Genomic DNA, 114611 nt, shown 5'->3' with positions numbered 1-114611 from the left:
CGTGTTCATCACCACGTCGGGGCCCGAGTTCATGGTGTTGAGATCGAGCGAGCACACGTCGGGCCTGATCAGCGCGATGTGCTCCACGCGCTTCTCGGGCGGCAGCAGCGTGGTGCCGGGCGCGGCGATCTTCGGATCGTCCTCGCTCGGAATGAAGCGCCCGCCGGGGCCGGTCGTGAGGTTGATGACCAGTTCGCGATTGCCGCGCCGGATGCGGTCGACCACCTCGCGGTACAGCTCCACCTCCATCGACGGCTTGCCGGTCTCGGGATGGCGCACATGGATGTGCACCTGCGCCGCGCCGGCCTCGGCCGCGGCCAGGCATTCGTCGGCGATCTGCACCGGCGTGATCGGCAGGTGCGGCGTCTGTTCGGGCTTCACGAGGTTGCCCGTGACGGCGCAGGTGATGAGCGTCTTGGCGGTGCTCACAGGTGGCGCCCTCCGTCGACCACGATGCGCGTGCCGGTGACGAAGCGCATCGTCGTTGCGAGCGCCTCCACCGCGGCGGCCACGTCGTCGGGCTTGCCGATGCGCCCGAGCGGCGTGGTGCTCGCCATCTTGCTCGCGAACTCGGCGCCGCGGCCTGGCACGAAGCCCGATTCGACCGCGCCCGGCGAGACGGACACCACGCGCACCGCCGGCGCCAGCGCCTTGGCCAGTGCATCGCCCACCACGTCGAGCCCGGCCTTGGCCGCGACATACGCGAGATTGCTGCCCACGCCCGTGAAGCCGGCGATCGACGAGATGTTGGCGACGAGCCCGTCGCCGCTGTCCTTCAGCATCGGCGCGAAGGCGCGGATGGTTGCGAACACGCCGCGGAAGTTGGCGCGCACGATGTCGTCGATGAGTTCGTCGGTCAGCGCATCGAGGTCGCCCGCGGGAACGGGCTGCGTGTGCCCGGCGCTGTTGACGAGGATGTCGCAGCGCCCATGCGCGGCCTTCACCTCGGCGGCCGCGGCCTCCAGGCTCGGCGTGTCGACGATGTCGGCACGGATCGCCGCGTGGCGCTGTCCGCTGGCGGAGGGCAGGGCGGCCGCGCGGGCCGCCGCATCGTCGCCCTTGCGGTGCAGCAGCACGCAGGTGGCGCCGAGCGTTGCAAGGCGCACCGCCGTCGCATAGCCGATGGCGCCAAGGCCGCCGGTGATGACGGCGACCTTGCCGTCGAGTCGGGAAACAGGATCGAAGCTCATGGGATGCAAGCGTGGTGGGTTCAGGGGATGGGTGGACGCGGAAACTTCATCTCGCCCGGTTCGAGCTGGAAGTCATACTGCAGCGTGGCGCTCTGGCCGTCGGGCGCCAGCGCGAAGCAGCCGATCAGCCGCTGCGTCACGCCGAAGGTCGGGTCGCTCTCGAGGTTCTGGTCGTCATCGGCGAACACCTGCGTGACCAGCACCTTGTGGCCCGGCTTGCTCACCATGAAGTGCAGGTGCGCGGGCCGGTTGGGGTGGCGCTGCTGCGCGCGCAGCAGCACGCCGCAGGGCCCGTCGGTCGGCACCGGATAGCCGGCCGGCCGCACGCTGCGGAAGTGGAAGCGCCCTTGCGCATCGGTCGTGAAGCGGCCGCGCAGGTTCATGTCTTCCTGCGCCGGGTCCTGGTTTTCGTAGAGGCCGATCGGCGAGGCCTGCCACACGTCGACCGTGGCGCCGGCGATCGGCTCGCCCCGCGCATTGCGCACCGTGCCCGCCACCGCGAGCGGCAGGCCCGGCGTGCCCGAGCGCGCGATGCTGTCGCCCAGCGCGCAGGCCGGCGAATTCGCGCGCCAGAACGGGCCGAGCAGCGCGGCCGGCGATTCGCCGTGCGGGTCCTGGTTGTTCTGCAGCGCCACCACGGTGGAGATGCCGAGGATGTCGGCCGCCAGCACCACCTCGTTCTTCTTCTCGCCCGTGGCCTGGCCGATGGCGACGATGAATTCGAGCGCCTGCTCGAACTCCTCCTCGCTCAGCTTCACCTCCCGGACGAAGGCATGCAGGTGGCGCGTGAGTGCGTTCATCACGGTGCGAAGGCGCGCATCGGGTGTGCGCTCCATGGCTTGGAGCGCGAAGCCCAGCACCGAGTCGGGGGAGGTGGCGATGTTCATGGGAGTCTCGTCGGATGTTTGTGCAATCGTTTGCATGATCTTAGTCCAAACCGGCAGAAAGTAAAATGACCCTGTTGGCGAACCTGGGAATGCCGGAAAGCCGTTCCAGCGCTCCGCACAAGCGACAATCGTTTGCACTAATCAGTCATGAGCACCACCCCGCCTTCTTCCCCCGTGACCATCCGCGACGTTGCCCGCGCGGCCGGCGTGCATGTGTCGACGGTGTCGCGCGCGCTCAGCCCCGAGAAGCGCTCGCTGATCAGCGACGAGGTGCTGCGCGTGGTGGAGGAGGCCGCGCAGCGCCTGGGCTACCGGCCCAACCGCGCGGCCTCGGCGCTGCGCACGGGCCGCACCCACACCATCGGCGTGCTGGTGCCCGACATCACCAACGCGGTGTTCCCGCCGATCCTGCAGGGCATCGAGGCCAGCGCGGCGGCGCGCGGCTACTTCGTGTTCGTGACCAACGTGGTCGACCCCGCGCTCGCGCGGCCGGTGCTCGAGCGCATGCTGGCGCAGCGCGTCGACGGCGTGATCCTGGCCACCGCTACGCGCGACGATCCGCTGGTCGACTTCGTCGCCAAGGCCGGCATGACGGCGGTGCTGGTCAACCGCGCCGACGAGACCGGCCGCCTGCCGGCCGTGGTGAGCGACGACCGGCTCGCGATGAAGCTCGCGGTCGACCACCTCGTGGGCCTGGGCCACAAGCGCATCGCGCACCTGGCCGGGCCGCAGAACATTCCCACCGGCGTGGGCCGGCGCCTGGGCCTGGAGCAGGCGCTGCGCGACCACCGAATGAAGCCGCTGCGCGTGGTCGAGTGCGAAAGCTACAGCCGCGAGGCCGGCGCGGCCGCCATGCGGCAGATGCTCGAGGCCGGCCCGGCTCCGCAGGCCGTGGTGTGCTGCAACGACCTCGTGGCGCTGGGCGCCTACGACGCACTGCGCGAGGCCGGCCTGCGCGTGCCGAAGGACATCTCGGTCACCGGCCACAACGACATGCCGCTGGTCGACATGGTCGACCCGCCGCTCACCACCATCCGCCTGCCGCACCGCGAGCTCGGCTGGCGCGCGGCCGAGATGCTGTTCGAGGAGATCGACGGCCGCGCCATGTCGGCATCGACCGTGGTGCTGCGGCCCGAGCTCGTGGTGCGCAAGTCGACCGGCGCGCCTTCCGTGCGCTGATCAGCGGGGCAGGGTTTTCTTGCGCGCCGCCGGCCGCCGCGGCGGCCTGGCTTCGAGCACCAGCTCGGCCGGCAGCGTGTCGTTCCACGATTCGGTGAAGTAGGCGCGGTCGCTCGGCACCAACTGCGGCAAGGCTTCGCGCAACGAGCCCAGCGACTGCTCGGCCGCCTTCAGGTCGCCCGCATGCGCCGCATACCAGGCGTGCTCGAACAGCAGGCTGCAATGCTGCAGGCCGGGGTAGCGGCGCCGGCCGGCCTGGTGGTCGGCCAGCCGCGCCTGTGCCACCCCGACCCAGCGCGCGGGCCAGTGCGCGGTGTCGAAGGCATCCGCGAGCGGTCCGGCGAGCTGCGAGATCGCGGCCGGGTCCAGCGGCTCCTGCGCGCGGAACTGCGCGAGCGTGGGCTGCGGCTCGGGCCGGCAGTGGCCGCGCGCGATGCGCATCAGGTAGATCGCGTTCCAGGCCGAGCGGCCCTGGCCGTCGGTGTGGCCGCAGAGCCATTCGCTGAAGGCGATCCACTGCACTGCGCGGCGCGTGGTGTCGGCATGGCCGTCGTGCGCGAGCGCCGGCAGGTCGGACAGGCCCACGCGGTCGAACAGCCACGCGGCCATGCCCATGTTGGCGGCCACGTGCTGCGCGGCGTCGAAGGAATGCGACTCGAAGGCCGCGGCCAGCGCTTCGCCGAAGCGCTGCAGCGACTCTTCGGCGAGCGCTGCGGCGGCTGGCTTGTCGTCGGCGGAGAGCCCCAGCGCGCGCGAGCGGCACACCAGCGCCCACAGGTTGCACCACTCGAAGCGCACGTCGGGGTGGTGCCGCAGCACCAGGCTGCGCGCCGCATCGTTCGCCATGCCGCCCAGCAGCGACTGCGCGAGCGGCAGGTCGCGCGCGGTGTAGGCGCACCAGGCCGAGACGATGCATTCCATCGCGCCCAAATAGTCGTTGCCTGCCACGTGGTGGGCCAGGCGCTGCTTCTTGAGGGCCTGCAGGCGGCGGCGCGCCTGCTCGTTGTCGCCGAGGCGGCGCCACAGCATGGCCTCGTTGAGCGTGACCAGCGCGCGCTGGAAGTCCGTGGCGGCCAGCGTGCCGGCCAGGCGGATCGACTCCAGCGCACTGGGCGGCGACTTGGCCGGCGACCCGGCCGCGCCGCCGCCCGCCACCGGCGCCATCAGCCGGCCTTGCCGCGCCGCCTGTTGCGCGGCCACCAGCTGCTTCCAGAACGCTGCGTCCTGCAGGTGCACCGCATCGGGTGGCGCCGAGCCGGGCGCACCCGCGCGGGCCTTGCGCGAACGCAGGCCCAGGAAGGAAGCCACTTCGGCGGCCGTGGCCGCGCGGCCGCCCACCAGCATGCGCACGCGCTTCGCCTCGGCGGGGGGCAGCCAGAACGGCCCCTGGCTGCGCCGCTCGGCATTCAGGAAACGCGGCTCGCGCTGCGTGTCCTCGCCCCAGCCGACCTCGATGTGCCAGGCCTTGAAGTCGCGGAACGCGCGGCTCACGACCATGCGCAGCGTGCTCGCATCGGAGACTTCGCCGCGCAGGTCGGCCAGCCGCACGAGGCCGCCTTCGGCATCGTGCGCGTGCTTCATGCGTGCGAGCAGCCAGAGCGACTGGAACGCCGCGCGCTGGCCGTTGACCGATTGCGGCGAAGTGAGTTCGATGGAAAGCGGGGTGGGGGCGGCGGTTTGGGGCACGCCCCGGATTGAACCTCAAATCCGGTGGTCAGCGATGCCGGTCGAGCAATCCGGCCACCTCGCTGCGGCCGATGCCCAGGTCGCGCAACTCGTGCTCGCTCATGCCGGCCAGGTGCCGCGCGTCCGCGTGGGCGCGGCGGCGCTCCGCGGCGCGACGGCGCCAGCTGCGCAGGGCATGCATCAGGCGTTGATGAAAGGGCGAGTGCGTCGGCGCTGTCACGATGGGTCTCCTTGTGGGGAGCGCTCATCTTGCGGCGGTGCGTGCTATTGTGGAAGTTGAGATTTCTGACACCTTCAATCAGTATTCCTGATGCGACAGCTCAACCTCGACCAACTCCGCACGCTCATCGCCATCGCCGATCTCGGCACCTTCTCGGCGGCGGCCAAGGCGCTGCACCTTGCGCAGCCCACGGTGAGCCTGCACATCAGCGAACTCGAATCGCGCCTCGATGCGCAGCTGGTGGTGCGCGGCAATCGCCGCGTCACGCCCACGGCGGCCGGCGCGGCGCTGGTCGAGCGCGGGCGCAAGCTGCTGCGCGACACCGACGATGCCGTCGAGGCCGTCAAGCGCCAGGCCGAAGGCCGCACCGGCCGCGTGCGGCTCGGCACTTCCACCGGCGTGGTGGTCGACCTGCTGCCGCAGGTGCTCGAAGCGCTGGGCGCCCGGCATGCGGGCATCGACGTGGAGGTCAGCATCCTGGGCTCGTACGAGGCAATGGCGCGGCTGGCCGCCGGCACGCTCGACATCGGGCTGGTCGCCATGCCGCAGCCGCCGCTGCGCGAACTGGTCGTCACGCCCTGGTGCGACCAGGCCATGATGGCCTTCGTGCCGCAGCGCTGGAAGGCGCCCAGGCGCGTCACGCCGGCCTGGCTGGCCGCGCAGCCGCTGATCTTCAACGACGCCACCACCCACATGTACCGGCTCTCGATGGAGTGGTTCGCCGCGGCCGGCTTCGCGCCGCGTGCGCGCATCGAGCTCAACTACGACGCCGCGATCCGCAGCCTGGTGGCGGCCGGCTACGGCGCCGCACTGCTGCCGCTGCAGCAGACCACCGATGCGGCGCTGAACGAGCGCATGCAGATCCTGCCGATCACGCCCAGGCTCACGCGCCGCTTGGGCATTGCGCACCGCCAGCGCGCCCTGCTCGATGGCGCCACGCAAAGCGTGCTGCAGGTGCTGACGGCCTTTCGCCAGGTCTGATTTCAGCTGCGGGCAGCTTCGTTCGGCAGGCCCTCGATCGGGCATTCCGCCGTGCCGATGGTGCTGCGCGTGAACGACTCCACCTGCTCGCGCGCGCCCTCGGGGTCGTTGATCCACTGCTTGTAGAAGTCGAACGGGCAGGCCGCCACGCCCTTGTCGCCGTCGCCCGAATGGATGACGCCGGTGTAGCCGCGGTGCATCAGCTTGAACAGGTGGTTCTGCGACTGGCCGTTCCTGCGCGCATCGCGGATCAGGCCCATCGAGAGTTCGGCGTAGTTGATGCCCATTTCCTCCTCGCCGCATTCGCCGAGCGTGCGGCCGTCGAAGCCGATGATGGCCGAGTGCCCGAAGTACGAGTACACGCCGTCGAAGCCCGCCGCATTGGCCACCGCCACGTAAGTGTTGTTCATGAAGGCCATGGCCTTGGACACCAGGATCTGCTGCTCCTTGGCCGGGTACATGTAGCCCTGGCAGCGGATGATCAGTTCGGCGCCGCGCATCGCGCAGTCGCGCCAGATCTCGGGGTAGTTGCCGTCGTCGCAGATGATCAGGCTCATCTTCATGCCCTTGGGGCCGTCGCTCACGTAGGTGCAGTCGCCCGGGTACCAGCCCTCGATGGGCACCCACGGCATGATCTTGCGGTACTTCTGGACGATCTCGCCCTGGTTGTTCATGAGGATCAGCGTGTTGTAGGGCGCCTTGTCCGGATGCGCCTCGTGGCGCTCGCCGGTCAGCGAGAACACGCCCCATACATTGGCGCGGCGGCAGGCGTCGGCAAAGATGGCGGTCTCCTCGCCGGGGATCGCGGAGGCGGTGTCGTACATCTCCTTGGTGTCGTACATGATCCCGTGCGTCGAATACTCGGGAAAGATCACCAGGTCCATGCCCGGCAGGCCCTTCTTCATGCCGACCAGCATCTCGCCGATCTTGCGCGCGTTGTCGAGCACCTCGGCCTTGGTGTGCAGGCGGGGCATCTTGTAGTTGACGACCGCGACTCCCACGCAATCATTGCTGCTCGAAATATCACCATGTCTCATGACGCTGCTCCTGGAGGGTGGTTGAGAAAAAACAAGAAAGCCCGAGCCGGTGGTCGACCGGTTCGGGCTTGTTCCTGGGGGCAGCGGCGGGTGTCGTCGAAGCCGATTGTTCTCAACTCAGCGCGAGCTGCACATACGTCATTTCGCTGATTGCGAACGCGCGCTCAGCGCGGCCGCGCGTAATCGGATTCGATCCAGGCGGCGGCGCTGCTTGCCGTGAGCCTGAAGGCGGGCGAGACATTGACGCTGGCGAGTTCCGAGTCGTCGGCATCGTCGTAGGCCGTGAGCGTGGCCGAGGGGCTGTCCTCGTCGGGCACGATGGCAAGGGCCACGCGCACGCGCTGGTCATTGCGCGCCGTCACCGTCACGCTCTTGTTGAGCGTGGCGTGCAGCTGCTGCTCGTGGCGGCGGATCACCTCGGCGGCGGTCTTCACAAGCGTGGAGAAGGCGGGCCCGTCGAGCGGCTTCGGGTTCTTCTTGTCGCGGCCCATGGTCCAGGGGCCGACCAGCGCCGGCTCGGGGTCGCCGTGGCGCGTCATCTCGACGGCCCAGCCGTCGTCTTCCTCGTTCTTGATGACGCGGGCGGTCCATTGGCCATCGCGCCAGAGGCGGGGTTCCTGCAGGGGGAGGGTGTCGGAGTCGGTGGAGTCTGTGGCTTCGGTCATTCGGATGCTCGGGTTCGTGCGTGGCCCATTTTCGCCCGGGCCTGCGCCCCGGGCCACACGCGCCGCTCAGAAGACCGACAGCCCGGTCCGCGCCACGAACAGCTCGAGCGCCTTCATGCCGAGCAGCGAGTTGCCCGTCGCGTCCAGCGCGGGCGACCACACGCACAGCGTGAGCCGATCAGGCACCACGGCCACGATGCCGCCGCCCACGCCGCTCTTGCACGGCAGGCCGATCGAGAACGCCACGTCGCCCGCGGCGTCGTAGGTGCCACAGGTGAGCATCAGCGCGTTGATGCGCCGCGTCTGGCGCTCGCCGGTCACCTCGGCCTGGCCGTCGATCGGATGCGCGCCGTCGCGGCACAGGAAGGCCGCCGCGCGTGCGAGCTGGCGGCAACTCATGCGCAGCGCGCACTGGTGAAAGTAGGTGTCGAGCACCACGGCCACATCGTTGTCGATCTTGCCGAAGCTCTTCATGAAGTTGGCGAGCGCAATGTTGCGAAAGCCGGTCGCGGCCTCGGAGCGCGCCACCTCGTCGTCGAACGCAATCGGCTCGCCGCACAGGCTCCCCATCAGCGCAAGAATGTCGGCCTTGGCGCTGCCGCCAGCCTGCAATGCCTGGCTCACGAGCCGGTCGGCCACCGCGATGGCGCCCGCATTGATGAACGGATTGCGCGGCTTGCCCTGCTCGTTCTCCAGCTGCACCAGCGAGTTGAACGGGTTGCCCGAAGGCTCGCGGCCGATGCGCTCCCACAGCGCGTCGCCCATGCGCTGCATGGCCAGCGTCAGCGTGAAGAGCTTGGACACGCTCTGGATCGAGAACGGCGTTTCGGCATCGCCCGCGAAGGCCTCGGCGCCGTTGCAGGTGCGCAGCGCAATGCCGAGCTGGCGCGCATCGATGCAGGCCAGCGCCGGGATGTAGCTGGCCACCGTGCCGGCGGTGCCCAGCAGCGGCCGCAGGGTGGTGACGATGTCGTCGAGCACCGGCTGGAAGTCCGCGTCCTTCATGCCCGTGCCTTTCGCCGGTTGACCATCACGATGCCCAGGCCCACGCCCGCCAGCGCCAGCATCAGCTGCAGCGTGAGCGGTTCGCCGAGCAGCACCACGCCGAACACCAGCGCGAACAGCGGCGTCAAAAAGCTGAACGACGACATCTGCGTGGCCGGGTAGTGCCGCAGCAGCCACATCCAGGTGAGATAGCTCGCGAAGGCGCCGATCACGGTCTGCAGGCCGATCGAGGTCCAGGCCCAGGCCGAATACGAGAAGCCCCAGCTTTCGCCGAGCGCCAGCGACAGCAGCGGACACACGGCCGCGGTCACGGCCACCTGGTAGAACAGGGCCTTCTCGGCGCTCGCGGTGGCAAGCCGCGTGGTGCGCAGCGCCAGCGTGGTCAGGCCCCAGAGCATGCCGCCGACGATCGCCATCGCATCGCCGAGCAGCTGGCCCGAGCTCGAGTGTCCGAAGCCTTCGCTGAACGCGAACAGCACCGCCGCAAAGGCGATGCCCAGCCCCAGCCACTGCAGGCCGCGCAGCCGCTCGGCCGGCACCCAGCGCGGCAGCAGCAGCGAGACCCAGAACGGCGCGGTGTAGAGAAACACCGTGAGCCTGGAAGCCGAGGTGTGCTGCAGCCCCAGGTAGATGCAGGCGAACTCGCCCGCGAACAACAGGCCCACGAGCAGCCCGCCCGGCAGCGTGCCGTCGCGCTCGAACAGCGGCACGCGGCGCCACAGGCACCAGAGCCACAGCAGCGCCACGGCGCCCGCCATGCGCACCGAGGCCTGCCAGAGCGGCGGCACTTCGGCGACGGTGGTCTTGATGAGGATCTGCTGCAGGCCCCAGAACGCGCAGCATGCGATCAGGAGGCCGATGGCGAGGGAGTCGAGATGGGTCTTGCGCTGGATCATTCGTCGCGTTGTTGTTGTTCGTTCACCGGCCGGCCACGGGATACGGCGGCTTGCCCCGCGTGCCGACCATCAGGTCGGTCACCACGGTCTCGACATCGGGCACCGCGCGCGCGGCGCGTTCGAGCTTCCTGGCCACCGCGGCCGAGGGCACGCAGCCTTGCAGGTAGACCCAGCGCCGCTGGATCATCACCCACACGCTCGCCTTCTGCACGCCCGGCACGGCCGAGAGCGCGGCGCGCACCTTGGGCGCGAGCGGCTTGTCGTAGCGGTAGGCGTTGCTGTCGGTGCATTGGCCGGCAAGCCAGCAGCTGGTGCCGCGCTCCAGCCGCGAATGAGTCTGGGCGCGGCGCTCCTCGGCGGTGTAGAACGGGCCTTCGGGCATGGCGCAGGCGGGCAGGCCGGCGGAAACCTGGAAGAAGGGATCGTCGAACCAGTTCTGCTTGAGCGGTGCGGCCGGCTCCTGCGCCGCCACGTTCTGCGCAACCAGCAGCAGCGACATGCACATGAACGCGGCGCCGCGGCTCACAAGGGATGTTCCGTGTAGAAGCGCCCGCCGTGGAACAGCAGCGGCGAGGCGCCGGCGTTGTGGGTGCAGCGCTCCACCTCGCCCACGAAGATCACGTGGTCGCCTTCGTCGTAGCGGCTGCGGTTGAAGCACTCGAAGCTCGCGGCCGCACCGGCCAGCACCGGCGCGCCGCCCAGGCCTTCGGTGAAGGCCACGTCGGCCCAGCGGTCGATGTTCTTGGTGGCGAAGCGCTCGGCCAGCCCCTTCTGGTTGGCGGCCAGGATGTTGATGGCGTAGTGCGAGCCGGTGCTGAGCGCCGGCATCGAACCGGCCGCGCGCGCCAGGCTCCACAGCACCAGCGGCGGCGCAAGCGACACCGAATTGAACGAGTTGGCCGTGAGGCCGACCAGCGCGCCCTCGGCCGAGCGCGCGGTGACGATGGTCACGCCGGTGGCGAACATGCCGAGCGCTTCGCGGAATTCTGCGGGCGAAAAAGTAGGGGGCTTGGCCCGGCGGGAGGTGGTCACGGAAGAGGCTGTGCGTTAGGCGGCGGAGGACCATTTTGGCTCAGCGCACGGCGCGCTGCTCGGCCGGGTGGCATCGCCCCGCCCGCGAGGGCCGGTTTCGCGGCGCTCAGCCGAAGAACCAGTAGCACACCGCAATCGCCGCCACCACGCCCGCCAGCTCGGCCGCGAGCGCGCAAGAAACCGCATGCCGCGCGCGCTGGATGCCGACCGCGCCGAAGTACACCGCCAGCACGTAGAAGGTGGTTTCGGTGCTGCCCTGGATGGTGGCTGCCACCAGCGCGGGGAAGCTGTCCACGCCCTGGCTCTTCATGGTCTCGATCAGCATCGCGCGCGCCGCGCTGCCCGAGAAGGGCTTGACCAGCGCGGTGGGCATGGCGTCGACAAAGCGCGCATCCCAGCCGCCCGCGCTCACCAGCCAGCGCAGGCCGCCGAGCACGAAGTCCAGCGCACCCGAGGCGCGCAGCACGCCGACCGCGCACAGCATTGCCACCAGGTAGGGCAGCAGGTTCTTCGCGATGTCGAAGCCTTCCTTCGCGCCCTCGATAAAACATTCGTACACCTTGATGCGGCGGACCGCGCCGGCCAGCAGGAACACGATGATCACGCCGAACAGCACAAGGTTGCCCATGAGCGAGGAGAGCGACGCAATCGCCGCCGCCGAGAGCGTGCCCAAGAGCGCCATGAAGCCGCCCAGCAGCAGCGCGGCCGGCACCAGGTAGGCCAGCACCACCGGGTCCCACAGCCGCAGGCGCTGCGCCACGGCCACGGCGAGCAGGCCCACCAGCGTCGATGCGCTGGTGGCCAGCAGGATCGGCAGGAACACCATCGTCGGATCGCTCGCGCCCTGCTGCGCGCGGTACATGAAGATCGTCACGGGCAGCAGCGTGAGCGAAGACGCGTTGAGCACCAGGAACAGGATCTGCGCGTTGGTGGCCGTGACCGGGTCGGGGTTGAGCCGCTGCAGCTCGCGCATGGCCTTGAGGCCGATGGGCGTGGCCGCGTTGTCCAGGCCGAGCGCATTGGCCGCGAAGTTCATCGTGATGAGCCCCAGCGCCGGATGCCCCGCGGGCACGCCCGGCATGAGCCGCCTGAAGAGCGGGCCGAGCAGGCGCGCGAGCCAGCCCACCAGCCCCGCGGCCTCCGCGATGCGCAGGAAGCCGAGCCACAGCGTGAGCGTGCCGAACAGCAGCACCATCACCTCGACCGCGAGCCGCGCCATCGCGAACAGGCTTTCGACGATGGCCGCGAAGACCGCCGCATCGCCGCCCACGAGCCAGCGCCCGAGCGCCGCCAGCATCGCCACCCCGAAGAAACCCAGCCACAAGCCGTTGAGCACGCGTGTCCTTTTTCCTTTTTTTGTGAGGGCGATCATAGGGCTGTGCCAGAGCCCGCCCCGCGGGCTACAGTGCGGGCCATGGCAGCCTCTTCCCCGATCCGCAGGCTCGCGGCCCTAGTCTGGGCCGCCGTGGCGCTGGCGTGGCTGGCGGGCTGTGCGGGCCTGCCGCCGCCGCAGCCTCGCGCGCCGGCCATGGCCATCACCGACGTCGCGGACACTGCGCTCGGCCAGCTGGCGCGGCAGCGCGCGCCGCAGGAGTCCGAATCGCTGTCGGGCTTCCGGCTGCTGCCGGAGGCGGCCTTTGCCTTCGACGCGCGCATTTCCCTTGCGCGGCATGCCGAGAAGTCGCTCGACGTGCAGTACTACCTGATCCAGAACGACGACGTCGGCCTGCTGCTGCTGCGCGAACTGCGCGAGGCCGCCGCGCGCGGCGTGCGGGTGCGCCTGCTGGTGGACGACCTGTACACCGCCGGCGAGGACGAGGTGTTCAGCGCGCTCTCGGCCTTTCCCAACGTCGAGGTGCGGCTGTTCAACCCGCTGCCTTCGCGTGCCGACTCGTTCGCGCTGCGGCTGCTGTTCTCGCTGGGCGACTTCGGCCGCATCAACCACCGCATGCACAACAAGCTGCTGGTGGCCGACAACAGCTTTGCCGTCTCGGGCGGCCGCAACATCGCCAACGAATACTTCATGCGCGGCACGGCGGCGAACTTCATCGACATGGACGTGCTCTCCTGCGGACCGGTGGTGCGCCGGATGTCCGAGGGCTTCGACCGCTACTGGAACAGCGAGCATGCCTGGCCCATCGAGCGCATCGTGCCGCAGCGCATGGCGGCCGAAGAGGCGCACAAGCGCTTCGACGCCCTTGCGGCCGCCGCGCTGCCCGACGTGCGCATTCGACCGCGCGACGTGCTGGACCATTCGCCCGTGGGCGAGCAGCTCGCCACCGGCAAGCTCGAGCTGCAATGGGCGACGTCCACGCTGTTCGTGGACGACCCCGCGAAGATCACGCGCACCTCGGAGGCCGCCTACGAGGGCAGCGTGACCGCCGGCGCGCTCGGCGTCATCAATTCGGCCAAGCGCGAGGTCAAGATCGGCTCGCCGTACTTCATTCCCGGCGCGCGCGGCATGGCGATGATGAAGCAGGCCATCGAGCGCGGCGGGCGCATCACCGTGGTGACCAACTCGCTCGGCGCCACCGACGAGCCGCTGGCCTACGCGGGCTACGAACGCTACCGCGCCGACATGCTGAAGATCGGCGTCACCATCTACGAAATCGCGCCCCGGCTCACCGGGCGCTCGGGGCGCTTCGGCGATTTCGGCCAGTCGATCAGCCGGCTGCATGCCAAGCTCGCGGTGATCGATGGCGAGCGCTTCTTTGTCGGCTCCATGAACCTCGACCGCCGCTCGGCCGCGGTGAACACCGAAATGGGCCTCGTGATCGACAGCCCGGCGCTCGTGGCCGACTACGAAAGGCTCATGAGTGGCGAGCGCGTGAGCCTGGGCTACCGGCTGCGGCTCGCGCCGGGCGGCCGCCGCGTGCAATGGCTCGAATACGACGACGCCGGCGGCGACATCGTCCACGAGGACGAGCCCGGCGAGTTTCTGTGGCTGCGCTTCAAGAACTGGCTGCTGCTGCCGATCGTGGGCGAGGAGCTGCTGTAGGGCCGCTGTAACGCGCGCTCAGGGCACCTCGATCAGCAGCTCCGGGCGAAAGCCTTCCTGTTCGCCCTTGCCCTTGTAGCCGAGCGGGTTGGCGACCACGCGGCAGCCGTCCTTCACGTAGTCGAAGGGGCAGTGCAGGTGGCCGTGCAGCCAGAGCCGGGCGCGCGGCAGCAGCGCATCGAGCGAATTGCAGAAGCCGGCCGTGCCGGGCGTGAGGCCGTAGCGCGGATCGGCGCTCGCAAGGCTGGGCGCGAAATGCGTGATGGCGACCGTGGTGCCGTCGAAAGGCTCGGCCAGCGCCTGTTCGAGCCAGGCCTGGCAGGCCAGCGCCTGCTCCCGCATGGCGCCGGCCATGAAGGGCTGGCCGTGGCGCACCGTCGCGGCTTTCTCAAGATAGAAGTCGGCCGCGCGCATTGCCTTGCCGCGCTTCTTGAGCGCGTCGGCCAGGCCGTCGGTGGGCGCCACCAGCGCATCGAAGTCGGCCCAGAGCGTGGTGCCGACAAAGCGGATGCCGTCGATCACCAGGGTCTCCCGCTCCAGCCAGAGGATGCCCAACTCCTGGCACAGCGCGCGCAGGCGCTCGTGGGTCTGGTCGAAATCGGTGTTGTCGTACTCGTGGTTGCCCGGCACGTACATCACGGGCACCGGCCAGCCGTTGCGGGGCGAAAAGCGGCCCAGGCCGAAGTCGGGATCCGTCAGGCGCGAGCCTTCCTGGTAGGAGCCGATGTCGCCCGCCAGCACCAGCATGTCGGCGCCGGGCACGGGCTCGGCGTGGAAGCGGGGGTGGGACTCCAGGTGCAGGTCGGACAGCAGTTGCAGCTTCATTGGAACCAGTCTAGGGGAATCAGCCCATGCATAAAGCGCATGAAGTGTGGCTTTCAATATTAGGGATAACCCCTATTCTTGGAACATCAACCACTCCAGCGCAGCCAAGAGCCGCGCACTGTCATGTTCAGCCTCATTGCCCAAGTGGCCCGTTTCTTCCGTTCTTCCGCCGCCAGCGCCCCGGCCAGCCCCGCCGCCGCGCTGATGGAAAGCGCCGATGTCCGCGCCGGCCGCGGCGCGCACCACGCGCAGGAACTGCGCGCAGCCGCCAGCGCCTGGCTCTCGGTCATCCGCTGAAAAACCCCGGTCATCCGGGCACCTTCTGCCCGAGGACCGAATCCGCAAAAGCCGCCGCGGCGGAGCGCAGCAGCGCGGTGCGCAGCCACTCGTGCGCATGCCCGTGCTGCGCGCGCCGGTGCCAGATGGCATCGACGTGCACCATCGGCTGGTCGAAGGGCAGGTCGCGCAGCACCAGCTGCTCGTCGATGCCGGTCACGGTCACGAAATGGCGTGGCAGCACGGTGAGCAGGTCCGAATTGGCCACCACCCGGCCGGCCGTGAAGAACTGGTTCACGGTTACCACGATGCGCCGCTCGCGTCCCAGCGCGCCCAGCGTCTGGTCGATGAAGCCGTAGGGGCGCCCCGAAAAACTCACGAGCAAATGCCGCGCGGCGCAATAGTCGTCCAGTGTGAGCGGCGCATTGGCCAGCGGATGGCCGCGCCGCATCACGCAGACGTACTGCCCCAGGTAGAGCCGCTGGGTCTCGAAGGCCACGCCCACCCCCGACTGCCCGCGCGCCGCCAGGCTCGCGATCACGGCCGGAAAGTAGCCGATCGCCATGTCGACTTCCTCCTGCTCGAGCATCCGCCGCGGATCGCGGGTGGTCAGCGGCAGCACGCGCAGCGAGATAGCGGGCGCTTCCTTCTCCACGATCTGGACCAGCCCCGGAATGAGCTCGGCGGCGGTGGCGTCGGCCATGGCCAGCAGGAAAGTGGTGTCGGCAGTCGATGCGTCGAACTCGCCCGGCGCCAGCGTGTGCTGCAGCTGGCGCAGCGCGTCGCGCACCGTGGGCCAGAGCGCCAGCGCGCGCGGCGTGGGCTCCACGCCCGCGCCGGAGCGGCGCACCAGCTCGTCCCCGAGCACCTCGCGCAGGCGGCGCAGCGCATTGCTCACCGCGGGCTGGGTGATCGACAGGTTGCGCGCGGCGCGCGTGAGGTTGCGCTCCGCCATCACTTCGTCGAAGACGCGAAGCAGGTTGAGATCGAGTGTGCGGAAGTTGACGTCCATCAGTGATGTGAATGATAAACATCAGAAAGATAAAGTGGCAAAACACTAGGGCAAACCCTAATATCTCCCCATCGGCACTCGCCATTCATCCCACGGAGGGATTCATCATGACCAGCTTTGTCCACGTAGACCAACCCACTGTCCATCCCGGCGTGCAGCGCGCCGAGATCCTGTTCGGCCAGCTCAAGGCCGCACGCGCCGGCGCGAACGGTTCGCGTCCGCTGATCGCCCTGCTGATCGTCGCCGTTGCCGCGGCGGTGATGGTGGTGGCCGACAAGCTCGTTTCCAACTGGGACGAAGGCGCGCTGCTCGCGGCCTGGGCCGTGCTCTGCGCTGCCGCCTTCGGCATTGCCGCGCTGTTCGCCGGCTCGCTGCGCGCTCCCCTGGCCCGCGTGGGTGCCGCCTGGAACGCAGCCGCCCAGCGCCGTGCCTCGGCCCGCGCCGACGCCCGTTTCCTGGAAACCGCCAGGAACGACCCGCGCGTGATGCAGGAACTGCAAGCCGCCACCTGGCGCGAGCAGTCCGAAGGCAAGGTTTCCGTCGCCACTGCCGCCAAGGTGGACGCACTGACCCGCGTGGCCGCACGCTCCAGCGAAGCGCGCATGCCGACGCTCTACGAAGCCATGCGCCGCATGAACAGCTCGCGCTACTACTGATCGAACGGCGCCAGCCGCCGGCCGACCCATGAAAAAGCCGCCCATCGGGGCGGCTTTTTTGCGTGTGCGGACAGGCCGCACAAGACCTGGGGACCGGCGTCAGGCCGCCAGGCGCTGCTCGATGGCCGCCTTGGTTTCCGGCAGTTCCTTGGGCAGGTGGTGCGCCAGCTGCTGGAACAGCTCGGCATGCAGCTTGAGCTCGGCCTGCCAGGCGGCCTTGTCCATGCTGGTGACGGTGGCGAACTGCTCGGCGCTGAATTCCAGGCCGTTCCAGTTGAGGTCTTCGTAGCGCGGGCTCACGCCGGTGATGTGCTCGGTGCCCTTGGCGGTGCCTTCGACGCGGTCGATCATCCACTTGAGAACGCGCATGTTCTCGCCGTAGCCGGGCCAGGCGAACTTGCCGTCGGCACCCTTGCGGAACCAGTTGGTGGTGTAGATCTTCGGCAGCTTGGCGCCCGAGGCCTCGAGCTTCTTGCCCAGGTCGAGCCAGTGCTGGAAGTAGTCGCTCATGTTGTAGCCCGTGAACGGCAGCATCGCGAACGGGTCGCGGCGCACCACGCCCTGCTGGCCGGCGGCCGCGGCGGTGGTTTCGGAGCCCATGGTGGCGGCCATGTAGACGCCTTCGACCCAGTTGCGGGCCTCGGTCACGAGCGGCACGGTGGTCGAGCGGCGGCCGCCGAAGATGAAGGCGTCGATGGCCACGCCCTTCGGGTCGTCCCAGGCGTCGTCGAGCGCCGGGTTGTTGGTGGCGGCCACGGTGAAGCGCGAATTCGGATGCGCGGCCTTGGCGCCGGTTTCCTTGGCGATCTGCGGCGTCCAGTCCTTGCCCTGCCAGTCGATCAGGTGCGCGGGCAGCGAGCCGGTGTCCTGCTCCATGCCTTCCCACCAAACGTCGCCGTCGTCGGTGAGCGCGACGTTGGTGAAGATCACGTCATGGTCCAGGCTGTCCATGCAGTTCGGATTGGTCAGCATGTTGGTGCCGGGCGCCACGCCGAAGTAGCCCGCCTCGGGGTTGATCGCGTAGAGGCGGCCGTCCTTGCCGGGCTTGATCCAGGCGATGTCGTCGCCGATGGTCGTGACCTTCCAGCCCTCGAAGCCGGCGGGCGGCACCAGCATCGAGAAGTTGGTCTTGCCGCAGGCGCTCGGGAAGGCCGCGGCCACGTGGTATTTCTTGCCCTGGGGATTGGTCACGCCCAGGATGAGCATGTGCTCGGCCAGCCAGCCTTCGTCGCGGCCCATGTTGGAGGCGATGCGCAGCGCGAAGCACTTCTTGCCCAGCAGCGCATTGCCGCCGTAGCCCGAGCCGTAGCTCCAGATCTCGCGCGTTTCGGGGTAGTGGACGATGTACTTGGTCTTGTTGCAGGGCCAGGCCACGTCCTTCTGGCCCGCTTCCAGCGGCGCACCCACGGTGTGCACGCAGGGCACGAATTCGCCGTCGGCGCCGAGCACCTCGTACACGGCCTTGCCCATGCGGGTCATGATGCGCATGTTGACCGCCACGTAGGGGCTGTCGGAAAGCTCGATGCCGATGTGGGCAATCGGCGAGCCCAGCGGGCCCATGCTGAACGGCACCACGTACATCGTGCGGCCCTTCATGCAGCCGTCGAACAGCGGCTGCAGCGTGGCGCGCATTTCGGCCGGGGCCATCCAGTTGTTGGTGGGGCCGGCGTTTTCCTTCTTTTCGGAGCAGATGAAGGTGCGGTCCTCGACGCGCGCCACGTCGCTCGGGTCGGACACCGCGAGGAAGGAGTTGGGGCGCTTGGCCGGATTGAGCTTCTTGAAGGTGCCCGCGTCGACCAGCTGCTGGCAGAGGCGGTCGTACTCTTCCTTGCTGCCGTCGCACCAGTGAATGGCCTCGGGTTTGCAAAGCGCGGCCATGTCGGCCACCCAGGCAATCAGTTTTGCGTTCTTGACGTATGAGGGTGCCTGGATGGCGAGGCCCTGCATCGTGGGTGCGTTCATCGGAAATCTCCTAAGTTGAAAAATCGTCTTTCCGAACGGGACGCCGCGCCTGCTGGCGCGGAGGTCCGTTTGAGAAAACGTTTTCGCTTCGGGAGACTGCGTCAACGCGGGCCGCACGACCCGCGGACGAAGACGCAAATGGCTGTCAGGCCAAGTAGACGGCGATGGATGCCAGGAGCAGCATCAGCACGCCGCCAGCCAGCGGGAGCACGAGCGGCATCAGGTGCACGATCGATTCGACGGCGTCTTTTTCAACGGCGGCGGCGTGGCCGGGCTCGACGGGAGTAGGGTTGGACATTGATTACCTCGAATACTCAAATACGGAAAAACTGCGGCCATTTTACCGGCGGCCCCCGGCGCCGCGGTCTAGGGGGTTGCGAGCCCCTTCAGTGCTGCTCCTCGGCCTCGAAGCCGGCGTCGTGCAATGCGCCCAGCACGCTGGCCAGGTGGGCCCGCCCGCGGGTCTGCAGCACCAGCTCGATGTCGACGTTCTGGGCTGCCAGCATGGTAAACGCTCTTTGATGATGAACCTCATCGACGTTAGCGCCCGCTTCTGCCACAGTGGCCGTGATCTGGGCCAAGGAGCCCGGCACGTCGCGCGCACTCACGCGCACGCGCGCCAGCCGGCCGGCCCGCACCATGCCGCGTTCGATGATGGCCGCCAGCAGCAGCGGGTCGATGTTGCCGCCCGACAGCACCAGGCCCACGCGCTTGCCCTTGAAGCGCGCCGGATGCCGGATCAGCGCCGCCAGGCCGGCCGCGCCTGCGCCCTCGACCAGGGTCTTCTCGATCTCGAGCAGCATCAGCACGCCCTGCTCGATGTCGCCTTCGTCGACCAGCAGCAGGTCGTCCACGTGCTGGGCGATGATCTCGCGCGTCAGCACGCCGGGCGTTCCGACCGCGATCCCTTCGGCGATGGTGCTCTTGCCCTGCAGGTGCTGGGTGCCTTTGACGGCATTCACCATGCCCGGAAAGCGCGTGGTCTGCACGCCGACGATCTCGATGCCGGGCTTGCGCTCGCGCGCCGCGATCGCCATGCCCGCGATCAGCCCGCCGCCGCCGACCGACACCACCAGCGTGTCGAGATCGGGCACCGCATCGAGCATTTCGAGCGCCACCGTGCCCTGGCCCGCGATGATGGCCTCGTCGTCGTAGGGGTGGACGAAGGTCAGCCCCTCGCGTTCGGCCAGCTCCAGCGCATGCGCGCGCGCTGCGTCGAGCGTGTCGCCGTGCAGCACCACCTCGGCGCCGAAGCCGCGCGTGCGCTCGATCTTCACGCCAGGCGTGAAGCGCGGCATCACGATGAGCGCGCGCAGGCCGAGCCGCTGCGCGTGGTAGGCCACGCCCTGGGCATGGTTGCCGGCCGACATGGCCACCACGCCCCGCGTCGCTTCCTGGCCGTCGCGCGTGTCGGCCTCCAGGAGATCGACCAGCTTGTTGCACGCCCCCCGCTCCTTGAACGAGGATGTGAACTGCAGATTCTCGAACTTCAGGTAGACCTGCGCGCCCACGATCTCGGAGAGCGTGCGCGATTCGACGCAGGGCGTGTTGAGCACCTGACCCTCGAGACGCGCCGCGGCGCGCCGGATTTCTTCGATTCCGACCATGGCGGGCATTGTGGCTGGAATCGCCTCATCAGGGTTTTTACCGCTCCCGCGTCTTCCCGAAGCCAAAAGTCTGCGTTATGGTCGCCCCAAGAAGTTCCTCGTCTGGAGGTTGTCCGATGGTCAAGCGTGCGGGTGTCGATGTAGTGGCTGCTGCGGTACGCGGGCAGGCATTGCCGTCGCCTGGGCTCAAGGGTGCGCCGGTGCTCGAACTCATGTGCTCGCACTTCGTGCTCACGCTGGCCGCCAAGCAGGGGCCGCGCTTCAACGTGCGCCGCGACATCAACGGCCTTCTCTCGCTCACCGGCCGCCACCTGGTGTGGCCGGCCGCGGTGCTGCAGCGGCTGCGCGAATTCCTGGGCCGGCGCTGCGCCGGCAACGAGGCCTGGAAGGGCGTCGAGAATTTCGACGGCCGCACGCTGCTCGAGCGCCATGGCGTGTGGCGCGGACCCTACGAGGAAGGCACACTGTTCTTCTACCTCGACGAATACGCCAAGGACTACCCCAAGGACCTGCTCTCGGTGCTGGCCGTCACGCGCGACTGGCTCACGCATGCGCTGCGCAAGCAGTCGACGTTGGTCGAGAAGAACATCGACGCGCTCGCGGGCCTCCTGCAGCTCAACAAGGCCGAACGCGCGCTGCTGCTCTACGGCACGCTCGCGCGCTACCAGCGCGACCTGCGCTCGCTGCTGGTCGAGTTCAAGGTCAACAACGCGCCCGAGGCCTATGCCGCCATTGCCGACATTGCGGGCGTCAACGCCACCGAAGTGGGCGAGGCCCTGCGTGCCGGTTCGCGGCTGGAGCGCATCGGCCTGGTCGAGAACCTGATCTCCGAGCACAACATCACCGACCTGGCCGACCTCATGAAGGTCAGCGAGAAGCTGCCGCCGGTGCTGATGCGCGAGTACCGCGACCACAACGAACTGATGGCCGTGTTCACGCGGCCCTCGGCCAAGAGCGCGCTCACCACGCACGACTTCTCCTTCGTCGAGGAAGACGCGCAGATGCTCGTCACGCTGCTGCGCGCCGCGGTGGCGCGCAAGGAGCCCGGCGTCAACGTGCTGCTCTACGGGCCGCCCGGCACCGGCAAGACCGAGCTCGCCAAGGTGGTGGCGCAGGCGGCGGGCCTGGAGCTGTTCGAGGTCGAATATGCCGACCGCGACGGCAACTCGCTGAGCGGCCGCGACCGCTACCGCTCGCTGCAGATCGCGCAGGTGTTCCTCAAGGGCAGCGCGCAGGCCGCGCTGCTGTTCGACGAGGTCGAGGACGTGTTCCCGCCCATCAGCACCGAGGCCGCGCAGTTCATGGCGCGCGCCGAGCAGATTCCGGCGCCCACCAGCGGCAGCGTGAGCGGCAAGGCCTGGGTCAACCAGATCCTCGAGGCCAACCCCGTGCCCACGCTGTGGGTCACCAACCGCATCGAGCAGATCGACCCGGCGTTCCGGCGCCGCTTCGCCTACCACCTGGAGCTCAAGTCGCCGCCGCCCGGTGCGCGCGAGCAGCTCGTGAAGAAGACGCTCGAAGGCATCGTCGTGTCCGAGGCCTTCACCGCCAAGCTGGCCGAGCGCAAGGGCCTCACGCCCGCGCAGATCCGCACCGCGGTGCGCTTTGCGGGGCTCGCGCAGACGGAGGACGGCGCCTCGATGGAAGCGCTGATCGAGCGCCAGCTCAAGAACGCCGACCTCGCGCTCGGCACGCTCGACACCGGCCCGGGCGAGCGGCGCAGCGTCACCACCTACGACCTCGACATGCTCAACGTCGAGACCCGCTTCGAGATCCCGCGCATCGTGGCGGCCATCAAGGCGCGCGGCCACGGCACGCTGTGCTTCTACGGCGCACCCGGCACCGGCAAGACCGCGCTGGCCGAGCACATCGCCAAGGCCATCGGCCGGCCGCTGATCATCAAGCAGGCCAGCGACCTCATGAGCAAGTACGTCGGCGAGACCGAGCAGAACATGGCCGCCATGTTCAAGGAAGCCGAGGCCGAGAAGGCCGTGCTGCTGCTCGACGAGGCCGACAGCTTCCTGCAGGACCGGCGCGGCGCGCAGCGCACCTACGAAGTGACCGAGGTCAACGAGATGCTGCAGGGCATGGAGCGCTTCAACGGCGTCTTCATCTGCACCACCAACCTGCTCGACCGGCTCGACCAGGCGGCGCTTCGGCGCTTCACCTTCAAGATCAAGTTCATGCCGCTCACCGCCCCGCAGCGCGAGCGCATGTTCGTGACCGAGGCGCTGGCGGGCGACGCCGCGCTGCTCACCGCAGGCATCAAGGCGCGGCTGGCGCAATTGCAGCAGCTGTGCCCGGGGGATTTCGCGGCCGTGAAGCGGCAGACGGATATTCTTGCGGTCGAGTTCTCGGCTGCCGAATTCCTGGACCAGCTCGAGGCCGAGCACCGCATCAAGCCCGAGGTGCGCGAATCGCGCGGCATCGGCTTCATGCAATAGCGCACAGCAGGCAAGACCGCGGGAGCGCGGCGGCAGACAAGAAAGAAAACCGTCCGCCGCGGCGGGCACGAGGAGGATCTCGATGAGCTTGGGCAATGGACATGCGCGGGCGAGGCCGCGCTTCACCGCATCGGCTGCGGCCGCATTCGCGTTGGCCGGTATCGTTTGCGCGCTGGCGGGCTGTGGCGGAGGAGGAGGTGGTGGTGGAGGGGGTGGCGGATTTCCGATCGTCGCGCCGCCCGGCACCACGCCGCCTCCTGCCAGCGGCGGCGACGATGACGCCATCGTCGCCTCGTCCACCGTGGCCGGCCTGTGCGCCGCGCCGCGCCCCGGCACCAATCCCGAGACGGGAATCGCCTACCCCGACAAGCCCGGCACGCTGACCGACGAGAAGCGCTGGGTACGCGGATGGATCGACGAAACCTACCTCTGGTACGGCGAGGTGCCCACCACCCTCAAGGCCGCCGACTACGCCACGCCGGTCGCGTACTTCAGCGTGCTCAAGACCCCGTTGCTCACGGCCTCGGGCCGCGCGAAGGACCGCTTCCACTACGTGTACGACACCGAGCGCTACCGGCAGCTCTCGGAGAACGGCGTGGCGCCGGGCTACGGCATGGAGTTCGCGTTCGTGCGCAACTCGCGCCCGCGCGACCTGCGCATCGCGTTCACCGAGCCCGGCTCGCCCGCGGCCACGGCAGGCATCGCGCGCGGCGCCAAGGTGCTCGAGGTCGACGGCGTCGACGTGGTCAACGGCACCAACACCGCCGTGATCAACCGCGGCATCGCGCCCACGGCCATCGGCGAATCGCACAGCTTCAAGCTGCAGGAAGGCAGTGCGACGCGCACCGTCACGCTGGCCGCGGCGAGCATCACGCGCACGCCGGTGCAGAACGTCAAGAGCATCGACACCGGCAGCGGCCGCGTCGGCTACCTGCTCTTCAACGACCACATCACGACCTCCGAGTCGCAGCTCATCAGCGCCTTCAACCAGTTCAGGCAGGACGGCGTGCAGGACCTCGTGCTCGACATGCGCTACAACGGCGGCGGCCAGCTCAACATCGCGAATCGCCTCGCCTCCATGGTGTCTTCGTCGGCCACCACCTCGGGCAAGGTCTTCGAGCGCCTGTCCTTCAACGACAAGAATCCGTTCCACCTGACGCCGGCGCAGACCATCTATCCGTTCTACGGCACCAGCCGCACGGGCGCGACGCTGCCAAGGCTGGGCCTCTCGCAGGTCACGGTGCTGGTCGGCCCCGACACCTGCTCGGCGAGCGAATCGGTGGTCAACGGCCTGCGCGGCATCGACGTCAAGGTCAACCTCGTGGGCGGCGCCACCTGCGGCAAGCCCTACGGCTTCTCTCCGCAGGACAACTGCGGCACCAGCTATTTCGCGATCCAGTTCCAGGGCGTCAACGCCAAGAACTTCGGCGACTACGGTGATGGCTTCGCGCCCGACTGCACCGTGGCCGACGATTTCGACCACCCGCTCGGCGACCCGGCCGAGGCGCGGCTGGCGGCTGCCCTTGCCATGCGCAGCGGCGGCGCCTGCCCCGTTTCGGCCAAGAGCGGAGCGGGGCTCGAGAAATCCGGGACGGCCGGCGAACAGCCCTACCTGCTCGACCGCACGCCGCTGCGCGAAATGCGCCTGCTCGAAACCGCACCGTCGCCGGGCTGAACCGCTTCGGCGCCAGCCTCGGTTACCCCTTGAAACCTTGCGCTTTGCCACGCCCGTGGCATGCGCTTTAGAGTTCGAGCAAACGTTTGCGCAAACGTTTGGCATTTAGTTCTACACACAAGACCACTCGAAAAGGAGCCGGGATGACGATTCGGATTCAGCGACGCAGATGGATGGCGGCAGCCTTGCTCGCCACGGCGCTCTCGGCCTGCGGGGGCGGCGGCAACAGCGGCATCGGGCTCGCACCGGGCTTCGGCGCGGCGCCGCCGCCGGCGCAGAAGATCATCATCGACAGCGACTACAACACCATGAGCGACGACGGCCAGCTCGGCGTCATGGCCGCGCAGCTGCAGGCCCAAGGCAAGGTGCAGGTCATGGGCATCAGCGTGGTGTCGGGCAACCAGTGGCTCCGGCAGGGCGTCGCCGACGCGCTGAAGTCGGTCGAGCGGCTCGGCGTGGGCGAGCGCATCGGCATCTATGCGGGCGCGAACTACGCCTTCAACCACGACTACGCAACCATCGAGGCCGAGATGGCGGCCGGCTCCGGCGGCGACGGCTACCTGGGCGCCTGGAGTTCGCCCGAGCCCAAGACCGACGCCGACCTGAAGCCCTCGCCCGACGGCTTTGCCACCCACACGGTGCTCCAGCCCCGGAGCGCGGTCGACTTCATCGTCGACACCGTGAAGGCCAACCCGAACGAGATCACCATCCTGGCCATCGGCCCGCTCACCAACATCGCGCTGGCGGTCAAGCAGAACCCCGAGATCGTGCCGCTGATCAAGAAGATCATCTACATGGGCGGCGCGGTCGACGTGCCGGGCAACACCACCAAGTTCGCCGAGTTCAACTGGTGGTTCGACCCCGAGGCCGCGCAGTTCGTGGTGCGGCTGCCGATTCCGCAGGTGGTGGTGCCGCTGGACGTGACCGACACCGTGTTCCTCACCAAGCCGATCTACGACCGCATCGCGCACCCGGCCACGCCCACCGCCGTGACCGAGGTGTTCCGCCAGCTCAACGGCTACGGCTTCAGCGGCACCAACGGCTTCGAGAACAACCCGGCCTACACCCAGAACATCTGGGACACGCTCACGCTCGCCTACCTCATCGATCCGGCCTATGCCACCGAAACCGTCGAGCGCTACGTCGACGTGGTCGCCAAGCCCGGCGCCGCCGACAACGGCCGCTCCATCGGCTACGCCTCGCAGCCCGCGGGCCCGGCGCTGCAGAAGATGACGGTGGTGAAGAAGTTCGACAACGCGCGCTTCTTCGAGCTGTACGTCGACCTGCTCACGCGGCCCGTGCCGATCGCGCTGCGGCCCTGAAGCTCAACTAGAACGCGCTGCAGACGCGCAGCACCTCGGCGCCGTAGGCCTCGAGCTTCTTGGTGCCGATGCCGCTGATGCCCTGCAGGTCTTCGAGCGTCGCGGGCGCGCGCTCGGCAATGGCCGCCAGCGTGGCGTCGTGGAAGATCACGTAGGCCGGCAGGTTGTGCTCGCGCGCCACTTCCGCGCGCCAGGCCTTGAGCGCCTCGAAGCGCTTCTGGCCGTCGGCATCGAGTGCCGCGGCCGCCGGAGACGGGGCGCCGCGCGCCGCCTTTTCGCGCCGGGGCTTGCCGCCGCGCGCGGCCGGCGACGAAACCGACTCGCGCAGCGTCACGTTCGCTTCGCCCTTGAGCACCGCGCGCGAGCCTTCCGTAAGCTTCAGCGTGTTGAAGGCTTCCGCATCGACCGCCAGCGCGCCCGTGGCGATGAGCTGGCGCAGCACGCCGCGCAGCTGCACTTCGCTGAACTCCGCGCCAATGCCGAAGGTGCTGATGCGCTCGTGCCCGAACTGCTTGACCTTCTCGGTTTCCTTGCCGCGCAGGATGTCCATGATGTGGCCCGCGCCAAAGCTGATGCCGCTCAGCTGCTGCACGCGGTAGATGGTGGAGAGCAGCTTGCGCGCGGCATCGGTGCCATCCCACACCTGCGGTGGGTTCAAACAGTTGTCGCAATTGCCGCAGGGGGTGCTCTTCTCGCCGAAGTAGCCCAGGAGGCGCACGCGGCGGCAGTCGCTTGCCTCGGCCAATGAGAGCAGCGCGTCGAGCTTGCCGCGCATCACCTGCTTGAACTCTTCGCCCGCGGGGCTCTCGTCGATCATGCGGCGCTGGTTCACCACGTCCTGCAGGCCGTAGGCCATCCAGGCATCGGCCGGTGCGCCGTCGCGGCCCGCGCGGCCGGTTTCCTGGTAGTAGCCCTCGATGTTCTTGGGCATGTCGAGGTGGCCGACAAAGCGCACGTCGGGCTTGTCGATGCCCATGCCGAAGGCAATGGTCGCGACCATCACCACGCCTTCTTCGCGCAGGAACCGGTCCTGGTGCTTCTGGCGCACCGCCGCGTCCAGGCCCGCGTGGTAGGGCAGCGCGTTGATGCCCGCGCCCTTCAGCATCACGGCCACGTCTTCCACGCGCTTGCGCGACTGGCAATAGACCACGCCCGCATCGCCTTCGTGCTCGCGCTCGATGAAGCGCAGCAGCTGCGTGGTCGCGTCCTTCTTCTCGACGATGGTGTAGCGGATGTTCGGCCGGTCGAAGCTGGAGACGAACTGGCGCGCCTCCTCCAGCTGCAGCCGCTCGACGATGTCGGCGCGCGTGAGCGCATCGGCCGTGGCGGTGAGCGCGATGCGCGGCACGCCCGGGTAGCGCTCGTGCAGCACCGTGAGCGCGCGGTATTCGGGGCGGAAGTCGTGGCCCCACTGGCTCACGCAATGCGCCTCGTCGATCGCGAACAGCGAGAGCTTGCCGCGCTCCTTCAGCGAATCGAGCTGCGAGAGAAAGCGCGGCGTGTTCACGCGCTCGGGCGCCGCGTACAGCAGCGTGATCTCGCCGCGCAGCATGCGGCGCTCGACGTCCTGCGTCTGCTCCCAGTCGAGCGTCGAATTCAGGAAGGCCGCGTTCACCCCGGCCTCGTGCAGCGCGCCGACCTGGTCGTGCATCAGCGCGATCAGCGGCGACACCACCACCGAGACGCCGCGCCCCGCGCGCTGCCGCGCAATGGCCGGGATCTGGTAGCACAGCGACTTGCCGCCGCCCGTGGGCATCAGCACCAGCGCGTCGCCGCCGGCCACCACGTGCTCGACGATGTCCTGCTGCGGCCCGCGGAACTGCGAATAGCCGAAGACTTCGTGAAGGATGTCGGCGGGTGCGCTGCTGCTGCCGGGGGCGTCGAGGGGAAGGGGAGCGAGCGAGGACACGGGCAGCGGATGCGAAGGGCGGGGTGGACGAAAGGGGGAAACGCCGATTGTCCCCCAGCGGCACCGGCAGGACTGTGGCACGAGGTTTGCAATGGTGAAGCCCGCCTTGCCGCCTTCCTGTATAGACAGCAATCTGGTGCGTTTTGCTGAAGGAATGCACCGAAACGGTCCTTTCGGGTTATCCTGTATATACAAGTTGGGGCGCTTGGCAACAATGCGAGGTGCGCGCAGCCCGTGGTCGGGAGCGTATCGCCAAGCTTTTTCCTAGAAAACAGACCCAGGAGTACCCATGGTCGTCAAGACGGTAGTTGTGAAAGTCGCGTCGCTGCTGGCAGCAGGCGCGTGTGCAGCAGGCATGGCCCAGACGGCCGCCGCGCAGGAAACCAGGATTGCGCTCGGCATGTCGGGCTGGACCGGCTTTGCGCCGCTCTCGCTGGCCGACAAGGCCGGCATCTTCAAGAAGAACGGCCTGGACGTCGAACTCAAGATGATTCCGCAGAAGGACCGGCACCTCGCGCTGGCCTCCGGCGCCATCCAGTGCGCCGCCACCACGGTGGAAACGCACGTGGCCTGGAACGCCAACGGCGTGCCCATCGTGCAGATTTTCCAGATGGACAAGTCCTACGGCGCCGACGGCCTCGCGGTGCGCAACGACGTGAAGGGCTTTGCCGACCTCAAGGGCAAGACCATCGGCGTGAGCGCGCCGGGCACCGCGCCTTACTTCGGCCTGGCCTGGATGCTCAACAAGAACGGCATGACGCTGAAGGACGTGAAGCTGGTCTCGCTCGAGCCGCAGCCCGCGGCCCAGGCCTTCGTGGCCGGCCAGAACGACGCCGCCATGACCTACGAGCCGTATCTTTCGACCGTGCGCGCCAACCCCACCGCCGGCAAGATCCTGGCCACCACGCTCGACTACCCGATGGTGATGGACACCGTGGGCTGCGCGCCCACCTGGCTCAAGGCCAACGCCAAGGCGGCGCAGGCGCTCGCGCAGTCGTACTTCGAGGCACTCGACATGATCAAGGCCGACCCGGCCAAGGCCAACGAGCTCATGGGTTCGGCCGTCAAGCAGACCGGCGAGCAGTTCGCCAAGTCGTCGGCCTACCTGCGCTGGCAGGACAAGGCCGCCAACCAGAAATTCTTCGCGGGCGAGCTCACCGGCTTCATGAAGGAAGCCGCGCCCATCCTGCTGGAGGCCGGCGTGATCCGCAAGGCGCCGGAAGACTACACGGCCATGTTCGATGCAAGCTTCGTCAAGTAAGGCCCTGCCGCAGGTGGCGCCGCGCGCGGCGGCGCCTGCATCGGCCGCAACCCCCCAGGCCGCCGTGCCCGCGCGGCGCCGTTCGCTCGCGCCGCTCGAGCCCGTCAGCGGGCGCGCCCGCGTGCTGCTCGGCCTCGGCTTCTTCGTGGCCTTCGTGCTCGTGTGGTCCGTTGCCACGCTCGGCGGCTTCGTGCCGCCGACCTTCCTGGCCAGCCCCGTGACCATGCTGAAGGAAGGCTGGATGCTGTTCGCCGAATTCGGCTTCATCGGCGACGTGGGCATGACCGTGTGGCGCGTGTTCGGCGGCTTCCTGCTGGCGGCCGTGCTGGCGGTGCCGCTGGGCATTGCCATGGGCACCTGGAAGGCCGTGGAGGCCTTCTTCGAGCCCTTCGTCTCGTTCTGCCGCTACCTGCCGGCCTCGGCCTTCATTCCGCTGCTCATCCTGTGGGCGGGCCTGGGCGAGATGCAGAAGCTCTTGGTGATCTTCATCGGCTCGTTCTTCCAGATCGTGCTGATGGTGGCGGTGACGGTGGGCGGCGCGCGGCGCGACCTCGTCGAGGCGGCCTACACGCTGGGTGCCAAGAGCCGCGGCATCGTGGCGCGCGTGCTCATTCCGGGCGCTGCGCCCGGCATTGCCGAGACGCTGCGCCTGGTGCTCGGCTGGGCCTGGACCTACGTGATCGTGGCGGAACTCATCGGCTCCTCGTCGGGCATCGGCCACATGATCACCGACAGCCAGGCCTTGCTCAACACCGGGCAGATCATCTTCGGGATCATCGTGATCGGCGTCATCGGGCTGGTGTCCGACTTCGCTTTCAAGGCGCTCAACCGCCGCATGTTCGCCTGGGCTGCACTCTGATGAACGACCAACTTTCCATCCAGGGCGTCTCGCGCGTCTTCACCGGCGCCAACGGCCAGCGCACGCAGGCGCTGCTGCCGATCGACTTCGAGGTGCGCGAGAACGACTTCGTCACCATCCTCGGCCCCTCGGGCTGCGGCAAGTCGACGCTGCTGCGCATCGTCGCGGGGCTCGACTTCCCGACCACCGGCCAGGTGCTGCTCGACGGCGAGCGCATCGAAGGCCCGGGCGCGGACCGCGGCGTGGTGTTCCAGAGCTACACGCTCTTTCCGTGGCTCACGGTGGCGCAGAACATCCGCTTCGGCCTGCGCGAGCGCGGCATGAGCGAGGCCGACCAGAAGGAGCGCAGCGAGTTCTTCATCGCCAAGGTGGGGCTGCGCGGCTTCGAGCACCATTTTCCGAAGCAGCTCTCGGGCGGCATGCAGCAGCGCACCGCAATTGCGCGCGCGCTCGCCAACGACCCCAAGATGCTGCTGCTGGACGAGCCCTTCGGCGCGCTCGACAACCAGACCCGCGTGCTGATGCAGGAGCTTTTGCTCGGCATCTGGGAATCGGCGCGCAAGACGGTGCTGTTCGTCACGCACGACATCGACGAGGCGATCTTCATGGCCAACCGCGTGGCGGTGTTCAGCGCGCGGCCGGGCCGCATCAAGACCGAGATCGCGGTCGACTTTCCGCATCCGCGCAGCTACACCGTCAAGACCTCGCCGGAGTTCATGGAAATCAAGGCGCGGCTGACCGAAGAGATCCGCGCCGAGTCGATGGCTGCGGCCGAGCACTGACACAAGCCCCACGCCTGAAATGAAACGCGACCTGCCGTCCCTCGCGCTCTATGCGCAAGTCAAGGATCACATCTCCCGCAAGATCCAGGACGGCACCTGGCCGGCCGGCCACCGCCTGCCGTCCGAGAGCGAATTGGTCGCGCAGTTCGGCATCTCGCGCATGACGGTGAACCGCGCGCTGCGCGAGCTCATGGAGCAGGGCCGCATCGTGCGCGTGGCCGGCGTCGGCAGCTTCGTGGCCGAGAACAAGCCGCAGTCCACGCTGCTGCAGATCGCCAACATCGCGAGCGAGATCCGCCAGCGCGGGCACGACTACCGCTGCGAGATGCTCGCGGTGGAACGCCTGGCTGCCTCGCCCGACGTGGCCGCCTGGCTCGACATGCGCGCGGGCACCTCGGTGTTCCACAGCGTCTGCCTGCACCTGGAGAACGACACGCCGGTGCAGCTGGAGGAGCGCTACGTCAATCCGCTGGTCGTGCCCGATTTCCTCGAGCAGGACTTCGCCGCCGTGCCGCCCAGCGAGTACCTGGTGCGCCACGTGCCCTTCGACCAGATCGAGCACGTGGTCGACGCCGTGCTGCCCACCGCCGAGCAGGCGGCCCGGCTCGCGATGGAGCCCACCGACCCCTGCCTGCTGCTCACGCGCCGCACCTGGACGCGCAACACGCCGGTCACCTGGGTGCGCTGCCTGCATCCGGCGTCGCGCTACAGCCTGGGCAGCCGCTTCAAGGCCGACGGCAACCCCAGCTTCGGCTGACCTTTTTTTGACACGGAAACCGAAGGTTTTCTCTCGCAACTACTTGTATAGACAGGTTCACATGCCAACAAGCAAACACACCGCCACCCCCTTGATCCTCACGCCCGGCAAGGTGGACCTTGCCATGCTGCGCCGCATCCAGGCCGGCGGCGTGCGGCTGGCGCTCGATCCTTCGGTGCAGGAAGGCATGGCGCGCGCCGAAGCGGCGGTGCGCCACATCGTCGAGAACGACCAGGTGGTCTACGGCATCAACACCGGCTTCGGCAAGCTCGCGAGCACGCGCATCGGCAACGACCACCTGGCCGAGCTGCAGCGCAACCTCGTGCTCTCGCACAGCGTGGGCACGGGCGAGCCGCTGGCCGCGCCGGTCGTGCGCATGGTGCTCGCGACCAAGGCCGTGAGCCTGGCGCGCGGCCACTCGGGCGTGCGGCCCGCGCTGGCCGAGGCGCTGCTGGCCCTGTTCAATGCGGGCGTCATGCCGCGCATTCCGTGCAAGGGCTCGGTCGGCGCCTCGGGCGACCTCGCGCCGCTCGCGCACATGGCCTGCGTGCTGATCGGCGAGGGCGAGGCCACCACGGCCGACGGCGCCGTGGTCAGCGGTGCGGAGGCCATGCGCCTCGTCGGGCTCGAACCTTTCGTGCTCGGCCCCAAGGAAGGCCTGGCGCTGCTCAACGGCACGCAGGTGTCGACCGCGCTTGCGCTCGCCGGCCTGTTCGGTGCGGAGGACGTGTTCGCTTCGGCCCTGATGTCGGGCGCGCTTTCGCTCGAAGCGATCCAGGGTTCGATCAAGCCCTTCGATGCGCGCATCCATGCCGCGCGCGGCCAGCCGGGGCAGATCGCGGTGGCGGGCGCGGTGCGCACGCTGCTCGAAGGCAGCGAGATCGTCCCTTCGCACGCCGACTGCGGCCGCGTGCAGGACCCGTATTCGGTGCGCTGCATTCCGCAGGTGATGGGCGCCTGCCTCGACAACCTCGCGCATGCCGCGCGCGTGCTGGTGATCGAGGCCAATGCCGCCTCGGACAACCCGCTGGTGTTCACCGACACCGGCGAAGTGATCTCGGGCGGCAACTTCCACGCCGAGCCGGTGGCCTTTGCGGCCGACATCATTGCGCTGGCAGTGAGCGAAGTGGGCGCGATTGCCGAGCGCCGCATCGCGCTGCTGCTCGACACCGGCCTGTCGGGCCTGCCGCCGTTCCTGGTGCGCGATGGCGGCCTGAACTCGGGCTTCATGATCGCGCAGGTCACGGCCGCGGCGCTGGCGTCGGAGAACAAGTCGCTCGCGCATCCCGCGAGCGTCGACAGCCTGCCCACTTCGGCCAACCAGGAAGACCACGTGTCGATGGCCACCTTCGCGGCGCGCCGGCTCGGCGACATGGTCAACAACACGGCGGTGGTCGTCGGCATCGAGGCGATGGCCGCGGCACAAGGCATCGAACTCAAGCGGGGGCTCAAGAGCTCCCCGCTGGTCGAAGCCGAATTCGCCGCCATCCGCCAGAAGGTCGCCTTCCTCGAACGCGACCGCTACCTTGCGCCCGACATCGAAGCGATGCGCCAGTGGGCGCTGAAGGCCGAGCTGCCGGCCGCGCTCTTGAACATCCTGCCCAGCCACGCCTGAACACCGAACAAGGAGAACCTCGCCATGAACGCACCCGAAAAGCTCCCGCTGCAAAACACCGACCCGCGCCACGACCCGACGCGCGTGATCCGCGCCCCGCGCGGCAGCACGCTCAACTGCAAGAGCTGGCTCACCGAGGCGCCTTACCGCATGCTGCAGAACAACCTCGACGCCGAGGTGGCAGAGCGTCCGCAGGACCTCGTGGTGTACGGCGGCATCGGCCGCGCCGCGCGCAACTGGGCCTGCTACGACCAGATCCTCGCGTCGCTGAAGGAACTGAACGACGACGAGACGCTGCTCATCCAGTCGGGCAAGCCGGTCGGCGTGTTCAAGACGCATGAGAACGCGCCGCGCGTGCTGCTCGCCAACTCGAACCTCGTGCCCAAGTGGGCCAACTGGGAGCACTTCAACGAGCTCGACCGCCAGGGCCTCTTCATGTACGGCCAGATGACGGCCGGCAGCTGGATCTACATCGGCAGCCAGGGCATCGTGCAGGGCACCTTCGAAACCTTCGTCGAAGCCGGCCGCCAGCACTACAACAACAGCCTCGCGGGCAAGTGGATCCTCACGGCCGGCTTGGGCGGCATGGGCGGCGCGCAGCCGCTCGCGGCCACGCTCGCGGGCGCGGTGTCGCTCAACATCGAGTGCCAGCAGACCAGCATCGACTTCCGCCTGCGCACGCGCTATGTCGACAAGCAGGCGCGCGACATCGACCATGCGCTCGAGCTCATCCAGCAGCACTGCGACGCGAAGGAAGCCGTGTCGATCGCGCTGCTCGGCAACGCGGCCGACATCCTGCCCGAGCTCGTGAAGCGCGCCAAGGCCGGCGGCATCAAGCCCGACCTCGTGACCGACCAGACCTCCGCGCACGACCTGATCAACGGCTACCTGCCTTCGGGCTGGAGCGTTGCGCAATGGCAGGCCGCGATGAAGGACGTCTCGCAGCACGACGCGCTCAAGAAGGCCGCCGCCAAGTCGTGCGCCGTGCACGTGCAGGCCATGCTCGACTTCCAGGCCATGGGCATCCCCACGGTCGACTACGGCAACAACATCCGCCAGGTCGCCTTCGACGAGGGCGTGCAGAACGCCTTCGACTTCCCGGGCTTCGTGCCGGCCTACATCCGCCCGCTGTTCTGCGAAGGCAAGGGCCCGTTCCGCTGGGTGGCGCTCTCGGGCGACCCCGAAGACATCTACAAGACCGACGCCAAGATCAAGGAGCTGTTCCCCGAGAACACCCACACGCACCGCTGGCTCGACATGGCGCGCGAGCGCATCGCCTTCCAGGGCCTGCCGGCGCGCATCTGCTGGCTGGGCCTGGGCGAGCGCCACATCGCCGGCCTGGCCTTCAACGAGATGGTGAAGAACGGCGAACTCAAGGCACCCATCGTCATTGGCCGCGACCACCTCGACACCGGCTCGGTGGCGAGCCCCAACCGCGAGACCGAGGCCATGAAGGACGGCACCGATGCGGTGAGCGACTGGCCGCTGCTCAACGCGCTGCTCAACACCGCGGGCGGCGCCACCTGGGTCAGCCTGCACCATGGCGGCGGCGTGGGCATGGGCTATTCGCAGCACTCGGGCGTGGTGATCGTGTGCGACGGCACCGAGGCCGCCGCCAAGCGCATCGAGCGCGTGCTCTGGAACGACCCGGCCACCGGCGTGATGCGCCATGCGGACGCGGGCTACGACATTGCCGTGGCCACGGCGAAGAAGCAGGGCCTCAATCTGCCGATGGTGCGCTGACCGGCGCATGAAGCAGCGGTAAGCCGAAGGTAGAAAGAAAAAGCGCGCCCATTCCCACTCAGTGGGAATGAAGGCTTGGATGTGGGAACGGTGGGCAAGATACTGCACACCGCATCCACTTTCGACGCCCCGCGATTGGCCCAGATGACGTCCATGCCCGAAGCTTCCGCCCACAACGACCGCGCGCTGCGCGTGCTGTCGGTGCTGGCGCAGAGCAAGTCGGCGATGAGTGCGGCCGAACTCGCCGAAGCCACGGGCCTCGTCAAGAGCACGCTGTACCGGCAGATCGCGGTGCTGCGGCGCTGGGGCTTCGTGATGGAGACCGACGGACGCTATTCGCCCGGCCCCGTGAGCGTGCAGCTCGCGAGCGGCTTCGACGGCAACTCCGACCTCGTCATGGCCGCGCGCGCCGACATGCGCGCGCTCGCGCAGCAAAGCCATGAAAGCGTGGCGCTGGTCACGCTGGTCAACGACCGCGTCGTGTGCCTGGAAATGATCGACAGCGAGCAGTCGCTGCGCTGCTCGTTCGACCGCGGCCGCAGCGTGCCGGCGCGCGACGGCGCCAGCGCCAAATGCCTGCTGGCCCACCTGCCGGCCGACCAGCGCGATGCCTTGCTCGACAGCCTTGGCGACGACCCCGGCCGCCGCGCCGAGCGTGCCGCCGAGCTCGACGCGATCCGCGAGGCCGGCCATGCCGTGACCCACGGCGAGGTCGACGCGGGCGTCTGGGGCGCGAGCGCACCGGTGCTCGGCCCGGGCCGGCGCCTGCGCGGCGCGATCACGCTCATGGCGCCGCTCACGCGCGCCGGGGGCATGGAAGCTGCATGGGCCGCCCTCACCGTCGTCACCGCGGCGCGCATCTCGCGCGCGCTGCAATAGCCGATCGCTGCCTTTCTTTCCCTCTTTTTTTTCAAACCCACGGAAGCCTTCACATGAACACCCGCCGCACCCTCGTTGCCGCCGCACTCTCCAGCCTCGCCTTCTTCGGCTTTGCCGCCACCGCGCAGGCGCAGGGCGAGCCGCTGCGCGTGGCCACCGATGCCACCTTCCCGCCGATGGAGTTCGTGGAGAACGGCAAGCGCACGGGCTTCGACGTGGAGCTGGTCGAGGCCATCGGCAAGGCGCTGGGCCGCAAGATCGAATGGATCGACATCGACTTCAAGGGGCTCGTGCCGGGCCTCATTTCCAAGCGCTTCGACATGGCCGTCTCGGCCATCTACATCACCGACGAGCGCAGGAAGGTCGTCGACTTCACCGTGCCCTACTACGCGGGCGGCCTCGTGGTGATGGTGAAGGACGGCAACACGGCCATCAAGGCGCCGGCCGACATCAACGGCAAGAAGGTCAGCGTGCAGGTGGGCACCAAGTCGGTCGCCTACACCAAGGAGAAATTCCCGCAGGTGCAGCTGATGGAAGTCGAGAAGAACCAGGAGATGTTCAACCTCGTCGACATCGGCCGCGCCGATGCCGCCGTGACCGGCAAGCCCGCCGCCTACCAGTACGTGCGCACGCGCGGCGGCCTCAAGGTGCTGCCCGAGCAGATCACCACCGAGGAATACGGCATGGCCATCCGCAAGGACACGCCCGAACTCACCAAGGCGGTGAACGGTGCCATCGAGAAGCTCAAGGCCGACGGCACCTACGCGCAGATCGTCGCCAAGTGGTTCAAGTAATGTCAGCCCCCCGGCTTTTCACGCGCTGCGCGCGTGTAACTCCACCCCCCATGGGGGAGGCGCGGCCGGCTTGGGGCGGCCCGGCGCTCGGCCGCCGAAAAGGCTGACCCATGGATTTCGATTTCTCGCCGGTCTGGCAGGGCTGGCCCGACCTGCTGCGCGGGGCGCTGGTCACGGTGGAGATCACCGCCTGCGCGCTCGCGCTCGGCTGCGTGCTGGGCCTGCTGGTGGGCATCGGCCGGCTCAACCCGAAGCGGCGCTGGCTCTACGGCGCGTGCACGGCGTACGTGGCAGCGATCCGTGGCACGCCGCTGCTGGTGCAGCTTTTCATTTTGTTCTTCGGACTGCCGCACTTCGGCATCCTGCTGCCGGCCTTCCTGTGCGGCGTGCTGGGGCTCGGCGTGTATTCGGGTGCCTACGTGTCGGAGATCGTGCGTGGCGCGATCCAGTCGATCGACAAGGGCCAGACCATGGCGGCGCAGTCGCTGGGCATGACGCCCGGCACCGCGATGCGCGAGATCGTGCTGCCGCAGGCCGTGGTGCGCATGATTCCGCCGCTGGGCAACGAGTTCATTGCGCTCATCAAGAACTCGGCGCTGGTGTCTCTGTTGACGATCCACGACGTGATGCATGAAGGGCAGAAGATCATCAGCGTGTCGTACCGCTCGCTCGAGGTCTACCTGGCGATTGCGCTCGTGTATTTCGTGCTCACGGGCACGATGACGCTGGTCCTCAGGCACTTCGAGCAGAAGCTGCGCCAAGGCGGGTTGATGCGATGAGCGTGCAGCGCTTCTCTCGCAGCTCTCTCCCCGCCATGCCCTGGAAGAACGGCGGCGGCACCACGCAGGAGATCGCGAGCTGGCCGCAGGGCGCGGGGCTCGATGGCTTCGGCTGGCGCGCGAGCATCGCGACCATCGCGGCGGCCGGGCCGTTTTCGACTTTCGCGGGCGTGGACCGCAGCATCATGCTGCTCGAAGGCGACGGCGTGCGGCTGTTCACGCACGACGGGCGCATCGAGCACCGGCTCGACGTGCCGCACCGGCCGTTCGCATTCAGCGGCGACGACGCGATCGACTGCACGCTGCTCGGCGGCGCATCGAACGACTTCAACATCATGACGCGCCATGGCCAGTGGCGCGCCGACGTGCAGGTGCTAGACCACGCATCGGCCGTCGAGGCCGCACCGCACGGCGTGCTGCTCGCGCTTGGCGGCGCATGGCGCCTGAACGGAGAGCCCTGCCGCGAGGGCGAAGGCCTGTACTGGACCGACAGTGCGCAGGCATGGCAGGCCGAGCCCGCGCAGGAAGGCGCGCGGCTGGCTGCGATCCGCATCGTGCCGGCGTAAGCTGTGCAAACACCAGACAAGACATGACATCCGCAAGCACATTCCCATCGGCCGACGGCCTCTGGACGGGGCTCCGCCTGGCGCCCGGCGCCGCGCCCGGCACCACCCCGGACGCCGACACCGAAGCCGCCATCGCGGTGGCCGAAGGCACGGTCCGCTGGGTCGGCGCGCGCAGCGCCCTGCCGGCCGAGTTCGCAGGCCTGCCGCCGCACGATGGCGGCGGCGCGCTCGTCACGCCCGGCCTGGTCGATTGCCACACCCACCTGGTCTACGGCGGCCAGCGCGCCAACGAGTTCGCGATGCGGCTCGCGGGCGCCAGCTACGAAGAAGTGGCGAAGGCCGGCGGCGGCATCGTCTCGTCGGTGCGCGCGACGCGCGAGGCCGATGAAGACGCGCTCTTCGCGCAGGCCGCGCCGCGGCTCGAACAGCTGCTGGCCGACGGCGTCTGCGCGATCGAGATCAAGTCGGGCTACGGCCTCGCGCTTGAGCATGAGCGCAAGCAGCTGCGCGTGGCGCGGCGCCTGGGCGAGGCTTATGGCGTCACGGTGCGCACCACCTTCCTCGGCGCGCACGCGCTGCCGCCCGAATACGCGGGCCGCAGCGGCGACTACATCGATCTCGTCTGCAATGAGATGCTGCCCGCGCTCGCGGCCGAGGGGCTGGTCGATGCGGTCGACGTGTTCTGCGAACGCATCGCCTTCACGCTCGCGGAAACCGAGCAGGTCTTCCAGGCCGCGAAGGCGCTGGGCCTGCCTGTCAAGCTGCATGCCGAGCAGCTCTCCGACATGGGCGGCGCCGCGCTCGCCGCGCGCTACGGCGCGCTCTCGTGCGACCACATCGAGCACCTGTCGGCCCAAGGCATCGAGGCCATGCGCCAATCAGGCACCGTGGCCGTGCTGCTGCCCGGCGCCTACTACACGCTGCGCGACACGCACCTGCCGCCGATCGAGGCGCTGCGCACCGCCGGCGTGCCGATGGCCGTGTCGACCGACCACAACCCCGGCACCTCGCCCGCGCTGAGCCTGCTGTTGATGATGAACATGGCCTGCACGCTGTTCCGCCTCACGGTGCCCGAGGCGCTGGCCGGCGTCACCCTGCATGCGGCGCGCGCCCTGGGCCTGCAGAAAACGCACGGCGCGATCGCCGAGGGCATGCCCGCCAACTTCGTGCTCTGGAACGTGCGCGACGCAGCCGAGCTCGCCTACTGGTTCGGCCAGCGCCCGGTGCGCACCGTCGTGCGCCAGGGCCGCATCGCCGTGGGAGCTGCCCAATGAACACGCTGTTCGCGGCCGATGCGCTGCTGCCCGGCGGATGGGCAAAGAACGTGCGGCTGTCGTGGAACGAGGCCGGCCAGCTCACGCAGGTGCAGTCCGCGGCCCCGCCGGCAGCGGGCGCGCAGGTGGCGAAGGGCCCCGTGATCCCCGGCATGCCCAACCTGCATTCGCATGCCTTCCAGCGGGCCTTCGCGGGTCTCACCGAATACCGCGCCCAGCAGCAGGACAGCTTCTGGAGCTGGCGCACGCTGATGTACCGCTTTGCCGCACGCCTCGGCCCGCAGCAGATGGAGGCCATCGCGACCTGGCTCTATGCCGAGATGCTCGAGGCGGGCTACACCAGCGTGTGCGAGTTCCAGTACGTGCACCACGATGCCGATGGCCGCCCCTATGCCGACGATGCGACGCTGAGCCTCGCGCTGCTGCGCGCCGCGAAGAAGGCCGGCATCGGTTTCACGCTCTTGCCCGTGCTCTACCAGGCCAGCGGCTTCGGCGGACTGCCGCCCAACGAGGGGCAGCGCCGCTTCATCCGCTCGACGGATTCGATGCTGCGCCTGCTCGACACCCTCAAGCCTGCATGCGAGGCGCAGGGCGCACCCGGACCGCAAGGCGGTCCTTCGGCCCGCCTGGGGCTCGCGCCGCATTCGCTGCGCGCCGTGCCGCCCGACGCGCTGCGCGAAGCCGTGGCGGGGCTCGAGGCCATCGACCCGGGCGCGCCGATCCACATCCACATCGCCGAACAGACCAAGGAGGTCGACGACTGCGTGGCCTGGAGCGGCCAGCGGCCCGTGGCCTGGCTGCTCGACCATGCGCCGGTCGATGCGCGCTGGTGCCTGGTGCATGCCACGCACATGGACGCGGCCGAATACGAGCGCGGCGCCAGGAGCGGCGCGGTCGCCGGCCTGTGCCCGACCACCGAGGCCAACCTGGGCGACGGCATCTTCGATTTTTCCGCCTGGCGCCACCATGGCGGCGCCTGGGGCCTGGGCTCCGACAGCCACGCCACGGTCAATGCCGCGGAAGAACTGCTGATGCTCGAATACAGCCAGCGCCTGGCCTGGCGGCAACGCAACGTCGGCGCCAGCGCGGCGCAGCCGCACGTGGCCACCGCGCTCACGCTCGAAGCGGTGCGCGGCGGCGCGCAGGCCTCGGGCCGGGCCATCGGCGGCCTGGCGGTGGGGCAGCAGGCCGACTTCGTGGTGCTCGATGCCGCACAGCTTGCGCTGCAGGGCCTGCCGGCGCCCGACATGCTGTCGGCCCACGTCTTTGCGAGCCACCGCACCTCGGCCATCGATGCCGTCTGGGTGTCGGGCCAGCCGCGCGTGGCGGCCGGCCGCCACGCCCTGCACACCGAGGCCGCCGCCGCCTTCGTCGCGGCGCGCAGCCAGCTTCTCCTTGAAAATTAGAGTCCCATGAGCTTCACCACCACCGAACCCGCCTTCCGCTTCCGCCAGGGCACGCGTCCCTTGCTGATCTCCATGCCGCACGTCGGCACCTACGTGCCGCCCGCGCTCGCCGCCCGCCTGACCGGCGAGGCGCGCCAGGTGCCCGATACCGACTGGCATCTCGAGCGGCTCTACGACTTTGCCGATGAACTCGGCGCCTCGGTGCTCGTTGCCACGCATTCGCGCTACGTGGTCGACCTGAACCGCCCGCCGGATGGCGCCAGCCTCTACCCGGGCCAGAGCGTCACGGGCCTGTGCCCGGTCGACACCTTCGACGACACGCCGGTCTACGCGTCCGCCGACGACCTTCCGGACGACGCGGAAATCGCCGCGCGCCGCGACGCCATCTGGCAGCCCTACCACCGGCAGCTGCAGGCCGAGCTCGACCGCATGAAGGCCGCGCACGGCACCATCGCACTGTGGGACGCGCACTCGATCCGCTCGGTGCTGCCGCGCTTCTTCGAAGGCAAGCTGCCCGACTTGAACCTGGGCACCGGCAAGGGCAGCAGCTGCGACCCGGCGCTGGCCGCCACGCTGCTCGGCATTGCCGAATCGGCCACTGGCTACACGGGCGTGCTCAACGGCCGCTTCACGGGCGGCTACATCACGCGCCAGTACGGCAACCCCGCGGCCGGCGTGCACGCGGTGCAGCTGGAGATGACGCAGTCGAGCTACATGCAGGAGAAGCTGCCCTTCGACTACCTGCCCGAGGTCGCGGCCGGCGTGCAGCCGCATGTGCGGCGCATGATCGAGGCGGTGCTCGAATTCGTCGAACGTCGCTAAAGCACTGACGGCCGCCAGGGGCAGCCCCGCTTCCTACAATCGGGGGCTATGAAGCCCGTCACTTACACCCGCGGCCAGGCCCTTGCCGGCATCCTCGAAAAGCGCATCGCCATCCTCGATGGCGCGATGGGCACGATGATCCAGCGCTTCAAGCTCACCGAGGAACAGTACCGCGGCGAGCGCTTCAAGGACTTCGAGCGCGACGTCAAGGGCAACAACGAGCTGCTCTCGCTGACGCGGCCCGACGTGATCCGCGACATCCACGAGGGCTACCTCGCGGCCGGCGCCGACCTGATCGAGACCAACACCTTCGGCGCGACCACCATCGCGCAGGAGGACTACAGGATGGCGCACCTCGCACGCGAGATGAACCTCGAATCGGCGAAGCTCGCGCGTGCGGCCTGCGACAAGTTCAGCACGCCGGACAAGCCGCGCTTCGTGGCCGGCGCCCTCGGCCCGACGCCCAAGACCGCGAGCATCAGCCCCGACGTGAACGACCCCGGCGCGCGCAACGTCGACTTCGAGCAATTGCGCGCGGCCTACTACGAACAGACCGAGGCACTGGTCGAGGGCGGCGCCGACGTGATCCTGGTCGAGACCATCTTCGACACGCTCAACGCCAAGGCCGCGCTGTTCGCGGTCGACGAGTATTTCGACAACAGCGGCCAGCGCCTGCCGCTGATCATCAGCGGCACCGTGACCGACGCCTCGGGCCGCATCCTGAGCGGCCAGACCGTCACCGCGTTCTGGCACAGCGTGCGCCATGCGCAGCCGCTGGCCATCGGGCTCAACTGCGCGCTCGGCGCGGCGCTGATGCGGCCCTACATCCAGGAACTGGCCAAGGTGGCGGGCGACACCTTCATCAGCTGCTATCCGAACGCGGGCCTGCCCAATCCGATGAGCGAGACCGGCTTCGACGAGACGCCCGACGTCACCTCGCGGCTGCTGCACGAGTTCGCGGCCGAAGGGCTGGTCAACATCGTGGGCGGCTGCTGCGGCACCACGCCGGACCATATCGCGGCCATCGGCAAAGCCGTGGCGCCGATGACAGGCCGGCTGTTGAACAACAACGGCTTCTACCGCGAAGCAGCCTGACCGGCGCCCGGCGCTGTCGCGCCCCCGGCTGATTGACGGCATCCGGGCCGCCGCCTAGGCTGGCGGCGCAAAGGAAGCCTCGTCATGAACAACAAACTCTCCATGCGCTGGATCGGCATCGGCGCCGTTGCGCTCGCCTTGCCGATGGCCGCCGCGGCGCAGCAGGCCTTCACGCGCGGCGCGGTCAACCTGCGGGCGGGGCCCTCGGGCGACTATCCGCTGGTGGCGCGGCTCGGCCCGGGCCAGCCGCTCGACGTGATCGGCTGTACCGGCGGCTACAGCTGGTGCGACGTGGTGCTGCCCGACGGTGGGCGCGGCTGGGTCTGGGCCCGGAGCCTGGACTACGCCTACCAGGAGCGGCGCGTGCCGCTGGCCAGCTATGCCGCGGTGATCGGCGTGCCCGTCGTCACCTTCGTGATCGGCAGCTACTGGGCCGACTACTACCGCGACCGGCCCTGGTACGGCGAGCGCCGCTGGTGGGGCGGCCGGCCGCCGCCGCCGCCGATGCCCGGCTGGCGTCCCCCGCCGCCGGTGCGGCCGGCCTGGCAGCCGAGGCCGTGGCCGGGCCCGGGGTTCAAGCCCGCGCCGGGGCCCGGCTTCCATCCGCAACCCGGACCGGGCTACCGCCCGCCACGGCCGGGGCCGGGCTATCGCCCGCCGGCCGACCCGGGCATCAAGCCGCCGCGGCCCCAGCCGGCCTTCCGGCCCGGACCGCCGCCCGGCCAGCCGCAGATGCATCCGGGCGGTGGCCGGCCCGGCGCCGGTGGCGGCGGCGGGCGCCCGCATGGCGGCGGTGAAGGCGGCGGCAGGGGTGGCGGCCACGGCCATGGTGGCGGTGGTGGTGGAAAGGGCGGTGGTCACGGCCACCGCGACTGATCAGCCCCGCGGATCGTCGGCGGCGGAAATGCCCGCCGCGGCCTGCCGGTCGCGCGCGATCAGCGCCACGAAGCGCTGAGCGCCGAGCCCCAGCGGCCGCTCGCGCGACCACACCACGTCGACCCACAGGTCGAGCCCGTTGCTGAGGTTCTCGAACGGAATCTCGACCAGCGCGCCGGCGGCCACGTGCGGCCTGGCGAAATTGCGCGGCAGCCAGCCCCAGCCAAGGCCGGCCGTGATCAGGCTCAGCGCGGCCAGCGCGTTGTCGGTGCGCCAGACGTGGCGCGCGAACACGAAGCGCGGGTCGCTGGTGGCGAGATCGCGCCCCGCCACCACGATCTGCCGGGTGTTCGTCAGGTGCTCCTCGCGCAGCCGCTCGCCGGCGGCCGCCAGCAGCAGCGGGTGGCCGGGCGCCATCACGGCCACCATGGTGTCGCTGCCGACTTCCTGGAACCCCTCGCGCCCGTCGAGGCTCGGGCGCTCGAACACCAGCGCCAGCTGCGCGCGGCCGCTGTGCAGCAGCGCCAGCGCATCGGCCTGCGGCGCGGCCAGCACCTCGACCTGAAGCAGCGGATATTCCTCGGCCAGCGCGGCCAGCGGCCCGCTCCAGGGCGCGGCCAGCAGTTCGGGCGCAATGGCCAGCGTGAGGCGGTTTTCCAGGCCCTGCGTGAGCGCCAGGGCCTGCACCTGAAGCTGCTTGAGCTGGGCCGCCAGGAGGCGCGCCTGCGGCTCCAGCGAGCGGGCGGCGGCGGTCGGCTGCGGCTCGCGGCCGCTGCGGTCGAACAGCGGCAGGGCCAGTTCGGCCTCGAGGTTGGCAATCGCCATGCTGACGGCCGAGGGCACCTTGCGCAGTGCGCGCGCCGCGGCCGAGAAGGAGCCGTGGTCGATCACGGCCAGGAAGACCTCGACGTTGTCGCTGGAGAAAGCCATCGGCTGATCTATCAATAAAACTGAAACAAGTTGACTTTTTATATCAGCAAACAGCAAATAAAGTCCAGCCATCGTTTTCATTTGCCAGGGGAAAAGCCATGCAGGGGTTTCAGCGCCGCGTCGTCTACATCAGCCTTTACGAAGGCATCGCCATCGTGGCCGCCAGTGCCGGGCTGGCGTTGATGACCGACGCCGGGCTCGGCCATTCGGGCGTGCTCGCGGTGGCCGCCTCGGTCATTGCCGTGATCTGGAACCTCGTTTTCAACGCCCTGTTCGAGCGCTGGGAGTCGCGCCAGGCGGTGCGCGGGCGCAGCGTGCGCCGGCGTGTGGCGCATGCCATCGGCTTCGAGGGCGGGCTGATCGCGGTGCTGGTGCCGCTGTTCGCCTGGGGCCTGGGCGTGACGCTGTGGCAGGCGCTGGTGATGGACCTGGGCCTGGTGGTGTTCTTCCTGGTCTATACCTTCGTCTTCAACTGGGGCTTCGACCGGGTGTTCGGGCTGCCGGCCTCGGCCGCGCCCGCCAAGGCCGGCTCGGCAGCGGCGGCCGGGCAGGGGGCCTGAACGCCCCTGGCGGCCGCGGCCCTTGTCGCAGCCGGTAAAATTGCGCTCCCTTCCAAGGAGCGTTGCAGCGGCGGCCCGCATCAAGAGGCCCGCCGTCAGGCTTGGAAGGCGCCCCGCCGGCCGGGGCGCAAGCCGCAACAAACGACGCTCACCTGACGTTTTTTCCTGCCCAGGTGAGCCCCCATGAGCGAAGAAGTTTCCACGCCCCGCGTCCCCCCGATGAAGCTGTCCGGCCTCGAGCCGGTGGCCATCGATGCCGGGTCGCTGTTCGTCAACATCGGCGAGCGCACCAACGTCACCGGCTCCAAGGCCTTCGCGCGGATGATCCTCAACGGCCAGTTCGAGGACGCCCTGGCCGTGGCGCGCCAGCAGGTGGAGAACGGCGCGCAGGTGATCGACATCAACATGGACGAGGCCATGCTCGACAGCAAGGCCGCCATGGTGCGCTTCCTGAACCTGATTGCCAGCGAGCCCGACATCGCGCGCGTGCCGGTGATGGTCGACAGCTCCAAGTGGGAGGTGATCGAGGCCGGCCTGCGCTGCATCCAGGGCAAGGGCATCGTCAACTCCATCTCCATGAAGGAGGGGGTCGACAAGTTCAAGCACGAGGCCAAGCTCGTGAGGCGCTACGGCGCCGCCGCGGTGGTGATGGCCTTCGATGAAAAAGGCCAGGCCGACACCTACCAGCGCAAGATCGAGATCTGCGAGCGCGCCTACCGCATCCTGGTCGACGAGGTGGGCTTTCCGCCCGAGGACATCATCTTCGACCCCAACATCTTCGCGATTGCCACCGGCATCGAGGAGCATGACAACTACGCGGTCGACTTCATCAATGCCGTGCGCTGGATCAAAGAGAACCTGCCAGGCGCCAAGGTGTCGGGCGGCGTGAGCAACGTGAGCTTCAGCTTCCGCGGCAACGACCCGGTGCGCGAAGCGATCCACACCGTGTTCCTGTACCACGCGATCCAGGCGGGCATGGACATGGGCATCGTCAACGCCGGCATGGTGGGCGTGTACGACGACCTGGAGCCCACGCTGCGCGAGCGCGTGGAAGACGTGGTGCTCAACCGCCGCCCCGACGCCGGCGAACGGCTCGTCGAAGTGGCCGAGACCGCCAAGAGCGGCGCCAAGGACGACAGCAAGAAGCTCGAATGGCGCGGCACGCCGGAGCACCCGGTGCACGTCAACCAGCGCCTCTCGCACGCGATGGTGCACGGCATCACCGACTTCATCGTCGAGGACACCGAGGAGGCCTACCAGCAGATCCTTGCCAAGGGCGGGCGGCCGCTGCACGTGATCGAGGGGCCGCTGATGGACGGCATGAACATCGTGGGCGACCTGTTCGGCCAGGGCAAGATGTTCCTGCCGCAGGTGGTGAAGTCGGCGCGCGTGATGAAGTCGGCCGTGGCCCACCTCATTCCCTACATCGAGGAAGAAAAGCGCCAGGACGAGGCCGCGGGCCGCGACGTGCGCACCAAGGGCAAGATCATCATCGCCACCGTGAAGGGCGACGTGCACGACATCGGCAAGAACATCGTCACCGTCGTGCTCCAGTGCAACAACTTCGAGGTGGTGAACATGGGCGTGATGGTCCCGTGCCACGAGATCCTCGCCAAGGCGAAGGTCGAGGGCGCGGACATCGTGGGCCTGTCGGGCCTCATCACGCCGAGCCTCGAAGAAATGCAGTACGTGGCCGGCGAGATGCAGAAGGACGACCACTTCCGCATCCGGAAGATTCCGCTTTTGATCGGCGGCGCCACCACCAGCCGCGTGCACACGGCAGTCAAGATCGCGCCGCATTACGAAGGCCCGGTGGTCTACGTGCCCGATGCTTCCCGCAGCGTGAGCGTGGCGCAGTCGCTGCTCTCCGACCAGGCCACCGCGTACATCGACGAGATCAACGCCGACTACGAGAAGGTGCGCACGCAGCACGCCAACAAGAAGCAGGTGCCGATGTGGCCGCTGGCCAAGGCGCGCGCCAACAAGACGCCGGTCGACTGGTCGGCCTACACGCCGCCGGTGCCCAAGTTCATCGGCCGGCGCCTGTTCAAGAACTTCGACCTGACCGAGCTCGCCAAGTACATCGACTGGGGCCCGTTCTTCCAGACCTGGGACCTCGCGGGTCCGTTCCCGGCCATCCTGAAGGACGAGATCGTCGGCACCGAGGCCGTGCGCGTGTATGCCGACGGCCAGCGCATGCTCAAGCGCCTGATCGAGGGCCGCTGGCTCAGCGCGAGCGGCGTGGTCGGCTTCTGGCCCGCCAACACGGTGAACGACGACGACATCGAGCTCTACACCGACGAGACGCGCAGCGAAGTCGCGCTCACCTGGTACGGCATGCGCCAGCAGACCGAGAAGCAGGTGATCGAGGGCGTGATGCGCCCGAGCCGCTGCCTGGCCGACTTCGTCGCGCCGAAGGACAGCGGGCTGAAAGACTACGTGGGCGTGTTCGCGGTGACGGCGGGCCTGGGCGTCGAGAAGAAGGAGAAGTACTTCATCGACGACCTCGACGACTACTCCGCCATCATGCTCAAGGCGCTGGCCGACCGCCTGGCCGAGGCCTTTGCCGAATCGCTGCACCACCGCGCGCGCACCGACCTCTGGGGCTATGCGCCCGACGAGGGCCTGAGCAACGAGGACATGATCGCCGAGAAATACCGCGGCATCCGCCCCGCGCCCGGCTACCCGGCCTGCCCCGACCACAGCGTGAAGCGCCCGATGTTCGACCTTCTGGGTTGCGCGGACATTGGCATGACGCTGACCGAAAGCCTCGCTATGATGCCCGCCGCCAGCGTGAGCGGCTTCTACCTGAGCCATCCCGAATCGACCTACTTCAACGTCGGCAAGATCGGGCACGACCAGTTGCAGGACCAGGCGGCGCGGCGCCGGACCAGCGAATCCGAACTCGAGCGCCTGCTGGCGCCGAACCTTTGAACCTGCCGGCCGGCGTGGCCGCCCGGCGCCGGGAGTTGTTATTCAGAAGCTGATGTTTGCCGCCGCGCACTATGCGGCACTGGCGGTCTTTGTCCTCGGCTGTTGGGGTTTCGGGCGCGCGCTGCTGGCGCGCCTTGCGCCGCCGCCGCCGCGCCGGGACGCGGGGCTCGAGGCGGCCATGGCGGCGGCCCTGGGCGTGGGCCTTTTCATCTGCGCCTTCCAGCTGCTCGCGATCTTCGGCGCATTCAAGCCGGGCGCCACCGTGGCACTGATCGCTGCCGGCGTGCTGGCGGCCGCACTGCAGCTGCGGCCCTGGTGGCGCGAAGCGCGGGCGCTGCACGTCGCTGGTGCCCCCGCCGCGCCATGGACCCGCGCCGAAAGGATCGCCGCCATCGCGCTGGCGCTGGTGGCGCTGCCCGCGCTGGTCGCGCCGCTCGCGCCGCCCGCCGCCTTCGACGAGCTGATGTACCACCTGCCCTATGCGCGGCAGGTGGCGCAGCAGGGCTCGCTGGGCATCCACGAGTGGCTGCGCTACCCCTGGTTCCCCTACAACTACAACCTGCTCTACGCGGCCGCGCTGCAGCTGGGCGACGACGTGCTGCCGCACTTCCTCAATGCGCTGGCCGGAGTGATTTCGGCGGTGATGGTCTACCGCCTCGGCATCCAGTATGCGAACCGGCTCACGGCCTGCATCGGCGCGGCCATCTGGATCGGCATCGGCGACTATTCGAACGCGCTGATCGACATGGGCGTGGCGCTCTTCGTGCTCAGTGCCTGCGTGGCGCTGTGGTGGTGGCGTGAATCAGAGCCGCTGCCGGGCGGCACGCGCTGGCTCGGGCTGGCGGCGTTCTGCCTGGGCGTGGCCGCGGGATCCAAGTACCAGGCGCTCACCTTCCTGCCGCTGGTGGCGCTGTTTGTGGTGTGGCACGAGCGCCGGCCCAAGGCCTGGGCGCTGGCGCTGCTCTGTTTCCTGGTTCCTTGCGTGTACTGGTACGCGCGCAACGCCATCATGACCGGCGATCCGTTCAACCCCATCGGCGCGCGCGTGTTCGGCTTCACCGACTGGATCCCGGCCGACTACGTGCAGCAGGTGGCCGACGTGCGCGACCATGCGGCGCGGCCCAACGCGCTGATCTGGGCCGTGTTCCTGGCGCCGTTCAGCCTGCTGTGGAAGCGCTCGGTGGCCCTGCGCGCCGCGGGCTGGTTCTGCTTCTATTCGGTGGCCGTGTGGCTCTTGACCTCGCGCTATCCGCGCTACCTCACGGCCTCGTTCCCGCTGCTCGCGCTGATGGCGGCCATCGGCTGGCAGGTGCTGTTCGGCGGGATCGCTGCGGGCGTGCGCCGCGTCTTCGGGGCCAAGGGCGGGCCGGTGGAGGCCGCGCCTGCCGCCGCCGCACCCGCCGGACGCCTGGCCCTTGCCGGCGACTGGATCGTCGTGCTGCTGCTGGCCGCGCTGGCCGCGGTGTCGCTGCGCCAGACCGCCGGCAAGGTGGCGATGATCTCGCCCACGCCCGGAACCCGCGAGGCCTTCCTGCGCCAGCATGTGCCGGGCTATGCCGCCATGGACTACCTGCGCCAGCATGCCGACGGCCGTGTCTACCAGATCGCGCTGAACGAGGCGATCTACTACGGGCCCAATCCGATCTGGGGCGATACGCTCGGCCCGTGGCGCTACCGCGATTTCCTGCTGCTGCTTCCGGGCGACATGGCGCGCAAGCTGGCCGCCAAGGGATTCACGGCCATCGTCATGCCGACGTCGATGGTGCCCACGCTGGCCACGCGGCCCGGCTTCGACGAACATTTCGCCCTGCTGTACGAAAAAGACGGTGGCCGGGTCTACCGCATTCTCTCGACCGCACCATGACCGACGACAACCCCTGCGCCGCCGCCCGCGCCCCGATCCGCATCGCGGCGGTGATCCCCTGCTACAACGAGGCGCTGTCGATCGCGCAGGTGGTCGCGCAGTTCCGCGCGGCGCTGCCCGAGGCCGAGATCCACGTCTTCGACAACAACTCGACCGACGACACGGCCGCCATCGCGCGCGCGAGCGGCGCCACGGTCACGCACGTGGCCGCGCCCGGCAAGGGCAACGTCGTGCGCCGCATGTTCGCCGACGTCGAGGCCGACGTGTACGTGACGGTCGACGGCGACGCCACCTACGACGTGGCCAGCGCACCGCGGCTGGTGGATGCGCTGGTGGAGCGCAACCTCGACATGGTGGTGGGCTGCCGCGTCGACGATGGGCAGAACGCGCTCACCTACCGCGCCGGCCACCGCTTCGGCAACCGGCTGCTCACGGGCGCCGTGGCGCAGCTCTTCGGCGGCGGCCTGACCGACATGCTCTCGGGCTACCGCGTGTTCTCGCGCCGCTACGCCAAGTCGTTCCCGGCGCTCTCGCAGGGCTTCGAGATCGAGACCGAGCTCACGGTGCACGCGCTCGAGCTGCGCATGCCCCATGCCGAGTTCGACACCGCCTACAGCACGCGGCCCGAAGGCTCGCACAGCAAGCTCTCGACCTACCGCGACGGCTGGCGCATCCTGAAGACCATCTGCAAGCTGTTCATCAGCGAGCGGCCGCTGCAGTTCTTCTCGATCCTTGCGGCAGTGCTCGCGGCGGGCGCGATCGCGCTGGCCATTCCGCTGCTGCTCACCTACCTGCACACCGGCCTGGTGCCCCGGCTCCCCACGGCGGTGCTGGCGACCGGCGCCATGCTGGCCGCCATGCTGTCGATGGTGTGCGGCGTCGTGATGCACGCGATCCGGCTCGCCCGCCGCGAAGCCAAGCGGCTGCGCTACCTCGCGATACCCGGCGTCGGGCAGTTCCGCCGCAAGCCATGAAGGCCGGCCGCGAGTTCCTGGCGTTTGCGGTGGTCGGGGTCATCGGGCTGGTGGTCGACGTGGCCGTGCTGTACCTTGCGGCGCCGCTTTTGGGTTGGTACGGCGCGCGCGTGCTGTCCTTCCTGGCGGCCGCCACCACCACCTGGGCGCTGAACCGGCGCTACACCTTCGCGGCGCGGCGCGCCCTGGGCGCGGCAACGCCGATCGTGCGCGAGTACCTCGGCTATCTCGCCACCATGCTGGGCGGCGCGGTCGTCAACTACGGCGCCTATGTGCTGGTGCTGCACTGGCTCGAAGGCCCGTGGGTGCCCGCACTCGGCGTTGCGGCCGGCAGCTGCGCGGGAATGGCGGTCAACTTCCTGGCCGCGCGGCACCTCGTCTTCAAGCCGCGGCGCAGCCCCTGAGCCGAAGGCGCCTCAGTGCGCCGCCGGCAGCACCACCGGGATCTCGGTCGCCGGCGGCGTGTTGCGGCTGCGGCCGCAGCGCACGATGCCGTCGATCATCACCATGCCCACGCCCGGGATGTCGCCGAGCTGCACGCTCTCGAGCAGGCCCGGCGCGGGCGAGTGCTGCGCGCGGTCCATGAAGACGAAGTCGGCGTCGCGGCCCACTTCGACCAGCCCGCAGTTGAGCTTGCGGATCTTCGCCGTGTTGCCGGTGGCAAAGCAGAACACCAGCTCGGCCGGGATGTTTGCAATCGACGACAGCATGGCCACCATGCGCAGGATGCCCAGCGGCTGCACGCCCGAGCCCGCGGGCCCGTCGGTGCCGAGGATCACGCGGTGCGGGCACTTGAGCTCGAGCGCGGCCTTGGCCGCGGCAATGGCCACCTTCTCGTTGCCGTTGTGCACGATCTCGATCGCGCGCGAGCTCTTCTCGCACAGCTCGCACACATGCGCCTCGGGCAGCGAGGTGTGGCCGCCGTTGATGTGGCCGATGATGTCGGCGTCGGCCTCCAGCACCACGTCCTTGTCGATCAGGCCCGAGCCCGGGATCGACGGGCCGCCCGTGTGGATCGTGCTCTGGATGCCGTACTTGCGCGCCCAGGCCACCATCTCCTTGGCCTCGTAGCCGGCCTTCACCGAGCCCAGGCCCACTTCGCCGAGCAGGCCCACGCCGGCCTCGGCCAGTTCCTTGAAGTCGCTCTCGACCATGCCCTTCTCGATCACCGGCGCGCCGGCCAGCACCTTCACGCCGCCGGGGCGGAAGTTGTCGAAGGCGCGCTGCGCGGTGATGGCCAGCGCCTTCAGGCCCACGATGTCCTTGGGCCGGCCGGGCAGGTGCACCTCGCCGGCCGAGATCATGGTGGTGACGCCGCCGTGCATGGTGGAGTCGATCCAGCCGATCTGCCCCTGGCGCGGCGTCCAGTCGCCGAACACCGGGTGCACGTGGCTGTCGATCAGGCCGGGCGCGACGCAGGTCTTCTTCGCGTCGATGACGGTCTGCGCGCCTTCGAGGTCGCAGTCCTTCTCCTTGCCGACCGCCACGATCAGGCCGTCGTTCACCACGATGGTGTCGGCGTCCAGGATGGGCTTGTCGATGTCGCCCGAGAGCAGCAGCCCTATGTTCTTGATGACGACCTTGCCCGACTTTGCGCCGGCTGCGATTTCTGCCATTTGGTCAAGCCTCCCGCCGGGCCGCCCCAAGGGAGGCTTGCGCCCCCTTGGGGGGCCGCGAACGAACGTGAGCGATGGGGGTCATTTTTTCCTCGTCGTGGGGTGGGGAGTTGTTCTCTTGTTCCTGGATGTCGTCTGCACGCACCGTGCGCAGCACGGTCTCGATCACGAAGTCTTCCCAGTGCGTGATCGCCTCGGGCGACTCCAGCGGCTCGCCGAGGAAGGCCGTGAGCGTATGCCGGTTCGAGGTGTAGAAGTAGCCGGTGGACGCGATCAGCAGGTAGATGTCGCGCGCGTTCAGGTCGCGGCGAAACAGGCCCTGGGCCGCGCCGCTGGCCAGGATCTCGGCAATGATCGCCACCGCCCGCGACGAGTATTCGCGCGCCCGCAGCGACTTCGAGATGTGCCGGCCCTTGTGCAGGTTCTCGGTGTTCAGGAGCGTCACGAACTCGGGGTTCCTGCGGTAGTAGCCGAGCACGAAGCGGATCACTTCGGTGAGCGCCTCCACGGGCCGCGAGGCGTCCAGCGCAATGGCGGCCTCGGCGTCGTCCATGCGCTTGTAGATGCCTTCGAGCACCGCGATGAACAGGCCCTCCTTGCTGCCGAAGTAGTAGTAGATCATGCGGTCGTACGACTTGGCGGCCTTGGAGATCTTCTCCACGCTGCCGCCGTCGTAGCCGTACTTCGCGAACACCTTGGTCGCCGACTTCAGGATGCTGTCGCGCGTGGCCTGCGCCGCGGCCTCGCGCACGCCGGTGCGGCGCTGGGGCTTGGCGGCGGTGCGGCTGTCGGCCATCGTGCGCGGTGCCGGGCTTATTTTTCGGCGAAGGCGCGTTCGACCACGAAATCGCCCGGCGTCGAGGTGTTGCCTTCCTTGAACCCGCGCTTCTCCAGGATGTGCTTCAGGTCCACCAGGAGGCCCGGGCTGCCGCACAGCATCACGCGGTCTTCCACCGGGTTGATCGGCGGCAGGCCGAGGTCGTCGGTGAGCTTGTTGGTCTCGATGAGGTCGGTGATGCGGCCCTGGTTGCGGAATTCCTCGCGCGTGACCGTCGGGTAGTAGAGCAGCTGCTTCTCGACCATCTCGCCCAGGAACTCATGCTTGGGCAGGTGGTCGGTCACGAGGTCGTGGTAGGCCAGCTCGTCGACCTGGCGCACGCCGTGCACCAGGATGACCTGCTCGAACTTCTCATACGTGTCCGGGTCGCGGATGATGCTCATGAATGGTGCGAGGCCCGTGCCCGTGCCGAACAGGTACAGGCGCTTGCCGGGCAGCGTGTAGTCGATCAGCAGCGTGCCGGTGGGCTTGCGGCCCACGATGATGGTGTCGCCGACCTGGATGTGCTGCAGCTTCGAGGTGAGCGGGCCTTCTTCCACCTTGATGCTCAGGAACTCGAGATGCTCCTCGTAGTTGGGGCTCACGATGCTGTAGGCGCGCAGCAGGGGCTTGTTGTTGACCTTCAGGCCGATCATCGTGAAATGGCCGTTCGAGAAGCGCAGCGCCGGGTCGCGCGTGGTGGTGAAGGTGAACAGGCGGTCGGTCCAGTGGTGGACGCTCAGGACGCGTTCTTCGCTGAAAGCACTCATACGGAACTCAAGAGTTGGTTGGAACAGTGGAAGGTGGCTCGGCCGGAGTGCACGCCCATGGGGCATGCAGCCGCCGGCCGGCTGCGAACCCTCCATTGTCGTTGGTCGGAAAAACCCCGATGAACACCGCGAGAAAACACCATTGCAAGCATCGGGCCTGTTTGCTACATTGACCTCGAATGTAGTGAACGCAACATGAAAGTGTAGGGAATGCTACACAAACGGAAGGCGGTGCACAAGCGGGCAGGCGGCACGTTTGTTGCAACCCTCCGCTGACCGAGTTTCCCCGTGCCCGACCCGCATCACGCCCCACGAGATCGCCCCGATGACAGAACACACCAAGACAGACGGACTGCCCGGCATGGACATGCCGGTGGCCTTCGAAACCGGCGCCGGCGCCTTCGGCAAGGCACCGCCGCGCAACGAGAAGATGAGCAGCGCCAAGGTCGAATGCAACGCCTGCCCGGTGCTGTGCCAGATCTCCGAAGGCCGCACCGGCGCCTGCGACCGCTATGCGAACAAGGAGGGCGTGCTGGTACGCGTCGACCCGGTGCTGCTGCTGCGCCGCGAGATCGCGGGCGAGGCCCCGGTGCTGGTGCCCTTCGACCGGCCCGCCGCCGAGAAGGCCGAGGGTAGCGTGCCCGACTGGAACGGCGACCTGCTGCATGCCGACGAAGTCTTCGTGACCGGCGTGGGCTCGTCCACCACCTATCCCGACTACAAGCCGGCCCCGTTCATCGTCGCTTCCAAGGCCCAGGGCGTCGACATGGTCACCGTCGTCACCGAAGGCATCTTCAGCTACTGCAGCTTCAAGGTGAAGATCGACACCGACCGCTTCCTGGGCTCCGAGCAGGCCAACGTGCGCTACCGCGGCGAGGTGGTCGGCCATGTCACCACGGCCGAATACGGCTCGCAGATGCTCTCGCTGGGCGGCGTGCACCACCTCACCGGCGGCAGCAAGAAGGAAGGCCGCATGACGGCCGAGCTGATGCAGCTGCTGGGCAACAAGAAGGCCGTCGAGTGCACCATCGACGGCGGCTCCACGCTCGTCATCCAGGCCGGAAAAGCACCCATCGTCAATGGCGTGGAAGAGCAGCGCATGCGCGTGGGCTGCGGCTCGGCGGCCGTGGGCATCTTCGCGCGCCAGTTCGCGGGCGTGGCCGACGAGGTGGTGGTGGTGGACGACCACATCACCGGCGTGCTCACGGAGCACCAGGCCGGGCGCTGCCTCGACATGGCGCCTTCGGGCATCCAGATGCTGGGGCGCAAGTCCACGCCCGGGCGCTACTTCCAGGTGGCGAACCCGGGCAACGGCTGGGGCGGCACCGACATCGCCGATCCGCTCTCGATCATCGAGGGCTGGGAAGAGGGCCTGGCGCGGCCGGGCCTGCGCCTCCTGATGACCTCGACCACCGGCGAGCATGCCCAGTGGTACGTGCTCGACGAGGCGCTGAAGCCCGTCGAGCAGCCCATGCCGCCCGAGGTGCGCCGCATCGTCGAGCGCATCGGCGAGAACTGCGAACCATCGCTGTGCACCGTGCTGTTCCTCGGTGGTGCGGGCGGGTCCCTGCGCGCCGGCGTCACCGAAAACCCGGTGCTGCTCACGCGCGCCATCAAGCGTGCGCTCGTCAACGTGACCTGCGGCGGCGCGCCGGCCTATGTGTGGCCCGGCGGCGGCATCACCGTGATGGCCGACGTCATGCGCATGCCCGACAACAGCTTTGGCACCGTGCCCACGCCGGCCATCGTGGCGCCCATCGAGTTCAGCATGCGGCGCGACGACTACGAGGCGCTCGGCGGCCACATGGAACACATCTTCCCGCTCGAGCAGGCGCTCGCGCGCGGCGCCTGGCAGGAAGACGGCGCGCCGCTGGCGCGGCAATGGGTCGTCATCGACGAGGCCAATCCGTGGCCGCTCGGCCACCCACCCATGCTGGGTTGAACCATGGCCGCCCAACGCGCCGCGCTCGACAAGAACCGCTGGCACTTCAACCACGGCCCGATCGACATCGTGGCCGAGGCGCACGGCGATCCCTACGCCGTTGCGGCCGCGCACGACGCGGCCTGGGCGCGCTTCGGCCATGTGCTGGACGAGCTGGTGCGCGAGCTGCCGCTGCTGCGCCTGCCGGTGACCGACAGCATGCGGCCGCGCGGCGTGGTCGGTGCGCGCATGTGGGATGCCTGCGCGGCGTTCTCGCCGATGTTCATCACGCCGATGGCGGCGGTGGCCGGCTCGGTGGCGCAGGAGCTGATCGCGTTCTACGACCGCCCGGGCATCGAGCGCGCCTGGATCAACAACGGCGGCGACATCGCGCTGCACCTTGCGCCGGGCCAGTCGGCGCGCGTGGGTGTCTATGCCGATCTCGCACGCTTCGACTGGCAGGACAGCGGCATTCTCGCCACCGACGGCCAGTTCGAAATCAGCGCCGCACAGCCGGTGCGCGGCGTGGCCACCAGCGGCTGGCGCGGGCGCAGCTTCTCGCTGGGCATTGCCGACAGCGTGACGGTCCTGGCCGCCACCGCGGCCGGGGCCGACGCAGCCGCCACCGTGATTGCCAACGCCGTCGACGTGGACGATGCCGCCATCCGCCGGCGCCCCGCCAGCGAATGCAAGGACGATAGCGACCTGGGCGAGATGCTCGTCACGGTCGACGTGCCGCCGCTTTCGCCTGCGCAGGTGAAGAGCGCGCTCGACACCGGCGCCGTGTGCGCCAAGGTGCTGCAAAAAGAAGGGCTCGCCTGGGCCGCTCTGCTCGTTTGCCAGGGGCAGTGGCGACTTGTCGAACCCTTATGCTCGAAGTCGCTGGCCAGCGCGCCGGCCGATGCAGTTGGTTCAGTATTTGCTTAACGAAAAGCAAGGTTCCTTTCCATGATCGATATACGCCGCGTCTTCACCCATGTCGAGCACATCCACCACGAGTTCGGACCGCGCGCCGCAACGCCGCTGGTGCGCGGTGCCATCGGCGCGGTGCTGGCCAATCCCTTCGCGGGCCGCTACGAGCCCGACATCCTGCCGATGATGGCGCTGCTCGACCCGGTGGGCGTCGACATGGCGCACAGGCTGCACGCCGCCATGGACGTGCCGCTCGAGCAGATCGCCACCTACGGCAAGGGTGCCATCGTCGGCGCCGCCGGCGAGCTCGAGCACGGCGCGCTCTGGCATGTGCCCGGTGGCTACGCCATGCGCGAGCTGCTCGGCTGGAAGGGCGACCGCGCAGCCTACACCGCGGGCAAGGCGGAAGAGAAGACCGGCCAGCCCGGCAATGCGCTGTCCATCGTGCCCTCGACCAAGAAGGTCGGCCCGCCCGGCGCCGCGCTCGACGTGCCGCTCACCAACATCAACGCCAGCTACGTGCGCGGCCAGTTCGACGCCATCGAGGTGCGCGTGCCCGGCGCGCCGGCGGCCGACGAGATCGTCTTCATCCTCGCGATGAGCACCGGCTACCGCGTGCATGCACGCGTGGGCGGCCTGCTCGCCAAGGACATCAGCAAATGGGACGGCCTGCGCTGACCTGATGAACAAGAGACACGAAGAAGGAACACAAGACATGACCGCCAACATCCGCAAGCTCGTCGTCCAGGTGGACGAAACCCGCAAGGAAATGGGTCGCGATATTTCGCCGCCCACGCGCCGCGCCGTCGCCATCGCGGTGATCGACAACCCCTACGCGGGCCGCTTCAGCGAGAACCTCGACGAGCTGATCGCCATCGGCGAAGAGCTTGGCGCGCTCCTGGGGCAGAAGGCCGTGAAGGCGCTGGGCATCGAGCCCGGCCAGGCGCAGAGCTACGGCAAGGCCGCCATCGTCGGCGAAAACGGCGAGCTCGAGCATGCCGCCGCCATCCTGCATCCCAAGCTCGGCGCGCCGCTGCGCGTGGCGGTCGAAAAAGGCGCGGCGCTGGTGCCTTCGGCCAAGAAGCGCGGCACGCTGGGCACCGCGATCGACGTGCCGCTCGGCCACAAGGATGCGGCCTTCGTGCGCAGCCACTTCGACGCCGTCGAGGCGCGCGTGTCCGACGCGCCGCGCGCCAACGAGATCGTGGTGGCCGTGGCCGTCACCGACAGCGGCCGTCCGCTGCCGCGCATCGGCGGGCTGCAGGCCAGCGAGATCAAGGGCGAGGACGGGCTGCGCTGAATCCATCCATCGCCGTTCACGCGCCCCTCCATCCCCATTGCTTTTTCCTCTTTCGATTCCAAGGAGTTTCCCCATGAACCCATTGCGTCACGTCTTCAGCGCCGCGGCCGTTGCCACGCTGGCCACCGCCCTCGTTCCTGCCCATGCCCAGGGCGTGATCAAGATCGGCGAGGTCAACAGCTACAAGGCGCAGCCCGCCTTCCTCGAGCCCTACAAGAAGGGCATGGAGCTGGCCGTGGAAGAGATCAACGCCAAGGGCGGGGTCAACGGCCGCAAGGTCGAGCTCATCACGCGCGACGACAACGCCAACCCCGGCGATGCCGTGCGCGTGACCGAGGAGCTGGTGGCGCGCGAGAAGATCGACGTGCTCACCGGCACCTTCCTCTCGAACACCGGCCTGGCCGTGGCCGACTTTGCCAAGCAGAAAAAAATCTTCTTCCTGGCCGGCGAGCCGCTGACCGACAAGATGACCTGGCAGGGCGGCAACGAATACACCTTCCGCCTGCGCCCCGGCACCTACATGCAGGCCGCGATGCTGGTGCCCGAGGCGGCCAAGCTCAAGAAGAAGCGCTGGGCCGTCGTCTACCCCAACTACGAATATGGCCAGTCGGCCGTGGCCGCGTTCAAGACGCTGCTGAAGGCCGCGCAGCCCGATGTCGAGTTCGTCGCCGAGCAGGCGCCGCCGCTCGGCAAGGTCGATGCGGGTGCCGTGGTGCAGGCGCTGGCCGATGCCAAGCCCGATGCGGTCTTCAACGTGCTGTTCGGCGCCGACCTTTCCAAGTTCGTGCGCGAAGGCAACACCCGCGGCCTCTTCAAGGACCGCACGGTGGTGAGCGTGCTGACCGGCGAGCCCGAGTACCTCGACCCGCTCAAGGACGAAACGCCCAACGGCTGGATCGTGACCGGCTACCCCTGGTACGGCATCCAGACGCCCGAGCACAAGGCCTTCTTCCTCGCCTACCACGCCAAGTACAAGGACTACCCGCGCCTGGGTTCGGTGGTGGGCTACAGCATGATCAAGTCGGTGGCGGCCGGCATCGACAAGGCCAAGAGCACCGAGACGCCGAAGCTCGTCGCCGCCTTCAAGGGCCTGCAGGTCGACACCCCGTTCGGCAAGATCAGCTACCGCGCCGAAGACCATCAATCCACGATGGGCGCCTTCGTCGGCAAGACGAAGAACGAGAACGGCAAGGGCGTGATGGTCGACTACACGTATTTCGACGGCGCCAAGTTCCAGCCGAGCGCCGCCGACGTGAAGAAGTCCCGCGCTGCCGACTGACCTTTTTCCGGAACGCTTGCACCCATGAGCCTCTCGTCCCTGCTGCTTCAGTTCCTCACCGGGCTGTCGTCGGCTTCGTCGCTGTTCCTCGTGGGGGCCGGCCTTTCGTTGATCTTCGGCGTCACGCGCATCGTCAACTTTGCGCATGGCTCCTTCTTCATGGTGGGCATCTACCTTGCCTACACATTGGTCGACAAGCTCGGCACGCTCGGCTTCTGGCCGGCCGTGCTGATTGCCGCGCTGGCGGTGGGCGTGATCGGCGCGCTGATCGAGATGGTGCTGCTGCGCCGCATCTACAAGTCGCCCGAGCTGTTCCAGCTGCTGGCCACTTTTGCGCTGGTGCTCGTCATCAAGGATGCGGTGCTTTATTTCTGGGGGCCGGACGAACTGCTCGGCCCGCGCGCGCCGGGCCTGTCGGGCTCGGTCGACATCCTGGGCCGGCAGTTTCCGACCTACGACCTGTTCCTGATCGTGGTCGGTCCGGTGGTGCTCGGCCTCATGTGGCTGCTGCTCACGCGCACGCGCTGGGGCACGCTGGTGCGCGCCGCCACGCAGGACCGCGAGATGGTCAGCGCGCTGGGCGTGAACCAGGCCTGGCTGTTCACGGCGGTGTTTGCGCTGGGCGCCACGCTCGCGGCATTGGGCGGTGCGCTGCAGCTGCCGCGCGAGCCGGCCACGCTGGCCATGGACCTCAACACCATTGGCGCGGCCTTCGTGGTGGTGGTGGTGGGCGGCATGGGCTCGATTCCGGGCGCGTACGTGGCGGCGCTGCTGCTCTCCGAGATCAAGGCGGTCTGCATCTGGCTTGGCGTGGTCGAGATCTTTGGCTACAGCGTGTCGTTCTCCAAGCTCACGCTGGTGGTCGATTTCATCGTGATGGCCATCGTGCTGGTGTGGCGCCCCTGGGGCCTGCTCGGCCGCCCGCAGGCGCCCAGCCGCTACGTGGGCATGCAGGAAGAGCCGCTGCGGCGCGCGAGCAAGGGCTACCTGTGGCTCGTTGCCGCGCTTGGCGTGGCGCTCATGGCGATGCCGCTGCTCACCGCCGATTCGCCCTACACCACGGTGCTGATGATCGACCTGCTGATCGCGGCGCTGTTCGCGGCCAGCCTGCACTTCATCATGGGCCCGGCCGGCATGCATTCGTTCGGGCATGCGGCCTACTTCGGGCTCGGTGCCTATGGCGCCGCCTTGCTGGTGCGCACCAGCGGCATGCCGATGGAGCTTGCGCTCATCGTCGCGCCGCTGGTCGCCGCCATCGGCGCGTTCGTCTACGGCTGGTTCGCGGTGCGGCTTTCGGGCGTGTACCTGGCGATGCTCACGCTGGCCTTCGCGCAGATCACCTGGGCCGTGGTCTACCAATGGGATTCGTTCACCGGCGGCAGCAACGGGCTCACCGGCGTGTGGCCTTCGGAGTGGCTGTCGGACAAGCGCACTTACTACTGGCTCACGCTGGTGCTGGTGGCCGCGGGCATTCTGATGCTGCGCCGCGTGCTGTTCTCGCCGTTCGGCTATGCACTGCGCGCGGGGCGCGATTCGGTGCTGCGCGCCGATGCGATCGGCATCGACGTCAAGCGCATGCAGTGGACGGCCTTTGTCATTGCGGGTGCTGCGGCGGGGTTGGCCGGGGCGCTCTATGCTTTTTCGAAGGGCAGCATCTCGCCTGAGAGCCTGAGCGTCGACAAGTCGGTGGACGGGCTGGTGATGGTGCTGCTGGGCGGTATCCAGACGCTCGCGGGGCCGGTGGTGGGGGCTGTCACTTTCAGCTGGCTGCATGACACGGTGGCGCGCAATACCGACTATTGGCGGGCGACGCTGGGGGCGATCATTCTGCTGCTGGTGCTGCTGTTTCCTCAGGGGATTGCTGGGTTTGCGAAGCAGCTCAGTGAACGCTTGTTGGGGCGGCGCCGGCGTTCGGAAGTGGATGTTGCCTTGACGGAGAGGCGGACGTGAAGGGCGGTTGTCTTTTGTTCTTTGGGGGTTCTTTTTTTGGCGGGGGCCGGGTCTCGCCCCGGCGGGCGACCTACTTTTCTTTGCTTCGCCAAAGAAACGTAGGCAAAAGAAAGGCGACCCTACTGTCTGCGTCCCTCCGCTGCGCTGCGGGCAACCTGCGGTGCTCGATTACGGCGGGGGTCCGCAGAACTCGCTTCGCTCAAACAGCTGCGGCCCTGATCCCGCCTCCATCTGCGCTCCTCGGCGCATACAGAAGGGGTGGGAGCGGGTGGCCTTCGCTTCGCTCGGCCCCAATACCAACAGCCAATACCAACAGCCCAATCCAATCCCAACCACCGCGGCGCTGCGCGCCGCGGTGGCTTGGTGGCCGAGCGAAGCAAAGGCCCGTGTGGTTTCGAAGCCCCTCTGTATGCGCCGAGGAGCGGAGCGTTTCGCGGATCAGGGCTCGCCCTTGTCTGAGCGAAGCGAGTTCGGGCGAGACCCCGCGAAACGCGAGCACCGCAGGTTGCCCCGTAGCGAAGCGAAGGGGTCGCAAACAGTGGGGTCGCCTTTCTTTTGCCTACGTTTCTTTGGCGAAGCAAAGAAAAGTAGGTCGCCCGCCGGGGCGAGACCCGGCCTCGGGAAGCAAACGATCAGCACAGATCGAAAGATCGGCAGCGATGGAAAGGCCGCCAGCCCTCACCCCAACCCTCTCCCAGAGGGAGAGGGAGTAAGCCAGAAATGACCCTCCTCAAAGTAGACAACCTAGGCAAATCCTTCGGCGGCGTCAAAGCCGTCGACGGCATCAGCTTCGAGCTCGAGGCCGGCGAGCTGCTGGCCCTCATCGGCCCGAACGGCGCCGGCAAGTCGACCACCTTCAACATGGTCAACGGCCAGCTCAAGGCCGACCAGGGTTCGATCGTGTTCGACGGCCATGAGCTCGTGGGCCAGAAGCCGCGCGAGATCTGGCGCAAGGGCGTGGGCCGCACCTTCCAGATCGCCGAAACCTTTGCCTCGCTCACCGTCGCCGAGAACGTGCAGATGGCGATGCTCTCGCATGACGGCAAGCTGTTCTCGATGTGGCGCCGCGCGGCGGACCACAAGCGCGTCGAAGCGCTGGCGCTGCTCGACCAGGTCGGCATGAAAGCGCAGGCCGACCGGCCCTGCAGCGAGCTCGCCTATGGCGACGTCAAGCGCGTCGAGCTCGCGATCGCGATGGCCAACGCGCCCAAGCTGCTGCTGATGGACGAGCCCACCGCCGGCATGGCGCCGAAGGAGCGCAACTCGCTGATGGCGCTGACCAAGGAGCTCGTGGTCCAGCGTGGCCTGGCGGTGCTGTTCACCGAGCACAGCATGGACGTGGTGTTCGCCTACGCCGACCGCATGATCGTGCTGGCCCGCGGCCGCCTGATCGCGCAGGGCAAGCCGCTCGAGATCCGCGACCATCCGAAGGTGCAGGAGGTGTACTTCGGCAGCGGCAAGACCTTCGAGAAGATCGCAGAGAAAGCCGCCGAAGTGAACGCGGCCGTGGGAGCAGCAACCGCATGAGCACGCACGAAACACTGTTGAAGGCGAACTCGCTGTGCGCCTGGTACGGCGCCGCACAGATCCTCTACGACGTCGATCTTGAAGTGCGGCGCGGCGAGGTCGTCGCGCTCATGGGTCGCAATGGCGCGGGCAAGTCGACCACGCTCAAGACGCTGATCGGCATGCTCGCCAAGCGCAAGGGCGGCGTCAGCTTCCTCGGCCACGACATCTCGAAGAGCGAGCCCCATCACGCGGCGAAGCTCGGCCTGGGTTTCGTGCCCGAGGACCGCCGCGTGTTCACCGATCTCACGGTGATGGAGAACCTCGAAGTCGGCAAGCAGCCGCCGCGCCGCTGGGCCGACGGCAGCGAGGCGCCGCTGTGGACGCCCGAGCGGCTGTTCAAGCTCTTTCCCAACCTGGGCGAAATGCCCGACCGCCCGGGTGGCCGCATGAGCGGCGGCGAGCAGCAGATGCTCACCGTGGCGCGCACGCTCATGGGCAATCCGTACCTGGTGCTGCTCGACGAGCCCTCCGAAGGCGTGGCGCCGGTCATCGTCGAGCAGATGGCCAACATGATCCTCGAACTCAAGGCGCAGGGCGTGAGCATCCTGCTGTCGGAGCAGAACATGCACTTTGCCGAGCTGGTATCCGACCGCGCCTATGTGCTCGAGAAGGGCCAGATCCGCTACCACGCCACCATGGCAGAGCTCGCGGCCAACGAAGAGGTGCGCCGCGCCTACCTGAGCGTCTAGCCGCACCCACGCGGCCATTTTCTTTTTTGTCATCAACCACCGGAGCACACGCCATGCACGACTCGCACCGCAGATCCCTTCTGAAGTCCACGGCCGCACTGGGCCTGCTGGGCGCGGCCGGAACGCTGTTCGCGGCTCCGAAGCTCAAGCCGAACGACAAGTCCGCGCTGATCGTGATCGACGTGCAGAACTGCTTCGTCGACGGCGGCACGCTGCCCGTCAAGGGCGGCGCCGAGGTGGTGCCGGTGATCAACAAGCTGGCCGATTCGTTCGAGAACATCGTGGTCACGCAGGACTGGCACACGCAGGGCCATGCGTCGTTCGCGAGCGCGCATCCGGGGCAGAAGCCGTTCAGCAGCATCAAGCTCTCGTACGGCAACCAGGTGCTCTGGCCCGACCACTGCGTGCAGGGCACCGACGACGCGGCGCTGCACAAGGACCTGAAGCTGCCCACCGCGCAGGTCATCGTCCGCAAGGGCTTCCACAAGGGCGTCGACAGCTATTCCGCCTTCGAGGAGGCCGACCGCAAGACCGCCACCGGCCTGGGCGGCTACCTCAAGCAGCGCGGCATCAAGACGGTCTACGTGGCCGGCCTGGCCACCGACTTCTGCGTGGCCTGGACCGCGCTCGATGCGCGCAAGGCCGGCTTCGAGGTCTACGTGATCGAGGACGCCACGCGCGCCATCGACCTCAACGGCTCGCTCGCCGCCGCATGGAAGCAGATGGCGGCCAAGGGCGTCAAGCGCATCCAGTCCGCCGACATCCAGGCGGCCTGAGCAAACCGACCCACGCCGCATTCACACCCGCCCGGCAACAACGACAACAACGAGCTCGACAACGCATGACGATTCCGATTTCAAGGCGCGCCCTGGTGGCGGGCGGCGCAGCCCTGGCACTGGGCCCGGGCCTTCTTCGTTCGGCGCGCGCCGACAACGGCGTGACCGACGGCCTCATCCGCATCGGCCAGTCGGCCGTGTTCAGCGGCCCGGCCAAGGACTTCGGCATCGACTACCGCGCGGGCATCAAGCTGTACTTCGAGCGCGCCAACAAGGCGGGCGGCATCAACGGCCGCAAGCTCGAGCTCGTCAGCTACGACGATGCCTACGATCCCGCCAGGACGGCCGCCAACACCGCGAAGCTGATCGACGAGGACAAGGTCTTCGCGCTCGCGGGCTTCGTCGCCACCGGCAACCTCGCGGCCGCGATGCCGCTGGCCGAGAAGGCCGGCGTTCCGATGTTCGCGCCGCTGGTGGGCACCACCTCGTTCCGCACCAAGGTCAACCGCCTGCTGTTCCACGTGCGCGCGGGCTACGACCTCGAGCTGCGCAAGATCATCAGCCATCTCTCGACCCTCAGCCTCGCGTCGATCGCGGTGGTCTACCAGGACAGCGCCTTCGGCAAGTCGAACCTCGCCACCTGCGAGCAACTGGCCGCCGACTACAAGGTGCAGGTCGTGAAGACGCTGCCGCTCGCGATTGCCGCCGAAGACGCGAAGCAGGTGGTCGCCAGCCTGGCCGAGGCCAAGCCCGGCGCGGTCCTGATGATCATGGCCGGGCGCATGGTCGAAGTGTTCATGCGCGACTACCGTGCGAACGGCGGGGCGGCGCCGCTCTATACGCTGTCGGTCGGCATCACCGACGCGGCCGGTTCCGCCAAGCGGCTCGAAGGCAAGCTCGCGGGCCTGGTCACGGCCAGCATCGTGCCGCCGCCGCAGGCCGTGCGCGTGCCCATCGTGGCCGACTACCAGCGCGACCGCGCCGAGTTCGGCGAGAAGATCGACAGCTACACCACGCTCGAAGGCTACATCGCCTCGCGCGTGATGGTCGAAGGCCTGCGCCGCGCGGGCAAGGCGCTCACGCGCGACAGCTTCATTGCCGGGCTCGAAGGCATCGGCAATGCGCGATTCGGCGATTTCCCGGTCGAGTACAGCGCGAAGAACCACAACGGCTCGACCTTCGTGGACCTGGAGATGTACACCCGTGACGGCCAGTTGCGGCGCTGAGCCGCCGCTGCACCTGCTGGTCAACGGCAGGGCCTGTTCGATCGAGGGCGTGCCGCGCGCGGCCACGCTGCTGCACCTGCTGCGCAACGACCTCGGCCTGAACGGGCCCAAGTACGGCTGCGGGCTGGGGCAGTGCGGCGCCTGCACGGTGCATGTCGACGGCGTGGCGGCGCGTGCCTGCGTGATTCCCGCGCATGGCGTGGCGGGCCGCGCCATCACCACGCTCGAAGGCCTTGGCACGCGCGGCCGCTGGCATCCGGTGCAGGCCGCCTTCGAAGACGCGCAGGCCGCGCAGTGCGGCTACTGCCTGAGCGGCATGGTGATGCAGGCCGCGGCGCTGCTCGCGCGCGATCCGCAGGCGAGCGAGGCGCGCATCCGCAGCGAGCTCTCGGGCAACCTGTGCCGGTGTGGAACGCACATCGAGATTCTGGACGCGGTGCAGCGCGCGGCGGTGCGGATGCGCGCGGAGGCAAACCGATGAGCCGCCCGTCTTGTTCCCTCTCCCTCCGGGAGAGGGTCAGGGTGAGGGCATCGGCCTTCGCGCAGGCACGGCCCTTGCCATCGCCGCCGGCCCTCACCCCCGCCCTCTCCCAGGGGGAGAGGGAGCAAAGACCATGACGCGCCGCGCCGATCTGCCGCGCACGCGCGCGGACTTTCTCTCGGCCGACGGCGTGCTGCTCATCGTGCGCGAGACCCCGCCCGCGCCGGCGCCCGCCAACGGCCAGCCCACGGCCGTGGCGGGCAATCCGATCGAAGGCGACGAGATCCTGCTCGCCGTGTGGGACGACGGCAGCGCCTCGGCGCTCAACGGCCATGTCGACCTGGGCACCGGCATCCAGACCGCGCTCGCGCAGATCGTGGCCGAGGAGCTCGAGCTCGGCATGCCCTGCGTGCGCATGATGCTCGGCGACACCGCACGCGCGCCCAACCAGGGCGCGACGATCGCGAGCGCCTCGATCCAGATCCATGCACAGCCGCTGCGCCTGGCCGCCGCGCAGGCGCGCGCCTGGCTGCTGGCGCGCGCGGCCGAGCGGCTCGGCGCGGCCGCCGAGGCGCTGCAGGTGCGCAACGGCGTGGTGCGCGTGGCCGAGGCGCCGGACCGCCGCATCAACTACGCGGACCTGGTCGCGGGACAGCGCACCGTGCTGCGGCTCGACCCCGCCGCGGTGCCCAAGGATCCGGCCGACTACCGCATCGTCGGCACGCGCCAAGCCCGCGTCGACATTCCCGCCAAGCTCGCGGGCGACCTCGTGTTCGTGCACGACATGCGCGTGCCCGGCATGCTGCATGGCCGCGTGGTGCGCCCGCCGTATGCGGGCGCGGACCACGGCGACTTCATCGGCAACACGCTCGAGTCGGTGGACGAGTCGTCGATTGCGCACATTCCCGGCATTCGCGCGGTGGTCGTGATCCGCGACTTCGTCGGCATCGTGGCCGAGCGCGAGGAGCACGCCGAACAGGCGCTGCGCGAATTGCGCGTCCGGTGGAAGCCCTGGCCCGGCATGCCCAACCTGTCCAACCTCGCGCAGGCCCTGCGCGACAACCCGTCGACGCAGCGCCTGCTGGTCGACGAGGGCGACGTCGACGGCGCGATCGCCGCGGCCGCGCAGCCGATGCACCGCACCTATGTGTGGCCCTACCAGATGCACGCGTCCATCGGACCCTCGTGCGCGCTGGCCGAGTGGCTGCCGGAGGACGGCAGCGGCATGCAGTTGCGTTGCTGGGCCGGCTCGCAGAACCCGCACGTGCTGCGTGCCGATCTCGCGAAGCTCATGGGCCTGGACGACGTGCAGGTCGACGTCATCCGCATGGAAGCCGCGGGCTGCTACGGCCGCAACGGCGCCGACGACGCGGCGGCCGATGCGGCGCTGCTCGCGCGCGCCGTGGGCGCACCGGTGCGCGTGCAGCTCACGCGCGAGCAGGAGCATGCCTGGGAGCCCAAGGGCGCCGCGCAGCTCATGGAGGTGGATGGCGGGCTCATGGCCGACGGCCGCATCGCCGCCTACGACTTCGAAACCTCCTATCCATCGAACGGCGCGCCCACGCTTGCGCTGCTGCTCACGCGCACCATCGAGCCGGTGGCGCAGGCCTTCGAGATGGGCGACCGCACGGCGCGTCCGCCCTACAGCGTCGACAACCTGCGCGTGAAGGTCAACGACATGGCGCCGATCGTGCGCGCCTCGTGGCTGCGCGGCGTGTCGGCGCTGCCGAATTCGTTTGCGCACGAGTCGTACATCGACGAGCTGGCCACCGCGGCTGGCGTCGATCCGGTGCAGTTCCGGCTGCGCCACCTGGACGATCCGCGCGCCGTCGAGCTGGTGCAGGCCACCGCGCAGAAGGCGGGCTGGCGCATGCGCACGGGGCCAGAGGAGAACGCCGACGGCGGGCTCGGTGAAGGCGGCGACATCCTCTTCGGCCAGGGCTTTGCCTACGCGCGCTACATCCACAGCAAGTGGCCCGGCTTCGGCGCCGCGTGGGCTGCATGGGTGGCCGACGTCGAGGTCAACCGCAGGACCGGCGAGGTGCACGTGCGCCGCGTGGTGGTGGGGCACGACGCGGGGCTGCTGGTCAACCCCGCGGGCGTCGAGCACCAGGTGCACGGCAATGTGATCCAGACCACGAGCCGCGCGCTCAAGGAAGAGGTGCAGTTCGCGCCGCAGCAGGGCGCAGAAGCAGCGGCGGCCGGTGCGCAGCTGCTGCCCGACGTGCGGCCCTCGGGCGTGGTCGCGAGCCGCGAGTGGGGCAGCTACCCGATCATCAATTTCCGCGACGTGCCGGTGATCGAGGTCATGCACATGCCGCGGCCCGGCGAACCCTCGCTCGGCGCGGGCGAGTCGTCGTCGGTGCCGGGAACGGCGGCGATCGCGAATGCGATCTTCGATGCGACGGGCGTGCGCTTCCGCGAGCCGCCGTTCACGCCGGAGAAGGTGCTGGCGGCGTTGAATCCGGGTTTGCTCCCTCCCCTTCCGGGGGAGGGCGGGGGTGGGGGCGAGCGGCGCTCGAAGGGTGGCGCTGCCGTGCCCCCATCCCAACCTTCCCCCGGGAGGGGAAGGAGCAATGCACCGTGGCCTCGGCGCAAGAGCGTGTGGGCCACCGGCACCGCCCTCTTCATCGGCGGCATCGGCCTCATCGCCGGCCTGCTCGGCTGGCGCTCCGCCATCGCCCCGGTCTCTCTCAGCGCCCCGGTCTACAGCGAGGCCACCATCGAACGCGGCCGCGTGCTCGCCGCGCTCGGCGACTGCGCCGTGTGCCATACCGCACCGGGCGGCGCGCCCAATGCGGGTGGCCGCGCGATGCAGACACCCTTCGGCACGCTCTACACCACCAACCTCACGCCCGATGCCGACACGGGCCTGGGCCGCTGGTCGTTCAGCGCCTTCCAGCGCGCGATGCGCGAGGGCGTCTCGCGCGACGGCCACCATCTGTACCCGGCCTTCCCGTACACCGCCTTCGCCAGGACCAGTGACGACGACCTGCAGGCGCTCTACGCCTACTTCATGTCGATGCCCGCGGTGCGCGCCGAGACGCCGAAGGCCGAACTGAAGTTTCCGTTCAGCATGCGGCCGCTCATGGCCGGATGGAACGCGCTCTTCCACGACCCCGCGCCGCTGCAGCCGGTGGCCACGCAAAGCGCCGAGTGGAACCGCGGCGCCTACCTCGTGAACGGCCTGGGGCATTGCGGCGCCTGCCACACGCCGCGCAACGCGCTCGGTGCGGAGCAGGGCGGCAGCGCGTTTCTCTCGGGTGCGATGGTCGATGGCTGGGAGGCGCCGGCGCTCACGCAGCTGTCGAAGTCCGCCGTGCCGTGGGACGCCGACGCGCTCTACCGCTATCTGCGCAATGGCCACTCGCCGCGCCATGGCATCGCGGGCGGGCCGATGGCCGAGGTGGTGCGCGAACTCGCGCAGGTGCCCGATGCCGACGTGCGCGCGATGGCCACGTATCTCGCCTCGTTCAATCCGGCGCCCGCGGCCGATCCGCAGGCCGTGGCGCAGCAGGTGGTCGACAACGCGGCGCGCACGCAGGGCCGGCTGCTCGGTCCCGCGCAGCGCATGTTCGACAGCGCCTGCGCGTCGTGCCATCACGACGGCGACGGCCCCACGCTGCTCGGCGTGAACACCCCGCTCGCGCTCAACGGCAATCTCACGAGCGCGCGGCCCGACAACCTGCTGCGCACCATCCTCGATGGCGTGCGCGAGCCCGCGAGCCAGGGCATCGGCTTCATGCCGGCCTTCCGCGACGCGCTCGACGACCGTCAGATCGCCGAACTCGCGGGCTACATGCGCGCGCGCTTCGCACCGCAGGAGCCGGCGTGGAAGAACCTGCCGGCCGAAGTCGCCCGCTTGCGCGCCGCGCGCGGCCACGGCGCCGAATAAGCGGCGCTCGGCGCGTCCCGCTTTCCGCTCGCGCAGCGGCAGGGAACGCATTCATTCAGAATGTCCGCTCCAAGAACCCAACCCAAGTGCCGAAGTGCCTCCGGAGACAACATGCCCCTGAATCTTTCCACCGCCGCCAGCCTTCCCCGCGACGCCGAGCGCGCCACGCTCGTCGGGCGCATCTGGCAGCCCGGCGTGGGCCCCGTACTCGTGGCGGTGCACGAGGGCGGGCTGCACGATCTCTCGCGCCTCGCGCCCACGATGAGCGACCTGCTCGAGGCGAAGGAGCCGCCCGCCGATGCGGTGCGGCGCGCACTGCGCAGCGGCCAGGCTCCGCGTGTCGCCGCGCTCGACGAGACCATCGCCAACAGCGACGCCACCGCGCGCGACGAAGCCAAGCCCTGGCTGCTCGCACCCTGCGACCTGCAGGCCATCAAGGCCAGCGGCGTGACCTTCGTCGAAAGCCTGCTCGAGCGCGTGATCGAGGAGCAGGCGCGCGGCGATGCCTCGCGCGCCGAGGCCACGCGCGCGGCGCTCAGCGGCGTGCTCGGCGACAACCTCGCGGGCATCGTGCCGGGCTCGGCCGAGGCCGCGAAGGTCAAGGAGGTGCTGATCTCGCAGGGCGCATGGTCGCAGTACCTCGAGGTCGGCATCGGGCCCGATGCCGAGATCTTCACCAAGGCGCCGGTCCTCTCGGCCGTGGGCATGGGCGCCGACGTGGGCATCCACGCCGCATCGGTGTGGAACAACCCCGAGCCCGAGGTCGTGCTCGCGGTCAACAGCCGCGGCGAAACGCTGGGCGCCGCGCTCGGCAACGACGTCAACCTGCGCGACTTCGAGGGCCGCAGCGCGCTGCTGCTCGGCAAGGCCAAGGACAACAACGCCTCCTGTGCCATCGGCCCGTTCATCCGGCTGTTCGATGCGCACTTCGGCATCGACGACGTGCGCCGCATCACGGTGGCGCTCGAAGTGAAGGGCCCCGAAGGCTTCACGCTCGAAGGCTCGAGCTCGCTCGCCAGGATCAGCCGCGATCCGCTGGACCTCGTCTCGCAGGCCGTCGGCGCGCACCACGACTATCCCGACGGCTTCATGCTGTTCCTGGGCACCATGTTCGCGCCGACACAGGACCGTCATGGTCCTGGGCAAGGATTCACCCATGTCGTCGGCGATCGCGTGAGCATCGCCGCGCCGGAACTCGGCGCCCTCGTGAACCGCGTGGTCCATTCGGACCAGGCGCCACGGTGGACTTTCGGGTTAAGTGCGCTGATGCGGAATTTGGCTGCGCGCGGATTGCTGTAAACGTTCTTTCTACGCTTTAGAAGGAGTTGTACTCCTTTGTGATTCATAGCCGGCACGTAGCAAACTGTTGCTGTTGACCGCGTCTCGCGTTCCCCTCAAGATAACCGGTCTTGAAAATGGTTAACACGGGAGATGGGGTTGCCGCCGAGCGAGATCGAACTACTGCAGTCGCCTGTTGAAGGCCCGCTTCCGTGCGGTGAAGACCTCGAATACGACCCCGATTTCATGGCGTTGCAGCAAGCGGCAACGGGAAAGCGGGAGCAGCAGTTCGGCTCGACCATCATTCCGGCCGAGCCGCCCGACTGGGCCCGCGTCGAGCGCATTGCCAAGCAGCTGTGCCAGCGCACGCTCGACGTGCGCGTGCTGGTTCTGCTGACGCTGGCGTGGACCGAGAGCCGGGGATTGCCGGGCTACGTCGATGGCTTGCGCGTGGTGGACGGCATCCTGCAAAAGTTCTGGAACGACGTGCATCCGCGCGTTCTCGATGGCGATTTCGAAGACCCGCTGCCGCGCATGAATGCGCTGGCTGCATTGGCCGAAGCCGAGGGGCTCGGGCGCAGCGTGCGCGATGCGCGCCTGCTCGAGGATGCCGGCGCGTCGATGAGCCTGCGGCAGGTCGAGGCCCTGCTCGACTCGAGCAAGGCCGACCAGATCGATTACCCGGGCGGCATCGGCCGGCTGCGGGAAGTGGCGCGCCGCGCGCAGGAGAAGGCGGCGCCCGCGGTGGTGGCATTGCATGCGGCGCTGGAGCTGCTGCGACGCATCCGGGAGACCTCGGAGCGGGCCCTGGGACAGAGCTGGGCCCCCGATTTCTCCCGGCTCGAACGCTCGCTTCGCACCGTGGTCCAGCTGCTGCCCGAGCAGGCCCAGCCGGAGCCGGCCGAAGCATCGCAGGCGGCAGCGCAAGGCCATGGGTCGGCGCCGGCCGCTCCTTCGGCGCAGGGCGCTGCGGCCTTGGGCAATGGCGCCTCCGGTGCGCGTGCGGCAAGCATTAAAGATATTGAAATATCGACTCGTGATGATGTGCAGCTCTTGTTGGAAAAGGCGTGCCAGTACATGGAACGCACCGAGCCCAGCCACCCGGCCCCCATGCTCATCCGCAGAGCGCAAAGGCTGCTGGACCTCAACTTTTTCCAGATCATCGAAGAACTCGTTCCCGAGGGCCTGCAGAAGATCGAAAGCCTGGCCGGCCGCTCGCTGAGCGGCGGGTCGGCAGCGGAGTGAACGGCCGGCGCAGGAACCCGGGGGCAGGCCGCCGGGACTCGACCCATACGAATAGGCATTGAGATTCAAGAGGAAGCTTTATGGCAGACAACCGTGTCAGAAACAGTGGTCAGAAGTTCATCGCGCGCAACCGGGCACCCCGCGTGCAGATCGAGTACGACGTCGAGATCTACGGCAGCGAGCGCAAGATCCAGCTGCCCTTCGTGATGGGCGTGATCGCCGATCTCGCGGGCAAGCAGGTCGACCCGATGCCCGACCTTGCCGAGCGCGACTTCATGGCGGTGGACATCGACAACTTCGACGACCGCATGAAGGCCATCAAGCCGCGCGTGGCCTTCCAGGTGCCCAACACCCTCACGGGCGAAGGACAGATGAACGTCGACATCACCTTCGACAGCATGGACGACTTCTCGCCCGCGCGCATCGCCCGCCAGGTCGGCGCGCTGCAGCATCTGCTCGAAGCGCGCACCGAGCTTTCCAACCTGCTGTCCTACATGGACGGCAAGAACGGCGCCGAGCAGCTGATCGCCCAGGCGCTGCAGAACCCGGAGCTGCTCAAGTCGCTCGCATCCGCACCCAATCCCGCCGTTGCCAAGGCGATCGAGGCCGCGAACGAAAAGTCGGGCAACCCCGGCACCCCTTCCGAGTAAGCCGACAGGATCTCCATCATGAGCACTGCACCCAAACAGACAGCGCGCGGACAGGCCGCCACCATCGAAGCGCTCGAGCCCAACGAGTTCTCCGACCTCCTGCAGCGCGAGTTCAAGCCCAAGACCGACCAGGCGCGCGAGGCGGTGCAAAGCGCCGTCAAGACGCTGGCGGTGCAGGCGCTTGAAAGCACCGTCACCATCTCGAACGACGCCTACCGCACCGTGCAGGCGATCATCACCGAGATCGACCGCAAGCTCTCCGAGCAGATCAACCAGATCCTGCACCACGAAGACTTCCAGCAGCTCGAAGGCGCATGGCGCGGCCTGCACTACCTGGTCAACAACACCGAGACCGACGAGCAGCTCAAGATCCGCGTGATGTGCGCCTCCAAGCGCGAAGTGGCGCGCTCGCTCAAGCGCCACAAGGGCATCGGCTGGGACCAGAGCCCGCTGTTCAAGAAGATCTACGAGGCCGAGTACGGCCAGTTCGGCGGCGAGCCCTTCGGCGCGCTGATCGGCGACTTCCACTTCGACCACAGCCCGCCCGATGTCGAGATGCTCGGCGAAATGGCCAAGATCGCCGCGGCCGCGCACTGCCCCTTCATCGCCGGCGCATCGCCCACGGTGATGCAGATGGATTCGTGGCAGGAGCTGTCGAACCCGCGCGACCTCACCAAGATCTTCCAGAACACCGAGCACACGGCCTGGCGGTCGCTGCGCGAGTCGGAAGACGCGCGCTACATCGGCCTGGCCATGCCGCGCTTCCTGGCGCGCCTGCCGTACGGCGCGCGCACCAATCCGGTCGACGAGTTCGAGTTCGAGGAAGAAACCGACTCGGCCCTGCACAACCGCTACACCTGGGCCAATTCGGCCTACGCGATGGGCGTGAACATCAACCGCTCGTTCAAGCAGTTCGGCTGGTGCACGTCGATCCGCGGCGTGGAGTCGGGCGGCGCGGTCGAGAACCTGCCCACCCACACCTTCCCGACCGACGATGGCGGCGTGGACATGAAGTGCCCCACCGAGATCGCCATCAGCGACCGGCGCGAGGCCGAGCTCGCCAAGAACGGCTTCATGCCGCTGGTGCACCGCAAGAACTCCGACTTCGCGGCCTTCATCGGCGCGCAGTCGCTGCAGCAGCCGGCCGAGTACTACGACGCCGATGCCACGGCCAATGCCAACCTGGCGGCGCGCCTGCCCTACCTGTTCGCATGCTGCCGCTTCGCGCACTACCTGAAGTGCATCGTGCGCGACAAGATCGGTTCGTTCCGCGAGCGCGAGGACATGGAGCGCTGGCTCAACGACTGGATCATGAACTACGTGGACGGCAGCCCCGGCACGTCGTCCCAGGATACGAAGGCAATGAAGCCGCTGGCGGCGGCTGAAGTCCAGGTGGAAGCCATCGAGGACAACCCCGGCTACTACGCCGCCAAGTTTTTTCTCCGGCCGCACTATCAGCTCGAAGGGCTGACGGTGTCATTGCGGCTGGTTTCGAAGCTGCCATCCAACAAGAAGGACAGCAGCTAGTTCAACGGTGTCCCGCAATCGGGCATATATATAACTCTGGGGGTTAATCATGGCAGTAGACATGTTCATGCGCGTCGAGGGCGCGAACGGCGAATCCAAGGACTCGAACCACAAGGACTGGACCGATATCAAGTCGTTCGCATGGGGAGCAACGCAGCCTGGCAACATGGTCAGCGGCGGCGGTGGCGGTGTGGGCAAGGCGAGCTTCAACGACCTGCAGGTGCTCGCGCGCATCGACAAGGCGGCGCCGTCGGTGATGAAGAACTGCGCGAGCGGCAAGCACCTGAGCAAGGTGGAAGTGTCGGTGTGCAAGGCCGGGGGCTCGCAGATCGAATACACGCGCGTGACGCTGGAAGAAGTGCTGGTCACCTCGGTGCAGTACTCGGCCGAGCAGGGCGGCGATGCGGTGCTGGTGCAGTTCGCCTTCCAGGCGGCCAAGGTCAAGCAGCAGTACTGGGAGCAGACCGACAAGGGCGGCAAGGGCGCCGAGACCGTGCTGGCCTGGAACATCAAGGAAAACCGGGAAGCCTGATTTCCCTTTTTTCGTGCTTGTTCCCGACCGGTCCGCGCATGCCGCGGGCCGGTCGCCTGCAGATAGTTGTCGACGGCCTTCCGGGGCCGTGCGCGAGTCAATGAGGAAGTTTCATGGGCGATGGGTTTGCAGTGCTGGGCGAGCGCTCCGTGGCCGAACACACCGAATGGGTACAGCGGCAGATTCGCGCGAGTCCACAGAATGCCGGCCTGCGGCTTGCCCTCGGCCACTTTCTTGCGCTGCGGGGCGACTGGCAGCGGGCTGAAGACCAGCTCAAGCTGGCCGCGAAGATCGATCCTTCCTTCGCTCCCGCCAGTGCCACCTGCGCAATGGCGCTGGCCGCCGAGCGGCATCGAACCGAATTCTGGAACGGCGGCCGTGCGCCGGCCGTCGTGGCCGGCGAGGCCGGCTGGGTCGCGGCGCTGATTGCTGCCGCCGCCCTGCCGCCCGAACGCGCCGCCGAAGCGGCCGAGCTGCGCGAAGCCGCGCGGCAGGATGCGCCCGCATTGCAGGGCACGCTGAGCTGCGTCGACCGGTCGGACTCCCGCGCCGTGCAGGCCATCGACGGCGAGCCGGTGCAAAGCACTGAGTTCGCCTGGCTTTGCGACGGCGACGCGCGCATTGGTGCCGTGCTCGAGCTCCTCACGCCTTCGGGCTATGCGTGGCTGCCGCTACCGGCGGTGCGCCGCCTCAAGTTCTCCCGTCCGCAGCACCTGGTCGACCTGCTCTGGGCACCGGCCGAGATCGTGCTGCATGACGGCCGCGGGCTCAACGGCCTGGTCCCGGTGCGCTATCCCGGCGCGCTCGAGGCGCTGGACGACGAAACAACCCTGGGCCGCCGCACCGACTGGCTGCCGCTGGCCGGCGAGGACCAGTACGCCGGCATCGGCCAGCGCACGCTGATCAGCGAAGCCGGCGACCATTCGCTGCTCGACATCCGGCTGGTCGAGTTCGCGCCTGCCGAGAGTGCTGCGCAGTGAGTTCCGTCCTGCCAGCCAGCCGCCCGGCCATGGAGGCCGACGGCGACCAGCAAGAAAGCGTTGCACGCGACCGCCTGCAGCCGGTGCTGCTCGACCGCCTGACCGACAAGCAGCCGCAAAGCCGCCAGGAGCGCGCGGGCGCATTCCTCATGAGTGGCAAGCTGCTGCGCGACTCGGTGCTGCGCGACCTGCAGTGGCTGCTCAACACCACCAACTTCGGCGCGGACCACACCATCAACGCCATGCCGCGCGCGCGGCGCTCGGTGGTGAACTACGGCGTGCGCGGCTGGGCCGGCGGACGCATGTCGGAGGTCGACTTCGCGGACGTCGAGGCCGCCATCCGCGCCGCGATCATCGACTTCGAGCCGCGCATCATGAAGGACAGCATCGACGTGCGCTGCGTCACCGACGCCACCGACCTGGAGCACCACAACCTGCTCGCGCTCGAGATCCGCGGCACCTTGTGGTCGGTGCCTTACCCGATCGAATTCATCCTGCGCTCCGAGCTCGACCTCGAGAGCGGCCACATGGTCCTGCGCCCGACGGGAGGGCTCTGAATGGACGCCAGGCTGCTCGACTACTACAACCGCGAGCTCACCTACATGCACGAGCTCGGCGCCGAGTTCGCGCAGCGCTACCCGAAGATCGCCGGGCGGCTGGGCATGCGCGGCATCGAGGTCAGCGACCCCTACGTGGAGCGCCTGCTCGAGGGCTTCAGCTTTCTCACGGCGCGCATCCAGCTCAAGATGGATGCGGAGTTTCCGCGCTTCTCGCAGCGGCTGCTCGAGGTGGTGTACCCCAACTTCCTCGCGCCGCTGCCGGCCATGGCGGTGGTGCAGATCGACGGCAACCTCAACGAGGGCTCGCTGAAGGCCGGCTACGAGCTGCCGCGCCACACGATCATGCGCGGACGCATGATCAAGGGCGAGCAGACGGCCTGCGAATTCCGCACCGGCCACGAGGTCACGCTGTGGCCCATCAGGATCGCGGATGCAAGCATCGGCCCCGTGCCCGCGGAAATCGCGCATGCGATGCCCGCGGTGGCCCAGCGCGCCAGGAGCGCGATCACCATCAAGCTCGAAGCGGTGGGCGGCACCACCTTTGCCGAGATGCCGATCGAGCGGCTCGAGTTCTTTCTTTCGGGCGCGGAGCTGCATGCGCTGCGCGTGCTCGAGCTTGCGGTGCACCACAGCATCGGCACCGTGTGCCGCAGCGGCCCGGGCAGCAAGGCGCGCATCGTTCCGCTCGGCGACGAAGCCATTCGCCACGAGGGCTTCGATCCCGAGCAGGCGCTGCTGCCTTATGACGCGCGCTCGTTCCAGGGCTACCGGCTGCTGCACGAATACTTCGCCTTTCCCGACCGCTACCTGTTCTTCAGCGTGAAGAACCTGCGCGCGGCGGCCTCGGCCATGGGCGGCACCACGATGGAAATCGTGATCCTGCTCGACCGCGCCGACGCCGACCTGGAGCGGCTGGTCGATGCCAAGCACTTCTCGCTGTTCTGCACGCCCATCATCAACCTGGTGCCGCGCCGCAGCGACCGCATTCCGGTGGGCCCCGGGCAGCACGAGCACCATGCGGTGATCGACCGCACGCGCCCGCGCGACTTCGAGATCTTCACGGTCGAGCGCGTCACCGGCCACATGGCGAGCGGCTCGGAAGAGCGCGAGTTCAGGCCCTTCCTGGGCTCGTTCGCTGCCGACGACGGCGACTTCGGCGCGTACTTCTCTCTGCGCCGCGAGCCGCGCCTGGTGTCCGACCGCGCACGCGCGCAGGGCACGCGCACCAGCTACACCGGCAGCGAGGTGTACGTGTCGCTGGTCGACCAGCACGACGCGCCCTTTCCGCACAGCCTGCGCCACATCACCATCGACGCGCTGTGCACCAACCGCGACCTGCCGCTGCTGCTGCCCACCGGGCTGGAGTCGGACTTCTCGCTGCGCGTGTCGGCGCCGGTGCGCGGCATCCGCATCCTGCGCGGGCCGTCGCGGCCCTATCCGGCGCTGGCGGAGGGTGCGCTCACCTGGCGCCTGATCAGCCACCTGGGCCTCAACTACCTGAGCCTGACCGACGTCGACGCCACGCAGGGCGCGGCCGCATTGCGCGAGATGCTCGACCTCTACGGCAACCTGGCCGACCCCGCGGTGCGCCGCCAGATCCAGGGCGTGCGCTCGATGGCGCTGGCGCCGGTGTTCCGCCGCCTGCCCGAGCCGGGGCCGATCGTCTTCGGGCGCGGGGTGGAAATCGCGCTGAAGATCGACGAAGTGGCCTTCTCGGGCGCGAGCCCTTATCTCTTCGGCGCCGTGCTGGAGCAATTCTTCAGCCGGCACGTGTCGCTCAACGCGTTCACCGAGTTCGCGCTCTCCAGCCTGCAGCGCGGCGAGATCGCGCGCTGGACGCCGCGCATCGGACGCCGCCCCGCCGTATGAGCATGCGCACCACGGCCGAGCTCGCCGACGATTCGCAGCAGGCGCCGCCGGCTGCGGTCGAGCATGCCGCGCCCGAGCATGCCGCGGCACCCGCGCGGCGCGGTGCGCCCGAGGCCGATCCGGTCCTGTGGGCCGGCCTGGTCGACCAGCCTTTCGAGCACGACCTGTTCATGCTGCTGCGCCGGCTCGATGCGCACGGCAGCCATCCGCTGCTGGGCCGCGCGCCGCGCCCGCTCGACGAGCCTTTGCGGCTGGGCCAGGAGCCGTCGATGGCCTTTGCGCCCTCGAACGTCTCGGGCGTCGATGTCGACGGGGACGGCCCGCCGCGCATCTCGATCTACGGCTTCGGCCTGTTCGGCCCCAACGGGCCGCTGCCGCTGCACCTGACCGAGTACGCGCGCGAGCGCAAGCGCCACCACAGCGACAACACGCTCAGCGCCTTCGCCGACCTGTTCCACCACCGGCTCATCCTGCTGTTCTACCGGGCCTGGGCCGATGCCCAGTCGGTCAACAGCCTGGACCGCCCCGACGGCCACCGCTTCGTCGACTACGTGGCCAGCCTCATGAACATGGGGCAGCCGGGCCTGAAGGAACGCGACCGCATCGCCGACCATGCGCGCACCTTCATGGCCGGGCACCTCGTGCGCCAGACGCGCAACCCCGAGGGGCTGATCCAGATCCTGCGGCTGTACTTCGACGTGCCCGTGCGCATCGAGGAGTTCGTGAGCGGCTGGGTGATGCTCGACGAGCGCGAGATCAGCCGCATCGGCACTTCCGGGCGCAACCAGAAGCTGGGCGCCGGCGCCACCGTCGGGCTGGCGGTGCGCGATGCGCAGGGCAAGTTCCGGCTCGAGCTCGGCCCGCTCTCGCAAAGCGAGTTCCGCGACTTCCTGCCGGGCAGCAAGCGCCTGCAGCAGGTGGTCGACTGGGTGCGCCAGTACGTGGGCATCGAGTTCGCGTGGGAGCTGCGCCTCGTGCTCAAGAAGCAGGAAGCCCTCGGCATGCAGCTGGGCAGCGACCAGCGCCTGGGCTGGGGCAGCTGGCTCGGCACGCGCCTCTCGCCTACCGACGCCGGCGACATGCTTTTCCAGCCCGAAGCCCTGTATTCCCGTTCCGCATCGGCTGCTTCCGCGGCGGCCGAAGCCTCTTCCATGGCCTTATGACCGATATCCGCCGCGTCTCCCTTTTCTCGAAACTCAATCCGATGCTCTACAAGGCATTGGAGACCGCCACCGCCTTCGCCAAGCTGCGCGGCAATGCCTACGTGGAGCTGGTGCACTGGCTGCACCAGATCCTGCAGCTGCAGGACAGCGACCTGCTGCGCATCGTCAAGCGCGCCGGCCTCAACCTCGATGCGGTCGAGCAGGACCTGGTGCGTGCGCTCGACCGGCTGCCGCACGGCGCCACCTCGATCAGCGACATCTCGGAGCACGTCGACAACGCCGTCGAGCGCGCCTGGGTCTATGCGAGCCTGCGCTTCGAGGCCACGTCGATCCGCGGTGCCTACCTGCTCGCGGGCATCGTCAAGACGCCGGGGCTGCGCCAGGTGCTCTCGGGCATCTCGCGCGAGTTCGACAAGATCGTGCCCGACGTGCTCGTCGCGCAGCTTCCCGCATGGACCGAAGGCTCGCCCGAGGACGACTTCGACGCCGCGGCCGCGCCGGGGCAAGCCGCCCCGGCGGTGTCCCACCAGGGCGACGGCGCCGCCGCGGGCGGCTCGGCGCTGGCCAAGTACGCGAGCGACCTCACGGCCAAGGCGCGCGCGGGCGAACTCGATCCGGTCTACGGCCGCGACGACGAGATCCGCCAGATCATCGACATCCTGATGCGCCGACGGCAGAACAATCCGCTGCTCACGGGCGAGGCGGGTGTGGGCAAGACGGCAGTGGTCGAGGGCCTGGCCTCGCGCCTTGCGGCAGGCGACGTGCCGCCCTCGCTCAAGGACGTGTCGCTGTGGGTGCTCGACCCCACGCTGCTGCAGGCCGGCGCGGGCGTGAAGGGCGAGTTCGAGCAGCGGCTGCGCCAGGTGATCGACGAGGTCGAGAAGAGCCCCAAGCCCATCGTGCTGTTCGTCGACGAGGTGCACACGCTGGTCGGCGCGGGCGGCACCGCCGGCACCGGCGATGCGGCCAACCTGCTGAAGCCGGCGCTTGCGCGCGGGCGGCTTCGCACCATCGGCGCCACCACCTGGTCCGAGTACAAGAAGTACATCGAGAAGGACCCGGCGCTCACGCGGCGCTTCCAGACCATCCAGGTGCACGAGCCCACCGAGTCCAAGGCCGTGGTCATGCTGCGCGGCATCTCGGCCGAGCTCGAGAAGCACCACGGCGTGCTCATCCTGGACGCCGCGCTCGAAGCGGCCGTGAGCCTGTCGCACCGCTACATCCCCGCGCGCCAGCTGCCCGACAAGGCCGTGAGCCTGCTCGACACGGCCTGCGCGCGCGTGGCCCTGAGCCAGCATGCGCTGCCCGCGGCGATCGAAGACCTGCAGCGCCGCATCGAGGTGCTGGGCATCGAGTCGGGCATTGCCGGGCGCGAGGCGGCGATCGGCGTCGGCGAGCACCAGCGGGTGGAAGACATCGCGGCCCAGGCGGCGGCGGCGCAGGCCGAGCTCGGCCTGCTGGAACAGCGGCGTGCGGAAGAAAGCGTGCTCGTGGAGCGCATCGTGGCGCTGCGCAAGCTGCTCTCGCCCGATGCAGTGCCGGTGCGGGCCGAGGCCAAAGAGGAAGAGGGCGACGAAGCCGAAGCTCCAGTTGAAGCCGAGCCCGCTCCGCCGGAACCCGAAAGAACACCCGAAGAGATCCGCGCCGAACTCGACCAGGCGCAGGACAAGCTCGTGCAGTTGCAGGGCGAATCGCCGCTCATCCTGGCGGCCGTCGACGCGCAGGCCGTTGCCACCGTGGTGGCCGACTGGACCGGCATTCCGATCGGCCGCATGGTGCGCGACGATGCGCAGTCGGTGCTGCGCCTCGGCGAGATCCTCTCGGCCCGCGTGGTGGCCCAGCCCGACGCGCTGGAGACCATCTCGCGGCGCATCCGCACGGCGCGCGCGCGGCTCGACAACCCGAACAAGCCGGTGGGCGTGTTCCTGCTGTGCGGCCCCTCGGGCGTGGGCAAGACCGAGACTGCGCTCGCGCTGTCGGAGGCGCTCTACGGCGGCGAGCAGAACCTCGTCACCATCAACATGAGCGAGTTCCAGGAGTCGCACACCGTCTCCACGCTCAAGGGCGCGCCGCCCGGCTACGTGGGCTACGGCGAAGGCGGCGTGCTCACCGAGGCCGTGCGCCGCCGGCCCTACAGCGTGGTGCTGCTCGACGAGATCGAGAAGGCCCACCCCGACGTGCACGAGATCTTCTTCCAGGTGTTCGACAAGGGCTGGATGGAAGACGGCGAGGGCCGCCACATCGACTTCCGCAACACCGTGATCATCATGACGTCGAACGTCGGCACCGACCTGGTCATGCAGCTGTGCGAAGACCCGACCCTGCGCCCCGACCCCGAGCCGCTCGCAGCCGCGCTGCGCGAACCGCTGCTCAAGGTGTTCGCGCCGGCGCTGCTGGGCCGGCTGGTTGTAGTGCCTTATTACCCGTTGCAAGCCGACGCATTGCATCGCATCATTCGCCTCCAGCTCGACCGCATTGCCACCCGCCTCGATGCGAACCATGGCATTGCGCTGGACTACGACGACAGCGCCGTCGAACTGGTGGCGCGCCGATGCACGGCCATCGAGTCGGGTGGGCGGATGATCGATGCGATCCTCACGCACACCATCCTGCCGCGATTGAGCGAAGAAGTCATCGGCGCCACCGTCAGTGCGCGCAAGCTCGCCGGCGTGCGGCTGTCCGCAGCGGGCGACGACTTCCGGTACGAATTTTCCGAAGCCTAAGAAGACAAGGAGACAAACTCATGGCCAGAGTCGTACGAGCGCACACCCCGCTTGGGGAAGACCAGCTCCAGTTCCGCTCGATGCATGGCACCGAGGGACTGTCGCAGTTGTTCGAATTCGAGGTCGACCTGCTGAGCCCGAGTGCGTCGATCGACATGAAGGCGGTGCTCGGAAAACCCATGGCCCTGGAGATCCAGACGGCCGGCGCGCCCCGTTTCCTGAACGGCCAGGTGGTCCGCTTCTCCATGATCGGACGCGAAGGCGGTACCTCGCGCCACACCGTCTATCGTGCTTCGGTGCGCCCATGGCTCTGGTATCTCACGCGCTCCAGCGACAACAAGATCTTCCAGAACAAGACGGTCGTCGAAGTTCTCGAGGACGTATTCGGCGACTACAACTTCGCCTTCGAGAAGAAGCTCACCGGCACCTATCGCCAGTGGGAGCACTGCGTGCAGTACAACGAGACGGACTTTGCCTTCGTGAGCCGGCTCATGGAACTCGAAGGCATCTACTACTACTTCAAGCACGACAAGAACCAGCATACGCTGGTGCTGACCGACGACGTCACGATGCACGAGCCGATGTCCGGCTACGAAACCATCAATTACTTCGCGGCCGATCGCGACGTGACCGAGGACATGGAGGTCATCGACAACTGGCAAGTGACGGCCGAGATCCGCTCGGGCAGCTATGCGGTGGATGACTACAACTTCACCACGCCGGGCGCCGATCTGAGCGGTGCCCGCTCCATGCCGCAGCCGTACGACCACTCGGGCTATGAGATGTACGAGTGGCTCGGCGAGTACACGAACCCCGGCGAAGGCGAGCACTATGCGCGCGTGCGGCTGGAAGAAGCGCAGTCGATGGCCGAGCGCAGCGTGGGCCATGCCACGGTCCGGGGCATGGCGCCCGGCTACACCTTCTCGATGCAGAACTCGCCGAGGTCGGACGACAACCGCGAGTACCTGATCGTTTCGGTGAACTACATGCTGCGCGAAGGCGGCTACGCCACCGGAGCCGCACCGGGCGAATACAGCTTCAACTTTGTCGTCCAGCCGACGTCCCTGCCCTTCAGGGCACCCCGGATCACGCAGATCCCCAGGACCACCGGTCCGCAGACCGCGGTGGTGGTCGGCCCCGAAGGCGAGGAAATCTGGACCGACCAGTACGGCCGCGTCAAGGTGCAGTTCCGGTGGGACCGCAGCGGGCGCCGCAACGAGAACTGCTCGTGCTTCGTGCGTGTGTCCCATGTCATCGCAGGCGACGGCTTCGGTGCTGTTTTCACGCCGCGCATCGGCCAGGAAGTGGTGATCGATTTCGTCGACGGGCGGGCCGACCGGCCGCTCGTCGTGGGGCGGGTCTACAACCCGCGCCAGATGCCACCCTTCAATCTGCCGGGCGAGCAGACCAAGAGCGGGTTCGTCACGCGTTCTACGCCGGGCGGCTCGCCGGAAACCGCCAACTCGCTCGTCTTCGAAGACAAGATGGGCGCTGAATACGTAGCGCTTCATGCAGAGCGCGACCTGAATGTCTCGGTGGAGAAGAACGAGACCCACGACACCGGTGGCACGCGCACGACCGTCATCGTGGGGCATGAATCGGCCACCTACAAAGCCGGCGAAGAACGTCATATCACCGAGGGCGCGGTGGAGACGATCGACGGCGGAGAGACTCGCACGGTGACCGGCGGAGCGACCGAGACAGTTTCCGGCGGCGAGACGCGGACGATTTCGGACGGCGCGACCGAGACGATCAGCGGCGGCGAAACGCGCACTGTCAGCGGAGGGTTCACGGAAACCATCAGCGGTGGTGCGACCGAGACGATCAGTGGAGGTGTGAACTCGACGATCACCGGCGGCGTGACCCAGACGATCACGGGCGGCGTGAACGAGACCATCAGCGGCGGCCTTACCTTCATGGTGAATGGCGGGGTCACCAGCAACGTCCTGGGCAACCACACGCATGTCGTCACGGGGGGCAGCACGACCACCACGACCGGACCCACGATCAATAACGCGCCGGACATTGTTGACAACTCGGACAGGCGGACGATCAATGCGGGCGACAACACCGTCAACGCAGCCAAGGAAGGCTGGTGGCGCAACACGGACAACCACGGAACGCTCGAACATACGGGCGTCAATGTGGCGGCAGTCGATGTCAATGGCGTGAAGCTGCAATTCTCGGGGGTGAACGGCCAGTTCAACGGCGTCTTCATCAACCTGTCCGTGACCAGCATCATCGATGCGAAGTTCAAATACAAGCTCAATCCCGTTGGCATCTCGACAGTCGGACTCAGTCTCAAGACCGGCTACATCGCAGTGGCATTCAAGAGCCTTTTCATGAAGGCCTGATGCGCGGCATTCCTTCGAAAGAACGCAAGTGAGCTGGTGGAACATCCTGGCGGCAACCCTGTGCCTCGGCCTGTGCGGTATTGCGGGGGTGTTTGGGGTACACGTTATCGTTTCCTCATACGCTGCAAACGCCCGCTACATGGCCGAAGAAAAAACCTGGCAAGCACTGCGCGGCCAAGGCGTGCGCGCGCAAGGTGTGGTGGTCGGCATCTCGAGGCAGGCGAATCGATTGACCAAGAACGGCAACTATGGCAACAACGAAGTCGCCGCCACCGATCTGTTGCTCGCATATGAAGACGCGGCGGGAAACCGTCACGAAGTGACGGTTGCGACTTTCATCGAACTCGGACTGCTGGCCAATTTCTCGGTCGGCAAGAAGATCGACGTGATCTATGCGCGAGATGCGCCCGATCGGGTGGCGATCGATCGGGAGCGCACGCCGCTGGAAATACCGTCAAGCGCCTACTGATGAAAACCATCAAGCCCCTGCGCCTGAGCATCCTGACGCGCCCCTACCTGAGGAACGGCGCCCAGTATCTGGCGATGACCGCCATCGCAATGACAAACCTGAAGGGTCAGCAGCAGCAGCTTGTGCCGGAACCCGAGATCTGGAAGACCCTGACCGATGAACTGGGCGGCGACACGGTGTTTGATCTCGGCATGCCCAAGGACAATGCCGAATTCATCGTATCGGGCTTTGCGCACACGGCGCACCAGCCGGACAAGTCTCGCTGTGCAGTGAGCGTGCAAGTCGGGGCGCGCAAGAAAACGCTCCTGGTGTTCGGCGACCGATTCTGGATCGACGGCCGGGCGACCGCGCCCCAGCCATTCGATGCGATCCGCCTTGACTGGCGCAAGGCCTTCGGGGGCCCGGGATTCGCAGAAAACCCCCTGGGCATCGGACATGACGATGACATCGTCGAGGGGTTGAAAGTGCGGCGCGTGCCCAACATCGAACACGCGAACGGACTGCTGTGGCGGCCGGGCCAGGTGCCTGCACCCGCAGGCTTCGGCCCGATCGATGTGGCAAGGCCTTCGCGGATGCGCAAGATGGGGCGCGACTACGACGAGCATTGGAAGCAGAACCTCTATCCCGGTTTCGCGAGGGACATGGACTGGGGCTACTTCAATGCAGCCTCCGAAGACCAGTGGCTGGCGCTGGGCGAACGCGGCCTGGCCGGTGCCAGCTACGAGATCCTGAACATGCATCCGGAGGATCCGGTGCAACGCGGCCGCCTGCCCGACTGGCAGGCGCGAGGGTTCATCGTCCGTGAAGCAAAGAACCGGCAACTGGCGTCGGGCATTTTTGACGAAGTCTCGCTGCGGCTCACGACGGCCTGGTTTTTTCCCCATCGAGAGCAGGTCGCGCTGGTGTACCACGGCAGCATCGGCATCGAGGAAGACGACGCATCCGACATCAGCCACGTCATGGCTGCCATGGAGGAAGGTGGGTCGGAACGGCCTTTGGCTTCGTACCGCGATGTATTGATTCAGCGCTGCGATCCCGAGAACGGCGCACTCTACGCATTGCGCGACGATCAATTGCTGCCGCCGAACTCGATTGGGCAGTGGCTCGAGAACAGCCAGGAAGAAGACAGGGACGCCGACCCGCTCACCCGCAACATGAAAGTTCGCGCCGAACGTGCCCAAGCCAAACTGGCCGAAGCATTCAAGGCGAGCGGCGGAGATCCGGCCAAGTTCGCCCTGCCGCCCCCGCCGATCACCACCCCGCCCAAGCTGCATGAGATCCCGGCCTATGTGCAGAAGATGAAAGCCATGGTGCAGGAGCAGCGGGAGAAGCTGGCGAAGGGGCGGGAGGCCATCGGCAAGGCCGCCGATGCCAATGCGGTCCAATCGAGAAAGCTTGGCTTCGATACCTCGACCTTTCTCGCGAAAGCAGAAGCGGCCAAGGGCAAGGGGCCTCCGCGCTTCGACCCCCGGCCTTTCGTAGACGGAATCTCGGGTGTTTCTGCGGCGGTAGGCGCGCCGCCCGCGCCCCCGGAGAGCCTCGCGGAACTCAGGAGGGTGACGGCCGAGGCAAAAAGAGGATTGCTCGCGAGCTATCGCAGCATGGCGCAGTACCAGGACGCGGCCGACGCCATGCCGCCCGACGAGTCCGACAGGGCGCGGGCCGAAATCGAGCGCGTGCTCGCGGGTTCGCGCGATTTCTCGGACATGGATCTGACCGGTGCCGACCTGTCGAACATGGACCTTCACGGCACCCGATGGCATCGAGCACTCCTCGAGGGCGTGGACTTCAGCAATAGCAGGCTCGACGATGCCGACTTCAGCGAAGCGGTGCTGGCGAGAGCGCGCCTGCATCGCACGTCGATGCGCCGTGCGATTTTCGATCGTGCCAACATGGCATTGGCACGATGCGAGGATGCGGATTTCTCGGGTGCGCGCTTCATGAAGATGGTGCTCGACAAGATGGTTGCCAAGGGATGCAATTTTTCTGATGCGACCATGGAGGAGCTGAATTTCATGACCGTGCACCTGGAGAGGTGCAGCTTCGAACGTGCCGCCATCTCCTATGCCCATGTGCTGGAGAAGTCCGTGATGCATGGCGTGCGCTTCGACCACGCACGGATTCACAAGATGTCGTGGATCGATTGCGATGTCAACGAGCTGAGCTTCGCGCACGCCGAGCTCGATTCATGCGGATGGGTCAACACCGATGGCGCAGGCCGTCTCGATTTCTCGGCCGCACACTTGACGACCACCTGCTTCGTGGGAGAGAGCAGCTTGAGGAAGGTCTGCTTTCGAGGCGCCATGCTGCGCGACTGCAGCCTGCGTGGTATTGCATTGGACGAAGCGGACTTTGCGAATGCGCGGATCGAGAACAGCGACTTCTCCGGGGCATCGATGCATCGCACGAACCTGGAGGGTGCCGACGCCAAGGGTGCGATGTTCGTGCGTTCGGACCTGACCCGGGCGTCGCTGCTGGATGCCGATCTCAGCGGCGCCATCCTGCAGAAGGCGGTGCTCGTGTCCACGGACCTGCGTCGTGCCAACCTGTTCAGGGCGGACCTGTCGCAATGTCTCATCGATGACAGAACGCTTTTCGACGGTGCCTATGTCGAGCAGGTCAAGACAGTTCCCTTGCGCAAGAAAGAGAAGGTGGAATGACCCCGGCCAGTGTGCAGGCGATGATCCATGGCGGAGAAACGATCGCTCGGAAGCAACTTCAAGCGCTCGACTTTCGGGGCATGGACCTCACGGGTGCCATTTTCCTGGAGACCGATCTGAGTGATGCCGATCTGTCCGGTGCCAAGCTCGATGCGAGCATCTTCAAGCAGTGCAAGCTTGCCGGGGCCCGGCTTGATGCCGCGCATGTGGACCGTTGTGCATTCGAGCATTGCGATGCAACCGGGATCCGGATGGTCGGCGCCACGCTCGACGGTGCCGCCTTCTACCAATGTGGACTGGCCGGCGCAAAGCTCGATGACGCAAATGCCGGCGTTGCCTCTTTCGCCAACTGCACGCTCGACCGCGCCTCGTTCGTCAATGTGCTGTCGGAAGCCCTGGTGTTCTCCGAGACCTCGCTCGATGCCACCGACTTTTCCACGACGCTCCTGCACAAGACAGTGTTCTACCGGGCAGATCTTCGATCGGCAATCTTCCGTGGCAGCCGGTTCGACAAGGCTGTCTTCTCCGAGGCCAAGCTCTCGGGACAGAGATTCAATGCGCAGAAGTTCCTGCTTTGCCAGTTCATCGACGCAGAACTCGACGGATGCGATTTTGACGAGTCCATGCTTGTGCAATGCAACTTCAAGGGCGCCAAGCTCGAAGGTGCGAGCCTGAACCGGGTCCATGCGCCCCAATGCCTCTTTCCGTCGGCCAAGCTCGATGGCGTCGGTTGCCGCGGCGCCCATTTCAATCAAAGCATCTGGGTCGAGGTGCAGGCGCGCGGAGCCGATTTCTCCGACGCGAAACTGGAGCAGTGCATCTTCCAGCGTGCCAGCTGCAGCCATGCCGTCTTCGCAAGGGCGGACCTTACATACGCCGATTTTTCTCACGCCGATCTGCGTGGTGCCGATCTGCGGGGCGCTCGCTTCCTGCGCACCAAGGTTCACCGCGCGCAACAGGGGGGAACGAGATATGGCGACCGTGGTGGCTTGCTGTTGAACGACCCCGACCTGTTTGCCGCCGAGGAGTTCTCGGCACGCCGCCTCGCGCGTCCGGGCGCATATCCCTCTTGAAACTGGAAACTTCATCATGACCACACGCGTTTCCTCCGTGACGGCCATTCGTGACGATTCACCACGCGAAGCCGCGCATGCGTCCGAGCAGGGCGGAATGGTCAACACCATCGGCATCGTCACGGGCGTCTTGCCCGGGGGAATCTACAGCGTGCAGACCGAACGCCGGCAACTGCTGCGATGCGCACGGGCAGCGAGCTGCCTGCTGCGCCCGGCCGTCGGTGACACCGTGCTGGTGACGGGGCCCGACGCAACCCGCCTTTACCTGACGGCAGTGGCGGAGCAGGCCGACGCAAGCGCGTCGCGCATCGATGTGGCGGGAGACATGACGCTCGCTTCGGAGCGCGGAGCGGTCACCGTCGAGAGCTCGACGCACATCGCGATGCGTGGCGAACAAGGCCTGAGCCTGGATGCACCGCACCTCAGAATCAACGCTGAAGATGCCGATTGCCGGGTGGACCGGCTCCAATATCAGGGACAGGAGGCGGTGACCACCGTGCTTTCGATCCGTGTGATCGGCAGGGTCTACGAAGCCGTGATGGACCGTCTCGTGCATCTGAGCAAGACGGCATTTCGCATGACCGAGGACGTGGAGCATTTGCGTGCGGGACGCATCGACTACGAAGCCGCGGAGACGGCGCGTTTGCATGGCAAGAACACCGTCGTGACGGCGAAAGAAATCGTCAAGGTCGATGCCAAGCAGATTCATATGGGCTGATATTCATGGATCCAAGGAGAAACGCATGTTCGCCAACTGCCAGATGATGGGAATGGATCTCGCATTCCCCGATGTGTGCAAGACGCCGCCGGCCATTCCGATCCCCTATCCGGACTTCGCGCTGGGTCCGACGGCCATACCGAACGCGTACAACATCCTCTACATGTGCACGCCGGCGCACAACATGGCCACCGTCACGCCGCTGACCAACGGCGACAACGCGGGCGTCGCCATGGGTGTGGTGTCGCAAACGGTCATGGGCCAGTCCCGCCATCTGACGGGCGCCTTTACCGTTCTTCTCAAGGGAACTCCTGCCACCCGGATGACGAGCCTGACGCTGCAGAATTCCACCAACATGGTCGGCATGCGCATCGTGCCGAGCCAGTTCAAGGTGCTGATGCTCGCCGCCTGAGAGTGGCGAGCGGAGCTTGTCATGCCGCCGGCCGCGCCGTCCCCGCCAGCGTCACCTGCTGCGGAAACCCCACCCACACCGCCAGCGCCGAATAGTTGTCGCGCGACTCGTCCGCCTTGGCTTCGGCCGCGCGGCGCAGCAGTGCGAGCCATTCCTCGGCACTGTCGGCCAGCTGCAGCGAGCGTTCCATCACCTGCTGCGAAATGAGCTGCCACAGGCCGTCGGTGCACAGCAGGAACGCGTCGCCATCGGCCAGGCGCTGCGGCGTCGATACGGTGGTTTCCGCCGTGGCCCGGGCGCCGAGCGCGCGGTACAGCAGGTTGGTCTTCACCAGGCGTTCGCCGCCGTTGGCACCGTTGCCGAGGGCGGCTTCGCCCGAGCGCTCCGAAAGGCTGTGGTCCTCGGTGCGCTGCATCAGCGCGCCGCGGCGGAACCAGTAGAGGCGGCTGTCGCCCACGTGGGCCCAGCAGGCCTGGCCGCTGGTGCGGTCCACGAACAGCGAGACGATGGTCGCGCTCATGCGGCTCTGGTCGGCCAGCTCCCGCTGCTTGGCGAGGATGGCGTCGTTGGCGGCCTTCACGGCCTGCAGGATGTCGTGCTGCGCCACCGAAGGGTTGTCGACGAAGGTGTTGAGCGCAGTATCGACCGCGATGCGCGCGGCCAGCTCGCCGCCCGCGTTGCCGCCCACGCCGTCGCTCACGACGAAGCAGGCGCTGTATTCATCGAGGTGGTAGCCGATCGCATCCTGGTTGCCGCTGCGCTCGCCGACGCAGGAGAACTGCGAGGTCGAGATGGGCACCGCGAACGCGCGGGGGGTGGTCTCAAGCACGGCGCGCCTCCTTCAAGCGTTCCATCTCCTTGTCGTAGGCCTGCTGGAAGGCCCGGCCGAAGACGGCCTGGAAGTCGTCCTCGACGGCCGCGGTGGTTTCTGCATGCAGCTTCTGCAGCTGGCGCCACAGGCGCGCCTCGCGGCCGCCGGGCAGCAGTTTTTCGCCCAGCCCGCCGTCGTGCGGCGTGGCGGTGTTGAGCGCCGCGGGATCGAAGCGCTTGAGCACCGTGAGCAGCGCGGCGCGCATGCCGGCCACCATGCCGAGCTGATGCGACTGCAGGTCGCCGAGCGCGTCGTGCACGGCGGCCTCGGGCGACAGGAAGCCGGGCATGCGCGCGCCGAACATCTGCATCAGCACGGCGCGGCCGTTGGGAAGGATCTTGAAGGGGTTGTTCTCCTCGTCGACGATCATCGTGATCTCGGCACGCACTTCGCGCTTGAGCATGGCGCGCGACGAGAGCAGCTCGATGGTGCCGTCGGTGAACGCGCGCATGAGCCGGCCGAGGCGCCGCATGGCTTCGGCATCCAGCGGCTGCTGGCCGGCCACGTCGGGCACGCCGGCGCCTTCGAGGAAGGCCCTGAAGAGTTCGTCTGAAGAGGCGGGGGCCGATGGCGGCGCCGCGACAGGAACTGGCGTCGCGGCCACGGGCGAGGGCGCGGCAACAGGCTTCGGTTGCTGCGGTGCGGGCGGCGCAACATTCTCCACGCGCGGGGCCGCGACGGGCACCGGTGCCGGCGGTGGCGGCGGGGGTGGTGGCGGTGGCGGTGGCGGTGGTGGTGGTGGTGGTGGTGGTGGCGCCGAAGGTGGCGGCTCAACCTGCGCAGACACCCGCGGCTCGGCCGGCTTCGCAGCCGGCGGATCGAAGGGCACCGGGTTCGGCGGCCTGAACTGCGCCGCCAGTTCCCGCGCATGGTTCGAATGGCTGTAGCCCTGTGGGGCCGCCGCCGGCCTGGCCAGCAGATCGATGGCCGGATGCACATCGCTGAGCGGATCTTCGTGGGTCAGCGCGGTGGGGCGCGGATCGGAGAGCGGCGAGGGTGCGTCGTTGTCGGCGGCAAAGAAGGACAGCGGGTCCATGCCGCGCTTGAGCGCCACGTCGGACATGCTGTCTTCCGCACGCGGATTCAGCTCGGCCAGCGGATCGACCGGGTTCCTGCGTGCCTGCGAGGGCAGCTCGAAGGGCTCGTGCGCCATCGGGTCGGGCATGGGCTCGGAGGCGCTCGCCTCGCGGCGCGGCGCATTCGCGAGGATGGCATCCCAATCGGCGGCGGAGGGAATCTGCGAGGCGCTCGCCTGCGTGCTTGCCTGCGCGCTTGCCGGCGAGGGGGCTGGCGATGGCGATGCTGCAGGCACCGGCGCAGCGGCCAGTACCTGTGCAGGCGGTGGCGCCGGCACGGTCGGCGGCGGCATCGCCACGGTCACGGGCTGCGTCTCGCCGATCGGCAGCGCGCCGGCGCCGAAGAGGTCCGAGAACACATCGGAGACGGGGGCGGCCGGCAGCAGCGAGTCCATCGGCGCGGGCGCCATGGTGCTGGCGGGCAATGCGCTGTGCACAGGCGCGGCCGGCGGCGGTGCAGCCGCCATCAGCGGCGCGGCGGGCTCGACGGGCGCGGTGCGTTGCCCGCTCCCCGCCACCAGCACATAGCTTCCGATGGTCACGCGGTCGCCCTCGGCGATCGGCGCCTCCTGCTCGTGCTGCAGCGTGCGCTCGTTGACGCCGATGGGCAGCACCGCGCTCATGTTGCGCAGCACCGCCGCGCCGCTGTCGTCGAAACGCACCGTGGCCTGCAGGCGCGAGATCTGGCGCTGCTCGTCGGGCAGCACCAGGTGGTTGTCGGGGCTGCGCCCGATGGTTCCGCCGGGCGCCGCGAGCAAGGCCGAAGGGCCTGCAGCCACCGGCTTGCCGGCATGTTCGATCACCGTCCAACGCATGGCATCTCCGTGTTGATGTCGAGCCGTGGCTCCCTTGCGGCGTTCAACGCTTCATTCGCTTGGCGGCCTCGAAGGCGGGGCCCCACACCGGGTGCTTGCGTTCGGCAACGGTGAGGTCGAAGTTGGGGAACGCATCGATGAGCTTGCGGAACTGCGCGCGGCATTCGGGCACCTGGTTGGCCACGCAATAGCTGAAGGCCTCGAGCTTCATGGCCTCGAGCCGCGTGGCCGGCTCTGCGGCGTCGAACACCGAGACGCCGCCGCTCTTGAGCGTGGTGATGGCCTTGGCGTAGTCGCCTTCGTCATAGGCCTGTTGCGCGCGCTCGAGCGTGCTGCGCGCGACTTGCTGGCTCAGGCGTTCGGGTTGCGGCGGCTCGGGCGGCGGCGTGGTCGTGCAACCAGCAACCAGAACCAAGGTGAACGCCAAAGCAGGCAGACATGACTTCAATCTTCTCTCCTACCTTGCAAAAGGCAATGCTTGAGATAGTGTGCCGCTGTCATGCGACAGGCACGCGATGCGACGCGATTCGTGCGCACGACTTCGATAATATAGGCCGCGAACCACTAGGGAAGATCTCAATGCATCGACGAACCCTGCTTCAAGGCGCACTTGCAACCGCACCGTTGCTGGGTGGCCTCAGTGGATGCGCATCGACTGCGAAGTCATTGCCCACGCCCTATGCCGTGACGATCAAGATCGACGATGGCGTCAACCCCGACGGACGCGGCCAGCCGGCACCGATTCTCGTCAAGGTCTTCGAATTGAAATCTTCCGGTAACTTCGAGACGGCAGACTACTTTGCACTACAGGACCGCGACCGCGAAACGCTTGCAGCGGAACTCGTGAACGCCGACCAGGCCATCATGCGCAGCGGTGAAGAGCGTGTGTTCAAGCGCGAGGCAGGGCTCGACTCGCGTGCCATCGGCATCATCGCCGGCTACCGCAAGCTCGAGGCCGCACGCTGGCGCATCGTGCTGCCGCTCAAGGAGCCGAAGCAAACCAATCTCTACAAGGTGTGGCAGTTTTCTCCGAGCGAGCAAAACGTGCGCATCGCGATCCGCAAGAGCGGCATCGAGTTACTACCAAGTCGTTAATTTCGCGGCCTTGTAGTTAGAAAGTGCGAGAAATTCGCACGCTAAATGCGGTGCAAAACGTAAGAAGCGCCGTGTAGCATCAGAGAAAAAAACCGATTCAATCGGGAGGCCGTTAACGGGCACCTCCCGCTTCAGTGTGGGCACTCCCCAGGAGGTTCTTTGGTGACAGTTCGCAATCCGGGTGCCGGCAAGCAGGGCGCCCTTCCGCAGGCGTTGGCGAATCGCGTGGTGTGGTCCGAAGGCATGTACCTGCGGCCGCAGCACTTCCAGCAACTGGAGCGCTATGTCGAGCAGTACGTCACGCGCCGCACCGCAGGCCTGCAAGGTGCCTATTGGGGATGGCTCAGCCTGGACATCGATCGCGATGCCCACGCGCTCGGCCGCGTGTCGCTGCTCGGCGGCGCCGGTGTGCTGCCCGACGGCACGCCCTTCTCGTTCGGCGCCGAAGATGCACCGCTGCCCTACGAGGTGCCGAGCGACCTGACCGATGAACTCATCGTGCTCGCGCTGCCGCTGCGCCGCACCGGCAGCGAAGAGGTCATCTTTGCCGACGACGAGGGCTCGGCCGCGCGCTTCGGCGTGATCGAGCGCGAGGTGGCCGACGGCAATTCGGTGGCGCTCGGCCCGGCGGTGCTGCAGCTTGCGAAGCCGCGCCTGCGGCTTGCGCGCGCGTCGTCGCTCACCGCGGAGTGGCAGGCCATCGGCGCGGTGCGCGTGATCGAACGGCGCACCGACCACAAGCTGGTGATCGACGCCAACTACATTCCGCCGGTGCTCGATGCATCGGCGCACCCCATGCTGCGCAGCATGGTTGCCGAACTGCACGGCCTGCTCACCCAGCGCTCCGAGGCGCTGGCCTCGCGGCTCTCGCAGCCGGGCCGCGGCGGCGTGAGCGAGGTCTCCGACTTTCTTTTGCTCGAACTCGTCAACCGCTATCTCGCCACGACCTGGCATGCGCAGCATGCGGTGCAGGTGCACCCCGAGGAACTGTTCATCGACTGGTTCAAGCTGGCCTGCCATCTCGCCACGCACACCTCGCCCACGCGGCGCCCCGTGGTGTGGCCCAAGTACGACCACGACAATCTCAACGAGACCATCCGGCCGCTGATGGAAGAGCTGCGGCGCTCGCTCTCGGCGGTGCTCGAACAGAGCGCCATCGCCATCGAGCTGGAGGAGCGCAGCCACGGCGTGCGCGTGGGCCGCATGCCCGATCCGGTGCTGGTGCGCAACGCGGGTTTCGTGCTCGCGGTGCATGCCAACCTGCCCGCCGATGCGATCCAGCAGCGCTTTCCGACGCAGGTCAAGATCGGTTCGGTCGAGCGCATCCGCGACCTCGTGCAGCTGCAGCTGCCGGGCGTCACGGTGCGGCCGCTGCCGGTGGCGCCGCGCCAGATTCCATACAACGCGGGCTACCACTATTTCGAACTCGACAAGAGCGGCGACATGTGGCGCCAGCTCGAAAAATCGGGCGGCGTTGCAATGCACCTGGCCGGCGACTTTCCGGGCCTGGCCATGGAGTTCTGGGCAATTCGTCCGTGAGGGACCCTATGAACGGTGTCAACGACATGGCCGTCGGTCCGGGAGGCTTCGTGCCGCCCAACCCGGGCGGCGGCGCCAACAACAACGGCGGCAACGGCGATGCGGCGGGCATGCCGCCGGCATCGCGCGGCGCGGGGCAGCAGCAACCGCAGTCATTCACCGCCTGGCATGACGCACGCCGTCCGCATGCGGGCGACACGGCGCTGGCCGGCAACAACCCGCTCGTCGCGGCGGCCAACCCGCTGCTCGACCTGATCCCGCAGATCCGCGCCACCGGCCACCACGATGCGCCCGCGCAATTGCGCGAGCACCTGGTCGACGAGGTCCGGCGCTTCGAGACGCGCGCGCAGCAAAGCGGCATTGCGCCCGAAGTGATCATCGGCGCGCGCTACTGCCTGTGCACCGCGGTCGACGAAGCGGCCGCGCTCACGCCCTGGGGCGGCAGCATCTGGTCGTCGCAGAGCCTGCTCGTGATGTTCCACAACGAGACCTGGGGCGGCGAGAAATTCTTCCAGCTGCTGTCGCGGCTGGTGCAGAACCCGCAGCAGCACCTGCAGCTGATCGAGCTCATCTACTTCTGCCTGGCGATGGGCTTCGAAGGGCGCTTCCGCGTCATCGACAACGGCCGCACGCAGCTCGAAACGCTCAAGCAGCGGCTGCTGCAGATCATTCGCCAGACGCGCGGCGAAATTGCCGTGCCGCTGTCGCCGCACTGGCAGGATGCGAGCGCGCCGGTGCGCCGCACGCGCAACTGGGTGCCGCTGTGGGCCGTGGGCGCGGTGGCGGCGGTGCTGCTGGTGCTGGTGTTCGGCGTGCTCACCTTCAGCCTGGCGGGCCGTTCCGACGGCGCATTCGCCGCGGTCAATGCGGTGCGCCTGCCGCAGACGCAGCGTGCCGTGGCCGTTGCGCCGGCACCGCAGCCGCGGCTGCAGCGCTTTCTCGAACCCGAGATCCGCGACGGCCTGCTGACGGTGCGCGACGAGGCCGACCGCAGCGTGGTGGTGCTGCGCGGCGACGGCCTGTTCGCATCGGGCTCCGACCGCGTGCTCGACCGCTATGCGCCCGTGCTCGCGCGCGTGGCCGATGCGCTCAACTCGGTGGAGGGCAACGTGCTCGTCAGCGGCTTCAGCGACGACCAGCCGATCCGCAGCGTGCGCTTTCCGTCCAACTGGCAGCTCTCGCAGGCGCGTGCCGATGCGGTCAAGAAGATGATCGCCACGCGCGTCACGCGGCCCGAGCGCCTGCGCGCCGAAGGCCGCGGCGATGCCGATCCGCTGGTGCCTAATGATTCGCCGGCCAACCGTGCGCGCAACCGGCGGGTCGAAGTGACGCTGCTGGTGGCACCCGTGGCCGCAGGCGCCGCTCCTGCACCGCAGGGAGGAACCCGCTGATGCTGCGCGCGATTTTCCGTTTTCTCGTGAGCCGCGACCTGTGGGTCTTTCTCGGGCTGCTGGCCGTTGCGTTCCTGATCTGGATCATCGGCCCCGTCATTGCGGTGGGCCGCTACCGGCCGTTCGAAAGCGAGTTCGTGCGCATCGTGGTGATCGCGCTGATGTTCGCGATCTGGATCGCGCGCGTGCTCTACCGCAAGTGGCGCGAGCGGCGCCTCAATGCGCAGCTGCTCAACCAGCTGCGCACGCCGTCGCCCAAGGAGAAGGCCGCCAAGCCCGAGGATGCGCCCGAGATCAAGGAGCTGCAAAGCGGCTTCACCGACGCCACGTCCATCCTGAAGAACATGCGTTTCGGCGCCGATGCCGGCGGCAAGCCCGCGGGGCGCTTCGCGCTGTTCGACCGCCAGTACCTGTACCAGCTGCCCTGGTACATCTTCATCGGCGCGCCGGGCTCGGGCAAGACCACCGCGCTGGTCAACTCCGACCTCGACTTCCCACTGGCCGACCAGCTCGGCAAGGCCGCGGTGCGCGGCATCGGCGGCACGCGCAACTGCGACTGGTGGTTCACCAACGAGGCGGTGCTGATCGACACCGCCGGGCGCTACACCACGCACGAGAGCAACCGCGAGACCGACGAGGGCGAGTGGAAGGGCTTCCTCGACCTGCTCAAGAAGTTCAGGCCGCGCCAGCCGATCAACGGTGCCATCCTCACCATCAGCATTGCCGACCTGCCGCTGGCCGACGACGCGCAGCGCGCGCGCCACGCGATGGCGCTGCGCAAGCGGCTGCTCGAACTGCGCAACGGCCTGGGCATCAATTTTCCGGTGTACGTGCTGGTCACCAAGACCGACCTCTTGGCCGGCTTCAACGAGTACTTCGGCGCGCTCGGCCGCGCCGAGCGCTCGCAGGTCTGGGGCTTCACCTTCCCGATCGATGCCAACCCCGCAGACCCGGCCAAGGCCGACCTGCGCGAGCGCTTCCACCAGGAATACAAGCTGCTGCACCAGCGCCTGGACGAGCGCCTGCCGGAACTGCTGGCGGCCGAGCCCGACCAGCTGCGCCGCGCGCAGGCCTACCTGCTGCCGCAGCAGTTCGCGAGCTTCGAGGACATCCTGGGCACCTTCCTGGCCGACGTGTTCAACCCCTCGAAGTTCGAAGTCGCGCCGATGCTGCGCGGCGTGTACTTCACCAGCGGCACGCAGGAGGGCACGGCTTTCGACCGCGTGATGGGCGCGATCAAGCGCTACCTGCAGGTCAACGCGCCGCCCGCGCCGCCGCCGGGCCCGGGCAAGAGCTACTTCCTCAAGGAGCTGCTGCAGCAGGTGATCTTCCGCGACGCGGGCGTGGCCGGCACCAACCTGCGCTGGTACCGGCGCAAGCGCGCCATCGACCTCGCGGGCTACGGCCTCATCGGCGTGCTGCTGGTGGTGGTGCTGGGCGCCTGCGTGAACAGCTGGCGCAACAACCGCGACTACGTGGCCGAGGTCGACACCAACGCCAAGGCCTTCAACAAGGCCGCGGCGCGCGGCGAACTGCCGACGGTGGTCGATTCCAACAGCGACATCGCGAGCTCGCTGCCCGTGCTCGACCGCCTGCGCGACCTGCCCAAGTCGAGCCATTTCGACATCGGCGATCCGCCCATGGGCTATCGCTTCGGCCTCTACCAGGGCGAGAAGCTGCAGGCCGCGACCGACGGCGTCTACCAGCGCGCGCTCGAAGGCGTGCTGCTGCCGCAGGCCGCGCAGCGCGTGGAGCAGGCGCTGCGCGAGGCCTCCAAGACCGATGCCGAATACAGCTACGAGGCGCTCAAGGCCTACCTCATGCTGTACGACGCGGAGCGCTACGACGCCGACTTTCTCCAGGCCTGGCTGCTCACCGACGTGGACCGCAAGATCGGCGCCGGCCTCACGCGCGAGCAGCGCACCAACCTCGAGTCGCACCTGAAGGCGCTGTTCGCCGAACGCGTGGTGACCTCGCCCTTCGCCAAGGACGACCGGCTCGTCACCGAGACGCGCAACCGCCTGGCCGGCGTGCCGCTGGCGCAGCGCGCCTATGCGCGGCTGCGGCGCATCCTGCTGCAGACCAGTCCGCCCAATGCCTTCAGCATCGCGGAGGCGGCGGGGGCCGAGTCGGCGCTGGTGATCAAGCGCACGAGCGGCAAGCCGCTCACCGACGGCATCCCGACGCTGTTCACCTACCGCGGCTACTGGGACATCTTCGACAAGCGCATGGCCGAGACCACGCTTGCGCTCGAACAGGAAGACCGCTGGGTGCTGCAGATCCGCGCGCCCGGCATGGCCGACATCACCTCGCGCGAGCTGCTGCTGCGCGAGGTGCGCCGGCTCTACCTCACCGACTACATCCGCGTCTGGGACGACTACCTGCTCGACGTCCGGCTGGCCGACAGCCGCTCGCTGCTGCAGAGCATCCAGATGACGCGCGTGCTCTCGACCAGCGAGTCGCCGATGTCGCGCCTCATCCGCGGCGCGGCGCGCGAGACCGACCTGCTGCGCAACCACGACGAAGCCACGCGCAGCCTGCTCGACCAGGCGCAGAACCGCGTGGCCAGCACGCGCGAGCGCATCGAGCAGCTCATCGGGCAGCCCGACGGCAGCCAGCGCCGCAACACCGTGCCGGACCGCCCCGAATCGCTGGTGGACAACCACTTCGCGCCGCTTCGCCGCATGGTCACCGCGCCCAAGGCCGGCGGCCAGGCGCCGATCGACGCGACGGCCGCGCTCATCAACGAGCTCTACACCTTCCTCACCGCCACCGACACGGCATTGCGCAGCGGCAACATCCCGCCATCGAGCGACGCGGTCACCAAGGTGCAGGCCGAGGCGGGCCGCCTGCCGGTGCCGTTCCAGGGCATGCTGAACGACCTCTCGGCCACCGCGTCGTCCAAGGCGGCGGCGGTGACGCGGCAGAACATCGGGCAGAACGCGGCCGCCACCATCGGCCAGTTCTGCAGCCAGGCCATTGCGGGGCGCTATCCGTTCTCGCGCGGCTCGAACCGCGACGTGGCCGCCGGCGACTTCGCGCAGCTGTTCGCGCCGGGCGGCATGATGGACGACTTCTTCCAGAAGAACCTGGCCTCGCAGGTCGACACCTCCGTCAACCCCTGGGCCTTCAAGAAGGGCGTGGACGGCAGCTCGCCGGGGCGCTCGGCGTACCTCGATTCGTTCCAGAAGGCGCAGGCGATCCGCGACGTGTTCTTCTCGGGCATGGCGGGCGGGCGCACGCCCTCGTTCACCATCGACATCCGGCCCGAGGACATGGACGCCGCCATCAGCCAGTTCACGCTCGACATCGACGGCCAGACGGTGCGCTATGCGCACGGACCGCAGGCGCCCAGCACCGTCAAGTGGCCCGGCCCGCGCAACAGCAACCAGGTGCGGCTGCAGGTGACGACCGCCAGCGGCACGCCGGCCGGCGGCATCGTCACCGAAGGGCCGTGGGCGCTGCACCGGCTGTTCGACAAGGCCTCCATTTCGTCGGGCAGCGCGCCCGAATCGTTCAACGCGACCTTCGACCTGCAAGGCAAGAAGGTGGTGCTCGCGGTGACGGCGAACAGCGTCTACAACCCGCTGCGCCTGCACCAGATGAACGGCTTTTCGTGCCCCGGGAAATCCTGACATGAACAGCGGCATTCCTTCGCCGCGGGTGTGGGTGCCCGACGACGAGCAGATCGGCTGGTACGGCAAGCTGCCCGCGGCCGGCGACTTTCTCTATCGCCGCGTGCCGCGCGAGCTCCAGGCCTGGTGGGACCGCTGGATGCAGAACGGCCTGGGCACCTTCAAGCGCTGGCCCGACGCCATGACGCGGCACTACGTGGTGGCGCCGGTCTGGAACTTCGCGATTCCGGCCACGCAGGGCGTGGACGCGGTGCAGTTCGGCTGCCTGGCGCCCAGCTGCGACCGCGTGGGGCGCTACTACCCCGTGTGCGTGACGCTGCAGGTGGCCGCCTCGAGCTACCGGCCCTCCATGCTCGAGGGCTCGGCCGCGTGGTACTGGCAATGCGGCACCGCGCTGCTGCAGGCGATCCGCCACAGCGTGGCGCCCGACCAGTTCGACCGCCAGGTGCTGGCCGCGGCCCACGGCGGCTTCCAGACCGCGAGCGGCGGCTCGGACGACATCCTTTCGATCCTCGGGCCCGCGGCTGGCGGCGCCGGCGCCACAGGCGCGCAGCAGCGCCTCGGCTGGCCCGAGCTGCCGCTGTGCTTCGATGCCTTCGGAAGCACCAGCTACTGGTGGACCAACCAGGCGGACGGCTCGCCGCTGCGCACCGCCGCCCACGGCGGAGGCCTCAACACGCCGTTGTTCTCGAAGTTGTTTTCACAGGGGCATGTGCCATGGGCATGAACGACCAGACCCCCGCCGCGGGAGGAGATGCATGACGACCAACGCCAGCAATGACAACAGCAACGGCAGCGCCAGCATGCAGGCCGATCCGCAGGAGCGCCCCCATCCGCTGGACGCGGGCCACCGGCTGGACGAATTCGAGCTGCTCGAGGTCATTGGCGAAGGCGGCTTCGGCATCGTCTACCGCGCCTACGACCATTCGCTGCAGCGCGAGGTGGCCATCAAGGAATACATGCCCTCGATGCTCGCGCGCCGCGTGGGCGACGACAGCGTGCACGTGCGTTCCGACCGCCTCACGGCCACCTTCCAGGCGGGCCTGCGCAGCTTCATCAACGAGGCGCGCACGCTCGCGCAGTTCAGCCATCCGGCGCTGGTGCGGGTGCACCGCTTCTGGGAGGCCAACAGCACCGCCTACATGGCGATCCAGCTCTACCGCGGCCGCACGCTGCGCCGGCTGGCCGAGGAAGAGCCGAAGAAGATCTCCGAGGCCTGGCTGCTGAGCATGCTCGGCCCGCTGCTCGGCGCGCTCGAGACGCTGCACCGCAGCCAGTGCTTCCACCGCGACATCGCGCCCGACAACATCTTCATCCAGCAGGACGACCTGCCGGTGCTGCTGGACTTTGGCGCGGCGCGCAAGTCGATCGCCGACCTGGTCGACGAAGTGGCGGTGATGGTGAAGTCCGGCTATTCGCCGATCGAGCAATACGCCGACGACAACACGCTGCTGCAGGGCGCATGGACCGACCTCTACGCGCTGGGCGCCGTGCTGTACCGCGCCGTCACCGGCCACCCGCCGCCCTCGGCCGTGGTGCGCAGCGTGCAGGACGCCTACGTGCCGCTGTCGTCGCTGGGCCGCAGCGACCTGAGCCCGGCCTTCTGCGCGGCCGTCGACCACACGCTGGCCGTGCACAGCAAGGACCGCACGCAGACCGTGGCCGCATTCGCGGCCGAACTGGGGCTTGCCAAGCTGGGCGATACCTACGTGAGCGGACTGGCGGCGCCCATGGCCGTCATCGCGCCACCGCCGCCTTCGAAGGCCGCGCCCGCGGTGGCACCGGTGCCGCAGCAAGCGCCGGCTGCCTCGGCGGCACCCCAGGCATCGGCGCCAGCGGCGGCCGCAGCAGCGCAAGCCACTGCATCGGCCAGTGCCGTGCGGCCTGGAGCCGCTGCCTCCGAGCCGGTCGAGCCCAAGCCCAAGCCTCAGCCCGCGTCCAAGGCCGAGCCTCCGTCATCCTCGCCCAAGCCCGCCGCACCGCGCGAGGCTGCGGCAGCGCCGGTACGTCCTCCATCGGCCGCCGGCAAGCCGCAGCCTCAGCCAGCGCCGACCGGCAAGAAATCGTCGCGGCCGCCGTGGGGCCTGGTCGGCGTGCTGCTGATTGCGCTGGTGGCCGTGGGCAGCTGGATCGGCCTTCACTTGACTTCAGGCCGGCAGGAAACATCGACCGCCATGGTGCCGGTGCCCCCGCCGTCGGGGCCGATGTCCGCCACCTCGCCGCCGCCTGCCGCCATGCCGCCGGGCGAAGGCGCCGCCGGCGGCTCATCATCGGCGCCCGCGGGCGAGAACGTGGCGGCAGCGCCCGGCACGCCGCCTCCCGCGGCGGCGGCCAGCGCACCGGCCGGCCCGTTGACGCCGCTGACCAATGTGCCAGTGGGCGCGGCGCCGGCAGCTGCACCGGCCACACCGGACCCCGCAGCCACGCCCCCGGGCGCAACGCCAACGCCCGTGCCGCCGCCGGAGGCCGCCATGGCCACCGCCGAAGCCGAGGACTGGAACCTGGCCCAGGCCGAGAACACGCGCGAAGGCTACGAGGCCTACCTGCGCCGCTACCGGCGCGGCCCGCATGCGCGCGATGCCCGCAACGCCATCGCCGAGCTGAACCGGCTCGCGCAGGCCGTGCCCGCGGCACCGGGCACGGCGCCCACGAATCCGGTACCCACCGTGATCGCCGGCGGCCCGACCCCGCCGACCGCGCCGCCGGCCGCTCCGCCCGGCATGGGACGCGTGGTGCTCAACATCCGTCCCTGGGGCCAGGTCTTCGTCGACGGCGCCGAGCGCGGCGTGAGCCCGCCGCTCAAGTCGCTCTCGCTGCGCCCGGGCATCTACAACATCGAAGTGCGCAACGGCGACCTCGACGTCTACCGCCAGCGCGTGACGGTGCAGGACAGCAAGTCCGCGCCTGTGGTGAGCCACGAGTTCAAGTAGGCGCTGCTCTGCGCCTTGGCGGGGGCGCTCAGTTCCGCAGCGCCCTGCGGTACTGCACCGCCTCCGCCACATGCACCACCCCCACCGATTCGGCGCCCGCCAGGTCGGCCACGGTGCGCGCCACCTTGAGCGCGCGGTGCGTGCTGCGCGCCGACCAGCCGAGCTTGGCGGCGGCGTTGTAGACGAACTTGCGGGCCGCATCGTCGAGCGCGGCATGCTTGTCGATGGCGCCGGCCTGCAGCGCCTGGTTGGGGCCGCCCTGGCGCTGCAGCGCGAACTCGCGCGCGGCCACCACGCGGGCGCGGATGCTGGCCGTGGATTCGCCGGGCGGCGCATCGATGAGCTGCTGCGCCGACACCGCGGGCACCTCGATGTGCAGGTCGATACGGTCCAGCAGCGGGCCGCTGAGCTTGGCCTGGTAGCGCGAGATCTGGTCCGGCGTGCAGCGACAGGCCTTCAGCGTCGAGCCCAGGTAGCCGCAAGGGCAGGGGTTCATGGCCGCGACCAGCTGGAAGCGCGTCGGAAATTCGGCGCGACGGGCGGCGCGCGCGATGGTGATGGTGCCCGTCTCCAGCGGCTCGCGCAGCGCCTCGAGGGCCGAGCGTGCGAACTCCGGAAATTCGTGGTGCAAGAGCACGCCGTGGTGCGCCTGCGAGATTTCGCCGGGCCGCGGGGGCGAGCCGCCGCCCACCAGCGCCACGGCGCTGGATGTGTGGTGGGGCGCCGAGGTCGGCCGGTTCATCCAGCGCGCGGCCGAGAAACTGCCGGCCAGGCTGGCCACGGCCGCGCTCTCCAGCGCCTCGTCGACGCTCATGGGCGGCAGCAGGCCGGCAAAGCGCTGCGCCAGCATCGACTTGCCCGAGCCGGGCTCGCCGACCATCAGCAGGCTGTGCCCGCCCGCGGCGGCGATCTCGAGGGCGCGCTTGGCGCCGGCGTGGCCCTTGACGTCGGCCAGGTCGGCATAGAGCGGCGCGGGCGCCGCGGCTGCGGCGTGCACGCGGGCCCAGCCGTCCGTGGCGGGCTGCTGCTGCTGCTGTTCCTCGCCCTGCGGCAGCGCGGCGCCCTCGGGCATGAAGCGCTGCACCACGTCCAGCAGGTGCCTGGCGCCATACACCTCGCTGCCGGGCACCAGCGCCGCTTCCTGGGCGCTGGCGGCGGGCAGCACCAGCCGCGTCGCGATGCCGCGCGTATGCAGGGCCAGCGCCATGGCGAGCGCGCCGCGCACCGGCCGCAGCTCGCCTGAAAGGGAGAGCTCGCCGGCAAATTCATGGCCCGCCAGCAGCGCGGGCTGGATCTGCCCGCTGGCCGCGAGGATGCCGAGCGCGATCGGCAGGTCGAAGCGGCCGGAATCCTTGGGCAGGTCGGCCGGCGCCAGGTTGACGACGATCTTCTTGTTGTTCGGAAACTCCAGGCCGGCGTTCTGGATGGCCGAGCGCACCCGCTCGCGCGCCTCCTTGACCTCGGTTTCCGCCAACCCGACGAGCGTGAAGCTCGGCAGGCCGTTCGCCAGATGCACCTCGACCGTGACACTGGCCGCTTCCAGCCCAAGCAAAGCACGGCTTTGCACCAAAGACAGGCTCATTCCACTCCCTCTCACCATTGTGGTGCGCCCGTTTTTGGCCGGGCTCATGCACCGCGGTGCCCCATGGGGTACCGCAACTGAACACGCTTGTAACTATTTCGCCTGGGTTGCAGGTGCGGGGGCGGCCGCCGTGCCGCAGGGCAAAACGTGCACTTTGGCACGCTCCCTGCTATGAGACGGTGTCCCCCAACAATCCAACCAACTCCGAGGAGTCTCGATGATGCACCGTAAATTCGCCCAGGCAATGGCCGTGGCCGCCCTTGCTGCCCTGCCGATGCTTGCGAGCGCACAGCTCACGGGGAATGTGGCACTGACCAGCAACTACAAGTTCCGCGGCCAGGACCAGGACATGATCGGGAAGAACGACTACGCCAAGACCAAGGGCTTCAAGCCCGCGATCCAGGGCGGCTTCGACTACGCCTTCGGCGAGACCGGCTTCTATGTGGGCAACTGGAACTCCAGCGTCAACTGGCTCAAGGGCAACAGCATCGAGAGCGACATCTACGGCGGCTACAAGTTCAAGGCCGGCCCCTTCGACATGGACGTGGGCGCGCTGACCTACATCTACCCGGGCAACTCCGCCGGCAACACCACCGAGCTGTACGGCGCCGGCACCTGGGCCGACGAGGCCATCGGCTCGTTCACGCTGAAGTATTCGCACACGGTGTCGAAGGACTACTTCGGCTACGCGGGCAACAAGGCCGGCTCGGGCCTGAAGGGCACCAACACCGGCTACCTGAACCTGGCCTACAGCAAGGAGATCGTGCCCAAGCTCACGCTGAAGGCCGCCGTGGGCTACACCCACATGTCCAGCGACATCCGCAGCCTGGGCTACAAGAGCTACGTCGACTACAACGTGGGCGTGTCGTACGACTTCGGCAGCGGCCTCGCACTGGCCGGCTCGATCCAGGGCGCCAACAAGAAGAGCTCGTACCTGGCCGTGTCCAACCCGGGCGTCGACCTCGGCTTCGGCACCTTCGGCCAGACCACCTATTCGCCCAACAAGGCGCGCTTCATCGTTACGCTCAGCAAGACCCTGTAAGCAGGAACAAGAACAAGGTGCGGCCCAAGCTGCCGCACCATCCATTCCATCCAAGAAGGAGAAAGTCATCATGAAGCTGGTCACAGCCATCATCAAACCGTTCAAGCTCGACGAGGTGCGCGAAGCCCTCTCGGCCATCGGCGTGCAGGGCATCACGGTCACGGAGGTCAAGGGCTTCGGCCGCCAGAAGGGCCACACCGAGCTGTACCGCGGCGCGGAGTACGTGGTCGACTTCCTGCCCAAGGTCAAGATCGAGGCGGCGGTGTCCGACGACCTCGTGGACCGCGTGATCGAAGCCGTGGAGGGTGCGGCGCGCACCGGCAAGATCGGCGACGGAAAGATTTTTGTCTACAACCTCGAGCAGGTCGTTCGCATCCGCACCGGTGAAACCGGCCGCGAAGCCCTCTGATCCAGCCCGGAAAACAACAACCATGAAAAAACTGCTTGTTTCTCTCGCGCTCGGCCTGAGCCTGCTCGCTGCAGGCACGGCGAGCTTCGCCCAGGCGCCTGCTGCCACGCCCGAGGCGCCGGCGGCATCCGCGCCCGCCGCCGCCGCGCCGGCACCTGCGGCCGCTCCGGCTGCCGCCGCGCCCGCTGCTGCTGCCGAAGCAGCGCCCGCCGCGGCGCCTGCCGCTCCTTCCTTCAACAAGGGTGACACCAGCTGGATGATGCTGTCCACGCTGCTCGTCATCATGATGACGGTTCCCGGCCTGGCGCTGTTCTACGGCGGCCTGGTGCGCAGCAAGAACATGCTGTCGGTGCTGATGCAGGTGATGGTCACCTTCTCGATGATCGTGGTGCTGTGGCTCATCTATGGCTACAGCCTCGCGTTCACCGAGGGGAACGCTTTCTTCGGCGGATTCGACCGGCTCTTCATGAAGGGGATCTTCGATCCGGCCACCGGCGTGTTCGCACCCGGCGCCACCTTCAGCAAGGGCGTCTACATCCCCGAGCTGCTGTTCGCCGCCTTCCAGGCCACCTTCGCCGGCATCACCTGCTGCCTGATCGTGGGTGCCTTCGCGGAACGCGCCAAGTTCTCGGCCGTGCTGCTGTTCATGGTGATCTGGTTCACCTTCAGCTATGCGCCGCTCGCGCACATGGTCTGGTTCTGGATGGGCCCGGACGCCTACACCGCCGCCAACGTGGTGGACGCACAGAACGCCAAGGCCGGCCTGATCTGGCAGTGGGGCGCGCTCGACTTCGCGGGCGGCACCGTGGTGCACATCAACGCCGCCGTGGCGGGCCTGGTGGGCGCCTTCGTGATCGGCAAGCGCGTGGGCTACGGCAAGGAAGCCTTCACGCCGCACTCGCTCACGCTCACCATGGTCGGCGCTTCGCTGCTGTGGGTCGGCTGGTTCGGCTTCAACGCCGGCTCGGCCCTGGAAGCCGGCACCAGCGCCGTGCTCGCCTTCATGAACACCTTCACCGCCACGGCCGCCGCCGTGCTCGCATGGTGCATCGGTGAAGCGCTGATGCGCGGCAAGGCCTCGATGCTGGGCGCTGCTTCGGGCGCCGTGGCAGGCCTGGTGGCCATCACCCCGGCCGCCGGCAACGTCGGCCTGATGGGCGCGATCATCATCGGCTTCATCGCCGGCTTCGCCTGCCTCTGGGGCGTCAACGGCCTCAAGAAGCTGCTCGGCGCGGACGACTCTCTCGACGTGTTCGGCGTGCACGGTGTCGGCGGTATCGTCGGCGCGCTGCTCACCGGCGTGTTCAACACCCAGGCCCTGGGCGGCCCCGGCCTCGTGGGCGACTGGGTCACGGCCAGCGTGGTGTCCAACGGCATCGGCGCGCAAGTGTGGATCCAGCTCAAGGGCGTGCTGCTGACCATCGTCTGGTCGGGCGTGGTCTCGTTCATTGCCTACAAGATCGCCGACCTCACCATCGGCCTGCGTGTGTCGGAAGAAGAAGAGCGCGAAGGCCTCGACATCTCCTCGCACGGCGAGACCGCATATAACAGGTAACCCCCCAGTCTTCGCGCACTTCGTGTCGCTACGCCAACCCCCTGCTGGGGGCAACACCAGAGGCCCGGCAAAGCCGGTTCCTCGGTGTTTCTGGAACGAGGCATGCGGTGCGGGGGCTGGTGGTGAGAAGAAGAAAAAGAAAGAACAGGACGATTTTTCAGCGAGGTCTCCTTTGGATGTTCAGCCCGCGAGCGCTTCGGCGTCAGCGGGCTTTTTTTTGCCTGCGTTTTCCCGCTGGAGCGGCGATGTCCGCGCATGCACAATTCCGGGCATGTGGACCTCCATCGACAACAGCCTCTGCGAGCTCGGCGAATCGCCGTTCTGGCATCCGCGGGAACGCGCCCTGTACTGGCTCGACATCCCGGGCCGTGCGGTGCTGCGCACGCGCGGCGACATCGGCACGGACTCGGCCAAGGTGGAGCGCTGGGCCTTGTCCACCGAGCCAGGCTGCATGGCGCCGGCACGCAATGGCGGCCTCGTGATCGCGCTGCGCGACGGCATCTACCGGGCGCGCGAGTGGGGCGGTGAACTCGTCGCGATCGCGCGCGTGGATCACGACGTGCGCACCATGCGCTTCAACGACGGCAAGTGCGACGCGCTCGGCCGCTTCTGGAGCGGTTCGATCAACGAGGCCAAGGACCGCGCCAACGCCGCGCTCTATTGCCTCGATGCGCGTCCCGGCAGCGGCGTGGCGCCAGCCCTCACGCAGATGGCCAACCAGGTGACCACGGCCAACGGGCTCGCGTTTTCGCCCGATGCGCGCACCTTGTACTGGGCCGATACGCCCGCGCACCAGGTGCGCGCCTGGAACTGGGACGCGGCGGCCAATACGCTTTCGCAGCCCCGCGTGTTCCACCAGTTCGACGCCAAGCCCGAAGGCTGGACCCCCGATTCGCTGGCGCTGCGCTACGAAGGCCGCCCCGATGGCGCCACGGTCGATGCACAGGGCCACTACTGGGTCGCGATGTTCGAAGGCGCGCAGCTGCTGCGCCTTGCGCCTTCGGGCGAGATCGTGGCCGCCGTTCCTGTGCCGGCCCAGTGCCCCACCATGCCCTGCTTCGGCGGCGACGACCTGAAGACGCTCTTCGTCACCACCGCCCGCAAGGGCCGCCCCGCCGCCGAGATCGAGCGGCTGCCGGCGTCGGGCACGGTGATCTCGATGCGGGTCGATACGCCGGGGTTGCCCGTCAGCTTCTTCGAGGACTAGGGGTGAATCCCATGACTCGATGCGTCGTGCATGACGTGCTTTGTTCGGGGCGCGCTCCCGCCGACGGGGTGCCTTGCTCCGCGAATGTCCCCCGGCCTGCGGCCTCCTCCTTTATTTCGCTGCGCAAGGCACCCCATCAGCGGGAGCGTCATGCGGAGCGGTCGTTGATCAGCGGTACACCCGGAGCGTGTCCCAGTGCACAGGCCATCGGGTGCTCCCCGCAGCGAAATAAAGGAGGAGCCGAAGGCGGGGGACATTCGCGGAGGGGAGTACCCGGTGGCCTGTGCACGCGCCCTGAACAACAGCGCCGAAACCAACAGCACCCCAGAAGAGGGTAAGGACAATGGCCCTGCAGCACATCCCGCCCATCCAGTGCCTGCTGACCTTCGAGGCCGTGGCGCGGCTGCGGCATGCGGGCCGCGCGGCCGACGAGCTGTGCGTCACCGCCAGTGCCGTGAGCCACCGCATCCGCCAACTCGAGGCGCACGTGGGCTTCAAGCTCTTCGGCCGCGGCGACTTCAGCCTCACGGCCGACGGCGCGGCCTACCTTGCCAACGTGCGCACCGGCCTTGCTGCGCTGCAGGCCACGCCGCTCGGCAACGCGGCGACGCGCGCCACGCGCCTGCGCATTGCCGTCACGCCCACCTTCAGCCGCGTGTTCCTGATGCCGCGGCTCGAGCTGTTCCGCAACATCTACCCCGACATCGAGCTGGTGCTGCAGGTGTCCATTCCGCTGCTCGACGTCACGGCCGAGCAGGCCGATCTCGAAGTGCGCTACGGCAGCGGCGCGTACGCCGATTGCGAACACCGCCTGCTGCTCGAGGAAGAGGTGGTGCCTGCCTGCAGCCCGAGCTACCTCAACGAATTCGGCCCCTTCGACGGCTTTTGCACTGCGGCGGAGATTGCCAGCGCGCGGCTCATCCGCAGTCCGCTCGAGCCCTGGGGCACCTGGTTCGCAAGCTGCGGCCTCGACCAGCCCGAGCCGCACGTCGGCTCGCAGTTCAACGACCTGGGCCTGGTCTACGACGCGGCTGCGAGCGGCTTCGGCGTGGCGCTGGTGCGCCAGAAGATGGGCGCCGCCTGGTTCGAATCGGGCCGGCTGGTGCCACTGTCCGACCGGCCCGTGCCCTCGCCGCACCGCCACACCATCTGCTGGCAGCCCGGCACGCTCGATCGCTGGGAATGCGCGGCGTTTGCGGACTGGCTCGCGCAGAGCCTGCGCTGAAGAACCGGCGGCCGGCCGGCTGCCCCATCCGGCAGAGTTCTATCGGCAAAGTTCTCTCAAGCGCCGCGCAAAAAAGCTTCAACCCGGCCGCGCCGCATTTTGCGTAGAGTGCAGGGCACCAAGAGAGACATCCATGAACGCGCCGCTCACCGCCGCCCAGCACGATTCGCTGCTGCAAAAAAAAACCGACCGCCAGTCGCAGATCGTGCGCGCCCTGCAGGCCCACCTGCCGGCCCACGCGCTGATCTGGCACGCCGAGGACACCACGCCCTACGAGTGCGACGGCCTCACCGCCTACCGCCAGCGCCCGCTGGTGGTGGCCCTGCCCGAGACCGAGGCGCAGGTGGCGGCCGTGCTCAAGACCTGCCACCCGCTCGGCGTGCCCGTGGTGGCGCGCGGTGCGGGCACCGGGCTTTCGGGCGGCGCCATGCCGCATGCGCTGGGCGTGACGCTGTCGCTCGCCAAGTTCAACCGCATCCTGAAGATCGATCCGGTGAGCCGAACGGCCGTGGTGCAGTGCGGCGTGCGCAACCTCGCCATCAGCGAAGCCGCCGCGCCCTTCAACCTCTACTACGCGCCTGATCCGTCGAGCCAGATCGCCTGCACCATCGGCGGCAACGTGGCCGAGAACTCGGGCGGCGTGCACTGCCTCAAGTACGGTCTCACCTTGCATAACGTGCTGCGCGTGCGCGGCTTCACGGCCGAAGGCGAGCCCATCGAATTCGGCGGCGAGGCGCTCGACGCGCCGGGCCTGGACCTGCTCGCGCTGGTCATCGGCAGCGAAGGCATGCTGGCCGTGACCACCGAGGTCACCGTCAAGCTGGTGCCCAAGCCGCAGGTCGCGCGCTGCATCATGGCCAGCTTCGACGACGTTCGCAAGGCCGGCGATGCGGTGGCCGCGGTGATTGCGGCCGGCATCATTCCCGCGGGGCTCGAGATGATGGACAAGCCCATGACCGCCGCCGTTGAAGACTTCGTGCACGCGGGCTACGACCTCGACGCGGCCGCGATTTTGCTGTGCGAATCCGACGGCACCGCCGAGGAAGTGGAAGAAGAAATCGGCCGCATGACGGCCGTGCTGCGCTCCTGCGGCGCCACCGCCATTGCGGTGAGCAGCAGCGAGGAAGAGCGCATGAAGTTCTGGAGCGGCCGCAAGAACGCCTTCCCCGCATCGGGCCGCATCAGCCCCGACTACATGTGCCTCGACTCCACCATTCCGCGCAAGCGCCTGGCCGACATCCTGCTGGCCATCCAGCAGATGGAGAAGAAGTACGGCCTGCGCTGCTGCAACGTGTTCCACGCGGGCGACGGCAACCTGCATCCGCTGGTGCTCTTCGACGCCAACGACCCCGACGAGCTGCACCGCTGCGAACTCTTCGGCGCCGACATCCTCGAGACCAGCGTGGCCATGGGCGGCACCGTGTCGGGCGAGCATGGCGTGGGCGTGGAAAAGCTCAACAGCATGTGCGTGCAGTTCACCGCGGCGGAGAACGAGCAGATGTTCGGCGTCAAGCGCGCCTTCGATCCGGCCGGCCTGCTGAACCCCGGCAAGGTGATCCCCACGCTGCAGCGCTGCGCCGAATACGGCAAGCAGGTGGTGCGCGGCGGCCGGCTGCCGCATCCCGAGCTGCCGCGCTTCTGAGAACCACGACAAGAAAAGCAGCACAGACCATGGAACCCGCCCTCCGCCAGATCGCCGAACGCATTCGCGCCGCGGCCGCCGATGCCACGCCGCTTCGCATCCGCGGCGGCGGCACCAAGGATTTCTACGGCGAGGCGTTGCAAGGCGACGTTCTCGACACCACGGCGCTCGCAGGCATCACGAGCTACGAGCCGAGTGAACTCGTCGTCACCGTGCGCGCCGGCACACCGCTCGCCGAACTCGAAGCCGCATTGGCCGAGGAGGGGCAGTGCCTGCCCTTCGAGCCGCCACACTTCGCCAGCAACAGCACGGTGGGTGGCATGGTCGCCGCCGGCTTGAGCGGCCCCGCGCGCGCCAGCGTGGGCGCGGTGCGCGACTACGTGCTCGGTGCCACGTTGGTCAACGGCCGTGGCGACATCCTGAGCTTCGGCGGGCAGGTGATGAAGAACGTCGCAGGCTACGACGTCTCGCGCGTACTCGCGGGCTCGCTCGGCACGCTGGGCGTGATTGCCGAGGTGAGCCTCAAGGTGCTGCCCGTTGCGCCCGCCGAGGCCACGCTGGAATTCGCCTGCAGCCAGGCCGATGCGCTGCGGCTGCTCAACGAATGGGGCGGCCGGCCGCTGCCGCTCAATGCGAGCTGCTGGTTCGAACAGGCGGGCGCCGGCGTCCTCCAGCTGCGCCTGCGCGGCGCGGTCGCGGCGGTGGAAGCCGCCTGCGCGCATCTCGGCGGCGAGCGCAGGGACAACGCGCAAGCCGCGGCGCACTGGCAGGCGCTGCGCGACCAGCAGCTGCCGTGGTTCGGCACGGGCGTGAACGCACTGTGGCGGCTGTCGGTGCCGCAGACCGCATCGGCGCTTGCATGGGATGGCGATGGCGCCGCGCCGCTGGTCGAATGGCATGGCGGGCAGCGCTGGTACCAGGCGCCGCCCGCGCAGGCCGCGCGCATCCGCGAAGCTGCGCATGCGGCCGGCGGGCACGCCACGCTGTTCCGCATGCCTGCAGGCCAGGCCGCGGACAGCCGCGTGCCGCGCTTCGACGCATTGAGCGCGCCCGTAGCCCGCATCCACCAGGCGCTGATGCACGAATTCGATCCGCACCGCATCTTCGATCGCGCACGGCTGCTCGCCGGCGCATAGATAAAAAACCAAGAACACCCGCGATGCAAACCGAACTCGCCCCCGAATTCCGCGGCACCGACGAAGGCCGCGAGGCCGAAGCCATCCTGCGCAAGTGCGTGCACTGCGGCTTCTGCACCGCCACTTGCCCCACCTACCAGCTGCTCGGCGACGAGCTCGACGGCCCGCGCGGACGCATCTACCTGATCAAGCAGGTGCTCGAAGGCAAGGCCCCCACGCGCAGCACGCAGCTGCACCTGGACCGCTGCCTGACCTGCCGCAACTGCGAGAGCACCTGCCCGAGCGGCGTGCAGTATGGCCACCTGGTCGATATCGGCCGCAAGATCGTCGACGAGAAGGTGCCGCGCCCCGCCATGGAGTCGGCCACGCGCTGGCTGTTGAAGGAAGGACTGCCGTCGCCGCTGTTCGGCCCGGCGATGAAGCTCGGCCAGTCGGTGCGCGGCCTGCTGCCCGATTCGCTCAAGGCCAAGGTGCCGGCCAGGCAGGAGGCCGGCGCCTGGCCCACCGCCACGCATGCGCGCAAGGTGATGATGCTCGCGGGCTGCGTGCAGCCGTCGATGATGCCCAACATCAACAGCGCCACCGCGCGCGTGCTCGATGCGGCCGGCATCCAGGCCGTGGTCGCGCCCGAGGCCGGCTGCTGCGGCGCCGTCAGGTTCCACCTCAACGACCAGGAGGGCGGCAAGGCCCAGATGCGCGCCAACATCGACGCCTGGTGGCCGATGGTCGAACGCAACGAGGTCGAAGCCATCGTCATGAACGCCTCGGGCTGCGGCGTCACGGTGCGCGAGTACGGCCACATCCTGCAGCACGACCCGGCCTACGCCGCCAAGGCCGCGCGCATCAGCGAGCTGACGCGCGATTTGAGCGAGCTGCTGCCCGACCTGGTGCCGGTCCTGAAGGCCCGCGTGCATGCGCCGCAGGGCGTGGCCGCCTACCACCCGCCCTGCACGCTGCAGCACGGCCAGAAGCTGCGCGGCGGCGTCGAAACGCATCTGCGCGCACTCGGCTTCGACGTGCGCGTGGCCATGAACGAATCGCACCTGTGCTGCGGCTCGGCCGGCACCTACTCGGTGCTGCAGCCGGAGCTGGCCTACCCGCTGCGCGACCGCAAGCTCGGGCACCTGGCGCAGCTGCAGCCGAGCGTCATCGCCTCGGCCAACATCGGCTGCATCACGCACCTGCAAAGCGGCAGCCAGCAGACGCCCGTGCGGCACTGGGTGGAGCTGCTGGACGCGGCGCTGGCAGCGGCCTGATCGCACACCGAAGAGCGCCCTGGTCCGACTCGCGCGCCGGGCTTTTGCGCCGCATCATGGCGGCACCGTTTTTCCTAGGAGCAAGCCTCATGTCTTCTGTTCAAGCAGCTTCCACCGTTCCGAAGAAGCACTTGCGGCGCGCGCTGCTGGCGCTGGCATGCGCGGCCGGCGCCGTTGGCGCGCAGGCCCAGTCGGCCATGCCGCAATGGAAGGGCGAGGGCGCGGTGCGCTATGTCTGCGGCGGCATCGGCTCGGATGAATCGACCGCCATGCGCGCCGCCATGAAGGACCATCCGCTGGCCCTGCTTTTCGCGCGCTCCGACGGCGCCTACCTGGCGGATGTGCAGGTCGACATCAGGGGCGCCGACGGCGCGCCCTCGCTGGCCTTGCGCGCGAGCGGGCCGGTCTGCCTGGTCGACCTGCCCGCGGGCCGCTACACCATCGACGCCGCCATGGCCGGCAGTGCCAAGAGCCAGGCGGTGACAGTGGGCAGCGGCTCGAAGACTGTCGATTTCAGGTTCTGAGCGGGCCTCGATTCAGCCCGCCGCCAGCGCCGC

Annotated in this window: 98 protein-coding genes and 1 riboswitch (2 of these 99 cut by a window edge); of the genes, 71 read left to right on the top strand and 27 right to left on the bottom strand. The window is 68.4% G+C overall.

All coding sequences use genetic code 11. The annotated features are described in order from the left end of the window. The 3 genes in view from VPA02S_RS11635 to VPA02S_RS11625 are tightly spaced (at most 20 nt apart) and all read right to left on the bottom strand, a layout consistent with a single transcriptional unit that may run on beyond the window. Positions 1-429 carry the 5' portion of a beta-keto acid cleavage family enzyme gene (locus VPA02S_RS11635; RefSeq protein WP_018906670.1) on the bottom strand. It extends 462 nt beyond the left edge of the window, so 429 of the gene's 891 nt are visible here — the first part of the coding sequence; the start codon lies at positions 427-429; its stop codon lies beyond the left edge, outside the window. Further along, positions 426-1190 carry an SDR family NAD(P)-dependent oxidoreductase gene (locus tag VPA02S_RS11630; protein ID WP_012745294.1) on the bottom strand — a complete coding sequence of 255 codons (765 nt, stop codon included), beginning with the start codon at positions 1188-1190 and terminating at the stop codon, positions 426-428. The genes VPA02S_RS11635 and VPA02S_RS11630 overlap by 4 nt, the downstream gene beginning before the upstream one ends. Positions 1191-1210: 20 nt before the next feature. After that, positions 1211-2113, bottom strand: a complete 903-nt coding sequence (locus tag VPA02S_RS11625; RefSeq protein WP_174545059.1) for a dioxygenase family protein — start codon at positions 2111-2113, stop codon at positions 1211-1213. A gap of 111 nt (positions 2114-2224) precedes the next feature. Between VPA02S_RS11625 and VPA02S_RS11620 the strand changes: the two genes are divergently transcribed. Further along, positions 2225-3256: a LacI family DNA-binding transcriptional regulator gene (locus VPA02S_RS11620; protein WP_012745296.1), complete on the top strand. Its 1032-nt coding sequence runs from the start codon at positions 2225-2227 to the stop codon at positions 3254-3256. On the opposite strand, the gene VPA02S_RS11615 is transcribed toward VPA02S_RS11620, so the two are convergent. Then, positions 3257-4942: a hypothetical protein gene (locus VPA02S_RS11615; RefSeq protein WP_012745297.1), complete on the bottom strand. Its 1686-nt coding sequence runs from the start codon at positions 4940-4942 to the stop codon at positions 3257-3259. It lies immediately after the preceding gene. A gap of 28 nt (positions 4943-4970) precedes the next feature. Continuing rightward, a complete protein-coding gene (locus tag VPA02S_RS11610; protein ID WP_012745298.1) occupies positions 4971-5162 on the bottom strand; it encodes a YjiS-like domain-containing protein in 192 nt (63 codons plus the stop codon). A 90-nt stretch (positions 5163-5252) separates the two neighbouring features. On the opposite strand from VPA02S_RS11610, the gene VPA02S_RS11605 reads away from it, so the two are divergent. After that, positions 5253-6143 carry a LysR family transcriptional regulator gene (locus VPA02S_RS11605; RefSeq protein ID WP_012745299.1) on the top strand — a complete coding sequence of 297 codons (891 nt, stop codon included), beginning with the start codon at positions 5253-5255 and terminating at the stop codon, positions 6141-6143. Between the two features lie 2 nt (positions 6144-6145). On the opposite strand, the gene VPA02S_RS11600 is transcribed toward VPA02S_RS11605, so the two are convergent. The 7 genes from VPA02S_RS11600 to VPA02S_RS11570 all read right to left on the bottom strand — a co-directional run bounded on the left by VPA02S_RS11600 (position 6146) and on the right by VPA02S_RS11570 (position 12114). Next, the gene (locus VPA02S_RS11600) at positions 6146-7180 is read right to left on the bottom strand and encodes an aliphatic amidase (RefSeq protein ID WP_012745300.1); all 1035 of its coding nucleotides are present in this window, start codon (positions 7178-7180) and stop codon (positions 6146-6148) included. A 164-nt stretch (positions 7181-7344) separates the two neighbouring features. Next, entirely contained in the window at positions 7345-7845 is a 501-nt protein-coding gene (locus VPA02S_RS11595; RefSeq protein ID WP_012745301.1) for a hypothetical protein, read from the bottom strand. A gap of 66 nt (positions 7846-7911) precedes the next feature. Beyond that, a complete protein-coding gene (locus VPA02S_RS11590) occupies positions 7912-8850 on the bottom strand; it encodes a glutaminase (RefSeq protein WP_012745302.1) in 939 nt (312 codons plus the stop codon). Next, on the bottom strand, positions 8847-9746 hold the full coding sequence (locus VPA02S_RS11585; protein ID WP_012745303.1) for a DMT family transporter: 900 nt from the start codon (positions 9744-9746) through the stop codon (positions 8847-8849). The genes VPA02S_RS11590 and VPA02S_RS11585 overlap by 4 nt, the downstream gene beginning before the upstream one ends. A gap of 22 nt (positions 9747-9768) precedes the next feature. Continuing rightward, positions 9769-10272: a BON domain-containing protein gene (locus VPA02S_RS11580; RefSeq protein ID WP_244883451.1), complete on the bottom strand. Its 504-nt coding sequence runs from the start codon at positions 10270-10272 to the stop codon at positions 9769-9771. Continuing rightward, entirely contained in the window at positions 10269-10778 is a 510-nt protein-coding gene (locus tag VPA02S_RS11575; RefSeq protein WP_012745305.1) for a flavin reductase family protein, read from the bottom strand. Before VPA02S_RS11575 ends, VPA02S_RS11580 begins: the two co-directional genes overlap by 4 nt. Before the next feature lie 106 nt (positions 10779-10884). After that, positions 10885-12114: a nucleoside recognition domain-containing protein gene (locus VPA02S_RS11570; RefSeq protein WP_012745306.1), complete on the bottom strand. Its 1230-nt coding sequence runs from the start codon at positions 12112-12114 to the stop codon at positions 10885-10887. Positions 12115-12192: 78 nt separating this feature from the next. Between VPA02S_RS11570 and VPA02S_RS11565 the strand changes: the two genes are divergently transcribed. After that, positions 12193-13776: a phospholipase D family protein gene (locus VPA02S_RS11565; protein WP_012745307.1), complete on the top strand. Its 1584-nt coding sequence runs from the start codon at positions 12193-12195 to the stop codon at positions 13774-13776. Positions 13777-13794: 18 nt separating this feature from the next. Here VPA02S_RS11565 and VPA02S_RS11560 read toward each other — a convergent pair whose 3' ends face one another. Next, positions 13795-14601 carry a metallophosphoesterase gene (locus tag VPA02S_RS11560; RefSeq protein ID WP_012745308.1) on the bottom strand — a complete coding sequence of 269 codons (807 nt, stop codon included), beginning with the start codon at positions 14599-14601 and terminating at the stop codon, positions 13795-13797. Positions 14602-14724: 123 nt separating this feature from the next. Here VPA02S_RS11560 and VPA02S_RS31975 point away from each other — a divergent pair, with 123 nt between their 5' ends. After that, positions 14725-14898: a hypothetical protein gene (locus VPA02S_RS31975; protein ID WP_012745309.1), complete on the top strand. Its 174-nt coding sequence runs from the start codon at positions 14725-14727 to the stop codon at positions 14896-14898. A 10-nt stretch (positions 14899-14908) separates the two neighbouring features. Here the strand turns inward: VPA02S_RS31975 and VPA02S_RS11555 are convergent, their stop codons facing one another. Further along, positions 14909-15889 (bottom strand): LysR family transcriptional regulator, encoded by a 981-nt coding sequence (locus tag VPA02S_RS11555; RefSeq protein WP_012745310.1) that lies wholly within the window; start codon positions 15887-15889, stop codon positions 14909-14911. Between the two features lie 107 nt (positions 15890-15996). Here VPA02S_RS11555 and VPA02S_RS11550 point away from each other — a divergent pair, with 107 nt between their 5' ends. Next, positions 15997-16545, top strand: coding sequence for a hypothetical protein (locus tag VPA02S_RS11550; RefSeq protein ID WP_012745311.1), 549 nt, complete (start codon positions 15997-15999; stop codon positions 16543-16545). A 99-nt stretch (positions 16546-16644) separates the two neighbouring features. Here the strand turns inward: VPA02S_RS11550 and VPA02S_RS11545 are convergent, their stop codons facing one another. The 3 genes from VPA02S_RS11545 to VPA02S_RS11540 all read right to left on the bottom strand — a co-directional run bounded on the left by VPA02S_RS11545 (position 16645) and on the right by VPA02S_RS11540 (position 20114). Then, the gene (locus tag VPA02S_RS11545) at positions 16645-18507 is read right to left on the bottom strand and encodes a phosphoenolpyruvate carboxykinase (GTP) (protein ID WP_012745312.1); all 1863 of its coding nucleotides are present in this window, start codon (positions 18505-18507) and stop codon (positions 16645-16647) included. Positions 18508-18652: 145 nt separating this feature from the next. Next, on the bottom strand, positions 18653-18805 hold the full coding sequence (locus tag VPA02S_RS31970) for a hypothetical protein (RefSeq protein WP_012745313.1): 153 nt from the start codon (positions 18803-18805) through the stop codon (positions 18653-18655). 88 nt (positions 18806-18893) lie between these two features. Beyond that, positions 18894-20114, bottom strand: coding sequence for a threonine ammonia-lyase (locus VPA02S_RS11540; RefSeq protein WP_169804833.1), 1221 nt, complete (start codon positions 20112-20114; stop codon positions 18894-18896). Positions 20115-20230: 116 nt separating this feature from the next. Here VPA02S_RS11540 and VPA02S_RS11535 point away from each other — a divergent pair, with 116 nt between their 5' ends. The 3 genes from VPA02S_RS11535 to VPA02S_RS11525 all read left to right on the top strand — a co-directional run bounded on the left by VPA02S_RS11535 (position 20231) and on the right by VPA02S_RS11525 (position 25555). Continuing rightward, entirely contained in the window at positions 20231-22558 is a 2328-nt protein-coding gene (locus tag VPA02S_RS11535) for an ATP-binding protein (RefSeq protein WP_012745315.1), read from the top strand. 82 nt (positions 22559-22640) lie between these two features. Next, on the top strand, positions 22641-24233 hold the full coding sequence (locus VPA02S_RS11530) for a S41 family peptidase (RefSeq protein WP_012745316.1): 1593 nt from the start codon (positions 22641-22643) through the stop codon (positions 24231-24233). A 143-nt stretch (positions 24234-24376) separates the two neighbouring features. Continuing rightward, the gene (locus VPA02S_RS11525; protein ID WP_012745317.1) at positions 24377-25555 is read left to right on the top strand and encodes a nucleoside hydrolase; all 1179 of its coding nucleotides are present in this window, start codon (positions 24377-24379) and stop codon (positions 25553-25555) included. Positions 25556-25562: 7 nt separating this feature from the next. Here the strand turns inward: VPA02S_RS11525 and recQ are convergent, their stop codons facing one another. Then, positions 25563-27464 carry a DNA helicase RecQ gene (gene recQ / locus VPA02S_RS11520; RefSeq protein ID WP_012745318.1) on the bottom strand — a complete coding sequence of 634 codons (1902 nt, stop codon included), beginning with the start codon at positions 27462-27464 and terminating at the stop codon, positions 25563-25565. A 289-nt stretch (positions 27465-27753) separates the two neighbouring features. On the opposite strand from recQ, the gene VPA02S_RS11515 reads away from it, so the two are divergent. From VPA02S_RS11515 to VPA02S_RS11445, 15 genes are all read left to right on the top strand, one after another. Then, positions 27754-28725: an ABC transporter substrate-binding protein gene (locus VPA02S_RS11515; RefSeq protein WP_012745319.1), complete on the top strand. Its 972-nt coding sequence runs from the start codon at positions 27754-27756 to the stop codon at positions 28723-28725. Continuing rightward, a complete protein-coding gene (locus tag VPA02S_RS11510) occupies positions 28706-29584 on the top strand; it encodes an ABC transporter permease (RefSeq protein ID WP_012745320.1) in 879 nt (292 codons plus the stop codon). Before VPA02S_RS11515 ends, VPA02S_RS11510 begins: the two co-directional genes overlap by 20 nt. Then, complete coding sequence (locus VPA02S_RS11505) at positions 29584-30366, top strand: ABC transporter ATP-binding protein (protein WP_062363842.1); 783 nt, start codon at positions 29584-29586, stop codon at positions 30364-30366. The genes VPA02S_RS11510 and VPA02S_RS11505 overlap by 1 nt, the downstream gene beginning before the upstream one ends. Positions 30367-30385: 19 nt before the next feature. Further along, positions 30386-31123 carry a histidine utilization transcriptional repressor HutC gene (gene hutC / locus VPA02S_RS11500; RefSeq protein ID WP_012745322.1) on the top strand — a complete coding sequence of 246 codons (738 nt, stop codon included), beginning with the start codon at positions 30386-30388 and terminating at the stop codon, positions 31121-31123. Between the two features lie 61 nt (positions 31124-31184). Then, a complete protein-coding gene (gene hutH / locus VPA02S_RS11495) occupies positions 31185-32738 on the top strand; it encodes a histidine ammonia-lyase (protein ID WP_012745323.1) in 1554 nt (517 codons plus the stop codon). Between the two features lie 24 nt (positions 32739-32762). After that, positions 32763-34481: a urocanate hydratase gene (hutU, locus tag VPA02S_RS11490; protein ID WP_012745324.1), complete on the top strand. Its 1719-nt coding sequence runs from the start codon at positions 32763-32765 to the stop codon at positions 34479-34481. Between the two features lie 144 nt (positions 34482-34625). Beyond that, on the top strand, positions 34626-35360 hold the full coding sequence (locus VPA02S_RS11485) for an IclR family transcriptional regulator (protein ID WP_012745325.1): 735 nt from the start codon (positions 34626-34628) through the stop codon (positions 35358-35360). A 53-nt stretch (positions 35361-35413) separates the two neighbouring features. Continuing rightward, positions 35414-36154: a transporter substrate-binding domain-containing protein gene (locus VPA02S_RS11480; RefSeq protein ID WP_018906646.1), complete on the top strand. Its 741-nt coding sequence runs from the start codon at positions 35414-35416 to the stop codon at positions 36152-36154. A 110-nt stretch (positions 36155-36264) separates the two neighbouring features. After that, entirely contained in the window at positions 36265-36933 is a 669-nt protein-coding gene (locus tag VPA02S_RS11475) for an amino acid ABC transporter permease (protein WP_012745327.1), read from the top strand. Next, a complete protein-coding gene (locus tag VPA02S_RS11470; RefSeq protein ID WP_081247511.1) occupies positions 36930-37499 on the top strand; it encodes a HutD/Ves family protein in 570 nt (189 codons plus the stop codon). The genes VPA02S_RS11475 and VPA02S_RS11470 overlap by 4 nt, the downstream gene beginning before the upstream one ends. 23 nt (positions 37500-37522) lie before the next feature. Further along, positions 37523-38773: an imidazolonepropionase gene (hutI, locus tag VPA02S_RS11465; RefSeq protein WP_062363840.1), complete on the top strand. Its 1251-nt coding sequence runs from the start codon at positions 37523-37525 to the stop codon at positions 38771-38773. Next, positions 38770-40179 (top strand): formimidoylglutamate deiminase, encoded by a 1410-nt coding sequence (locus VPA02S_RS11460; protein WP_062363837.1) that lies wholly within the window; start codon positions 38770-38772, stop codon positions 40177-40179. Before hutI ends, VPA02S_RS11460 begins: the two co-directional genes overlap by 4 nt. 6 nt (positions 40180-40185) lie before the next feature. Continuing rightward, complete coding sequence (hutG, locus tag VPA02S_RS11455) at positions 40186-41001, top strand: N-formylglutamate deformylase (protein WP_062363835.1); 816 nt, start codon at positions 40186-40188, stop codon at positions 40999-41001. A gap of 48 nt (positions 41002-41049) precedes the next feature. After that, complete coding sequence (locus tag VPA02S_RS11450) at positions 41050-42096, top strand: homocysteine S-methyltransferase family protein (RefSeq protein ID WP_062363833.1); 1047 nt, start codon at positions 41050-41052, stop codon at positions 42094-42096. An 84-nt stretch (positions 42097-42180) separates the two neighbouring features. Next, entirely contained in the window at positions 42181-42972 is a 792-nt protein-coding gene (locus tag VPA02S_RS11445; protein ID WP_062363831.1) for an SH3 domain-containing protein, read from the top strand. On the opposite strand, the gene VPA02S_RS11440 is transcribed toward VPA02S_RS11445, so the two are convergent. After that, positions 42973-43902 carry a LysR family transcriptional regulator gene (locus tag VPA02S_RS11440; RefSeq protein WP_062363829.1) on the bottom strand — a complete coding sequence of 310 codons (930 nt, stop codon included), beginning with the start codon at positions 43900-43902 and terminating at the stop codon, positions 42973-42975. It lies immediately after the preceding gene. Between the two features lie 98 nt (positions 43903-44000). On the opposite strand from VPA02S_RS11440, the gene VPA02S_RS11435 reads away from it, so the two are divergent. From VPA02S_RS11435 to VPA02S_RS11415, 5 genes are all read left to right on the top strand, one after another. Further along, positions 44001-44462, top strand: coding sequence for a PACE efflux transporter (locus tag VPA02S_RS11435; RefSeq protein WP_062363828.1), 462 nt, complete (start codon positions 44001-44003; stop codon positions 44460-44462). 48 nt (positions 44463-44510) lie between these two features. Next, a riboswitch (S-adenosyl-L-homocysteine riboswitch) is annotated at positions 44511-44619 on the top strand. A 62-nt stretch (positions 44620-44681) separates the two neighbouring features. Then, positions 44682-47396, top strand: a complete 2715-nt coding sequence (gene metH, locus VPA02S_RS11430; protein ID WP_155736576.1) for a methionine synthase — start codon at positions 44682-44684, stop codon at positions 47394-47396. Positions 47397-47448: 52 nt separating this feature from the next. Continuing rightward, entirely contained in the window at positions 47449-49260 is a 1812-nt protein-coding gene (locus tag VPA02S_RS11425; protein ID WP_062363825.1) for an ArnT family glycosyltransferase, read from the top strand. Next, positions 49257-50234: a glycosyltransferase family 2 protein gene (locus VPA02S_RS11420; RefSeq protein WP_062363823.1), complete on the top strand. Its 978-nt coding sequence runs from the start codon at positions 49257-49259 to the stop codon at positions 50232-50234. The genes VPA02S_RS11425 and VPA02S_RS11420 overlap by 4 nt, the downstream gene beginning before the upstream one ends. Next, positions 50231-50638, top strand: a complete 408-nt coding sequence (locus VPA02S_RS11415) for a GtrA family protein (protein WP_012745339.1) — start codon at positions 50231-50233, stop codon at positions 50636-50638. The genes VPA02S_RS11420 and VPA02S_RS11415 overlap by 4 nt, the downstream gene beginning before the upstream one ends. Before the next feature lie 12 nt (positions 50639-50650). Here the strand turns inward: VPA02S_RS11415 and VPA02S_RS11410 are convergent, their stop codons facing one another. The 3 genes from VPA02S_RS11410 to VPA02S_RS11400 are packed head-to-tail and all read right to left on the bottom strand — an operon-like array spanning position 50651 to position 53437. Beyond that, positions 50651-51850 carry an amidohydrolase family protein gene (locus VPA02S_RS11410; protein ID WP_028256314.1) on the bottom strand — a complete coding sequence of 400 codons (1200 nt, stop codon included), beginning with the start codon at positions 51848-51850 and terminating at the stop codon, positions 50651-50653. A gap of 4 nt (positions 51851-51854) precedes the next feature. After that, the gene (locus VPA02S_RS11405) at positions 51855-52646 is read right to left on the bottom strand and encodes a TetR/AcrR family transcriptional regulator (protein ID WP_062363821.1); all 792 of its coding nucleotides are present in this window, start codon (positions 52644-52646) and stop codon (positions 51855-51857) included. A gap of 17 nt (positions 52647-52663) precedes the next feature. Next, positions 52664-53437, bottom strand: coding sequence for a ferredoxin--NADP reductase (locus VPA02S_RS11400; RefSeq protein WP_028256313.1), 774 nt, complete (start codon positions 53435-53437; stop codon positions 52664-52666). Positions 53438-53762: 325 nt separating this feature from the next. On the opposite strand from VPA02S_RS11400, the gene VPA02S_RS11395 reads away from it, so the two are divergent. From VPA02S_RS11395 to VPA02S_RS11260, 28 genes are all read left to right on the top strand, one after another. Further along, positions 53763-55379 carry a hypothetical protein gene (locus VPA02S_RS11395; RefSeq protein WP_018906632.1) on the top strand — a complete coding sequence of 539 codons (1617 nt, stop codon included), beginning with the start codon at positions 53763-53765 and terminating at the stop codon, positions 55377-55379. Positions 55380-55382: 3 nt separating this feature from the next. Further along, entirely contained in the window at positions 55383-56285 is a 903-nt protein-coding gene (locus VPA02S_RS11390) for a UPF0280 family protein (protein ID WP_018906631.1), read from the top strand. Between the two features lie 21 nt (positions 56286-56306). Further along, positions 56307-56948, top strand: coding sequence for an amino acid synthesis family protein (locus tag VPA02S_RS11385; protein WP_012745345.1), 642 nt, complete (start codon positions 56307-56309; stop codon positions 56946-56948). A gap of 37 nt (positions 56949-56985) precedes the next feature. Beyond that, positions 56986-57570: an amino acid synthesis family protein gene (locus VPA02S_RS11380; protein ID WP_012745346.1), complete on the top strand. Its 585-nt coding sequence runs from the start codon at positions 56986-56988 to the stop codon at positions 57568-57570. 73 nt (positions 57571-57643) lie between these two features. Beyond that, on the top strand, positions 57644-58849 hold the full coding sequence (locus tag VPA02S_RS11375; RefSeq protein ID WP_062363819.1) for an ABC transporter substrate-binding protein: 1206 nt from the start codon (positions 57644-57646) through the stop codon (positions 58847-58849). Positions 58850-58873: 24 nt separating this feature from the next. After that, entirely contained in the window at positions 58874-60799 is a 1926-nt protein-coding gene (locus tag VPA02S_RS11370; RefSeq protein ID WP_062363817.1) for an ABC transporter permease, read from the top strand. A 720-nt stretch (positions 60800-61519) separates the two neighbouring features. After that, the gene (locus VPA02S_RS11365; RefSeq protein ID WP_062363815.1) at positions 61520-62326 is read left to right on the top strand and encodes an ABC transporter ATP-binding protein; all 807 of its coding nucleotides are present in this window, start codon (positions 61520-61522) and stop codon (positions 62324-62326) included. After that, complete coding sequence (locus tag VPA02S_RS11360) at positions 62323-63057, top strand: ABC transporter ATP-binding protein (RefSeq protein WP_018906628.1); 735 nt, start codon at positions 62323-62325, stop codon at positions 63055-63057. The genes VPA02S_RS11365 and VPA02S_RS11360 overlap by 4 nt, the downstream gene beginning before the upstream one ends. A 53-nt stretch (positions 63058-63110) precedes the next feature. Next, the gene (pncA, locus tag VPA02S_RS11355; RefSeq protein WP_018906627.1) at positions 63111-63833 is read left to right on the top strand and encodes a bifunctional nicotinamidase/pyrazinamidase; all 723 of its coding nucleotides are present in this window, start codon (positions 63111-63113) and stop codon (positions 63831-63833) included. A 65-nt stretch (positions 63834-63898) separates the two neighbouring features. Then, positions 63899-65059 carry an ABC transporter substrate-binding protein gene (locus VPA02S_RS11350; protein WP_062363814.1) on the top strand — a complete coding sequence of 387 codons (1161 nt, stop codon included), beginning with the start codon at positions 63899-63901 and terminating at the stop codon, positions 65057-65059. Next, complete coding sequence (locus tag VPA02S_RS11345; RefSeq protein ID WP_062363812.1) at positions 65037-65540, top strand: (2Fe-2S)-binding protein; 504 nt, start codon at positions 65037-65039, stop codon at positions 65538-65540. Before VPA02S_RS11350 ends, VPA02S_RS11345 begins: the two co-directional genes overlap by 23 nt. Positions 65541-65673: 133 nt before the next feature. Next, the gene (locus VPA02S_RS11340) at positions 65674-69435 is read left to right on the top strand and encodes a molybdopterin cofactor-binding domain-containing protein (RefSeq protein WP_062363810.1); all 3762 of its coding nucleotides are present in this window, start codon (positions 65674-65676) and stop codon (positions 69433-69435) included. A gap of 111 nt (positions 69436-69546) precedes the next feature. Continuing rightward, positions 69547-70734, top strand: coding sequence for a fumarylacetoacetate hydrolase family protein (locus VPA02S_RS11335; RefSeq protein WP_028254358.1), 1188 nt, complete (start codon positions 69547-69549; stop codon positions 70732-70734). 132 nt (positions 70735-70866) lie between these two features. After that, a complete protein-coding gene (tssA, locus tag VPA02S_RS11330; protein WP_028254357.1) occupies positions 70867-71958 on the top strand; it encodes a type VI secretion system protein TssA in 1092 nt (363 codons plus the stop codon). Between the two features lie 80 nt (positions 71959-72038). Further along, positions 72039-72608 (top strand): type VI secretion system contractile sheath small subunit, encoded by a 570-nt coding sequence (gene tssB, locus VPA02S_RS11325; protein WP_012745358.1) that lies wholly within the window; start codon positions 72039-72041, stop codon positions 72606-72608. An 18-nt stretch (positions 72609-72626) separates the two neighbouring features. Next, on the top strand, positions 72627-74135 hold the full coding sequence (gene tssC, locus VPA02S_RS11320) for a type VI secretion system contractile sheath large subunit (protein WP_012745359.1): 1509 nt from the start codon (positions 72627-72629) through the stop codon (positions 74133-74135). 49 nt (positions 74136-74184) lie between these two features. Then, positions 74185-74667, top strand: coding sequence for an Hcp family type VI secretion system effector (locus VPA02S_RS11315; protein WP_012745360.1), 483 nt, complete (start codon positions 74185-74187; stop codon positions 74665-74667). A gap of 113 nt (positions 74668-74780) precedes the next feature. After that, positions 74781-75647: a type VI secretion system accessory protein TagJ gene (locus tag VPA02S_RS11310; RefSeq protein ID WP_028254289.1), complete on the top strand. Its 867-nt coding sequence runs from the start codon at positions 74781-74783 to the stop codon at positions 75645-75647. Positions 75648-75676: 29 nt separating this feature from the next. After that, a complete protein-coding gene (gene tssE / locus VPA02S_RS11305) occupies positions 75677-76204 on the top strand; it encodes a type VI secretion system baseplate subunit TssE (protein WP_012745362.1) in 528 nt (175 codons plus the stop codon). Further along, positions 76205-78076 (top strand): type VI secretion system baseplate subunit TssF, encoded by a 1872-nt coding sequence (tssF, locus tag VPA02S_RS11300; protein ID WP_012745363.1) that lies wholly within the window; start codon positions 76205-76207, stop codon positions 78074-78076. Then, the gene (gene tssG, locus VPA02S_RS11295; protein WP_028254288.1) at positions 78073-79239 is read left to right on the top strand and encodes a type VI secretion system baseplate subunit TssG; all 1167 of its coding nucleotides are present in this window, start codon (positions 78073-78075) and stop codon (positions 79237-79239) included. The genes tssF and tssG overlap by 4 nt, the downstream gene beginning before the upstream one ends. After that, positions 79236-81962 carry a type VI secretion system ATPase TssH gene (gene tssH / locus VPA02S_RS11290; RefSeq protein ID WP_062363808.1) on the top strand — a complete coding sequence of 909 codons (2727 nt, stop codon included), beginning with the start codon at positions 79236-79238 and terminating at the stop codon, positions 81960-81962. Before tssG ends, tssH begins: the two co-directional genes overlap by 4 nt. Positions 81963-81982: 20 nt before the next feature. Then, complete coding sequence (locus VPA02S_RS11285; RefSeq protein ID WP_062363806.1) at positions 81983-84316, top strand: type VI secretion system Vgr family protein; 2334 nt, start codon at positions 81983-81985, stop codon at positions 84314-84316. Positions 84317-84344: 28 nt separating this feature from the next. Beyond that, positions 84345-84785 (top strand): DUF3592 domain-containing protein, encoded by a 441-nt coding sequence (locus VPA02S_RS11280; RefSeq protein WP_244883448.1) that lies wholly within the window; start codon positions 84345-84347, stop codon positions 84783-84785. Beyond that, positions 84785-87445 carry a DUF2169 family type VI secretion system accessory protein gene (locus VPA02S_RS11275; RefSeq protein WP_012745368.1) on the top strand — a complete coding sequence of 887 codons (2661 nt, stop codon included), beginning with the start codon at positions 84785-84787 and terminating at the stop codon, positions 87443-87445. Before VPA02S_RS11280 ends, VPA02S_RS11275 begins: the two co-directional genes overlap by 1 nt. Beyond that, on the top strand, positions 87442-88518 hold the full coding sequence (locus tag VPA02S_RS11270) for a pentapeptide repeat-containing protein (protein ID WP_012745369.1): 1077 nt from the start codon (positions 87442-87444) through the stop codon (positions 88516-88518). Before VPA02S_RS11275 ends, VPA02S_RS11270 begins: the two co-directional genes overlap by 4 nt. 16 nt (positions 88519-88534) lie before the next feature. After that, positions 88535-89236: a DUF3540 domain-containing protein gene (locus VPA02S_RS11265; RefSeq protein WP_244883446.1), complete on the top strand. Its 702-nt coding sequence runs from the start codon at positions 88535-88537 to the stop codon at positions 89234-89236. 25 nt (positions 89237-89261) lie between these two features. After that, on the top strand, positions 89262-89648 hold the full coding sequence (locus tag VPA02S_RS11260) for a DUF4150 domain-containing protein (protein ID WP_012745371.1): 387 nt from the start codon (positions 89262-89264) through the stop codon (positions 89646-89648). Positions 89649-89667: 19 nt separating this feature from the next. On the opposite strand, the gene VPA02S_RS11255 is transcribed toward VPA02S_RS11260, so the two are convergent. Genes VPA02S_RS11255 through VPA02S_RS11245 form a run of 3 tightly spaced genes read right to left on the bottom strand, consistent with a single transcriptional unit; the run spans position 89668 to position 92825 of the window. Beyond that, positions 89668-90477, bottom strand: coding sequence for a PP2C family protein-serine/threonine phosphatase (locus VPA02S_RS11255; protein ID WP_012745372.1), 810 nt, complete (start codon positions 90475-90477; stop codon positions 89668-89670). Continuing rightward, a complete protein-coding gene (tagH, locus tag VPA02S_RS11250) occupies positions 90470-92410 on the bottom strand; it encodes a type VI secretion system-associated FHA domain protein TagH (RefSeq protein WP_062363804.1) in 1941 nt (646 codons plus the stop codon). Before tagH ends, VPA02S_RS11255 begins: the two co-directional genes overlap by 8 nt. Before the next feature lie 43 nt (positions 92411-92453). After that, complete coding sequence (locus VPA02S_RS11245) at positions 92454-92825, bottom strand: TssQ family T6SS-associated lipoprotein (protein ID WP_230537943.1); 372 nt, start codon at positions 92823-92825, stop codon at positions 92454-92456. A 23-nt stretch (positions 92826-92848) separates the two neighbouring features. Here VPA02S_RS11245 and tssJ point away from each other — a divergent pair, with 23 nt between their 5' ends. The 6 genes from tssJ to VPA02S_RS11215 all read left to right on the top strand — a co-directional run bounded on the left by tssJ (position 92849) and on the right by VPA02S_RS11215 (position 103000). Further along, positions 92849-93505 (top strand): type VI secretion system lipoprotein TssJ, encoded by a 657-nt coding sequence (tssJ, locus tag VPA02S_RS11240; RefSeq protein ID WP_244883444.1) that lies wholly within the window; start codon positions 92849-92851, stop codon positions 93503-93505. Positions 93506-93748: 243 nt separating this feature from the next. Continuing rightward, positions 93749-95044, top strand: a complete 1296-nt coding sequence (gene tssK / locus VPA02S_RS11235) for a type VI secretion system baseplate subunit TssK (RefSeq protein WP_230537948.1) — start codon at positions 93749-93751, stop codon at positions 95042-95044. Positions 95045-95052: 8 nt separating this feature from the next. Beyond that, a complete protein-coding gene (locus tag VPA02S_RS11230) occupies positions 95053-96435 on the top strand; it encodes a DotU family type VI secretion system protein (RefSeq protein ID WP_012745377.1) in 1383 nt (460 codons plus the stop codon). Then, positions 96435-100070, top strand: a complete 3636-nt coding sequence (gene tssM / locus VPA02S_RS11225) for a type VI secretion system membrane subunit TssM (RefSeq protein WP_012745378.1) — start codon at positions 96435-96437, stop codon at positions 100068-100070. The genes VPA02S_RS11230 and tssM overlap by 1 nt, the downstream gene beginning before the upstream one ends. A gap of 1 nt (position 100071) precedes the next feature. Then, positions 100072-100797, top strand: coding sequence for a type VI secretion system-associated protein TagF (tagF, locus tag VPA02S_RS11220; RefSeq protein ID WP_012745379.1), 726 nt, complete (start codon positions 100072-100074; stop codon positions 100795-100797). 31 nt (positions 100798-100828) lie between these two features. Beyond that, complete coding sequence (locus VPA02S_RS11215) at positions 100829-103000, top strand: serine/threonine-protein kinase (RefSeq protein WP_012745380.1); 2172 nt, start codon at positions 100829-100831, stop codon at positions 102998-103000. 28 nt (positions 103001-103028) lie between these two features. Here VPA02S_RS11215 and VPA02S_RS11210 read toward each other — a convergent pair whose 3' ends face one another. Then, on the bottom strand, positions 103029-104582 hold the full coding sequence (locus tag VPA02S_RS11210) for a YifB family Mg chelatase-like AAA ATPase (protein ID WP_062363803.1): 1554 nt from the start codon (positions 104580-104582) through the stop codon (positions 103029-103031). A 217-nt stretch (positions 104583-104799) separates the two neighbouring features. Between VPA02S_RS11210 and VPA02S_RS11205 the strand changes: the two genes are divergently transcribed. The 9 genes from VPA02S_RS11205 (at position 104800) to VPA02S_RS11165 (ending at position 114578) form a co-directional block, all read left to right on the top strand. Then, positions 104800-105624, top strand: a complete 825-nt coding sequence (locus VPA02S_RS11205; RefSeq protein ID WP_012745382.1) for a TorF family putative porin — start codon at positions 104800-104802, stop codon at positions 105622-105624. A 70-nt stretch (positions 105625-105694) separates the two neighbouring features. Next, entirely contained in the window at positions 105695-106033 is a 339-nt protein-coding gene (gene glnK / locus VPA02S_RS11200) for a P-II family nitrogen regulator (RefSeq protein WP_007833403.1), read from the top strand. 22 nt (positions 106034-106055) lie between these two features. Continuing rightward, positions 106056-107588, top strand: coding sequence for an ammonium transporter (locus VPA02S_RS11195; RefSeq protein ID WP_020610607.1), 1533 nt, complete (start codon positions 106056-106058; stop codon positions 107586-107588). A 271-nt stretch (positions 107589-107859) separates the two neighbouring features. After that, on the top strand, positions 107860-108795 hold the full coding sequence (locus tag VPA02S_RS11190; RefSeq protein ID WP_062363801.1) for an SMP-30/gluconolactonase/LRE family protein: 936 nt from the start codon (positions 107860-107862) through the stop codon (positions 108793-108795). A gap of 343 nt (positions 108796-109138) precedes the next feature. Beyond that, a complete protein-coding gene (locus tag VPA02S_RS11185; protein ID WP_012745385.1) occupies positions 109139-110020 on the top strand; it encodes a LysR substrate-binding domain-containing protein in 882 nt (293 codons plus the stop codon). Between the two features lie 133 nt (positions 110021-110153). After that, positions 110154-111662, top strand: a complete 1509-nt coding sequence (locus VPA02S_RS11180; RefSeq protein WP_012745386.1) for an FAD-linked oxidase C-terminal domain-containing protein — start codon at positions 110154-110156, stop codon at positions 111660-111662. Positions 111663-111691: 29 nt separating this feature from the next. Beyond that, a complete protein-coding gene (glcE, locus tag VPA02S_RS11175) occupies positions 111692-112798 on the top strand; it encodes a glycolate oxidase subunit GlcE (RefSeq protein WP_012745387.1) in 1107 nt (368 codons plus the stop codon). A gap of 23 nt (positions 112799-112821) precedes the next feature. Then, positions 112822-114054: a glycolate oxidase subunit GlcF gene (gene glcF, locus VPA02S_RS11170; RefSeq protein WP_012745388.1), complete on the top strand. Its 1233-nt coding sequence runs from the start codon at positions 112822-112824 to the stop codon at positions 114052-114054. Between the two features lie 89 nt (positions 114055-114143). Continuing rightward, complete coding sequence (locus VPA02S_RS11165; RefSeq protein ID WP_012745389.1) at positions 114144-114578, top strand: hypothetical protein; 435 nt, start codon at positions 114144-114146, stop codon at positions 114576-114578. Positions 114579-114590: 12 nt separating this feature from the next. Here the strand turns inward: VPA02S_RS11165 and VPA02S_RS11160 are convergent, their stop codons facing one another. Next, positions 114591-114611: the end of a glutathione peroxidase gene (locus tag VPA02S_RS11160; protein WP_012745390.1), read on the bottom strand. It continues 471 nt past the right edge of the window; only the last 21 of its 492 coding nucleotides appear in the window; its start codon lies off the right edge, out of view — the gene reads right to left on this strand; the stop codon is at positions 114591-114593.

It is taken from the genome of Variovorax paradoxus NBRC 15149 (genome assembly GCF_001591365.1).
In the GTDB taxonomy this organism is placed as follows: Bacteria; Pseudomonadota; Gammaproteobacteria; order Burkholderiales; family Burkholderiaceae_C; genus Variovorax; species Variovorax paradoxus.
The sequence above is the reverse complement of the archived record's forward strand: the minus strand, read 5'-3'. Positions and strand labels throughout refer to the sequence as shown.

What these genes read in the sequence shown, in the direction of transcription:
- VPA02S_RS11630 (WP_012745294.1), bottom strand. Translation starts at nt 1,190, where the DNA reads ATGAGCTTCGATCCTGTTTCCCGACTCGACGGCAAGGTCGCCGTCATC.
- VPA02S_RS11625 (WP_174545059.1), bottom strand. Translation starts at nt 2,113, where the DNA reads ATGCAAACGATTGCACAAACATCCGACGAGACTCCCATGAACATCGCC.
- VPA02S_RS11620 (WP_012745296.1), top strand. Translation starts at nt 2,225, where the DNA reads ATGAGCACCACCCCGCCTTCTTCCCCCGTGACCATCCGCGACGTTGCC.
- VPA02S_RS11605 (WP_012745299.1), top strand. Translation starts at nt 5,253, where the DNA reads ATGCGACAGCTCAACCTCGACCAACTCCGCACGCTCATCGCCATCGCC.
- VPA02S_RS11600 (WP_012745300.1), bottom strand. Translation starts at nt 7,180, where the DNA reads ATGAGACATGGTGATATTTCGAGCAGCAATGATTGCGTGGGAGTCGCG.
- VPA02S_RS11595 (WP_012745301.1), bottom strand. Translation starts at nt 7,845, where the DNA reads ATGACCGAAGCCACAGACTCCACCGACTCCGACACCCTCCCCCTGCAG.
- VPA02S_RS11590 (WP_012745302.1), bottom strand. Translation starts at nt 8,850, where the DNA reads ATGAAGGACGCGGACTTCCAGCCGGTGCTCGACGACATCGTCACCACC.
- VPA02S_RS11585 (WP_012745303.1), bottom strand. Translation starts at nt 9,746, where the DNA reads ATGATCCAGCGCAAGACCCATCTCGACTCCCTCGCCATCGGCCTCCTG.
- VPA02S_RS11565 (WP_012745307.1), top strand. Translation starts at nt 12,193, where the DNA reads ATGGCAGCCTCTTCCCCGATCCGCAGGCTCGCGGCCCTAGTCTGGGCC.
- VPA02S_RS11560 (WP_012745308.1), bottom strand. Translation starts at nt 14,601, where the DNA reads ATGAAGCTGCAACTGCTGTCCGACCTGCACCTGGAGTCCCACCCCCGC.
- VPA02S_RS31975 (WP_012745309.1), top strand. Translation starts at nt 14,725, where the DNA reads ATGTTCAGCCTCATTGCCCAAGTGGCCCGTTTCTTCCGTTCTTCCGCC.
- VPA02S_RS11555 (WP_012745310.1), bottom strand. Translation starts at nt 15,889, where the DNA reads ATGGACGTCAACTTCCGCACACTCGATCTCAACCTGCTTCGCGTCTTC.
- VPA02S_RS11550 (WP_012745311.1), top strand. Translation starts at nt 15,997, where the DNA reads ATGACCAGCTTTGTCCACGTAGACCAACCCACTGTCCATCCCGGCGTG.
- VPA02S_RS11545 (WP_012745312.1), bottom strand. Translation starts at nt 18,507, where the DNA reads ATGAACGCACCCACGATGCAGGGCCTCGCCATCCAGGCACCCTCATAC.
- VPA02S_RS31970 (WP_012745313.1), bottom strand. Translation starts at nt 18,805, where the DNA reads ATGTCCAACCCTACTCCCGTCGAGCCCGGCCACGCCGCCGCCGTTGAA.
- VPA02S_RS11540 (WP_169804833.1), bottom strand. Translation starts at nt 20,114, where the DNA reads ATGGTCGGAATCGAAGAAATCCGGCGCGCCGCGGCGCGTCTCGAGGGT.
- VPA02S_RS11535 (WP_012745315.1), top strand. Translation starts at nt 20,231, where the DNA reads ATGGTCAAGCGTGCGGGTGTCGATGTAGTGGCTGCTGCGGTACGCGGG.
- VPA02S_RS11530 (WP_012745316.1), top strand. Translation starts at nt 22,641, where the DNA reads ATGAGCTTGGGCAATGGACATGCGCGGGCGAGGCCGCGCTTCACCGCA.
- VPA02S_RS11525 (WP_012745317.1), top strand. Translation starts at nt 24,377, where the DNA reads ATGACGATTCGGATTCAGCGACGCAGATGGATGGCGGCAGCCTTGCTC.
- VPA02S_RS11515 (WP_012745319.1), top strand. Translation starts at nt 27,754, where the DNA reads ATGGTCGTCAAGACGGTAGTTGTGAAAGTCGCGTCGCTGCTGGCAGCA.
- VPA02S_RS11510 (WP_012745320.1), top strand. Translation starts at nt 28,706, where the DNA reads ATGCAAGCTTCGTCAAGTAAGGCCCTGCCGCAGGTGGCGCCGCGCGCG.
- VPA02S_RS11505 (WP_062363842.1), top strand. Translation starts at nt 29,584, where the DNA reads ATGAACGACCAACTTTCCATCCAGGGCGTCTCGCGCGTCTTCACCGGC.
- hutC (WP_012745322.1), top strand. Translation starts at nt 30,386, where the DNA reads ATGAAACGCGACCTGCCGTCCCTCGCGCTCTATGCGCAAGTCAAGGAT.
- hutH (WP_012745323.1), top strand. Translation starts at nt 31,185, where the DNA reads ATGCCAACAAGCAAACACACCGCCACCCCCTTGATCCTCACGCCCGGC.
- hutU (WP_012745324.1), top strand. Translation starts at nt 32,763, where the DNA reads ATGAACGCACCCGAAAAGCTCCCGCTGCAAAACACCGACCCGCGCCAC.
- VPA02S_RS11485 (WP_012745325.1), top strand. Translation starts at nt 34,626, where the DNA reads ATGACGTCCATGCCCGAAGCTTCCGCCCACAACGACCGCGCGCTGCGC.
- VPA02S_RS11480 (WP_018906646.1), top strand. Translation starts at nt 35,414, where the DNA reads ATGAACACCCGCCGCACCCTCGTTGCCGCCGCACTCTCCAGCCTCGCC.
- VPA02S_RS11475 (WP_012745327.1), top strand. Translation starts at nt 36,265, where the DNA reads ATGGATTTCGATTTCTCGCCGGTCTGGCAGGGCTGGCCCGACCTGCTG.
- VPA02S_RS11470 (WP_081247511.1), top strand. Translation starts at nt 36,930, where the DNA reads ATGAGCGTGCAGCGCTTCTCTCGCAGCTCTCTCCCCGCCATGCCCTGG.
- hutI (WP_062363840.1), top strand. Translation starts at nt 37,523, where the DNA reads ATGACATCCGCAAGCACATTCCCATCGGCCGACGGCCTCTGGACGGGG.
- VPA02S_RS11460 (WP_062363837.1), top strand. Translation starts at nt 38,770, where the DNA reads ATGAACACGCTGTTCGCGGCCGATGCGCTGCTGCCCGGCGGATGGGCA.
- hutG (WP_062363835.1), top strand. Translation starts at nt 40,186, where the DNA reads ATGAGCTTCACCACCACCGAACCCGCCTTCCGCTTCCGCCAGGGCACG.
- VPA02S_RS11450 (WP_062363833.1), top strand. Translation starts at nt 41,050, where the DNA reads ATGAAGCCCGTCACTTACACCCGCGGCCAGGCCCTTGCCGGCATCCTC.
- VPA02S_RS11445 (WP_062363831.1), top strand. Translation starts at nt 42,181, where the DNA reads ATGAACAACAAACTCTCCATGCGCTGGATCGGCATCGGCGCCGTTGCG.
- VPA02S_RS11440 (WP_062363829.1), bottom strand. Translation starts at nt 43,902, where the DNA reads ATGGCTTTCTCCAGCGACAACGTCGAGGTCTTCCTGGCCGTGATCGAC.
- VPA02S_RS11435 (WP_062363828.1), top strand. Translation starts at nt 44,001, where the DNA reads ATGCAGGGGTTTCAGCGCCGCGTCGTCTACATCAGCCTTTACGAAGGC.
- metH (WP_155736576.1), top strand. Translation starts at nt 44,682, where the DNA reads ATGAAGCTGTCCGGCCTCGAGCCGGTGGCCATCGATGCCGGGTCGCTG.
- VPA02S_RS11425 (WP_062363825.1), top strand. Translation starts at nt 47,449, where the DNA reads ATGTTTGCCGCCGCGCACTATGCGGCACTGGCGGTCTTTGTCCTCGGC.
- VPA02S_RS11420 (WP_062363823.1), top strand. Translation starts at nt 49,257, where the DNA reads ATGACCGACGACAACCCCTGCGCCGCCGCCCGCGCCCCGATCCGCATC.
- VPA02S_RS11415 (WP_012745339.1), top strand. Translation starts at nt 50,231, where the DNA reads ATGAAGGCCGGCCGCGAGTTCCTGGCGTTTGCGGTGGTCGGGGTCATC.
- VPA02S_RS11410 (WP_028256314.1), bottom strand. Translation starts at nt 51,850, where the DNA reads ATGGCAGAAATCGCAGCCGGCGCAAAGTCGGGCAAGGTCGTCATCAAG.
- VPA02S_RS11405 (WP_062363821.1), bottom strand. Translation starts at nt 52,646, where the DNA reads ATGGCCGACAGCCGCACCGCCGCCAAGCCCCAGCGCCGCACCGGCGTG.
- VPA02S_RS11400 (WP_028256313.1), bottom strand. Translation starts at nt 53,437, where the DNA reads ATGAGTGCTTTCAGCGAAGAACGCGTCCTGAGCGTCCACCACTGGACC.
- VPA02S_RS11395 (WP_018906632.1), top strand. Translation starts at nt 53,763, where the DNA reads ATGACAGAACACACCAAGACAGACGGACTGCCCGGCATGGACATGCCG.
- VPA02S_RS11390 (WP_018906631.1), top strand. Translation starts at nt 55,383, where the DNA reads ATGGCCGCCCAACGCGCCGCGCTCGACAAGAACCGCTGGCACTTCAAC.
- VPA02S_RS11385 (WP_012745345.1), top strand. Translation starts at nt 56,307, where the DNA reads ATGATCGATATACGCCGCGTCTTCACCCATGTCGAGCACATCCACCAC.
- VPA02S_RS11380 (WP_012745346.1), top strand. Translation starts at nt 56,986, where the DNA reads ATGACCGCCAACATCCGCAAGCTCGTCGTCCAGGTGGACGAAACCCGC.
- VPA02S_RS11375 (WP_062363819.1), top strand. Translation starts at nt 57,644, where the DNA reads ATGAACCCATTGCGTCACGTCTTCAGCGCCGCGGCCGTTGCCACGCTG.
- VPA02S_RS11370 (WP_062363817.1), top strand. Translation starts at nt 58,874, where the DNA reads ATGAGCCTCTCGTCCCTGCTGCTTCAGTTCCTCACCGGGCTGTCGTCG.
- VPA02S_RS11365 (WP_062363815.1), top strand. Translation starts at nt 61,520, where the DNA reads ATGACCCTCCTCAAAGTAGACAACCTAGGCAAATCCTTCGGCGGCGTC.
- VPA02S_RS11360 (WP_018906628.1), top strand. Translation starts at nt 62,323, where the DNA reads ATGAGCACGCACGAAACACTGTTGAAGGCGAACTCGCTGTGCGCCTGG.
- pncA (WP_018906627.1), top strand. Translation starts at nt 63,111, where the DNA reads ATGCACGACTCGCACCGCAGATCCCTTCTGAAGTCCACGGCCGCACTG.
- VPA02S_RS11350 (WP_062363814.1), top strand. Translation starts at nt 63,899, where the DNA reads ATGACGATTCCGATTTCAAGGCGCGCCCTGGTGGCGGGCGGCGCAGCC.
- VPA02S_RS11340 (WP_062363810.1), top strand. Translation starts at nt 65,674, where the DNA reads ATGACGCGCCGCGCCGATCTGCCGCGCACGCGCGCGGACTTTCTCTCG.
- VPA02S_RS11335 (WP_028254358.1), top strand. Translation starts at nt 69,547, where the DNA reads ATGCCCCTGAATCTTTCCACCGCCGCCAGCCTTCCCCGCGACGCCGAG.
- tssA (WP_028254357.1), top strand. Translation starts at nt 70,867, where the DNA reads ATGGGGTTGCCGCCGAGCGAGATCGAACTACTGCAGTCGCCTGTTGAA.
- tssB (WP_012745358.1), top strand. Translation starts at nt 72,039, where the DNA reads ATGGCAGACAACCGTGTCAGAAACAGTGGTCAGAAGTTCATCGCGCGC.
- tssC (WP_012745359.1), top strand. Translation starts at nt 72,627, where the DNA reads ATGAGCACTGCACCCAAACAGACAGCGCGCGGACAGGCCGCCACCATC.
- VPA02S_RS11315 (WP_012745360.1), top strand. Translation starts at nt 74,185, where the DNA reads ATGGCAGTAGACATGTTCATGCGCGTCGAGGGCGCGAACGGCGAATCC.
- VPA02S_RS11310 (WP_028254289.1), top strand. Translation starts at nt 74,781, where the DNA reads ATGGGCGATGGGTTTGCAGTGCTGGGCGAGCGCTCCGTGGCCGAACAC.
- tssE (WP_012745362.1), top strand. Translation starts at nt 75,677, where the DNA reads ATGGAGGCCGACGGCGACCAGCAAGAAAGCGTTGCACGCGACCGCCTG.
- tssF (WP_012745363.1), top strand. Translation starts at nt 76,205, where the DNA reads ATGGACGCCAGGCTGCTCGACTACTACAACCGCGAGCTCACCTACATG.
- tssG (WP_028254288.1), top strand. Translation starts at nt 78,073, where the DNA reads ATGAGCATGCGCACCACGGCCGAGCTCGCCGACGATTCGCAGCAGGCG.
- tssH (WP_062363808.1), top strand. Translation starts at nt 79,236, where the DNA reads ATGACCGATATCCGCCGCGTCTCCCTTTTCTCGAAACTCAATCCGATG.
- VPA02S_RS11285 (WP_062363806.1), top strand. Translation starts at nt 81,983, where the DNA reads ATGGCCAGAGTCGTACGAGCGCACACCCCGCTTGGGGAAGACCAGCTC.
- VPA02S_RS11275 (WP_012745368.1), top strand. Translation starts at nt 84,785, where the DNA reads ATGAAAACCATCAAGCCCCTGCGCCTGAGCATCCTGACGCGCCCCTAC.
- VPA02S_RS11270 (WP_012745369.1), top strand. Translation starts at nt 87,442, where the DNA reads ATGACCCCGGCCAGTGTGCAGGCGATGATCCATGGCGGAGAAACGATC.
- VPA02S_RS11265 (WP_244883446.1), top strand. Translation starts at nt 88,535, where the DNA reads ATGACCACACGCGTTTCCTCCGTGACGGCCATTCGTGACGATTCACCA.
- VPA02S_RS11260 (WP_012745371.1), top strand. Translation starts at nt 89,262, where the DNA reads ATGTTCGCCAACTGCCAGATGATGGGAATGGATCTCGCATTCCCCGAT.
- tagH (WP_062363804.1), bottom strand. Translation starts at nt 92,410, where the DNA reads ATGCGTTGGACGGTGATCGAACATGCCGGCAAGCCGGTGGCTGCAGGC.
- tssJ (WP_244883444.1), top strand. Translation starts at nt 92,849, where the DNA reads ATGACTTCAATCTTCTCTCCTACCTTGCAAAAGGCAATGCTTGAGATA.
- tssK (WP_230537948.1), top strand. Translation starts at nt 93,749, where the DNA reads ATGTACCTGCGGCCGCAGCACTTCCAGCAACTGGAGCGCTATGTCGAG.
- VPA02S_RS11230 (WP_012745377.1), top strand. Translation starts at nt 95,053, where the DNA reads ATGAACGGTGTCAACGACATGGCCGTCGGTCCGGGAGGCTTCGTGCCG.
- tssM (WP_012745378.1), top strand. Translation starts at nt 96,435, where the DNA reads ATGCTGCGCGCGATTTTCCGTTTTCTCGTGAGCCGCGACCTGTGGGTC.
- tagF (WP_012745379.1), top strand. Translation starts at nt 100,072, where the DNA reads ATGAACAGCGGCATTCCTTCGCCGCGGGTGTGGGTGCCCGACGACGAG.
- VPA02S_RS11215 (WP_012745380.1), top strand. Translation starts at nt 100,829, where the DNA reads ATGACGACCAACGCCAGCAATGACAACAGCAACGGCAGCGCCAGCATG.
- VPA02S_RS11210 (WP_062363803.1), bottom strand. Translation starts at nt 104,582, where the DNA reads ATGAGCCTGTCTTTGGTGCAAAGCCGTGCTTTGCTTGGGCTGGAAGCG.
- VPA02S_RS11205 (WP_012745382.1), top strand. Translation starts at nt 104,800, where the DNA reads ATGATGCACCGTAAATTCGCCCAGGCAATGGCCGTGGCCGCCCTTGCT.
- glnK (WP_007833403.1), top strand. Translation starts at nt 105,695, where the DNA reads ATGAAGCTGGTCACAGCCATCATCAAACCGTTCAAGCTCGACGAGGTG.
- VPA02S_RS11195 (WP_020610607.1), top strand. Translation starts at nt 106,056, where the DNA reads ATGAAAAAACTGCTTGTTTCTCTCGCGCTCGGCCTGAGCCTGCTCGCT.
- VPA02S_RS11190 (WP_062363801.1), top strand. Translation starts at nt 107,860, where the DNA reads ATGTGGACCTCCATCGACAACAGCCTCTGCGAGCTCGGCGAATCGCCG.
- VPA02S_RS11185 (WP_012745385.1), top strand. Translation starts at nt 109,139, where the DNA reads ATGGCCCTGCAGCACATCCCGCCCATCCAGTGCCTGCTGACCTTCGAG.
- VPA02S_RS11180 (WP_012745386.1), top strand. Translation starts at nt 110,154, where the DNA reads ATGAACGCGCCGCTCACCGCCGCCCAGCACGATTCGCTGCTGCAAAAA.
- glcE (WP_012745387.1), top strand. Translation starts at nt 111,692, where the DNA reads ATGGAACCCGCCCTCCGCCAGATCGCCGAACGCATTCGCGCCGCGGCC.
- glcF (WP_012745388.1), top strand. Translation starts at nt 112,822, where the DNA reads ATGCAAACCGAACTCGCCCCCGAATTCCGCGGCACCGACGAAGGCCGC.
- VPA02S_RS11165 (WP_012745389.1), top strand. Translation starts at nt 114,144, where the DNA reads ATGTCTTCTGTTCAAGCAGCTTCCACCGTTCCGAAGAAGCACTTGCGG.